The following is an 82,366-nucleotide window of genomic DNA, read 5'->3' as shown; positions in this document are numbered from 1 at the left end:
TGGCGCGTCCTGGAGGATTCGAACCTCCGACCGCCTGGTTCGTAGCCAGGTACTCTATCCAGCTGAGCTAAGGACGCACTTTTTGTTGATAAATCAACGTTGCAAGAATGGCGGTGAAGGAGGGATTCGAACCCTCGATACGGGATAAACCGTATACTCCCTTAGCAGGGGAGCGCCTTCAGCCTCTCGGCCACCTCACCGTCTTGCGGAGGCACATATTACGTTTTACCGAAAATATGTCAAACACTTTCTTTGAAAAAATCTACGAAACTGGCTTAACCGTTGCTGATTTAATCAAAGTGACTATTAAACGAACTTTATCACTCTATTATGATGAAAAAAAGAGAGTCTTCTCTGAAAAAAAGACATTTATTTTCAAATAACTTTCTGAAGTTCGAATCAACATTATTGATGAATTCACAGCCATACTCAACACAATAGTTTCTGCAAATTTTCAAAAACAGTAAAAACTAAAAAGGCCAACCCTTCGGTTAGCCTTTTTCATTCAAACTAAGCTCTGTAAACAGGAGCGACTTAGTAGTTACCTGAAGCAACGTTGCCATTGCCTTTTTCAGCTTGAATGCGCATGTAGATTTCTTCACGGTGAACTGAAACCTCTTTCGGAGCGTTAACGCCGATACGCACTTGGTTACCTTTAACACCTAGTACAGTTACAGTCACTTCATCACCAATCATCAGTGTTTCGCCTACGCGGCGAGTCAAAATTAGCATTCTTTGCTCCTTGAGTAATCTCTAAATTTTCTTGCTACAAAGCTATTATCCAACAAAAGTTATATTTTCGTAAACTACCTTGTTAGCGAAAATCAGCCTAAAAAGGCATGTTTTTGTTGAATGTTTAATGCTTCACTAGACGTAATGTAAGCATCATGCAGAATGTTTGCTGCTGTATCCACACATTCGGGTGCTAAAACTAGCATCATAGTGAGTGCATTCGTTGCGCTGAAATTGATCTCAATATCTCGCTTTGCCAACAAATCGCATGCGTGCTCTACCATTCCATTGGCCTCAAGCCCCACTGCGGTCAACAGGCTTACCACTTCACTATTACGGATTTTGTCGCTGAACACCAGATCGAACTTGGCACATGCATCTTGTTTTATCATGATACCTGCCCGTTCTGTTTCCTCGATCACATTCCAAATGTCGATACCCAACATCTGACATTGTTTTGTAGCACTAGATAAATGTTCTTTATCGACTTCGATTATGGCAAGGTCACGTTGAATGGCTATACCAGAGACGGCTTGATTGCCTAACTCCCCCTTTACCAGACTGCCTTCATTAACATCAAATGTCGAAAGCACGCGCAGTGGCACATTATTCTTCCATGCAAATTGCACTGAAGGTAAATGTAATACTTTCGCGCCTCGGCTTGCCATCGCTTCCATGGAAGGAAAATCGATAACCGCCAATTTTCGCGCGTTTTTCACTACACGTGGGTCACAAGTATAAATACCATCAACGTCGGTAAAGATTTGACACTCATCAGCGCGCAATGCGCCTGCCAGTGCCACAGCGCTCGTATCTGAGCCACCTCGACCTAATGTGGTGATATCCCCGTTCTCATTCACACCTTGAAAGCCTGCAACAATCACGATTTGGTCTTGCTCAAGCAATCCCAGAATTGTCTTAGTATCAATGTGTTTAATCGTTGCGTCATTGTGTTGATTATCCGTCACAATATTCGCCTGTGCTCCGGTAAGCGAGCGTGCAGCATGACCCAATTTATTGAGTGTCATTGCTAACAGTGCCATTGACACTTGCTCACCAGCAGAGAGCAAAACATCAAGTTCTCGAGCTGTAGGCACGCTATCTATCTGTTTAGCGAGGTCCATCAGTCTGTTTGTTTCGCCTGACATTGCAGACACGACAACAACAACTTGATTGCCATCATTTTTCGCCTTAATGATGTGTTCAGCAACTTGGTGGATTCTTTCAATTGAACCCACGGAGGTTCCGCCAAACTTTTGCACGATAAGGGGCTTTTTCACCAGTCTTCACCTTCCCAAGACCGAAGTCTCTTTAGAACTGCTTACATCGTCAGTATTTCCTTTTAGAAAAATTATATAAGCAGTAGTTACAACAAAAACCAAATAGCCTAAATGACTCGGTTAACTTTTGGTCAATTAAACCACTTGGCTGCTAAAAAAAATTACGCTCAATCAAAGAAACTTGATTGAGCGTAATTTTAGTAGTTAAAAGCTTATAAGCGCTCTTCTAACCAAGGCTGAACTGTTTTAATTGCCTCTGGTAGTGCGGCTACATCAGTACCACCAGCTTGAGCCATGTCAGGACGACCACCGCCCTTACCACCGACTTGCTCAGCAATCATCTTAACTAGATCACCAGCTTTTACTTTACCAGTTAGATCTTTAGTCACACCAGCAATCAGGCCAACCTTGTCACCTGTTACGTTAGCAAGCAGTACGACACCAGACCCCATTTGGTTCTTGATGTCATCAACCATAGTACGTAGGTTCTTGCTGTCAGCGCCTTCAAGAGCTGCGACTAGAACTTTTGTACCATTGACTTCAACCGCTTTGCCCATGATGTTAGCGCTTTCTGCTGCCGCCATCTTATCTTTTAGCTTCTGCACTTCTTTCTCTAGCGCTTTTGCTTTCTGTGCAGATTCTGCCAGTTTCTCTTCGTACTTCGCGTTTTGAGCTTCAATCGCGTCTAATGCAGCCTCGCCTGTTACCGCCTCAATACGTCGAATACCTGCAGCAATGCCGCTTTCTGAAGTGATTTTGAATAGGCCAATATCACCTGTGCTTGATGCGTGAATACCACCGCAAAGCTCTGTCGAGAAGTCACCCATAGACAGTACGCGTACTTCGTCATCGTACTTCTCACCAAACAGTGCCATTGCGCCTTTCTTCTTAGCAGACTCAATGTCCATCACGTTGGTTTCAATCGTGTGGTTGCGACGAATTTGCGCGTTAACTAGACGCTCAACTTCTTTCAGTTCTGCTGCAGTTACGGCTTCTAGGTGTGAGAAGTCGAAACGTAGGTTGTCTGCCTTCACCAATGAGCCTTTCTGCGTTACGTGCTCACCTAAAACTTGGCGTAGTGCTGCGTGTAGCAAGTGCGTTGCTGAGTGGTTTAGAGAGATAGCTGCGCGACGCTCTGCGTCAACGATAGTTGCTACTTCATCACCTTTCGCTAGAACGCCTTCTGCCATTACACCGTGGTGCGCGATTGCGTTACCTAGTTTTTGAGTGTCCTCAACGCGGAATACACCAGACTCAGTACGGATTTCACCAGCGTCACCACACTGACCGCCTGACTCTGCGTAGAATGGTGTTTCACCAAGTACGATGATTGCTTTGTCGCCCGCAGATAGCGAATCTACTTCGTTGCCTTCAACGAACATCGCTGCTACAGAACTAGAGCCTTTAGTACCTGTGTAACCACAGAATTCTGTTTGCGTATCAACTTTGATTGCTGCGTTGTAGTCAGTACCGAAGTTACCCGCTTCACGCGCACGTTGACGCTGCTCTTCCATCGCTTTCTCGAAACCTTCTTCGTCGATTGCGAACTCACGCTCACGTGCTACGTCGTTAGTTAAGTCAGCTGGGAAGCCGTAAGTATCGTAAAGTTTAAATACGGTTTCGCCGTCTAGTACTTTACCGTCTAGGTTATCTAGTGCTTCGTTTAGAATCGCCATACCGCGCTCAAGTGTACGACCAAAGTTTTCTTCTTCGATACGCAGTACTTTTTCAACCACAGCTTGTTGACGCTTCAGCTCTTCACCAGCCGTACCCATGATGTCAGCTAGAACGCCAACCAACTTGTGGAAGAATGCACCTTGTGCGCCCAGCTTGTTACCGTGACGAACTGCACGACGGATGATACGGCGTAATACGTAACCTCGACCTTCGTTTGAAGGCATAACGCCATCCACGATCAGGAATGAACATGAACGGATGTGGTCAGCGATAACGCGTAGTGATTGGTTTGATAGGTCTTCGTAACCGATAACTTCTGCTGCTGCTTTGATAAGAGCTTGGAATACATCGATTTCGTAGTTTGAGTGAACGCCCTGCATGATTGCAGAGATACGCTCGATACCCATACCAGTATCTACCGATGGTTTTGGTAGCGGTTCCATAGTGCCGTCTGCGTGACGGTTGAACTGCATGAATACGTTGTTCCAGATCTCGATGAAACGGTCACCATCTTCTTCAGGCGTGCCAGGACGGCCACCCCAGATGTGCTCACCGTGATCGTAGAAGATTTCAGTACATGGACCACAAGGGCCAGTGTCGCCCATTTGCCAGAAGTTATCAGACTCGTACGGCTTGCCGCCTTCTTTATCACCAATGCGAACAATACGATCAGCGGGTACGCCAACTTTCTTGTTCCAGATGTCAAACGCTTCGTCATCGGTTTCGTAAACAGTTACCAATAAACGATCCGCTGGCAGTTTAAGAACTTCGGTTAGGAATTCCCAAGCAAAGGAGATCGCATCTTCTTTGAAGTAATCGCCAAAGCTGAAGTTGCCTAACATTTCAAAGAATGTGTGGTGACGAGCAGTAAAGCCAACATTTTCTAGGTCGTTATGTTTACCACCAGCACGTACGCAACGCTGAGCCGTAGTCGCTCGAGTGTAGGCTCGTTTTTCTAAGCCTAAGAAACAATCTTTAAATTGGTTCATACCTGCGTTTGTGAACAGCAGGGTTGGGTCGTTATGTGGAACTAACGATGAACTTTCTACGATTTGGTGTCCTTTGCTCTCAAAGAACTTGAGGAACGCGTTACGAACCTCATCAGTGCTCATGTACATGCAGCTCTTCCTGAAAATAGTCGAGTTAGAATTTTGCCGTATTGTAGATCATGCAAACAGCTGAGACTAGTTTTCTTGAGGAAAAGAGGGAGTAGGAGAAAAAATTTGAAGCAAAACAAAAATCAGTGCGGACGACTGACCGTTAATCTTCGTCCTCAAAGTTCAGCGCGTAGCTGATTTGGTCAAAACTGTAGCCGCGATACTGCAGAAAACGAACTTGTTTTGCGTACTCTTTTTGGTCTTTGGCTTTAATACCTTTGAATTTCTTTTCTGCCGCCTGTTTAGCCAGTTCAAACCAATCTTGCGGCTCTTCAGCCATAGCTTGCTCAATCACCGATTCCGCAACACGCTTCTGGTTTAACTCTTGACGAATTCGACGCTCTCCATGTCCTTTGTATACATGCTGTCTAATTTGACTCTTCGCGTAACGTAAATCATCTAAATAGTTATGGTCTAGGCAAAAATTAATTGCGATGTCGATGTCTGATTCTTCATAGCCCTTCATCGATAATTTTTGGTAAAGCTCATACTGACCATGATCGCGACGGCTAAGCAATTGTATAGCAGCCTCTTTGCTCGATAATGTTGGCGCCTGGCGTTTTTGGTACATGATGATCCTAAAAGTATTTTTGCTGTACAGGCTCTCAATGGCCTTTGTGATAATTCGATTTTTGATTTCAATAGATACAACAAAGCCCCGCATTGCAGGGCTTTGTCATTTATTAATCTATGAGAGATTAAAACTCTTCAGCTTGCTCTGGCGCTTCACCAGCTTCAGGCGCTTCCGCAAGTGCTGGCGCTAGCAACATTTCACGCAGTTTTGTATCGATAGTTTTAGCCACTTCAGGATGCTCACGCAGGTAGTTACACGCATTCGCTTTACCTTGACCAATCTTATCGCCATTGTAGCTATACCAAGCACCGGCTTTTTCAACTAACTTGTGCTTCACACCTAGATCGACAAGTTCACCTTCGCGGTTAAAGCCTTGGCCGTACATGATTTGTGTGTTTGCTTCTTTAAATGGTGCTGCAATCTTATTCTTAACAACTTTGATGCGCGTTTCGTTACCTACGACTTCGTCACCTTCTTTGATTGCGCCAGTACGACGGATATCTAGACGAACAGAAGCGTAGAACTTAAGTGCGTTACCACCTGTTGTTGTTTCTGGGTTACCAAACATCACACCAATCTTCATACGGATTTGGTTGATGAAGATACACATACAGTTAGACTGCTTTAGGTTACCCGTTAGCTTACGCATTGCTTGAGAAAGCATACGTGCTTGCAGACCCATGTGGCTATCGCCCATTTCGCCTTCGATTTCTGCTTTCGGTGTTAGCGCTGCAACAGAGTCGACAACCATAACATCGATAGCACCAGAACGTGCAAGTGCGTCACAGATCTCTAGCGCTTGCTCACCTGTGTCTGGCTGAGAAACTAGCAATGCATCGATATCTACGCCAAGTTTCTTCGCGTATACAGGATCTAGAGCGTGCTCTGCATCGATAAACGCACAAGTTTTGCCTTCACGTTGCGCAGCAGCAATAAGCTCAAGCGTTAATGTTGTTTTACCTGAAGATTCTGGGCCGTAGATTTCTACGATACGACCCATTGGTAGACCACCAGCACCCAAAGCGATATCAAGAGAAAGAGAACCCGTTGAGATGGTTTCTACGTCCATTGCGCGGTTATCACCAAGGCGCATGATAGAGCCTTTACCGAATTGCTTTTCAATTTGACCTAGCGCAGCGGCGAGCGCTTTCTGTTTGTTCTCGTCCATTACTTTCTCCGATTTATTCATCTTCTTTGGGCGACGAATAGTAATTCATTTTTCTTAAGCAGAAGAACTGCTCAGCAATGAAAGTTATTATACTGTTGATTCATACAGTGTCCATACCTGTATGAAAAAAATTTGGCTGACCTAAAGTCGTGATTTGCTCTAGCCCTTATCAATGCTGGGCTAAAACAATTTAAGAAATTCTAGAGTAGATGTTGATACAATTGAGTCAGCGCATGCTCGACCGCTTTTTTGCGAACTTCTGCACGGTCACCAGTAAAATGCATGGTTTCGACTTGCTGCCAACTTTGGTTATCAGCAAAAGCAAAGCAGACCATGCCGACTGGTTTCTCTTCACTGCCACCCCCCGGCCCTGCAATACCACTGATGGACACACCGATGGTCGCATTGGAGTTTTTCATTGCACCCTGTACCATTTCAATCACAACTGGCTCACTCACTGCACCATGCGCTTCTAACGTTGAAGCTTGCACACCAAGCATCTCCATTTTCGCTTCATTACTGTAGGTGACAAACGCACGGTCAAGCCACGCTGAACTACCAGCAATGTCAGTAATGGCGGTTGCAACACCACCACCAGTGCATGATTCTGCGGTCGTTAAAAGATGCCCGTGTTTAGCCAATAATGCGCCTAAATCGGCACTCAATTTTGTTGTTTTTTCCATAGCCAAAATGCCCTTTGTCTCTTTTTACTTGATAGGGATTCACGTATCCTAAGCCGCTACGGAAATAAACAAAAGAACTTACCTGTGAAAGCTGAACAAAAACACACTCCGATGATGCAGCAATACCTCAAGCTAAAAGCTGAGAACCCAGAGATTTTGCTGTTCTACCGCATGGGCGATTTCTACGAACTCTTTTACGATGATGCCAAGCGAGCTTCTCAGCTTCTTGATATTTCATTGACCAAACGTGGTGCGTCTGCAGGTGAACCTATCCCAATGGCGGGTGTGCCATTTCACGCCGTAGAGGGCTACCTGGCAAAACTTGTTCAGCTTGGTGAGTCTGTGGCGATCTGTGAACAGATTGGCGATCCGGCCACCAGCAAGGGCCCAGTAGAACGTAAAGTTGTGCGTATCGTTACACCAGGTACTGTGACGGATGAGGCGCTGCTTTCTGAGCGTGTCGATAACTTAATCGCAGCAATTTACCATCACAACGGTAAGTTCGGTTATGCGACGCTGGATGTCACCTCTGGTCGCTTCCAACTGACAGAACCAGAAACTGAAGAAGCGATGACAGCCGAGCTTCAACGTACCGCACCACGTGAGCTACTGTTCCCAGAAGATTTTGAACCTGTACATTTAATGGCGAGCCGCAATGGTAACCGTCGTCGCCCAGTCTGGGAGTTTGAGCTTGATACGGCTAAGCAACAACTCAATCAACAATTTGGCACAAAAGATCTGGTTGGTTTTGGTGTAGAACATGCGTCCTTAGGGTTATGTGCTGCTGGTTGTTTGATCCAGTACGTAAAAGATACTCAACGTACGGCTTTACCTCATATTCGCTCTTTAACGTTTGATCATCAGGATCAATCCGTCATCCTTGATGCTGCTACCCGACGTAATCTGGAAATTACTCAAAATCTAGCAGGCGGAACCGATAACACGCTAGCTGCAGTACTCGACCATTGTGCAACTCCGATGGGCAGCCGAATGCTGAAGCGTTGGTTGCATCAGCCTATGCGTTGCATTGAAACGTTAAACAATCGTCTTGATGCAATTGGTGAGATTAAAGAACAAGCTCTGTTTGCCGATCTTCAACCAACGTTAAAGCAAATTGGTGATATTGAACGTATCTTAGCGCGCCTTGCATTACGCTCTGCTCGCCCTCGCGATATGGCTAGACTTCGCAATGCCATGCAACAGCTACCAGAGCTAGAATCTGTCACCGCTTCTTTGACCCATCCGTACCTAACGAAATTGGCGAAGTATGCAGCTCCGATTGACGAAGTATGTGACCTGTTAGAACGCGCGATTAAAGAAAATCCGCCGGTTGTTATTCGTGATGGTGGCGTCATCGCTGAAGGCTACAATGCGGAGCTCGATGAATGGCGAAAATTGGCAGACGGTGCAACAGAATATCTTGAGCAGCTTGAGCGAGATGAGCGTGAACGACACGGTATCGATACGCTTAAAGTAGGCTATAACAACGTTCATGGCTTCTTTATCCAAGTGAGCCGTGGCCAGAGCCATTTGGTTCCACCGCATTATGTACGTCGCCAAACACTCAAAAACGCTGAACGCTACATCATCCCAGAGCTTAAGGAACACGAAGACAAAGTACTTAACTCGAAATCTAAAGCGTTAGCACTTGAGAAACAGTTGTGGGAAGAACTGTTTGATCTATTGATGCCAAACCTTGAGAAGCTGCAAAACCTAGCTTCTGCTCTGTCTCAACTAGATGTATTACAAAACCTTGCAGAGCGTGCAGATTCGTTAGATTACTGCCGCCCAACGCTTGTGAAAGACGCAGGAATTCACATTCAAGCTGGCCGTCATCCAGTCGTAGAACAAGTAACAACAGAGCCGTTCATCGCGAACCCAATTGAGCTTAACCCAGCCCGTAAGATGTTGATCATCACCGGTCCAAACATGGGTGGTAAATCAACCTACATGCGTCAAACTGCGCTGATTGCATTGATGGCACATATCGGCTCTTATGTACCGGCAGAATCCGCACAGATTGGTTCTTTAGATCGTATATTTACTCGTATTGGTGCATCAGATGATCTTGCATCTGGCCGCTCGACCTTCATGGTAGAAATGACCGAAACAGCCAATATTCTTCACAACGCAACTAAGAACAGTTTGGTGCTAATGGATGAAATCGGACGCGGTACTAGTACTTACGACGGTCTGTCTTTAGCTTGGGCAAGTGCGGAATGGCTCGCAACACAAATTGGTGCGATGACCCTATTTGCAACTCACTACTTCGAATTAACAGAGTTACCGAACCAACTGCCAAACTTAGCGAACGTTCACTTGGATGCCGTAGAGCATGGAGACAGCATTGCCTTTATGCACGCAGTTCAAGAAGGTGCGGCAAGTAAGTCTTACGGCTTGGCTGTTGCGGGCTTAGCTGGCGTACCAAAAACGGTCATCAAAAATGCGCGTAACAAGCTATCTCAGCTAGAGCAACTGGGGCAAAACAGTGACACACCGCGTCCAAGTGCAGTAGATGTGGCTAACCAGTTGAGCCTGATTCCAGAGCCTAGCGAGGTCGAACAAGCTCTGTCAGGTATTGATCCTGACGACTTAACGCCACGCCAAGCTCTTGAAGAGCTGTATCGCTTGAAGAAGATGCTGTAAACAGACTCACACCGACGAGCAAAAAAGAAAAAAGGCTATGGGGAACCATAGCCTTTTGTGTATCTAGTGAAATACGGATTACTTAATCGTCTTCTACGTTAAACAAGTTTTCCATATTCAAACCTTGTTTGATTAGGACTTCACGAAGACGACGTAAACCTTCCACTTGTATTTGACGTACTCGCTCACGTGTCAGACCAATCTCTCGACCAACTTCTTCCAGCGTCGAAGGCTCGTAGCCTAGTAGGCCGAAGCGACGTGCAAGCACTTCTTTCTGTTTCGGATTCAACTCTTCTAACCAATGAATCAACGATGATTTGATGTCGTCATCTTGAGTCGAAACTTCTGGATCAGAGTTGTTTGCATCAGGAATAATATCCAGCAGCGCTTTCTCACCGTCACCACCGATTGGCGTGTCGACAGAGCTAATACGCTCATTAAGGCGTAACATTTTGCTTACGTCTTCGACTGGAATATCTAATTGAGCAGCAATTTCTTCTGCGGTCGGTTCGTGATCGAGCTTTTGAGAAAGTTCACGCGCAGTACGCAGATAAATGTTCAGCTCTTTCACTACGTGGATAGGTAGACGGATCGTGCGAGTTTGGTTCATCAACGCTCGCTCTATCGTTTGTCGGATCCACCATGTTGCGTAAGTAGAGAAACGGAAACCACGTTCTGGGTCGAATTTTTCGACCGCTCGGATCAAGCCGAGGTTACCTTCTTCAATCAGATCGAGTAGTGCTAGACCACGGTTACTGTATCGACGAGAAATCTTAACAACCAAACGTAGGTTACTTTCGATCATACGTTTGCGTGCCGCTTCGTCGCCACGTAGGGCGCGTCTTGCGTAAAGCACTTCTTCTTCGGCAGTAAGTAAAGGTGAGAAGCCAATTTCGCCCAAATACAACTGAGTTGCATCTAAGCTTTTACTGCTCGCGTCAAATTCTTCACGCGCAGTCGCTTTGCTTTCTGTGGATGATGATCTTTCGAGTTCGTTATCAATGGTCTTCACTGACGCATTGTCAAATGCAAACTCTTCAACTTTGGTTACTGTGTTGCTGATACTCATAACGCCTCCCCCTGGCGAGTTAGCAAGACATGACAACTCAATATGTCGCTAAATGATGTCGCAAGTTGTTTTTCAAAGTTTTAAGGCAAATAGCGTTTTGGATTCACTGATTTACCTTGATAGCGAATTTCAAAGTGTAGTTTGACCGACTTTGCACCTGAACTACCCATGGTGGCGATTTTTTGTCCGCTTTTTACGCTTTGTCCTTCTGTGACCAGCAGTTTGTCATTATGTGCGTATGCGCTTAAATAATTGTCGTTATGCTTTACTATAATTAAGTTGCCATAACCTCGTAGCGCATTGCCTGAATAAACGACTGTGCCGGCTGCGGTTGAAACGATAGGTTGACCACGCTGTCCTGCGATGTCGATACCTTTATTTCCCTGTTCTCCCGCCGAAAAGTTCTTGATTACTCTCCCTTTTGTTGGCCACAACCACTTTGAGACTTTATCACTCTTTGCTGTGGTAGTTGGCGCTTTTTGCTTCACTTTTTGGTTATCTTTTGAACCAACATACTCCTTTGTTTTCGATTGTTCAACCTTCTTTGGAGGCTGTTTTTGTACGACTTTAGGCTTAGTCTCTGTAGGTTTTTGACTAGAGTTTTTACTCGAAGGTTTAGGTTTAGAGGCTGTTGATGTTTTCGTCACTGGAGCTGGGGGTGTCGTAACAACAGGAGCCACAACGGGTTCAACTTTTTGACCATATTTAGGGGCGACATATTTCGGAGCCCAAAGTTTTAGCCTCTGTCCTGGGTAGATAGTGTAAGGCTGAGTTAACTCATTGTAACGAACAAGATCATTTACATCTTTATCTGTGACATAAGCTATGAAGTAAAGCGTATCGCCTTTTTTTACCTCATAATAACTCCCTCTGTAACTCCCTCTTTCAAGGCTTGAATAGTCTTTTTTTAGGCTAGAGACAGGTGCAGGGGAATGCGCTGCACAACCAACTAGTCCTGCAGCAAACACAAAGCTAATACCAATATGACGTAGTAACTTATTCACCTATCCCTAACCCTTAAGCTAAATCACCCGCAACCAGAGGTACGAACCGAACCATTTCTACAACGGTAGAGAGATATTCGTCTCCCTTACGCTCTATTTTTAATAACTGTTGCTCCGTATCTCCAACAGGAATGACCATTTTGCCGCCATCTCTTAATTGTGAGAGAAGAGCTTGGGGAATCACTTCAGCGGCAGCGGTAACAATGATAGCATCGAAAGGACCTCTCGCTTCCCAGCCCTGCCACCCATCAGCATGCTTAGTTGAAACATTGTAAATATCCAATTGCTTCAGGCGACGCTTTGCTTCCCATTGCAACGATTTAATTCGCTCAACGGAGTATACATGATCAACAATTTGCGCCAGTACCGCGGTTTGATAACCCGATCCCGTTCCGATTTCCAGAACACGACTCGCCGGCTCTAGCTCAAGCAACTCGGTCATACGCGCAACGATATAAGGCTGAGAAATAGTTTGTCCCTGACCAATTGGTAACGCATTGTTATCATAGGCTTGGTGCATCATCGCTTGAGAAACAAAGCTTTCTCGTGGCAAGCGTTGGATAGCATCCAGAACTCTTTGGTCTTTGATGCCACTGGAGATAAGAAACGCTATCAACCTGTCAGCATGTGGGTTACTCATTACTTCTCTTCCTTTAACCAACTATCCATAGCACGCAGCGACTCGTGAGCGGTGAGATCAACTTGCAGAGGCGTCATTGAAACTCGGCCATGCTCAATTGCATAAAAGTCCGTGCCCTCTCCTGCATCTTGCTCCTTTCCTGGTGGCCCTAACCAATAAATGTCATGGCCTCTCGGATCTTTCTGCTTGATCATATTCTCTGCGTGATGACGTGCACCTAAACGCGTAACTTCAATTTCACCTAAATTCTCTGATGGTAAGTCAGGCACGTTTACGTTCAGTAGACGATTCGTTGGAATCGGCGACGCTAAATGCTGTTGTACAATTTGACGTGCAATTTTAGCGGCGGATTCGAAATGTCGCTTACCCACTAGAGAAAAAGCCACCGACTGAACGCCAAGGAAATGACCTTCCATGGCGGCTGCTACTGTTCCAGAATAAAGAACATCATCACCCAAATTAGCGCCATGGTTGATTCCTGACAGAACAAGATCAGGCAAATCATCTTTCATTAGCTCATTCAGCGCGAAATGCACACAATCCGTGGGCGTGCCTTGCACTGAGTAGATATTTGGGGCAATTTCAGTCACGCGTAATGGTTGTTCTAATGTGAGTGAATTCGAAGCACCTGAACGATTTCGATCAGGTGCGACAATGGTCACTTCGGCGATATCTCTCAACTCATCAGCGAGGGCATGAATCCCTTGAGCATGAACACCATCATCATTGCTGATTAAGACCCTTAAGGGCTTCGGGTTTCGTGAATCCTGTTCCATTAGTATTCTCTTTCTACTTCAACCTCATTAACTAACTCACGAACAATAGAGGTCGCAAAAGATCCCGCATCCAGTGAGAAAGTCAACGTAATGTTGTTACCTTCAACCGTCCAAGCTAAATCTTTTGGCTTCAGCGCAATATCGCGACGGTCGTGGCGCATGCGATTACCACGAATCAGCGCCATGAGGTCAGGCTCTTCGTCTAAAAACGGTTGCTCTAATGCCAGAGCCTCGGCTTGAGTAGGCAGTGCATTATCGCCAGCAAGCGCAGCGGTAATTGCCGCTTCACCTCGCGCAAATTGCACTTGCAGAGCAGCTATGTTGTTTGCATCAATCAACTGAGTGCCAGAATTCGTCTGTGCAATGTCACCATCAATGAACTTATCAAACACACCATTCTCTAGACGAGCTGAAACGATGCGGTTGAAAATCCACGAACGAGCCGCTGATAAATACATGCTGCGCTTGTTTTGATTGCGGGTACGAACGTTTTCGCGTCCCCATCGACGTGCTTCTTCAAGGTTGTTACCATCGTTACCAAAACGCTGACTACCAAAGTAGTTTGGCACGCCAACTTGTTTCACTTTTTCAAGACGTTGCTCTACATCCGCTATATCTGTCACTTCAGACAAAGTAACCACGAACTCGTTCCCTACTAGGTCACCAGGACGCAGTTTTTTATTGTGACGATCTGTTGCAAGGATTTCGATACTTGGGTATTGAGCCAAAAACGCTGAAAAATCTGGCGTTTCACCTTTTGGTAAATGGACACTTAACCACTGTTCCGTCACCGCATGACGGTCTTTAAGACCCGCCCAGCTAACGTCTTTCGACTTAACACCACAGGCTTTTGCTAACTCGTTAGCAACGAAGCTGGTGTTCTCGCCCGTTTTACGGATACGAACCATTAGGTGCTCGCCTTCGCCCGTAAAGGCAAAACCTAAATCTTCGCGAACCTGAAAGTGCTCTGGCTGCGCTTTGATTTTTGCCGATGCAACTGGCTTACCCGTTAGGTAAGCCAATGAAGATAAAATGTCTGACATGATGTGTTTCCGCTGATATCACAGCTTAGAAGAGCAAATTGCTAGTTATTGCTTAAACAGAAGTACAACGGCTTCCGTTGCAATACCTTCTTTGCGTCCGGTAAAACCGAGACGTTCTGTCGTCGTCGCTTTTACGTTGATGTTACTAATGTCGGTTTCTAGATCTTCGGCAATTGCCGCACACATTGCGTCAATGTGTGGTGCCATTTTAGGCGCTTGTGCCATGATGGTTACATCAGCATTGCCAAGGCGGTAGCCTTGCTCTTTGACTCGACGGTAAACGTCTTTCAGTAGTTCACGACTGTTTGCGCCTTTCCATTTATCATCCGTATCTGGGAAATGACGACCAATATCGCCGGCAGCAATCGCGCCCAGCAGAGCATCCGTTAACGCATGCAACGCTACATCGCCGTCTGAGTGTGCAATCAAACCTTGCTCATAAGGGATTGCTACACCACCAATAATGACTGGGCCTTCACCACCGAATTTATGTACATCGAAACCATGACCAATTCGAATCATTTTCTATCCTTTCTTTATTCGCCGCGCTCACGGCTTAGATAAAACTCGGCTAACGCAAGATCTTCTGGCTGAGTGATTTTTATATTGTTCGCATTCCCTTGAACTAAGGCTGGCTTCTCGCCTAGCCATTCCAAAGCCGAGGCTTCATCGGTAATGGTTACACCCTGTTCTAATGCGTCAGCCAGTGCTTGAGTAAGCTGCTGAGTTTTAAACATTTGTGGAGTAAGTGCATGCCACAATGCTTCTCTATCTACCGTATGATCGATATCTTGTACTGCGTTTGCTCGCTTCATTGTATCTCTCACAGGAGATGCGAGAATGCCACCCGTTGAGTGGGCGCAGCAAACATCAATCAAACGGTCAATGTCGGATGTTAATACACATGGCCTTGCAGCGTCGTGAACTAATACCCACTCGCTTTCCAGATGCTCATTGACATAGTTTAGCCCTGATAACACAGAGTCTGCTCTTTCTTTACCACCAGCTACACGAATCACATCTGGGCGCTTAGCAATGGACAATTCTGGGTAATATGGGTCGCCGTCAGTAATGGCAACGACAACCTTAGAAATATTTGGGTGAGAAAGCAGTTTCTCTACGGTATGTTCCAGTACCGCCTTACCTTCGATCAATAAATATTGCTTAGGGCGATCTGCCTTCATTCTGCTACCCACACCAGCAGCAGGCACAATTGCGATATGCGATGAGTTCATATCCAACATTTTAATGGTTTTCCTCACCTATAATGCGGTAAAAAGTCTCGCCATCTTTAACTAAACCGAGCTCATGACGCGCACGTTCTTCAATCGCATCAAGACCTTGCCTTAAATCATCAATCTCAGCGAACATTTCATTGTTGCGAGCTTGTAGCTTGCTGTTCACTTGTTGCTGAACTTCAATTTCATCTTTTACTGTGTAGTAGTCAGACACTCCGTTTTTACCAAACCATAGAGTGTATTGAAGCAAGCCAAACAGTAGCGTAAGGGCTATAACAAAGATTCGCATATCGCTGCTAACATTCTGTACCGGAAGGAATTAGATAAGGTGACATATATAGCATAAATGCGAGGTTGCCTCTAGGGGAGAAAGGGAGACTCACACGCTCCTTACAAGAAATAAGCAGCAAAATGAAACAAGCTCATAGGAAGCGCTCCTTACCCATGACCAAAGTAAGAGCCAAAAATACAAACCTATAAATACAAAAAACCGCCGTAGCGATGGTTTCAAAAAGCTATTTAGCGAAACTTTACTCAATAAGAATTAAGCTTGATCTTTAACTTCTTTGAGACCGCTTACTTGAAACATGGAGGAGTGCGCTCACTTAGCGCTTCCGTTATATAAAAAAACACCCCGCCAAAGCAGGGTGTTTTAAAAGCTTTAAGTTAAGCTGCTAATTCAGTGAAGAATTAAGCTTGACCTTTAACTTCTTTAAGACCGTTGAAAGGAGCGCGATCACCTAGTGCTTCCTCGATACGGATTAGCTGGTTGTACTTAGCAACACGGTCAGAACGGCTCATAGAACCAGTTTTGATTTGACCTGCTGCTGTACCTACCGCTAGGTCAGCGATAGTTGCATCTTCAGTTTCGCCAGAACGGTGAGAGATTACTGCTGTGTAACCTGCGTCTTTAGCCATCTTGATTGCAGCTAGAGTCTCAGTTAGAGAACCGATTTGGTTGAACTTGATAAGGATAGAGTTAGCTACGCCTTTCTCGATACCTTCAGCAAGGATCTTAGTGTTAGTAACGAATAGATCGTCACCTACTAGTTGAAGCTTGTCACCTAGTAGTTCAGTTTGGTGCTTGAAGCCATCCCAATCAGACTCGTCTAGACCGTCTTCGATAGAAACGATTGGGAATTGGTTAGCTAGCTCAGCTAGGTAGTGGTTGAACTCTTCAGAAGTGAAAGTTTTACCTTCGCCTTTCATGTTGTAGATGCCAGCTTCTTTGTCGAAGAACTCAGATGCAGCACAGTCCATAGCTAGAGTAACGTCTTTACCTAGTTCGTAACCAGCAGCTGCAACAGCTTCTGCGATAACTTCTAGAGCTTCAGCGTTAGATTTAAGGTTAGGAGCGAAACCACCTTCATCACCAACTGCAGTGCTGTAGCCTTTAGACTTAAGAACTTTAGCTAGGTTGTGGAATACTTCTGCACCGATACGTAGACCTTCTTTAAGAGTCTTAGCGCCAACTGGTTGGATCATGAACTCTTGGATGTCAACGTTGTTGTCTGCGTGCTCACCACCGTTGATGATGTTCATCATTGGTAGAGGCATAGAGAACTGACCTGCAGTGCCGTTTAGCTCAGCGATGTGCTCGTATAGAGGCATGCCTTTCGCAGCAGCAGCAGCTTTAGCGTTTGCTAGAGAAACAGCTAGGATAGCGTTAGCACCGAATTTAGATTTGTTTTCAGTGCCGTCTAGTTCGATCATTACTGCGTCGATTGCAGCTTGGTCTTTAGCGTCTTTGCCAACTAGAGCTTCAGCGATTGGGCCGTTTACAGCTTCAACTGCTTTAAGAACACCTTTACCTAGGAAACGTGCTTTGTCACCGTCACGTAGCTCAAGAGCTTCGCGAGAACCAGTAGATGCGCCAGATGGAGCTGCCGCCATACCTACGAAACCGCCTTCTAGGTGTACTTCAGCTTCTACAGTTGGGTTACCACGTGAGTCGATGATTTCACGACCTAGAACTTTAACGATCTTAGACATTAATGTTTCCTCTCGTTTCAAATATAAATGTCAATCTTAAAGGGCAGCAGCACAACCTTCGCCGCCGCCCGTATCCTTTTACTTCTCGAATTCGCCGCGTGCGTTTTGGCCCGCAGCCTTAACAAAACCTGCAAACAATGGATGTCCATCGCGAGGAGTCGAGGTGAATTCTGGGTGGAACTGAGCCGCTACAAACCATGGGTGAGCTGGGTTCTCAATCATTTCCACTAACTTCTTGTCCGCAGATAGACCTGATACTTTTAGGCCTGCTTTTTCGATTTGCGGACGAAGCACGTTATTCACTTCGTAACGGTGACGGTGACGTTCATGGATCGTCGCGCTACCGTACAGTTCACGAGCTTTAGTCCCTTTCTCTAGGTGACACAGCTGTGAACCAAGACGCATCGTACCGCCTAGGTCAGACTTTTCAGTACGCTCTTCTACGCTACCTGATTCGTCTACCCACTCTGTGATCAAACCTACCACAGGGTACTTAGTCTCTTTGTTAAATTCTGTTGAATGTGCACCTTCCATACCCGCAACGTTACGCGCGTATTCGATTAGTGCAACTTGCATACCCAAACAAATACCTAGGTAAGGCACGTTATTTTCACGTGCATATTGAGCCGCACGGATCTTGCCTTCAATACCACGATCGCCGAAGCCACCTGGTACTAGGATTGCGTCCAAACCTTCTAGAAGTTCAACGCCTTTTGTTTCGATATCTTGTGAGTCTACATACTTAATTGTGACGCTTAGGCGGTTTTTCAAGCCAGCGTGTTTAAGCGCTTCGTTCACAGATTTGTATGCATCTGGTAATTCAATGTATTTACCAACCATACCGATGGTTACTTCACCAGTAGGATTTGCTTCTTCGTAGATAACCTGTTCCCATTCAGAAAGGTCTGCTTCAGGAGCAGTAATACCAAAGCGAGCACACACAAGGTCATCTAGCCCTTGAGATTTAATCAACTGAGGGATCTTGTAGATAGAGTCTACATCCTTCATTGAAATTACTGCTTTTTCTGGAACATTACAGAACAGTGCGATTTTTTTACGCTCATTCGCAGGAATAACGCGATCGCTACGGCAAACTAGGATGTCTGGCTGAATACCGATAGATAGAAGTTCTTTTACAGAGTGTTGCGTCGGCTTAGTTTTCACTTCGCCCGCTGCCGCTAGGTAAGGAACAAGTGTTAGGTGCATGAACATTGCGCGCTCACGGCCTAGCTCAACAGCTAGCTGACGAATCGCTTCCATAAATGGTAGTGATTCGATATCACCAACAGTACCGCCAACTTCAACGATAGCCACATCATGGCCTTCAGAACCTGCAATAACGCGATCTTTGATTGCGTTAGTGATATGAGGGATAACTTGAATAGTTGCGCCTAGGTAGTCACCACGACGTTCTTTACGAAGTACGTCGGCATAAACACGACCTGCAGTGAAGTTGTTACGCTTGGTCATCTTGGTACGGATGAAACGCTCGTAGTGACCAAGGTCAAGGTCAGTCTCTGCGCCATCTTCTGTAACGAACACTTCACCGTGCTGAGTAGGGCTCATTGTGCCCGGGTCAACGTTGATGTAAGGGTCAAGCTTCATCATAGTCACTTTAAGACCACGAGCTTCTAGAATAGCCGCAAGAGATGCTGCTGCAATACCTTTACCTAGAGAGGATACAACCCCGCCAGTAACAAAAATGTAATTTGTCGTCATGTTTAACCTGAAATTGGTTGAATGAGGGAAATGGAGTGCTTCTGGACGGGAGATAAATATACCAGAAGCTCCTTACCGCCACAACGTGAAATCTATCACACCGTAATTTTTTATTTTTTGCTTCAAATCAAAGTGAGCAAAGACAACCCAAAGTCCGTTTCGTGTAACCAAACAAGCTGACCTTATATTATGTATTCTGCCAGTTTACCTCTGCCTCGATTCTTCTTGTTTTACTTCATCCCAAAAATGGTCAAGTTCTGATAAAGAACAATCTGTAAGTACTTTGCCTGACTGCTGGACCTTGCCTTCAACTTGTTTAAAACGTCGCGCAAACTTTACGTTTGCTTTTCCTAGCGCGACTTCTGGGTTTTTATCAAGGTGGCGAGCCAAATTGACAGTCGCAAATAGCAAATCACCGAGTTCCAACTCAACTTTCTCTTCATCGGGCTGAACTTGCAGTACCTCTTCCATGACTTCGTCAATTTCTTCTCGTACTTTATCGACAACCGGGCCAAGTGAATCCCAATCAAACCCAAATTTTGCACATTTTTTCTGAATTTTTGTAGCACGAGAAAGTGCCGGTAAAGAGTTTGGTATTGAGTCTAGGATACTTTCTTCCGCTTTGCCTACTAGGGCTTTTTCTTTTGCTTTTTCCGCTTCCCAGTTCGCGTTAATTTCCTCGTCAGATTCAAACTCAACATCTGAAAAAACATGCGGGTGGCGACGAGTCAGTTTTTCGTTCACGGTTTCGACGACATCCGAAAAGTCGAACAGCTCTTGCTCTTTCGCTAGCTGACTGTAAAAAATCACCTGAAACAACAAATCCCCTAGCTCTTCTTTTAGATTGGGCCAATCTCGATTTTGAATCGCGTCCACCACCTCGTAGGTTTCTTCTATTGTATGCGGAACGATGGTGTCAAAGGTTTGTTTTAAGTCCCAAGGGCAACCGTTTTCGGGGTCACGCAGCTTCGCCATGATTTGTTCTAACTGTTCAATTGGATGACTCATTTTTTGTTCCTTTAAACCTTTCTATTAAAGAAAAAGGTGAGCAGCCAAAACCACTCACCTTCTACATTATATTTTCTCAGCAGCTTTCACTAAGTAATTGTTACTTTGACAAGGCAACAAGTTTTCGCGACTCCTGAGCATAGCCTACTATGTGATGCCCCTGAGCCGGCACGTCGGAATAAGTGCAGCTAACGCAGATAAAAAGCCAAATATGACGCAAGTGTAACTCTGTAAATAGTTGAAGTTGTAGCTAGGCGACAAACAAACGAGACTCCTGAGCATGGTTCACCATGTGATGGAGCGAGTGCGTGCAGTCAACAACGCTACAACGATAACTATGACGAGAGTTTTAGCCGAGGCGTTTCACCGTCATGACATCCTTGATCTGTTCCACACGTTTCGAAACCCGCGAAAGCACCTCAATATTGGTGACTTCTAGGTCAAAGTCCATGATGGCAAGTTGACGTCTGTAGTCGACTCGGTTCTTCATACTGGTCACTTTGATCTTTTCGTTGGCGAACAGTGTCGTAATGTCTTTGAGTAGACCACCTCGCTCCATCGCTTCAACACGCACGGTGAGGATGTATGACCCCACAAAGCCGCTGCCCCAGACTGTATCGATGATGCGCTCTGGCGCATGATGGCGCAGTTCTTCTAGCTGTTCACAGTCACTACGGTGTACTGAAATCCCACGACCTTGCGTTATGTAACCAGAGATATCGTCACCTGGAATTGGCTGACAGCAACGTGCTAGATGTGTCATTAGGTTATCGACGCCTTCTACTACAACTGCGTCTTTTTTCGGTCGGCTTTGCGCGGGTGATTTATGCTCAGCTTCTTGCAGTTTTTCCAGTGCTTGCTGATCTTCTTCCTCTGCCGTTGGCTTGTTAACTAACGCGTTGATATGGTTAATTATTTGGTTGATACGCAAATCACCGCTACCTACACCAACATACAATTCATCTGGTGTTTTGACGTTAAACCGCTTGAGGGCGTAATGCTCTGCATCTTTTAACGTTGCGCCAATTTTGGCTAACTCATGCTCAAGGATTTCACGACCTGCTTCAAGGTTCTTCTCACGGCTTTGTTTTCGGAACCAGGCGTTAATTTTGGCACGCGCACGACCAGAATGAACGAAGCCTAATGATGGGTTTAACCAGTCACGTGATGGGTTAGGTTCTTTCTGAGTGATAATCTCGACTTGGTCACCCATATGTAATTTATGCGTGAACGGCACAATACGACCTCCGACTTTGGCACCGATACAACGGTGTCCCACTTCGGAGTGAATGTGATAGGCAAAATCTAGCGGCGTTGCCCCCATTGGCAAATCGACAACATCACCACGTGGTGTAAAGGCATAAACACGGTCATCAAAGACTTGGCTACGCAGCTCATCGAGCATTTCGCCAGAGTCAGACATTTCTTCTTGCCAATCCAATAGCTTACGCAGCCACGTGATCTTCTCATCATAACCGCTTCGGCTGCTTGCCCCTTCTTTATATTTCCAGTGCGCTGCAACCCCCAGTTCCGACTCTTCATGCATTTGCTTGGTACGAATCTGGATCTCGATGGTTTTGCCTTCTGGCCCTAGAATTACTGTATGGATCGATTGATAACCGTTTGGTTTAGGGTTAGCAACGTAGTCATCAAACTCGCTCGGTAGGTGCTTGTATTTGGTGTGAACTACGCCTAAAGCCGCGTAACAATCTTGCAGTTTGTCTGCGATGATACGCACTGCTCGCACATCAAACAGCTCATCAAAGGCCAAACTCTTTTTCTGCATTTTTCGCCAAATGCTGTAGATGTGCTTAGGTCGACCACTCACTTCGGCATTGATGCCCGACACTTCCATTTCGTGCGTGAGGTCTTCAACAAAGTCTTTGATGTACTGTTCACGAACAATGCGTCGCTCAGAAAGCTGTTTGGCAATTTGTTTGTAAGTTTCCGGTTGTTGGTAGCGGAAAGCGTAATCTTCAATTTCCCATTTCAGCTGACCGATGCCTAATCGGTTTGCTAGCGGCGCATAGATGTTGGCACACTCTTTTGCCGCCGCACGTCGAACTTCATCTGGCGCTTTTTTAACTTCAATAAGATTACAAATTCGTTCCGCGAGCTTGATAACTACGCAGCGGAAGTCATCCACCATGGCAAGCAGCATACGGCGTACGTTATCTACCTGAGATGACGCTGCACTGCCTTCCATGTTGACGTTGAGTTGGCCAATAGCAGCCATTTCTTCAACGCCGTCGATTAATTTTATGATTTCTTTGCTGTATTTCTCTTCCAGAATTTCTCTGTTAAAAGCACCACTTGAAACCAAAGGAAACAGTTGAGCAGCCACTAAAGTGGCTTGATCCATAGACAAGGTGATCAAAATTTCGATCATTTCTCGTCCACGCCACAACAACAGCTCCGCTTGCTCGTTATCAGCTAATACCGTCTGGCAATCTCGATATACTTCGATTAAGCGTGAGGCTGTGTTTTTCTCTTGTCCTAGGCTAGCCACCCAGTTTTCGAGTTCAAACTGTTCATCTTGGTTTAAATGCGCGCTTCTTACCGCAACCATCTCATCATCCTAATTATTATATTCGTGTGGTTTGACTAACACCGTCCAGGTTAGTTCTTTTTACCGCGCGTACACGCTGGCTTTATGACCACCCACCACAAATAAGGGGTCAAAGTCCTAAAGTTAGGACTTTTCAAACAATGCCATCGATTCTAGATGACTGGTATGAGGGAACATGTCCAGCATACCTAATTTAGTTAATTTATAGCCTTGCTCTATCAAGCTTTGACTATCCCTAGCAAGGGTAGCAGGATTACAAGAAACATAAACTACACGCTGTGCGCCAAGCTCAGAAACTTGATCGATGATCCCACTCGCTCCCGCGCGTGCCGGGTCTAATAATACTTTATCAAACCGCTCTGCGGCCCAGGCTTGGCCTTCAAAATCTTGCTCAAGGTTAGCGTGATAAAATTGCGCGTTATTGATTTGGTTCAAAGATGCATTGTTTGTGGCTTTTTCTACCATCTCTGCAACACCCTCTACTCCAACCACGTACTTAGCTAATTTCGCAACTGGTAAACTAAAGTTGCCTAAACCACAGAACAAATCTAACACTCGGTCACTCTTTTGTGGGTCTAACCACTCAACCGCTTGTTTGACCATTTGTTGGTTTACACCTTGGTTTACTTGAATAAAGTTATTTGGTGCAAAAGGGATTTTCACTCCAACTTCTTGATAAAAAGGCATATCGCCTTCGATAAGGTCTAATTGTTCTGTCGATGGCATTAAGTACAACGATGCGCCATGACGTTTTGCCAACTCCGTTAGAGATTGAGTTTCACTCGTTGTCAGAGCGCTCAAGTGGCGCAGCGTAATACACGGCCCATTATCACCAAGTACCAGCTCTACATGACCTAATTGTTCCGGCTTTTTGAACGCTTTTAGGGCTGAGTAAATCTCTGGCAGCAAAACATTCAGTTCCGGTGCCAGCACTGGGCAATCGGTCACTTGCGCAATTTGCTTACTCTGCTTTTTACGGAAACCAAAATGTAGCTGACGTGTTTTTTTATCAACAAACAAGCTCACTCTCGCACGGCGACGGTAGGCCTGCGAATATCCCAATAACGGGGCATCTAGTTCAATGTCACTGCCTGAAAATTTTCGCATTAGCTGACGCAACGTTTGCTGTTTGTACGTCAATTGTTGGTCATAATCTAGATGCTGCAAATCACAGCCACCGCACTCATGATAATGTGGGCAAAATGGCTCCACACGAGCTTCACTCGGCTTAAGGATTTTAATCAACTTACCGCGAGCGTATTTGCTCTTTTCTTCCACCAATTGAGTGACCACCTCCTCACCCGGCAGTGCTCCATCAATAAACAATGGCTTCTTTTTGAGGTAAGCAATGCCTGCGCCGTGGTGATCTAAACGCTCTACTTGCACTGCTTGGTGCCGAGTATTGAGTTGGGTTTTCTTTTTCGGTTGAAAGATGCGTGCCATGCTCTATGCCTGATTTATGTGTAATTGCTCTTCGGCTTCACTATTCTTGATTGCAGCCGTTGTGTGATTCGAGTGACTTGATTATGCTTACCGTTTATTCGGTGACGTCACTTCTTTGCTCAAGGCTTTATCGTGCGCTTGAGAAATAATGCGTTATTTTCCCATATCCAGACTCCGATGTAATTAGATAACATGACCAGATATGGCTTACGAGCACGTGTAATTACACTAACTCTCGCTCCCACTCTCATTATTGGTTTATTACTGAGCGGCTTTTTCTCATTTAACCGCTACCAAGACCTTGAGAAACAAGTTATCACCACTGGTAACAGCATTATTGAGCCGCTGGCGATTGCCAGTGAAACTCATCTACTATCAGAAAGCCGAGAGGCGGTACGTCGCTTGATAAGCTACGCGCACCGCAAAAACTCCAAACTGGTTCGTAGTATCGCGGTATTTGATGAACATCATGAGCTCTTTGTGACCTCTAACTTTCATCCTAATTTTGAAGCCTTGATGTTTCCCAAAGATAAACCGATCCCGCAACTGGGTAATTCGGAAATCTACGAAAACTCACTGATATTGCGTGTCCCCATTTTGTCAGAAGGTCACTACTTAGCGGAGTTGTCGAACGAAAGCCAAGGCACAAAAGCGATTGGTTACATCGCCGTCGAGTTAGATCTCTCCTCCTTGAGGCTGCAACAGTATCAAGAAGTCTTCTCTGCGTTTTTAGTTCTGGTTCTCGGTCTTGGCTTAGCAAGTGTGTTTGCTTCACGTCTAATGCACGATGTGACCCAACCTATCACCCACATGAAGAATGTCGTTGACCGCATTCGCCGCGGTCACCTTGATGTGCGTATCGAAGGCAAAATGCACGGGGAGTTAGACCAGCTAAAAAATGGCATCAACGCCATGGCGGTATCGTTATCAGAATATCACGTGGAGATGCAGCACAGTATAGACCAAGCCACGTCCGACTTACGTGAAACGCTTGAGCAGCTAGAAATTCAGAACGTTGAGCTGGATATCGCGAAGAAACGCGCGCAAGAAGCGGCCAGGGTTAAGTCAGAGTTCTTGGCAAACATGTCGCACGAGCTGCGTACTCCGCTCAATGGGGTGATTGGCTTTACTCGTCAAATGCTTAAAACGCAGCTTTCTAACAGCCAAACGGATTACCTACAGACGATTGAGAAGTCGGCGAACAACCTGCTGAATATCATCAATGACATTCTCGACTTCTCGAAACTTGAAGCGGGTAAGCTGGCGCTGGAAAACATTCCTTTTGATTTCCGAGAAAGTTTAGAAGAGGTAATTAACCTACAAGCCACAAGTGCACATGAGAAAGGGTTAGAAATCACCCTAAAAGTGGACCCTAAAATTCCACCGGGTTTAGTTGGGGATCCACTACGTATTCAGCAAATTTTGACGAACTTAGTCGGTAACTCAATCAAGTTTACCGAGCGAGGCAACATTGATGTTAGCGTAGAAATGCGCTCTCAATCAGGAGACTCCGTCGAACTGCAATTCATGGTGCGTGATACCGGTATTGGTATCTCTGAGCGTCAGCAAGCGCAGTTGTTCCAAGCCTTTAGCCAAGCGGATGCCAGTATTTCACGTCGTTACGGTGGTACTGGCCTTGGTCTGGTCATCACTCAGAAACTGGTGAGCCAGATGGGCGGCGAAATCAGTTTAACCAGCCGTCTACACCAAGGTTCAACCTTCTGGTTTACGGTGCGCTTGCACTCAACCGAGATGCCAATGAGCGAACTGATTGAAGTGGAACTTCTGACTGGGAAGCAGTTACTGCTGATTGAACCAAACATGCAAGCCGCATCCGTAACCCAACAGATTCTTAGTCAGGAGGGTATTTTAGTAACCTACCGCTCTTCGCTACCAAACAACGAAGAACAATATGATTATGTATTGTTGAATTTAGCGGCCAACCAGACTCACGATGCGGAAGTTATTACACCTTGGATAGAACAAGCGAAACGTATGGCTCCGAGTGTTCTCCTAGGGACACCGAGTACCGAATTGGCGCTTGCGGACCAAATAATGACTGAGCATCACGTCCAGTGCCTGACGAAGCCATTGTCTCGCCGTAAGTTGCTACAAAGCCTGATTAGCGAACATGTAGAATCGCCACCGGTATTAAGCGCTCCAATTACGCCAAGCGAAGGGGACCGTTTACCTCTCACTGTACTAGCAGTGGATGACAACCCTGCAAACTTGAAGCTGATCTCTGCACTGCTCCGCGAACGAGTAGAAACCGTCACCGCCTGTAGCAATGGCCAGCAAGCGGTGAACCTGGCGACAGAGAAAAAGTACGATTTAATCTTCATGGATATCCAAATGCCACAAATGGATGGGGTGACCGCTTGTAAGCACATTAAAGAGTTGGAGCTAAATAAAGACACGCCAGTGATTGCGGTAACGGCGCATGCCATGGCAGGGGAACGAGACCGCTTGCTCTCGGCAGGAATGGATGACTACTTGACCAAACCTATTGAAGAGCATGTGCTACAACAGGTTTTGGTTCACTGGAACCCCAATGCTTGTACAGAGAGCATTGGCAAAGTCGCCCCTTCATACGTTGATGAACCTGAAGGAAGCGCACCACAATCCGTTTCTTCACCTCAACAGGATGTGATTATTGATTGGCAAGCGGCCTTGAAACAGAGCGCGAATAAAGAGGATCTCGCCAAAGATATGCTGCGCATGTTGATTGAGTTCATCCCTGAAGTAGAAGCGGTTGTTGACCAAGCTCTAGAGCAAGAAGATATCTCTCGTGATGACCTAATTCATGTCATCCATAAGCTGCACGGCAGTAGTTCATATTGTGGCGTTCCAAGACTGAAGTCACTCTGTGCGACGCTTGAGCAAGCACTGCGCTCAGGGATCAGTCTTGAGGAGGTTGAGCCTGAAATGTTCGAGCTGCAAGATGAAATGATTAAAGTAACAACAACCGCAAAGTTATACCTTGAACAGTGATCTATTGAAGAGAAACAAAAGCCAGAGCAAATGCTCTGGCTTTTTAGTATTTTGTTTAAGACTTACAAGCTAGGATTCAAAAATGACCGTCGCCACAGCGTAATGACGCTCATCGGAAATGGACAGGTGAATGTGGTTAACACCCATCGCATCCGCTATTTGCTTGGCTGTGCCCGTCAATGCGAGTACTGGTTTTCCAAGCTCATCGTTCGAGATGGAAAAGTCGTGAAACGTGACCCCTTTTGCTATCCCTGTTCCCAATGCTTTTGAGGCCGCTTCTTTGACTGCAAAGCGCTTAGCAAGATAACGACCTTGCAGCTTAAGCTGTGAGAATTTGGCCATTTCTTCTTCTGAAAGAATCCGCTGAGCAAAAGGTTCACCACTACGAGCTAACGCTTTTTCAATACGCTCAATTTCTGCAATGTCGGTCCCTAACCCTATAATCGCCATCTAGATAGCCCTATGACTGGCGAGCCTCAATCATCAGTGCTTTCATGTCAGCAACCGCTTTATTTAAACCATCAAATACTGCGCGACCAATGATTGAGTGACCAATGTTGAGTTCGTAAATTTCTGGTAATGCAGCAATTGGTGCGACATTGTGATAAGTCAGGCCATGCCCGGCATTAACAATAATACCTAGGTCATGTGCATAACTCGCACCAGCAGCAATCTTCTTCAGTTCAGCTTGCTGTTCGTCTTCTGTCGTCGCATCTGCATAGTGGCCAGTATGTAGCTCAATAAACGGAGCGCCACACTTTTTCGCAGCTTCAATCTGTTGACGGTCAGCATCAATAAAGAGCGAAACTTTAATGCCGGCATCTGTCAGCTTTTTCGTCGCAGCTTGAATTTTTTCAAGCTGCCCTACTACATCTAAGCCACCTTCCGTCGTCAGTTCTTCACGCTTTTCAGGCACTAGACACACAAACTCTGGTTTAGTTTGCAGCGCAATCTCAACCATTTCGTCCGTCACTGCCATCTCTAGATTCATACGCGTTTGAATAGTTTCACGCAGAATACGTACATCACGATCCAAAATATGGCGACGGTCTTCACGTAAGTGGATAGTGATACCGTCTGCGCCTGCACGCTCTGCAATTTCAGCAGCGTGAACAGGATCCGGGTATTTAGTACCACGTGCATTACGTAGAGTGGCAATATGGTCGATATTGACGCCTAAATAAATTGAGCTCATTTTCCGTTACTCCGTGCTCTGGGGGTCTGAATGAAAAATTCACGACTTTTTAAAGGTTTGCCGCCAAGATACGGCTTTAAGGCTATACGTGTAAAGCGTTTTGCCGCTTTTAGCTGCTCTTTAGTGACGAACCGCCGCTCACTGATAGCAATCAGTTCATTCCCTAAAAACGTGAGGTTATCGCGCCTAACCGAAGCAATAAACCCTTTCTGTTCCCGGTAACGATAGGTCATTTCTGGATCGACGGGCTCGCCGGTACCTGCACAATGCAAAAAATCCACGCCATACCCCATCGCAGACAGCAAGGCTAACTCAAAACGACGCAGTGCAGGCTCAGGGTTCTCGTTGTGCGCCAACTCGGTTAACGCATGCAAATAATCATGAAATAGTGCTGGCATCGGCACTTCAGCCATCAAAATACGGCCAATCAGTTCATTGACGTACATGGCTGAGTAGAGATTAATGCCCGTTAACGGCAAACCTAGACTTATCGGCTCGGCTTGACGCAAAGTTTTCATTGAGCCTTTCCCCGACCATTTAAGTAATAGCGGGGTAAAAGGTTGCAATGCGCCTTTTAAGTTCGAACGCTTACTGCGCGCGCCTTTGGCCATTAAAGTCATTCGGCCATATTCCTCACTAAATACATCAAGGATTAAGCTCGATTCACTGTAAGGGCGTCGGTGCAGTACAAAACAGCGCTGTAAACCTTCGGAAGACAGATTACTCATCTAAGTCATTGTGCCTAAAAAGTGTGAAATAAAAAATAAGGAGCCGAGCGGCTCCTTATTTTAATCGATACTGATTTTTCATCGATGTTGGAGCGAAGCACCTTCGCAGCCAAGATTATAAATCGTCTATATAACCCAACGATCGCAACGCTCGTTCGTCGTCTGCCCAGCCAGATTTCACTTTTACCCAAGTTTCTAGGTAAACCTTACGACCGAACAATTCTTCCATATCTAAACGCGCTTCGCGACCAATGGTTTTAATCTTCTCGCCGCCTTTGCCAATCACCATTTTCTTCTGGCCATTACGCTCAACAAGAATCAATGCATTGATGTGGAAACCGTCGGTTTCTGGGTTGTAATCAAAACGTTCAATCTCAACCGTTACTGAGTATGGCAGCTCTTCACCAGTAAAGCGCATCAGCTTTTCACGCACAATCTCAGACGCCATAAAACGCTGAGAACGGTCAGTCACGTATTCTTCTGGGAAGTGATGCGTTGCTTTAGGTAAGTGATTACGCACGTGCTTACGCAGTACGTCAATGTTCTTACCTTGCTTGGCAGAGATTGGCACAACATCCACGAAGTCCATCTTCTTCGACATCTCCGCCATGTGTAGCATCACGTCGTTACGATCTTGTACGTTGTCGACTTTGTTTACACAAAGCACAACTGGGAAGTTCGATTTTTGAAGTTTGGTCAGCACCATCTCATCGTCTTTAGTCCAATGCGTACCATCGACTAAGAAGAACACAAGGTTTACATCACTCAATGACGAGTTAGCTGCACGGTTCATCAAACGGTTGATCGCACGCTTTTCTTCAATGTGAAGTCCAGGCGTGTCGACGTAAATCGCTTGGTAATCGCCGTCCGTATCCACACCCATAATACGGTGGCGTGTCGTTTGCGGCTTACGAGAGGTGATCGAAATCTTCTGACCCAAAATCTTGTTCAAAAGTGTCGACTTACCTACGTTTGGACGACCAACAATAGCAATAAAGCCACAGTGTTGGTTTTCTGGCGAGCTTGGCTCACCTTGTGATGCGAAAAACGCATCGATATCGAATTCGTTATCAGCCATTTGTTAATTGCTCAAGTGCTGTTTCAGCAGCCGCTTGTTCTGCCTTGCGGCGGCTGGTGCCTTTACCGATTACAGGCTTATCCACACCTGCTACTTCGCACTCAACCGTGAACTCTTGGTTGTGCGCTTCACCTTTAATATTAGTCACTGTGTAGACAGGCAGCGGTTTTCTTCTGCCTTGTAGGAACTCTTGTAGGCGAGTTTTCGGATCTTTTTGTGAAACGCCTGGTTTAATGGCTTCAAGGCGTGACTGATACCAACTCAGTACAATGCCTCGCACAACTTCAAGATCACTGTCTAGGTAAATTGCGCCAATAATGGCTTCAACCGCATCGGCTAAAATAGAGTCTCGGCGAAAACCGCCACTCTTCAATTCACCTGGACCTAATTTTAAATAATCTCCTAGATCGAATTCACGACCCAGTTCCGCCAATGTATGTCCGCGAACCAAAGTAGCACGCATGCGGCTCATGTCACCTTCGTTCACTTTTGGGAAACGATGGTACAGATCATCAGCGATGACAAAACTTAAAATTGAATCGCCCAGAAACTCAAGACGTTCATTGTGCTTACTGTTGGCGCTGCGGTGCGTCAGCGCCAAATTGATAAGCCCGGCATCTTGAAACTGGTAGCCGAGCTTTCTCTCTAGTTTATCAATTGGAGAATTCATACTCTCTCGATATTTGAATGGTTAGTGAATGCCACCGATGCGGTTAAAACGCACACCAGTTGGAATCCATGAAGGTAGAACACTATCTGCGCCACGATCAAACTCGAAGCTGATCCAGATCGCGACAGCTTTACCGACTAAGTTTGCTTCTGGAACAAAGCCCCAGTAACGGCTGTCAGCACTGTTGTCACGGTTATCACCCATCACAAAATACTGACCTTGTGGTACAACCCACTCTGTCGTGCCGCTGCGTGGGAAATATTGCTCCACGCGGTTACGCACAAGAGGGTTAACCAAAATATTGTGCTCAACGTTACCCAATTTCTCATCCAGTTGGATCATTGGAATACCGTTCGAGCTAAACTGACTTTCTTCAACATTGCTCAGTTTAACTGGCTTACATGCCGATTCGCCTTGGCTTTGCACGCAAAGCTGCTTATCACTTGAATAACGCACGATATCACCAGGTAAACCAACTACACGCTTAATGTAGTCCACACTTGGTTGTGGTGGGTATTTGAAGACCACGATATCACCACGCTCAGGCTTACCAGTTTCCACTAGCTGAGTACGCCATACTGGGTCTTTTAGACCGTACGCGTACTTCTCAACTAAAATGAAATCGCCAACCAGCAAGGTAGGCATCATTGAGCCTGATGGGATTTGAAATGGTTCGTAGATAAAAGAACGTAATACTAAAACGAACGCGATCACAGGAAAAATAGAGACGCTATTTTCAACCCACCAAGGCTGACGCTCAACTTTTTGCAAGGTCACTGCATCCAAACCATTAGACGTCTGAGCTTGAATCTCAGCCAGTTTTTCCTGACGCTTTTTCGCGAAAACCAGCTTTTCCAATAGCCAAACCACGCCAGTTACCAAAGTCGCAATAACCAACATCAGTGAGAATGTATTCGCCATTAAATTCCCTTATCTAAAAATACGAAAGTGAAAGAGCCGAAACCCTTTCACTTATTTTAATATCTAACGTCTTAAGACCGACAAGTGTGAGACAAAGTTCAACTTTAGTCTTTACCTACGTGAAGGATGGCTAGGAACGCTTCTTGAGGCAGCTCAACGTTACCGATCTGCTTCATGCGTTTCTTACCTTCTTTCTGTTTCTTCAGAAGTTTCTTCTTACGACTTACGTCACCGCCGTAACATTTCGCAATAACGTTCTTACGCAACTGTTTTACCGTTGAACGAGCGATAATGTGGTTACCAATTGCCGCTTGGATTGCGATATCAAACATTTGGCGAGGGATGAATTCTTTCATCTTCTCTACCAACTGACGACCGCGAGTCTGAGACTGATCTTTGTGTGTGATCATCGCCAATGCATCAACAGTGTCACCGTTAAGAAGAACGTCTACACGTACCATGTTCGAAGCTTCAAAACGCTGGAAGTTGTAATCCAAAGATGCGTAACCGCGTGATGTTGATTTCAGACGATCGAAGAAATCCAGTACCACTTCAGCCATTGGAATATCGTAAGTCACAGCGACTTGGTTACCGTGGTAAACCATATCAACTTGACTGCCTCGCTTTTCAACACACAGGGTGATTACATTACCTAGGTACTCTGAAGGCACAAGGATATTACAACGCGCAATCGGTTCACGAATTTCTTCAATATCATTGATCGCTGGTAGTTTTGCTGGGCTATCAACATACAGCAGATCGCCATCCGTCTTCTCAACTTCGTAAACTACCGTTGGTGCTGTGGTAATAAGATCCAAGTCGTATTCACGCTCTAGACGCTCTTGGATGATTTCCATATGTAGCATGCCAAGGAAACCACAACGGAAGCCAAAGCCTAGTGCTGCAGAGTTTTCTGGCTCGTAGAATAGCGATGCGTCGTTTAGGCTTAGTTTGCCTAGTGCGTCACGGAAGTTTTCGTAATCGTCGGAAGATACAGGGAACAGACCTGCGTAAACCTGAGGTTTAACTTTCTTAAAGCCAGGTAGAGGTTTATCACAACCATTCTTCGCTAGAGTCAGCGTATCACCAACAGGGGCACCAAGAATGTCTTTGATGCCACAAACAACCCAACCTACTTCACCAGTACGAAGGGTATCGGTATCTACTTGTTTTGGCGTAAAGATACCAAGGCGGTCTACACCCCAAACTTGGCCCGTACTCATCACTTTGATCTTATCGTTCTTCTTCAGTTCGCCGTTTTTAATACGCACTAGAGAAACAACGCCAAGGTAGTTATCAAACCATGAGTCAATGATCAGCGCTTGTAGTGGCGCATCTGGATCACCTTCCGGTGCTGGAATCGCTGACACAATGTTCTCTAGAACGTCATCAACACCGATGCCTGTCTTCGCAGAACAGCGAGTTGCTTCCATTGCATCGATACCAACGATTTCTTCAATTTCTTCCGCTACACGCTCAGGATCAGCTGCAGGTAGGTCAATCTTGTTTAAGATTGGCACAACCTCTAGATCCATTTCGATCGCGGTGTAACAGTTAGCCAGTGTTTGAGCCTCAACACCTTGACCCGCATCCACAACCAATAGCGCACCTTCACAAGCCGCTAGAGAACGTGATACTTCATATGCAAAGTCAACGTGCCCCGGAGTATCGATGAAGTTCAGCTGATACGTCTCACCGTCTTTAGCGGTGTAGTTTAGCGTCACACTCTGAGATTTGATGGTGATGCCACGCTCACGTTCAAGATCCATAGAATCCAGAACCTGTGCGGCCATTTCACGATCGGTTAACCCGCCACAAACTTGGATTAGACGGTCTGATAGGGTCGACTTACCATGGTCGATGTGGGCGATAATCGAAAAGTTACGAATGTGCTTCATAGATTTAGGGTGACTAACTCTTTACAAATAGGGACAGTAAGAAACGCCATCTACTGACGGCATTTCAATCAAGTTGGCAGATTCTACCGAATTTCGTTAACGGGCGCACGTAATTTAAAGTACATACCCAAATAACCTTTAGTGGAGGGGGACAGCACTTACTGGATTGGCTCTCCAAGTACCCGAACGAGGGTAACTTGGCGCTTGGATTCATCTTCTAACGGACGAGAAACACGTTTTGCGATCCACATTCCACCAGCGGCAAACAATACCGATGCCAATATGATGATGCCTTCCCCGCCGGCTGTCAGCGGCGCTAATAGGAAGTGACCAAACATCGCACCGATAATCAAACCAAACAATGGCAGTAAATAAACCGCCATTGCTGATTTTATTAGGCTCGACTCAGGAAAACCAATCTCAACGACTTGACCTATTTTCACCGATTTATCCGTGCGCAGGTGCCAAGATAAGCTCTTGTTACCAATGGCTTTAGTAACAACGCCCGTTCCACAGCTTTTCTGTGAAGAGCAACTACTGCAACTGGTCTGCTGTTCGCAACTTAAATCAATTTCGAATTGCTTGCCGCGACGATGCACGTCTGTCACGGTAGCCAACGCGGTCATCATTGTTATTTACTCTTTGTTACATTAAATGTGACAGATTGGGCGATACGCTGTGCTGTGGTCGGTGGAATGTCTCCTACAACAGAGATTTCATGTTGACCGCTCACAAAACTGTGTAGCGTTCTTCTGCCTTGGCGAACCAACTGCCCTTTTAACGAATGCTCATCTTTGTTTGCTACGTAAACAGAGAAGCTAAACAGACCATCAGAATACAGCTGACTCTCCACCATTTGGTTAGTAACGGCCATTCGATAGCGGTTGAGCTCGTTCGGCTCGAAACCCTCAGGGATCCAACCAACCTGCCAATTACTGGTCCCAATATCGCCTTTTGGCATGGTGAGAACAGCAGGTAATTGAACATCTTGCAGGCCACTCATTAACTCTGCGATTTTTGGGTTTACCGTGTAAGAAATAGTGCGATATTGTTCAAGCATCTCACCATCGCGGTCCACAAGGTCGGCACGTAACGGCAATTTACTCTTCTCATCGATCCATAGTACGTATGAATAGCGCAGACCGTCTTTAGGAACAATACGCAGCACTTGTGTTGCCACACCAGCTTCACGAGCTCTACCCACTTTTACGTAGTCGTAATACAAGTTTAGCTCATCGATATTGGTGTTGAGCATAGGCATAGTCGGAGCGACCATTTTACCTGACTCGATGGTGAATGGTTCTAAACCCGTTTCGATATAACTTACTTCAGTTCCGCGACGAATCACTTCACGCACAGGGCCACTTAAGTAGACAAGATGAGCATATTGATCGTCACCATGCGTGGCATGACGATACAGCAACGGCTCAATGCTGTTCTTTTTGATAAGGATATAAGAGAGTTCGTAACTTAAATTCTTACTCGCCTCGCTCATTTGATGCAATAAAGCCTCCGCTGGCTTATCACCAGCAAAGGCTTGAGAAGACATCATACTGAACAGAGCGCAAGCGCTGATCAGAAATTTTTTCATTCAATATCCGGATTCAGATTTGCATCTTGTTGAGATGCATCACTGTTAATTCGTAACTGCAATTCGTAGTCTCGCAGCATAGCATGAACACGCTTGCGCTGCTCTTGCATATTTGCCTCGCCTACAGAACGTTCTACAGACTCACGAGTCAAACTCACTGGTTCTGCGCTGCCAGCAAACGGAACCGTCTGCAATACAGGTAATTGATCTGTTTGCGGCGACATTGAATCGCTACCACCGTACTGCTGTACACCTAAAATAACAACAAGCGATACACATGCAGCAACAGCAACTTGACCAAACTGCGTCAACCAACCTGGCAACTGACGTTTTGCTTTTTGCGGTTCTGGTTGCGACTCTTTTGGCGTATCCGCAATTGAGATAACATTTGCACTGTGCGAATCAAACGCACGGTGTGCAGGTTCATCTTCTAACGCTAACGCCACGCTTTCAGCAATATTCCACTCAGGTTTTGCTGGCGCTTCGCCTCGCATCACATCACCAATCAGGTGATAGTTCTGCCAAGCATCACGGCTCTCTTGGTCTTGCTCTAACTCTTGAATTAAAGCCTTATCGACCAATTCTCCATCCATGAGAGCTGAAAGTTTTTCTTTGTCAGCCATTATTTTCACCATAGTTATTACTTGTACTAGCGTTGCAAAAGAGGTCTGATTTTCTTTTCCACCGCCTCACGAGCACGGAAGATACGCGATCGTACCGTTCCTACCGGGCAATCCATCACTTCTGCAATTTCTTCATAACTCAAGCCATCGAGCTCTCGTAATGTCATTGCGGTTTTTAAATCTTCAGGTAAAGCTTCGATTGCACTGAACACCACCCGTTGCAATTCTTTGGACAACGTTAAGTTCTCAGGGTTCGATATTTCTTTAAGTGCACTACCTGTTTCGTAAAATTCAGCATCTTCAGCATCGACATCTGTCGCTGGAGGTCTACGCCCTTGAGCAACAATGTGATTTTTCGCAGTATTCACTGCAATGCGATACAGCCACGTATAAAACGCACTTTCCCCACGAAAGCTAGGGATAGCTCGGTAAGCTTTAATAAACGCTTCTTGTGCTACATCTGGTACATCGCCAGGATTACTAACGTATCTGGAAATAAGATTACATACCTTATTCTGGTACTTTGTTACCAACAGGTTGAATGCTTGCTTATCGCCATTCTGAACTCGCTCAATCAATACTTGATCGGTCAGCTGCTCGTTCATTCGAGCGGATACTCCTATTTGTTATGCCCCTACTCTTCTCAGATATGGGTACTAATTATGCAAAACGTAGTATTGACACCACTGCTTACTTGAGCACTATTGTGACCCTAACGTGAATGAGAAAGTTCCATGGTTTCTCAAGTTTTTTGTCATTGTTTTTTCACAATGTGATGTCTGTACCCAAATGACCACCGCTGCCTGACTTTAGTCTAAGTTTGACAAGCGAGCATCTTGGAGGGAAATGGGTATAATGAATGATCTCTGTCCCAGATTGTGCTGGGTCGGGCATGGAAAAGCAATGGCATTGACAAACTATTACTTTTCATTTGCATGGCTAATGGCTATCTGAACACCGCGTTACAAATTATAACTTAGGAAGCATGCTCATGCTCTGCATGAAAAAGAAGAGTGGCTCAGTCACCGCCGTAACACGGACGTCGATAGGTCTCCCAACTTAGCCCTTAGCGACAGATGTCGCGATAATGGAATGCACATGGTGTGCAAATAATACACAAGGTAACTTTGTTACCTTAGCTTGGGATTATAAAAGTTATATGAACACAAATCGTGAACATGAGTGTGATGTATTAGTGGTAGGGAGTGGCGCGGCAGGTTTGTCGTTGGCTTTGCGCGTTGCTAACCACTGTAAGGTGATGGTGCTGAGTAAAGGACCACGCAGCGAAGGGGCAACCTACTATGCTCAAGGCGGTATCGCTGCCGTATTTGATGAGTCAGACACCATTGATTCACACGTTGAAGACACGCAAATCGCCGGGGATGGTATTTGCGATGAGGAGACCGTAAGGTTCATTGCTGAGCATTCAAAAGAGTGTGTACAGTGGTTGATTGACGGTGGTGTCCCATTTGATCGTGAAGAAGATGACTCTGACGATGAACCTCGCTACCACTTAACTCGTGAAGGTGGTCATAGCCGTCGTCGTATTCTTCACGCGGCAGATGCGACAGGTATGGCGATGCAAACCTCCCTGCAAGATAACGCTCATAACCATCCAAACATTCATGTTCTCGAACGTCACAATGCTCTGGACTTAATCACCGAAGACAAAATTGGCGGTGATAAAAACAAAGTTATCGGTGCTTATATTTGGAACCGCAACGAAGAGCATGTCGAAACCGTGCGAGCCAAATTTGTGGTTCTCGCTACAGGTGGTGCTTCAAAGGTTTATCAATACACCTCTAACCCAGATGTGTCGTCTGGTGATGGTATTGCGATTGCTTGGCGTGCAGGGTGTCGTGTGGCTAATATGGAATTTAACCAGTTCCATCCGACGTGTTTATATCACCCAGAAGCACGTAACTTCTTGCTAACTGAAGCGTTACGTGGCGAAGGTGCTTACCTGCGTCGTCCAGATGGTTCTCGCTTTATGCCAGATTTCGATGAACGTAAAGAGCTTGCTCCGCGTGACGTCGTGGCTCGTGCTATCGACTTCGAAATGAAGCGTTTAGGCGCCGACTGTATGTATCTCGACATCAGTCATAAGCCTGCTGACTTTATTACGAAACACTTCCCAACCATTTATTCACGTTTGATGGATTTGGGCATCGACATGACTAAAGAGCCAATCCCAATCGTACCTGCTGCACACTACACTTGTGGCGGTGTCATGGTGGATAGAAATGGCTGCACCGATCTGAAAAATTTGTATGCGATTGGTGAAGTTAGCTACACCGGGCTGCACGGTGCTAACCGCATGGCATCAAACTCACTTCTCGAATGCGTGGTTTATGCTTGGTCTGCGGCAAAAGATATTCTAAAACATCACACTAACGTTGAGCTACCCTCACAGGTGCCATGTTGGGATGAAAGTAAAGTAACCAATAGTGATGAAGAAGTGATCATTCAGCACAACTGGCACGAGCTTCGTCTGTTTATGTGGGACTACATGGGCATTGTGCGAACTGACAAGCGTTTAGAGCGCGCCTTACGCCGTATCCAACTGTTGCAACAAGAAACACACGAGTACTACAGCAATTTCCGAGTGTCGAACAACTTATTAGAACTGCGTAACCTTTTACAAGTAGCAGAGTTGATGGTTCGTTGTGCGATGCAGCGTAAAGAGAGTCGAGGTTTGCACTACACGCTTGACTATCCGAACCAACTGGAAAACAGCGGACCAACGATTTTGGTTCCAGCTAAACAGCTTTAACTTTACCAATTAAACTATTACATCAGCAGGGAGCATTAGCTCCCTGTTTCATTTCCCATTGGCGTAATACCAAAGATAGTTGACGATACTGCTCATCGTCACAGCTATCACGCCAAATCGTAACACTACGACCAGATTGCAATTGGAATGTGATCTTGAATGGTGATGCCGATGTATCGACTCGCTGTAAATGACCCTTTTCGGACTCAATATCTTCCGAGTATTCGCCATACTCAAGGGCATCAAACCTAACCGAGCCATCGCAGTGCACATACCAATGCCCATGACTTGTAGGTTGAACAAGGCCTTGGCTTGAGAGAGCCTTAACAATCAGTAATAACAAATAAGTCGATAATACGAGCGGAATGCTAGAGAGGATAACAGCCCAAGTCATCAATAAGAAAAGTACAACATTGAGGACTCGGGCAGTCAGAGAGGGAGAAGCAGTAAAATTAACGAACTTTGCTGAGGTTATGGGCGACAATTTTATCAACCATTGCTGCATGACCTAAATTTTCGCTACGGCCATGCCCCATTACCCAAGTAAACAGATCAGGATCATCGCATTCAAGTAAAGAAACAAAGTCACGCTGCTCTTGTTCACTCAGAGTATCAAAGCACTCTTCAAAAAACGGCATAATTACTACGTCAAGCTCAAGCATGCCTCGACGACAAGCCCATTTAATACGCGCTTTTTCTTCCGGAGTGTACATTCACTATTCCTTCATAGATGTCTTGTTGTTAGTGCGGAGTGTAACAAGGGATGTGCTACGTCACTAGTGTGCGGGTCACAATACGATAGTGAAAGCAGACAAATGTTGATTCGTAAATCGCTCCCCTAGTATCTCAAGGTTATTTGGGTATAACATAGCGGAAAAATATCTTCAAAAGGCATTGTAATTATGGAATGGCAAACTCGTTTTTCAGCATTACCTCTCTCAACTCAAGACGCACTTCCAGAGTTATCTATCTCACTGCTGGATAACTTCGGCATGATCACCATGATCGGTGACGATAAAAAATCATACTTACAAGGTCAGGTTACCTGCGATGTTGTTTCTTTAGAACAAGACCAATCAACACTGGGCGCACATTGTGATGCGAAAGGCAAAGTGTGGAGCGTGTTCCGCCTTTTCCATCATCATGATGGCTACGGCATGATCCAACCAAAATCGGCGATTGACGTAGAACTTAGTGAAATAAAGAAATACGCCATTTTCTCTAAAGTAACGATTGAAGCTTCTGATGACGTTATCTTAGGTGTCGCTGGCGTCAAAGCCGATGAATTCATTTCAACAATGAGCAAGACAACTGGCAGCGTTCGCCCAGTTGACGGTGGCACAGCAGTGCAAGTTGCACAAGATCGCTGGTTACTGATATTAAGTGCGCCAGAAGCACAGCAAATCGTTGAAACTACCGACGCTGTCTTTACGACAAATGAGCTTTGGAATCGTTTCGATATTGAGGCAGGTTTACCATTTGTCTCTGCATCCGCGCAGAATGCTCACATTCCACAAGCACTCAACGTGCAAGCTTTAGGAGGCATAAGCTTCACAAAGGGCTGCTACACGGGACAAGAAACGGTAGCACGAGCGAAGTATCGCGGTACCAATAAACGTGCGATGTATATCGTAAAAGGTGCAACTTCTGCTCCATTCAGTGACGAACCAATTGAGCTCGAACGCAGCGTAGGTGAAAACTGGCGTTCAGTAGGTGCTTTATTAAATCACTACCAGTTCAGTGACAATCACGCGATTGGCCTGATCGTGCTGCCTAATAATCTCGATGAGGACACTCGTCTTCGTTTGGTTGCGCAACCAGAGTGTGAATGGACAATCGAATCACTGCCTTACAGTCTTGATGATGAGTAATACAATCAATACTCCTTTGATGCAATTTCTCACAGACCAACACATTCCGTTTCGTCTGTTACCGCATCAAAGACCAGCAACCACCATTGAGGATGCCGCGCACCAACGCGGCATTCGCCCTTCTCAAATGGTGAAAGCAATCTTGCTACGAGACATGGGTAATCAATATGCACTCGCCTGTGCGCCAGGTGATCGTAGCGTTGATCCCAAAAAAGTGCGCTCGTTACTGAAATGTCGCCGGATGACTTGTGTTGATCAAGCCGACGTTGAGTCCATCACTGGTTACAAAATTGGTACTGTCACTCCTCTGTTACTCAAACGTCATATGCCAATCGTGTTCGACCCTAGCTTACTAGAAGAACAGGAAGTCACGATCAGCAGTGGCGATCGAATGGCTGGGCTGGCGCTTTCTATTCAAGATCTTATCCAATTGTGCCAGCCGACCGTAGCTGAGATCTGTCGTTAATCGTCTAAAAACAATGTAATGACATGTAGTGTTTCTATCACTGCGTGATCTCGCTCATATCTACAAAAATAGACATGAGAATTTTTAATCACATATGAAACATAAATAGTCACAAAGATAAAACTCGTATATGCTGAATTTGTTGGTTAAGTTTCAAACAAGCACTTAACCGATATAAAGTGAGTCAGCTAGCTGAGTGACAGCATTCATGCAGTTAGTTATCCACTTTTGTGTAATGCATCTGTGACTATTCGCCCGCTGAAGCGGGCTTTTTTTTACGTGGAACTTTTTCTCTTTCATTTCCTCTAATCGTTAGAACGTAAAGTGTGTTGCGCGAGGCACGACCTTAATAGAAACAACTAGCAAACAACCGTTTTCGTTCTATTCTTAATTCTGTAACAAAACTATTGCTTAATGCGTCACGTAAAAAGGAGTGTATTGGCGTAAGGATTCCTTTAGAGAGGTTATTTTTGGGGTAATCCTCACGCTATTTAAGAGATGACACTGTCAAATTGTCTAAGACAACACAATTCTCTGACGCAACACCCTACATCTGTATTTAATACTATTGCTGTCACAATAATTTTCGCGTCCAGAACGTAGAATACCTAGGCTAGGTTAGATAAAAGGAAAGTAAATATGAGACTGTTTAAGCGCTATACACCAAGTATGATTGCTAAACATATAAGTCGTCTTTTTAAAGGAAGAATTTATATTTACGGGGTCGGTAGATTCGAGTTTGATAACGGTAAGTTAATACTGCCGGAGAAAGCAGAGCAACGCCATTTCCGAGCGGTCAAAGAGATCAATCAAGAAATAATGAAACTCCGATGCGCATATGCTTAGCAAAATGTTGATAAAACAAAGGCTGGATTAACCAGCCTTTTGTGTATTTGAAGTTCGCTTTGCACTTACTGACGCGCCAGATCCGGCAAGTGTCCCTTTAAACCAAGCGCGCGCTTCATGATCTCATCTTTCGCTCCCGGCAGTTGCCCCGCTAAACTTAAGCCAATGCCACGAACGAGCTTCTTAGCTGGGTTCTCGCCAGAGAACAAATCTCGAAACCCTTGCATAGTAGCGATCATCTTTGCCGCTTCCGCTTTTCGCCAACGCTCGTAGCTTCTTAGGTTGCGTTTACTACCGATATCTTGTCCCTGCTTCCAAAGTGCTAACACCTCTTGAGCAAGACTGGCCGCATCTAATAAACCTAAATTCACACCCTGCCCCGCTAATGGATGAATGGTATGAGCTGCATCACCAACCAGCGCGACTCGCTCGACAACAAAATCTCGCGCATAGCGCATTTTCAAAGGAAACGCAGCACGCTCTCCCACTACTTCACATAGACCAAGTCGAGCATCAAACTCACTCGTCAACGCTTTATTGAAATCATGTTCACTCATTGCCACTAACTGCTCTGCTCGATTTGGCTCCGTGGACCAAACAATAGAGCACATATCTGGTTGCGACATTGGCAAAAATGCCAACGGTCCGTGAGGAGTAAATATCTGGCGCGCAATGCTGTTGTGTGGCATGGCAGTTTTGACATTCGCGACCAAAGCATGATGACCATAGTCCCAATGCGTTAATGGAATATCCATTTGATGGCGAAGCCACGAATTCGCCCCATCGGCTCCGACCACTAATTTAGCGGTCATGGCTTGGCCATTATCGAGCGTCAGCCAGCTTTCTTGCTCACCGACCGCGAGAGTCGCGCAACGTGCAGGCATAAACATAGTGACGTTATCGAGCTTTTGGACTTGTTCAAGCAGTGCAAGTTGAATCACACGATTCTCAACAATATGCCCTAAATCAGGTTGTGCCATACTTTGTGCATTAAATTCAATGCTGGCAAAGCTATCTTGTTCCCATACTTCCATGCCATGGTAAGGCGAAACTCGGCGCTGTTCTATGCCCTGCCAAGCACCAAGTTTACGCAAAATCGTCTCACTAGAGCGGCTCAACGCAGACACACGAACATCGGGTAATTCTTTCAACGAATCATCTGGCACTTTACCTTCAATAATGGCGACACGCAGATCACTGTCTTTGAACGCGGCAGCAAGTGCCAACCCAACCATCCCTCCGCCGATGATGGCGATATCTACACTTTGCATCATTGCTTTTTATTACCTAATTCAGTGCGGCCGTTCATCGTTTTACCAAGCCAAGTGTATGGCGTAGTAGCGGCTGCTTAAAAATAGAAAGGTTATCCATCGCTGCTAAGGCAGTATTTCGGCCAATTCGCATCGCGGGTAAATCATTTGAAAAAACATGCACTAAGGCACTGGTTAGCCAAATAGTTTCGCTTCGATCTGCTTCTCTACGTTGACTAAAGCGCATCAGGCCTTGATAAAGACCCACATCCTCACTTTGCTGCACAATTTCTTCTGCTAGTGAGACTACATCGCGAATACCGAGATTAAAGCCTTGTCCAGCTATCGGGTGCAGCGTTTGCGCCGCATTTCCAACAATCGCAAAGCGATGTGAAATATTTTGCTTTCGATGGCGAAGAAGCAATGGGTAACTTGCACGGCGCCCCACTTTTTTCATCGCGCCTAAACGCCAACCAAAATCGTTCTGTAAACGCTGGAGAAATGCTTGATCAGATAACTCAAGAACGGCTTGGGCTTCTTCAGGGTGCAAACACCAAACTAAGGACATTCGATTGTCACTCATTGGCAATAAAGCAACAGGGCCATTCTCAGTAAAACGTTCAAAGGCTCTACCTTGATGAGGTTCTTGAGTCACAATATTGGCAATGACAGCCACTTGTTCAAAATCTTGCTCAGAAAGTTCTAGACCAATTTTCTGACAACAGGTCGAAACAGCACCATCTGCAGCCACCAGCAGTTTTGCTTCAAGTTGCTCACCACTTTTCAACGTCACATGGGTACAGTTTTGCTCGCGCTCGATATCGGTAACGGAGTCAGGACAAAACAGCGTAATTGACTCGCTGCTGTCTAATAATTCTTGATATACACGCCCAACATCGGCTAATTCTACAACATACCCTAGAGCTTCAACCCCAACCTCTTGCTTGGTAATCTCCGTCATCCCAGCATGAGAACGGTCAGAAACGTGGATATGTTCAATGGGTGTGACAAACGGTTCTACTGACGTCCAGAGCTGTAGTTGACGCAACAGATTGACAGTACCGTAAGACAATGCGATTGAGCGAGAGTCAAAACCAGGGTGCATATCTGATTGTGCTTTAAAAGGCTCAACGACGGCAATGCGGAGCTTTCCCTGAGACAAATGGTCAATCGCCAATGCTAACGTTGCACCAGCCATGGCACCACCAGCAATGACTACATCATATTGCTTCATACTAACCTCTGGACGGTCTACGATTAGTGAATAGTAGGTTTTTTGTCGCTGCTTTCAGGACGAACACCAAATTCAGCATGGATCGTTAGTACGCAAGCTTTGATGTGCTCAATCACTTGCTCTAGCAATTGCGCTTGTTCACCAAGATCGTCATCTTCATCGATGCCTAATTTGGCAATCTCTTCTAGGTCAGCCAGTGCTTCTTTAGCGTCATCAGATGCTTTATTAAGCGCAACGCCTGCTAGACCTAGCCCAGAAATAAAGTGGTTTACAAAGTCGGACACACTGTCGGCTAATGCGAATAAGCCTTCTTCGCCTGGCTCATCTGGCAATAATAAAGACAGCTCCATCGACGTGCCAGTTAGTTCATTGACAGTAACAGTGAATACGCTTTGAGCAAAAGCTAGTGCGGTAGAAGGCCAACCCATACCATCATTGGTGTAGTCAAACAGAATAGGCTGCCAAGTTTGATCATTGATCGCCAATCCACCACTTAACATGCCGACAAATAAGCCATGTAACTCCGCCGGTGTTACTGCTAGGCTTGCAGATTGCAGTTCAGCAGCAATAGATTGGTATTCAGGAAGGGTGATTTCACTCATAACTTGGCTCATTCTTGCGTAATAATGTATTGGTATATCCTACCATCAAGGTTAGTGGTCTGAAACGGCTATCAAATTCAATTTTGGACAGCATTTGTTCAATTTGCCCAATTCCTGTGTGATCTCGTCATCATTTCTCTTTCTGTGATGGGAAATGCTTGAATCTTAATAGCGGTTTTCCTATAGTTTGCTCCTCGGTAGTTGTATGAAGCAACACCTTAGATAGCGCGAATATAGAGTTTATTCATCATGAGCAATCAAGCGATCGACGTTGAAATATTAGGCAAACTTACACGAGTGAATTGTCCGACAGGACAAGAAGAGTCTCTTGTTGCAGCGGCAAAAGATCTGGATCGCCGATTGAAAGAAATGAGCGAACGTACTAAGGTAACCAATGAAATCCAACTGCTGACCTTTGCTGCATTGAATATTTGCTATGAGTTGCACACCAAGTCATACGAATCCAATGGTCAACAGCAAGAAATTACTGAGCGAATGGAAAAGCTCACCGCGTCTTTAGAGAACGCACTAAGCAAAGTTACGCAAGGACAGCAGTAAATACAAAATTTACCCTGGGGTGTGCGTCAGCAGGATTTAAGTCCCTGAGCCGATAAGCAATACCTAAGGGTTAGTATTTGGTAACTATTGAGCAAGCTCGGCATGCACCGAGAAGCCTACGGTTGTCATTGCTGATCCGCCTTGAACCAGCTGGTTCAAGGGCCACAATCCTCAACGGCACCCTGGGGTATTCTCTCTATGTCAGACCTCTCTCGACAAGACTTCCGCAAACTGATTCGTGAAAAGCGCAACGCTCTGTGCAGTGATACGCAATACCAAGCGGGAATCGACCTTATTACTCAATTTTCCCAACTTCCTGAAATCGATCAGGCGCAACATATTGCCATCTACCTTTCTGCAGACGGTGAGCTTGATACTAAACCGCTCATTGAATGGTTATGGCAACAGGGAAAATCGGTTTATCTGCCCGTCATCCATCCCTTTTCTAAAGGTCAGTTACTGTTTCTTCAGTATATAAGTGATGAACAGCTCGTCTACAACAAGTACGGCATCTTAGAGCCCAAGCTCGATATCAGACACCTCAAACCCGTTCGCCAGCTTGATTTAATCTGCACGCCTTTAGTTGGGTTCGACAGTATCGGACACCGCTTAGGCATGGGCGGAGGGTACTACGATCGTACTCTGTCACGTTGGTTTATAACTGGAGAGGGTGCTAAACCTGTCGGTATCGCTCATGACTGCCAACATGTAGAACGCTTACCAATTGAAAGCTGGGATATTCCATTACCTAAGATCGTGACCCCAAGCCAAATATGGCAATGGGAAAGTGACAAGTAAGCCGCTATAATCACGCCCGCAAACGTTAACGAACATCTATTCAGGAGATTGGCATGACTCAAGATGAAATGAAAAAAGCGGCTGGTTGGGCAGCACTAAAATATGTTGAGAAAGGCAGCATTGTCGGTGTTGGTACTGGCTCTACCGTGAATCACTTCATCGATGCACTAGGCACTATCAAAGATGATATTAAAGGTGCAGTGTCTAGCTCTGTCGCTTCAACTGAGCGCCTTAAAGAGCTTGGTATTGAAGTATACGAGTGTAACGATGTAATGAAGCTGGATGTGTATGTTGATGGCGCAGATGAGATCAACCCAGCACGTGAAATGATCAAAGGCGGCGGCGCGGCTCTGACTCGTGAGAAAATTGTCGCAGCAATCTCTGATAAGTTCGTATGTATCGTTGACGGCACTAAAGCAGTTGACGTACTTGGCCAGTTCCCATTGCCTGTTGAAGTAATCCCAATGGCACGCTCTTACGTGGCTCGTGAATTGGTAAAACTAGGTGGTGATCCAGCTTACCGTGAAGGCGTTGTGACTGACAACGGCAACGTGATTCTGGATGTGCACAATATGCAAATTACCAACCCGAAAGAAATGGAAGACAAAATAAACGGCATCGCTGGTGTGGTGACTGTGGGTCTTTTCGCTCATCGTGGTGCAGACGTAGTGATCACTGGCACACCAGAAGGTGCAAAAATTGAAGAATAAATAACAGCCCAAAATGAACCTATCTGGTTCACTTTTCTGTTATTTCATTACATACGGTGCTGCAAGGCACCGTTTTTTATTCCTTTCTATAAGAAAATTATCTCTTATTCCGTAATTTTCTTACCCAAAGCAATTTTTTTTTGTTACTTTATTGAACAGAAGACGCACAGGGAAACGTTTGTCTTCCTACAAAACTGTTAATTATCCCCTTTTTAATAGTTTTGTCCAATGTGCGCCACATTAGCCCACCTTTCCATTTTAAGGACGAGAAAAAATGGCCAAAGTTTCACTGGAAAAAGAAAAGATTAAGATCCTCTTGTTAGAGGGACTCCACCCTTCTTCAGTTGAAGTTCTTCAAGCAGCTGGTTATACCAACATTGAATACCATAAAGGTTCCCTTCCGGAAGAAGAACTAATTGAAGCGGTAAAAGACGTGCACTTCATTGGTATCCGCTCCCGTACGAACCTATCCGAAGAGGTAATCAATGCGGCGAACAAGCTGGTTGCAATTGGCTGTTTTTGTATTGGCACTAACCAAGTAAACCTAGACGCAGCAGCAAAACGCGGTATTCCTGTCTTTAATGCACCATTCTCTAACACTCGAAGCGTGGCAGAGCTTGTACTTGGGCAAATCCTTTTACTAGTGCGTGGTATTCCTGAAAAGAATGCTCTTGCACATCGCGGTATTTGGAAGAAAAGTGCAGACAACTCTTACGAAGCTCGTGGTAAGTGCCTTGGCATTATCGGATACGGTCACATTGGTACGCAGCTTGGTATTATTGCCGAAAACTTAGGTATGCGCGTTTACTACTACGATATTGAGAACAAACTGTCCCTTGGTAATGCGACGCAAGTACATACCATGAGTGAACTATTGAACAAATGTGATGTGATTTCTTTGCACGTTCCCGAAACACCGGAAACGAAAAACATGATGGGTGAAGCTGAATTTGCTCGAATGAAACCAGGTTCCATCTTTATCAACGCGGCACGTGGCACCGTTGTGGATATTCCTGCACTTTGCCATAGCTTAGAAGCTGGTCACCTTGCCGGCGCTGCAATTGATGTATTCCCAACTGAACCAAAAACAAATGCTGACCCGTTCGAGTCTCCTTTACAAAAATTCGATAACGTCATTCTCACTCCACACGTTGGTGGTTCAACGCAAGAAGCACAAGAGAATATCGGCTTAGAAGTGGCGGGCAAACTGGCTAAGTACTCTGATAACGGCTCGACACTTTCAAGCGTAAACTTCCCTGAAGTGTCATTGCCAGAACACAGTGGTGAGTGCTCTCGTCTGCTTCATATCCATAAGAACCGTCCTGGTATTCTAACTCAGATCAACACCATCTTTGCTGAAGAAGGCATTAACATTGCCGCGCAGTACCTACAAACAGCCGCTGAAATAGGCTACGTAGTGATCGACGTTGAAACTGAACGAGCAGAAGAAGCTCTAACAAAGCTCAAAAACATTGAAGGCACAATCCGTGCTCGTATCCTGCATTAAACTGTGAAATAGAAATGACAAAGGCAGGGGTTGTAACTCCCTGCCTTTTGCTTTTTACTGTTTGCTAAGCCTTACTTTAGCTTATAAATGACATCGACTTGATCGCGAATGATCATGGTTGAATCTTGGTAGCTATTCGCTCCTTCTTTACTATCCATCGCCATTGAACGCATTAACACAGGCTGAACGTGCATCTGTCTGTAATTGATCTGCCATACATCGCCCAACTTTTTCTCAAAACCAGTCGCTAATGACCCTGCTTTTTCTCTTGCGTCCTTAATCGCAGCCATTCGTGCCTTTTGCTGATACTCGGCTTGGTTGCTTACCTTAAGTTGAATATTATCAACCTGATTAATTCCCGCTTCTAACGCCATATCTAGGTATTGGTTAAGGTTTTTCAGATCCGTCACCGTGACATCAATACTGCGAGATGCTCGATACCCAACAAGTTCTGCTTTTCCTGATTTAGGGTAATGGTACTGAGGAGCAAGGTATAAATTCGAGCTAGTAATATTGTCTTTTGACAAGCCGGCATCCGATAAGCTTTTTAGAAACTCTTCAACGGTTTTATCTACGGACAATTTCGCTTGTTCGGCCGTCATTGTCGTATCGACTACTTTTACAGAAAACGTAGCCATATCAGGTGTGGCCGTCACTTCGCCATACCCCGTTGTCGTAACATGAGCAAACTCTGGCGTATTCGCCAAAACTGAAGCACTGGTAAGGCTGAGTGCTGAAGCCAGCAAAAATGAATACAATTTCATTCAATAAATCCATCCATACAAAATTAAGTACTTAATCTCAGATTCCAACATCACTATCATGGCTGAGAAAGCGTGTGGTTTCATAATAGAAACTTCCGCCGATTATCCAAGCACCCATAGTGACTTCTAACACAACTTTGACTATGTAACATTGGCGTAATTTTTAAACAAAACACACTTAAGTTAACGATATGCAGCTCTGACGAACTTATTGAGGTAGATGCTGCTGCGCATACCCCACTATCGCATGTGAGATTTCTTGTAGTACCCCAGTTTCTAACTGCCAGTGGTGCCAATAAATCCGATGGGACATTAAAAAACCTGGAGTCACATCAACCAACACACCTCTGTCTAATTCGTCGGTAATTTGCAAGCGGGGGATCAAGCAATAAGCTACACCAGCTAACGCCACTTTTAGAAACGCTTCAGAACTACTGATGTTGTGATGAATAACGCTGTCAGGATTGACGTTAAAGTGCTCGGTAAGAAATGTTTTATGTAGATCATCATATTGGTCATATGAAACGGCCGGTGCTTTTGCCAATGTCTGATTATTTACGCCTTTAGAAAAATAATGCTGATAGAACTCTGGGCTCGCGACACAAACATAATCGATGCGACCTAAATAGTCTGCTCTGCATCCGGGGATTGGCTGGGACTCCAAGCTGATCGCTCCTGTCACTTCGCCACTTTTGAGTTTTTCAATAGAGCGGTATTCACCATAGATAGTCAGTTTTAGTTCAACTTGACGCTGCTTCATAACATTTTGCAGCGCTGGCAGTAGCCATGTTGCAAGGCTATCTGCATTAGTCGCTAAAGAGAGTTGCACAGGTCGCGTACTGGTATCATTTTTTAGTTCGGGGAGAATTTCATGCTCTAGCAAGCGTACTCGCCGATAAAGACCCAACAATTTTTTACCAATTGGCGTTGGCTTAGGTGGCTGGCTTCGAATTAAAACAGGCTGCGCGAGAAACTTCTCTAACTGCTTGATACGTTGAGAAATGGCGGATTGAGAAACAAATAAATGCTCGGCAGCACGCTCAAAGCTACCCTGATAAACTATAGCGTCTAATGCCTCAATCCATTTGTAATCTAACCCTCGCATACCTTTCCTCTCACTCCTGATCAAACGCCTCCCGTTAAATTAGTCTATCTAATGTAAGATTAAAATCATTAATTATACTTATTTAGATAAACGCTTTATCTTTCCCTTTTCTGTAAATGTATTTGTTATTTTGAAGTGAGGTGAAGTGTGAGCTTGTGGGTTCTATTGCAAGGTTTTGGTTTAGGAGCATCAATGATCATTCCGATCGGCGCGCAAAATGCGTATGTTTTGAATCAAGGCATAAAGCGTAATCACCACCTAACAACCGCCACTATTTGTAGCGTGCTAGATATGATTTTCATCTCTCTAGGTATCTTTGGTGGTGGTGCAATTCTGTCTCAAAATGAAATCTTACTGACGTCGGTGACACTTGGTGGTATTGCTTTCTTGAGCTTCTATGGACTGCTCTCGCTAAAAAGTGCTTTTAAGCCAGAGAGTGAATCGGAATCAAAAGGGGAGATTGTAGCTCGAGGTCGTCGAACGGTTATTCTAGGTGCGCTAGCTGTCACTGTGCTTAATCCGCACTTATATTTAGATACAGTCGTTATTCTAGGTTCGATCGGTGGACAATTTGAAGGCCATGATCGCATTGCTTTTGCACTAGGTACGATTCTGGCTTCCTTTGTTTGGTTCTACACTTTATCGATAGGAGCAGCCAAACTAGGTCCAACACTCTCTAAACCAAAAGTGAAAAAAACCATCGACATTGCAATCGCAATGATAATGTTCACAATAGCGTATATCTTAGCGAGTGAGCTTATTGATAAGTATTGGTAATCACCAGGTAGTAAGGCAGCAAAGACATGGAGTCACTAAAACGTATTTATAACAACAATAGAGAGCGATTCAACGCGCTCTCTATTCCTTTTCGGGAATGGCAGCACGAAGCCATCTTAGACTTTGAGACAGATATACGCATTGCGAGAGAGCTTGGTTGGACGGGTACGCATACCAAAAGCCTCTTTTTAACACTCAAAGGACAAGGTTACGCGGTTTATCTGACAGATAAGGACTCGCGCCTCGATGCCAAGCAGATTAAAGCGATTACAGGTAAACGTCCCTCTATTTGTAATGACGATGAAATGGTCGAAGTGTTAGGTTGCGTACCCGGCGCGGTTTGCCCAATAGGCTTACCGGAATACATCACTATCATTGTTGATACCAATCTCTATCAACATCAAGAGTTGCTCTATACGCCTGGCTTACCTGAGTTCACATTTGGATTTGCAGGTAAACATCTAAAACGCCTCTTACTTGCTGGTCATCACACCCTTTACGAAGTATAAAAAAGCGAGGCCTATTGGCCTCGCTTTTGAATATCGACTGCTTTTGATTAAGCGTCGACTTTGTTCAGGTGAACATCCATTTGTGGGAATGGAATCTCGATACCATTTTCATCCAATGCTTCTTTAATACCTTGCATTGCATCAAAGTATACGCCCCAGTAATCTGCAGTTTTCACCCATGGACGAACCACAAAGTTAACTGAAGAGTCTGCTAACGTAAGTACACCAATTGTGATATCTGGGTCTTTCAAGATACGTGGATCTTTCTCTAGCGTCTCACGAATCACTTTCTTCGTTAGTTTAAGGTCTGCTTTGTATGAAACACCAATCACTAGGTCGACACGTCGTGTCGCATGGCGAGAGTAGTTAGTAATGGCACCGCCGATAACTGAAGAGTTAGGCACAACAACCATTTTGTTGTCTGGTGTTTTTAGAACGGTTTGGAAGATTTGAATTGCTTCAACACTACCCGCTACACCACCGATTTCTACGTAGTCGCCTGATTTGAATGGGCGGAACGCAACAATAAGTACGCCTGCTGCAAAGTTTGATAGTGAACCTTGTAGTGCAAGACCAACAGCAAGACCTGCCGCACCAATCACAGCAACAACAGAAGCGGTTTGAACTCCTAATCGACCAAGAGCCGCGATTAGCACGATTACAAATAGCAAGTAACGAACAAGACCGTGAATAAATTCAACGACGGCCTTATCCATGTTTTTCTTTTCTAGTACTTTAGAAACACTACCAGCGACTGCCTTAACGATAAGATTACCGATAAACAGAATAAGCAGCGCAGAGATAATGTTCACACCGTACTGAACCAGTAGATCTGAATTGTTTGTCAGCCAAGTTTCAGCCTGAGTTAGACCATCCGTTAAAGTGGTATCGATACCCACCGATTCACCTGCCATAATTCTTATCCTCAAAAATAAAGAGATATAAATCCAATTGCCGTTAATTTATGAACCTTGTTTTTTAAAGGCTCTTTTCTAAAACAACATCCCTATTGCTCCACTGAACAGTGTCAGATTTTTGGCACAATATCCCAACTCTGACTTTTTTCAAAGTCAGAGTTTCGCAAAGATATGCAAAACAAGACTTTATCAGAGCTTTCTGACACTGACTTGTTACAGGTTACGCAATGCACTCTGATTTCGCCACTCTTAAGACTGATATTCCCATGTTTTCTTTAAAAAAACGTTAAAGGTGAGATATCTCACTAGCAAATACAATCTAACGCATAAAAATATCGGGAGAAAGCAGCCTGGAAGAAAATGATAGACATAAAAAAACCCGCTCAAAGAGCGGGTTTTTAAGTAACTTAATCAGTAACGATTATAGTACGTCAACTGCGTTAAGGTCAGCAAATGCTTGCTCTAGACGAGTAACCATTGAAGCTTGGCCTGCACGCAGCCATACGCGTGGATCGTAGTACTTCTTGTTTGGTGCATCTTCACCAGTTGGGTTACCGATCTGACCTTGTAGGTAATCGTGGTTTTCAGCTTCGAACTTACGGATACCATCCCAAGTAGCCCACTGTGTATCAGTATCGATGTTCATTTTGATTACACCGTAGCCGATAGATTCACGGATTTCTTCTAGAGAAGAACCTGAACCGCCGTGGAATACGAAGTTTAGAGAGTTCGCTGGAAGACCGAATTTCTCAGAAACGTGCGCTTGAGAATCACGTAGGATAGTTGGAGTTAGTACAACGTTACCTGGCTTGTATACGCCGTGTACGTTACCGAAAGATGCTGCGATAGTGAAACGGTGGCTGATTGCGCTTAGTTTCTCGTATGCGTATGCAACGTCTTCTGGAGAAGTGTATAGCTCAGACGCATCCATATCAGAGTTGTCAACGCCGTCTTCTTCACCACCAGTACAACCTAATTCGATTTCTAGAGTCATGTTCATTTTAGCCATGCGCTCTAGGTACTTAGCAGAAATTTCGATGTTCTCTTCTAGAGACTCTTCAGAAAGGTCGATCATGTGAGAAGAGAATAGTGGCTTACCAGTTTGCGCGAAGTACTCTTCACCAGCGTCTAGTAGACCGTCGATCCAAGGAAGTAGTTTCTTAGCTGCGTGGTCAGTGTGTAGGATTACTGGAACACCGTAAGCTTCAGCTACAGCGTGAACGTATTTCGCACCAGCAACAGCACCTAGGATTTGAGCTTCTTGACCTTCAAGTTTTAGACCTTTACCAGCAAAGAAAGCAGCGCCACCGTTAGAGAACTGAACGATAACTGGAGCTTTAACTTTTGCAGCTGCTTCAAGTACTGCGTTTACAGAGTCAGTACCCACACAGTTTACTGCTGGAAGTGCAAAGCTGTTTTCTTTTGCAACTTCAAATACTTTCTGAACGTCATCGCCAGAGATAACACCTGGTTTTACGAAGTCGAAGATCTTAGACATGGATGTAATCCTATTTATCTGTCGTTTTTAAACAAAACTTGTTAAGTTGAAAATCTTGCAAACGTTTGCTCACAACTGAGGCTATTCTAGCAGAGTTCCTCACTCGTTGCAGCAAACAAGAAAGCGGGAGAATCACTCCCCCGCTTTGCTTTAATTACTTAGCGCGTGCTTCTAGCATTTCTACTGCTGGAAGAACTTTACCTTCTACGAATTCAAGGAAAGCGCCGCCGCCAGTAGAGATGTAAGATACATCCGCTTTGATACCGAACTTGTCGATAGCCGCTAGCGTGTCACCACCACCAGCAACAGAGAAGCCTTCAGAAGCTGCGATAGCTTCAGAGATGCCTTTAGTACCTGCTTCGAAGTTCTTGAATTCGAATACGCCTACTGGACCATTCCATAGGATAGTCTTAGCGTTTTTAAGGATTTCAGCTAGTTCAGCAGTTGAATCTGGACCAAGGTCGAAGATCATGTCGTCGTCTTGTACTTCAGAAACGTGCTTGATTTCAGCTTCTGCGTTCTCGTCAAATGCTTTCGCACATGCAACGTCAGTTGCTACTGGAATTGCACACTCGTCCATTAGCTTCTTAGCTGTTTCAACTAGGTCTGCTTCGTATAGAGACTTACCAACGTTGTGGCCAGCAGCTGCGATGAATGTGTTAGCAATACCACCACCAACAACGAGTTGGTCAGCGATTTTAGATAGAGACTCAAGAACAGTTAGCTTAGTAGAAACTTTTGAACCACCTACGATAGCAACCATTGGACGAGCTGGCTTGTCCATTGCTTTGCCTAGCGCTTCTAGTTCGTTTGCTAGTAGAGGACCAGCACATGCTACGTCTGCGTGCATGCCAACGCCGTGAGTAGATGCTTGAGCACGGTGAGCCGTACCGAATGCGTCCATTACGAATACGTCACATAGTGCTGCATATTTCTTAGATAGCTCTTCGTCGTTTTTCTTTTCGCCTTTGTTGAAGCGAACGTTTTCAAGAACAACAAGTTCACCCGCATTTAGCTCTAGGCCATCTAGGTAGTCTTTTGCTAGCTTCACTTCGCAATCTAGTGCGTCGTTTAGGTAGTTAACAACTGGTTGTAGAGAGAACTCTTCAGCGTATTCACCTTCAGTTGGGCGACCTAGGTGAGACGTAACCATTACTTTAGCGCCTGCTTCTAGGCAGTGCTTAATAGTTGGAAGAGATGCGATGATACGTGCATCCGAAGTTACTTTACCGTCTTTTACTGGCACGTTTAGGTCAGCACGGATAAATACACGTTTACCTGCAAGATCCAGGTCAGTCATCTTGATTACAGACATGATGTGTCCTCTCAAATATTTAATAATTAAAGTTTTTGAAAACTCGGCAACCCTGCCAAGCCTGTTAATTCTTCAAACTGGTTATAGATATGGAGATATTATGGATTTATTTCAAGGCTTGAAATAAAAATTCTCCATCACTTCTTCGTCATTACTGTTCCACTTGCGAAGAAGCTTGCATTGCTAAGGCAGTATCCAGCATCCGGTTAGCAAAGCCCCATTCGTTGTCGCACCAAACGAGCATTTTTACGAGTTGCCCGTTACTCACTCTAGTCTGGCTTCCATCCACAATCGCACTATGGGGGTCGTGGTTAAAGTCGATGGAAACGAGTGGCGATTCAGTATAGTCAACAATGTTACGTAATGTACACTGAGATGCGTTAACAATGGTTTGATTTACGTCATTAACTTTCACATTTGTACTAATTGTGACACTTAAATCCATTGCAGTGACGTTAACCGTTGGAACACGAACAGAAATCGCTTCGAATTTGTTGGAAAATTTCGGGAAGATTCTTTCAATCCCCTTATGCAACTTAGTGTCCACCGGAATAATAGATTGGCTTGCAGCGCGGGTACGGCGTAAGTCGTTATGATACGCATCAATTACTTGTTGATCGTTCATGGACGAATGAATTGTGGTAATGGTGCCAGACTCTATGCCGAAGGCTTCGTCTAATACTTTAATGATGGGAACGATACAGTTGGTGGTGCAAGAGCCATTGGAGACAACACGGTGCTCGTCTTTCAGAGTTTCGTGGTTCACGCCATAGATAATCGTATTATCTAGGTCGTTTGCGCCCGGGTGCGAAAACAGTACTTTCTTCGCGCCAGCTTCTATATGCGCTTGCCCATCCGCTTGCGAACCAAATACGCCAGTGCAATCCAAGACGATATCAACTTCTAAATCACGCCAAGGAAGTAATTCGATTTCGGAGAGATGGAGAATGCGAATGGAATCATATTCACCGCTGTCATGATGAACATGCAAATGTTCTTGGTCATGGGAAATTTTTTTACCAAAGCGACCATGACTGGTGTCATATTGCAGTAGGTGTGCCATCGCCTCTGGCTGTGCTAGTTCGTTAACCGCCACAACCTTGATCTGCTGGTGTTTTCCGCTTTCATACACCGCTCGCAGAACATTACGACCTATACGTCCAAATCCATTGATCGCAACCTTTAGCATTTATCCTTCGCCCTACCAAAAATTTCGTGTCACAGATACTACCTGATCAGGCTGACAAACGCACCTGTTGAATCACAGTAAAGCAGGATTAAAAAAGGTCGAGACTATGCTCGACCTTATTACAACGATAGATAATTAAAATGCGACGTCTAAACCTAACCAGTAGCGACGACCATCTTCAATATATCCATATTCTTCGTAACTGATTTCCTCGTCCAGCAAGTTATAGATAGCGCCTTTAATACGAGTATTGTCGGTTAACTGGTATGTCACACCGGCGTCCACAAAGGTATAAGCTGGTTCTACAATACTGTTTCTTGATGGGCCAGTAACCGGATCCATTTCTTTACCTCGGTACGTGACTTTCGCCCAGCTCTCTAGATCTGTTGTCGTTTGCCAAGTCACATCCACATTAAACAGATGCTTTGGTAACTGCTGCAGCGGCATGCCTTTGTATTCACCTGTTTTTTGCTCTGAGTCGGTAAATGTGTAGCTCGAGCTAAGGTAAATGGTTTCCGTTAACGGCGATGCTAAGGTCGCTTCAATACCTTGTGTGACGGCTTCATCCACGTTAATACGGTACGTTGGATCTGCGCCCCATTGGTTTGGACCATCAGTACAGATAGTGTCTGGACAAACAACACGTGTGATCTTGTCTTTGAATTCGTTATGGAACGCTGTCAAAGAGACATCTAAGCCAGAATCACCTTGATACAAGACGCTGATTTCTTTGTTTAGCGACGTTTCAGGGTCAAGATCTGGGTTACCGTAGATATTACCGCCACCACTGACTTGCGCCCAGCCAGGAGTAATTTCACGTAATTGTGGAGAACGGAAACCTGTTGCCACACCGCCTTTCACCGTCCAAGACGGATCAACTCGCCATACACCGTAAACACGCGGACTAAAATGCGCGCCATAGTTTTCGTCATGATCTAGACGGCCGCCAAGCGTAACGCTAAACGGATCAGCAATTCTCCATTCATCTTCAATGAAAACAGCCCACTGCGTATTCGATGTTTCAGTCTTCGATGACGCTTTGTTGGAGGTGAAATCCTCAAGCTCTGCATGAGTAGCGTCCACACCCGTCGTCAACGTATGGTTTCCAATACCAGTCACCAAGCTCGATTTGAACGTGGTGTTGGTGATCGTCATCTCACGAGATTTGTTCTCGCTCTCTTCTCGCTGTAAGTAAGTATCTGAAATTCCGACCGAATCCCAATCACCGTTGTGGCTTACCGTTACGTAATTACGGCGATATTCATTCAGTGAATCTTCACACCCACCACGACACCCTGTGGTCGGCACTGAAAGGCCCACATTGCCACGACGACTTTGTGCCGACGTGCCACCTTCTAATTGCACCGAATGGCGCTCATTAATCTGGTAAGTCAGTTTTGAAGAGATACTCTGCATATCTTTATCTTCATAACCGTATTCGATGTCATCTTCTTCTCTGGTTGTGTACTGACCATATACTTGGAGAGATAAATTTTCAGCCAACGGACCATTAACGAAAAAGTTCGCGCTCTGCTCTCCCCCTGAGCGGCTATTCTCTTGTAGTACCGTGCCCAGTTGAACATTACCTGTCCACTCTAGCGCATCTTTTCGTGTGATGACGTTAATCACACCACCAATCGCATCAGAACCGTAAAGCGTCGACATTGGGCCACGAATAACTTCGATTCGCTCAATCGCTTGAAGAGGAGGTAACCAACCTTGTTCGATACCAGGACCGTCACTATTTGGACGAGTTTCACGCGTGCTTTGACGTTTACCATCGACCAGTATCAAAGTGTATTTAGAACCCATACCACGGATACTAATGTCGGTGGTATCACCACCACCTGTCACGACAACACCTGGCACACTTTTTAGTGCATCAGTCACATCGCGGTAATAACGGGAGTCCAACTCCTCACGTGAAATAACACTAATACTTGCAGGCGCGTCCGCTTGAGATTGCTCGTAGCTTGATGCAGTTACAACCACTGTTTCCATTTTAGAAACTGCATCATTGGCAAAAACATGAGGGACACTGACGAAGGCTAAAATACCAGTTGCGGTAATAACTGGCAGTCTAAGAGTAGACATCTACATCTCCATAATTGATAATGATTATTATTTTCGAAAGTGAATTATTCACAAATAGAATGAGATGCATAGTGAGAGTTATGGAACGGTTCTTTCCATTTATGGAACTCGTACATAACGCAGTAAGGAGTAAAAGAAATATGCACGACTTAGCATCAATTAGAGCCTTTGATGCGCTCAATCAGCATAAAAGTTTGACAGCCGCTGCTAAAGCCCTTAATCAGCCAAAATCAACGCTAAGTCGTCGCTTGGCACAATTAGAAGAAGACTTCGGTCAGGCTCTAACCGCCAGACAAGGTAATCGATTAGTTCTGACAAGAGCTGGAGAAATCTTTGCCCACTACAGCCGCCAGATTCTTGAGTTAAGCGAAGAGAGTTATGATGCACTGCAAGGTTTAACGAACCAAGTTTCAGGGCCACTGCATATTGTTTGTCATACTGCCTTAGTTAGAAGCTGGCTCGGCGGCGTACTCAATCGTTTTCTTGCTGATAATCCCGATGTTAGAGTTCAACTTACCAGTGACTTTTCTGAGGCGCATCATGACCCAGATTTGTTCATCTGGCTCGGTGAACGTAAAGAGCTAGACTGGCGAAAAGAAGTGCTGGGGGTATTTCGCTATACGCCTTTTGCCTCTCCAAATTATCTAAAACAACATGGGCCTATACCGCACCCCAAAGAACTTGAAGCACATCCATGGATCGATTTTGGTTCAGTGCAAGAAAATGGATTGATGCTAGCACACCCTCAACACGGTGAGTTCTTTTTAGAACCCTTTGTTAGTCGGTTATACAGCGACAACATAGCAATGCAAATAGACAGTATCGCGAATGGTCATGGTATTGGACTGCTGCCGACTTGGACAGCATTCGGCTATGAGAAACATCACCCAGGGCGAATCACACCTTGCTTAGAAGGTTGGCTTTCTGAGCCTATTTCCATTAACTGCTATACACCAGCAGGACGACCACCACTGCGCTTATCCGTACTTTTAGACTGCATTCACCAAAGCATTCCACAAGGTTGGAAAACCTGACAAAAATAAAAAGGCCATCATAATGATGGCCTTTCTAACTTTAGCGTTTAACAATCGTCGTTTACGTTCGACTGTTTAGACGGTCCTGCAATTACGCTAGCAATTCTTTTGCTGTGTTCACTACGTTTTCAGTCGTGAAGCCAAACATCTCGAATAGCTGACCAGCAGGTGCAGATTCACCGAATGTTGTCATACCGATGATGCGACCGTCGAAGCCAACGTACTTGTACCAGAAATCAGCAATGCCCGCTTCAATAGCGATACGTGCCGTTACGTCTGATGGCAGTACAGCTTCACGGTAAGCGGCGTCTTGTTTGTCGAAAGCATCTGTTGATGGCATTGAAACAACGCGTACTTTCTTGCCTTCTGAAGTTAGTTGCTCAGCGGCTTTCACTGCAAGCTCAACCTCAGAACCTGTTGCGATAAGGATTAGCTCAGGCTTACCTTCGCTATCTTTCAGGATGTAAGCACCTTTCGCGATGTCTGCGACTTGTTCAGCAGTACGCTCTTGTTGCGCTAGGTTTTGACGAGAGAAGATAAGTGCAGTTGGTGCATCTTTACGTTCAATCGCTAGTTTCCATGCAACTGCAGACTCAACTTGGTCACATGGGCGCCATGTGCTCATGTTTGGAGTTACACGTAGAGACGCCATTTGCTCAACAGGTTGGTGAGTTGGGCCATCTTCGCCAAGACCGATCGAATCATGCGTGTAAACTTGGATGTTCTGAATTTTCATCAGCGCAGCCATACGCATTGCGTTACGAGCGTATTCCATGAACATTAGGAATGTTGCGCCGTAAGGAACGAAACCACCGTGCAATGCGATACCGTTGATGATAGCGGTCATACCGAATTCACGCACACCGTAGTGGATGTAGTTGCCAGAGAAGTCCTCCATTTCTAGAGACTTAGAACCAGACCACATGGTCAGGTTAGAAGGCGCTAGGTCAGCAGAACCACCCATAAACTCAGGAAGCATTTGACCAAACGCTTCTAGTGCATTTTGCGACGCTTTACGTGATGCAATGTTCGCTGGATTTGCTTGAAGATCGGCAATGATTTGGTTCGCTTTTTCTTCCCACTGTGCAGGAAGTTCGCCGTTTAGACGACGTTTAAGCTCTGCCGCTTCTGCAGGGTAAGCTGCAGCGTATGCTTCGAATTTTTCATTCCAAGCTGCTTCTTTCGCGGCGCCCGCTTCTTTTGCATCCCACTCAGCGTAAACATCTGCCGGGATCTCAAATGGGCCGTACTCCCAACCTAGGTATTCGCGAGCCGCTTGGATTTCATCGTGACCTAGTGGTGCACCGTGACAGTCGTGCGAACCAGACTTGTTAGGAGAACCGAAACCGATAATTGTTTTGGTACAGATAAGCGTAGGACGTGGGTCCGCTTTTGCTGCTTCAATTGCTGCGTTGATCGCGTCTGAGTCGTGACCATCGACTGCTGGGATTACATGCCAGCCGTACGCTTCAAAACGCTTAGGTGTATCGTCAGAGAACCAGCCTTCAACGTGACCGTCGATAGAAATGCCGTTGTCATCCCAGAACGCGATCAGTTTGCCTAGACCTAACGTCCCAGCAAGAGAGCATGCTTCATGCGAGATGCCTTCCATTAGACAGCCGTCACCCATGAACACATACGTAAAGTGGTCAACGATATCGTGACCTTCTTTGTTGAACTGTGCCGCTAGTGCTTTCTCTGCGATCGCCATACCAACAGCGTTAGTGATGCCTTGACCTAGAGGACCAGTTGTTGTCTCGATACCAGGCGCGTAGCCGTACTCTGGGTGACCTGGGGTTTTTGAGTGCAATTGACGGAAGTTTTTCAGATCGTCAATAGATAGCGCGTAACCGCTTAAGTGCAGTAGAGAGTAAATAAGCATTGACCCATGACCGTTTGACAGCACAAAGCGATCGCGGTCGGCCCACTCTGGGTTTGAAGGGTTATGGTTTAGGTGAGAGCGCCAAAGAACTTCAGCGATATCAGCCATACCCATTGGTGCGCCTGGGTGGCCTGAGTTAGCTTGTTGAACACCATCCATGCTTAGAGCACGAATTGCATTGGCAAGATGTTTACGAGACGACATGTCTGCTCCTGAGTACATTAAGCGAAACGAAAAGTAGGTCATAATTCTCTCAAAGCCCTGTTGGGTGTGCAAACGTTTTCCAGTCCAAAACCTCACAAATATTGCACCTTTCGCGCCAAATCGTTCGAAGTTCTTAAAATTATCAATAAATCAGGCAAACGTTTGGTTATAACAAAAACCAAAAAAGAGCTTGTAATTCGAGCAATCAAATTTAGAATAGACGTCTAGATGTAGATACACCTACAAAAATTAGTATTAATTTGCGCTGGAGAGTTTATCATTCCCCAGTTTTAAACCAGATATAGTGGAGCTAACATGGCTAAGCACCTGTTTACTTCTGAGTCAGTATCAGAAGGTCATCCAGATAAAATTGCAGACCAGATTTCTGATGCGGTTCTTGACGCGATTCTAGAGCAAGATCCAAAGGCTCGTGTTGCATGTGAGACTTACGTTAAAACCGGTATGGTAATGGTGGGTGGTGAAATCACGACTTCAGCATGGGTAGACATCGAAGAGTTAACTCGTGAAACCGTTCGTGAAATCGGCTACGTACATTCAGATATGGGCTTTGACGCAGATTCTTGTGCGGTACTAAACACAATCGGTAAACAGTCGCCAGATATCAACCAAGGTGTTGATAAAGCTGACCCTAAAGAACAAGGTGCAGGCGACCAAGGCATCATGTTTGGTTACGCTTGTAACGAAACTGAAGTACTAATGCCAGCGCCAATTACTTACTCTCACCGTCTTGTTCAAAAGCAAGCAGAAGTTCGTAAAAACGGCACACTACCTTGGTTGCGTCCTGATGCAAAATCTCAGGTAACATTCCAATACGATCAAGGTAACATCGTTGGTATCGACGCGGTTGTTCTTTCAACTCAACACTGTGACTCAATCTCAACTTCAGACCTGCGTGAAGCGGTAATGGAAGAGATCATTAAGCCAGTGCTACCTTCTGAGTGGATCAACAAAGAAACAAACTTCTTCATTAACCCAACCGGTCGCTTCGTAATCGGTGGTCCTATGGGTGACTGTGGCCTAACTGGTCGTAAGATCATCGTAGATACCTACGGCGGCGCAGCTCGTCACGGTGGCGGTGCGTTTTCTGGTAAAGATCCATCAAAAGTTGACCGTAGTGCAGCATACGCAGCACGCTACGTAGCGAAAAACATCGTAGCGGCAGGCATGGCTGACCGTTGTGAGATCCAACTTTCTTACGCAATCGGTGTTGCTGATCCAACGTCTATCATGGTGGAAACGTTCGGTACTGAGAAAGTACCTCACGACATCATCATTGAAGCGGTTCGTCAATTCTTCGACCTACGTCCATACGGTCTACAAGAAATGCTTAACCTTCTTCAACCTATCTACAAGAAGACAGCGGCTTACGGTCACTTCGGTCGTGAAGAATTCCCGTGGGAAGCGACAGACAAAGCTGCACTTCTACGCGATTTCGCTGGCATCAAATAATCAAGCTAAGCAAGAATCAATCAAGCCCTCGCTTATGGTGGGGGCTTTTTATTTTCAGCAACTTTTATATAGTCATTTCGGCTCATACCGCCCTGCCCCACAAAGCAGTCCTGTTTCTCCCTCATTTTTATACCGAATAAATTTTAAGCAATTATTTGTAAATTATCCCATCTCCGCCAATAGTTAAAATATTGTTAATTCCAATTTAAATAGAGACGTCGGAGGCTGGCGACTGTGGAAGCAACACTTAAGTAAAGACATGAGTTAAGCATCTTTATGGCCGATACCAAACTAAGCCAATGCTCAGATGTAAACTTGAAAAAGTCGCTTCAAGTTTGACTGAACAAAAACCGCTGTCAGTTGGTATAAGCGGATAATGTGGGAATAAATCAAGGAGGAGTTATGCCTCGAACTGTTAATCCATCGGACTTCCACAACAAGCGAAAGGAAGTGCCAGACAACGAATACGCCAGAACCATACCGTGCAATACGGTCAATCTTTCTGCACCTTTTCATTGGCTCGCATTAGGTCTGCATGATTTCGTGCGAATGCCGCTTATTAGTGCTTTCTATGGCATCTGTTTTATGGCAGCTGCGATAGGCATTGTTTTGCTCGTACAGTGGCAAGGCACACACTTAGTCGTCATGCCCAGTTTGATTGTTTACATGTTAATTGGTCCGTTTCTCGCGCTGGGTTTGTATGATGCCAGTTGGGAGAGAGAGCGCGGACACAAAGCAAGCTTGTTCCATTCAATGAAAGCGATCGGTCGTAACTCAACATCTCAATGGGCGTTCGCCGTGTTACTCGCAGTGTGTATGATATTTTGGATGCGCATTGCCGCTCTACTTCATGCACTCTACCCTTCTGTTCAAGGGGCACCTTTAAGTGAGTTCCTACCCTTCCTTGTCATCGGCTCTTTAGTTGGCTTTGTTTTGGCTTGTTTGGTGTTTAGCATTTCAGCCTTTTCTATTCCGCTCATGATGGAGCGTCGCGTAGACATGATGACCGCTGTATTTACCAGCTTTAATGCAGTGAAATCCAACATTCCAGCAATGATTGTTTGGGCAGCGATCATCTGTGGCGGTATTCTTATCGGCTTTGCGACCTACGGGATCGGAATGTTGTTTACCATGCCAATTCTAGGCTACGGTACATGGCACGCTTACCATGCCACCATCAAGAAAAAACACACACCATAATTAACTGATGCTATGATCTGGCCCTCGCAAATGCGGGGGCTTTTTTATTTGATTTATCGAGGTGAATTGTGGATATAGAACTCAGCTATAAAGCCAAGCAAGTGATGGCGGACTGTATCGCGATGGCGGAACAAGCTTTCAAACGTTCTTTCCCGATTCCAACAATCACCTTCGACGTTCGTGGGAAAGCGGCAGGAAAAGCCTACCTTCAATTAAATCAAGTACGCCTAAACCCTGTTTTATTTCGCGAAAACACCCAAGCATTCTTAGATGAAGTCATTCCTCATGAAGTAGCACACCTGATTACTTATCAGGTTTACGGGCGAGTTAGGCCTCACGGTAAAGAATGGAAAGGCGTCATGGAAGCCGTATTTAACGTACCAGCCAAAACCACTCACAGCTTTGAAGTAAAATCCGTTCAAGGTAAAACCTTTGAGTATCGTTGTGGTTGTATGACCTACCCTCTATCGATTCGCCGTCATAATAAAGTGCTGCGCGAAGAGGCGACGTACTCTTGTCAAAAATGCCGCCAACCACTTAACTTCACCGGCATTCAATTATCGTAGCCCTTACCTCATAGTGTTACTTGCGTTCCCAAAATAAAGATCGGTTGATCAAAACCTTCCCTTCGCCACTTATTGTTAACTTACTCATCACTAAAGCTATTTTATGCGTGTTATCATGAATAAAGTCATACTTTATAAAGACTTTTATCATGAAATACTTATTCTCTCTGTTGCTTATCTCGCTTTCTAGCACTGCGATTGCCGCTCCACCGAGCTCATTCTCTGCAGCCAAACGTGAGGCGGTCAAAATTTATCAAGACCACCCAACAAGCTTCTACTGTGGCTGTAACATTCAATGGCAAGGCAAGAAAGGCTTACCCGATTTAGCCTCTTGCGGTTACCAAGTCCGTAAACAAGAAAAACGGGCTGCACGAATCGAATGGGAGCACGTTGTTCCTGCGTGGCAATTTGGCCACCAGCGTCAATGCTGGCAAGATGGCGGACGTAAAAACTGTAAGAAAAAAGACAAAACTTTTCGTTTGATGGAAGCAGACTTGCACAACCTAACCCCTGCTATTGGTGAAGTAAACGGTGACCGTTCGAACTACAACTTCAGCCAATGGAACGGTATGGATGGCGTGAGTTATGGTCGCTGTGAGATGCAAGTGAACTTTAAGCAGCGTAAAGTCATGCCACCAGACCGTGCGCGTGGCTCAATTGCTCGTACCTATCTATACATGAGCAAAGAGTACGGTTTCAAACTGTCGAAGCAGCAAACGCAATTAATGAGTGCTTGGAACAAAACCTATCCTGTCGATAAATGGGAATGTGAGCGTGACGAGCGCATTGCAAAAGTACAGGGCAATCACAACCCATTTGTTCAAGAAGCCTGCCGCGCACTGTAACCTCCGACCTCGAAGCGTTTCAATTACTGATATTGAAACGCTTCTTGCCCCTTGTTTTTTCGGTGCAAAGCATCCATGTTAGGGTTTAAGTTTATTCTCTTGCTGGAAATCTCATGCGTACCCCTCGAATTTATCATCCAGAAACCATTCATCAACTTGGCTCACTTGCTTTAAGTGACGACGCAGCAGGCCATATCGGTCGTGTTTTGCGCATGAAAGAAGGCCAAGACGTTCTCCTTTTTGACAACAGTGGCGCAGAGTTCCCAGCGGTTATCAGTGAAGTCAGCAAGAAATCAGTTTTGGTTAACATCACCGAGCGTGTAGAAAGCAGTATTGAATCCCCTTTAGATCTGCACCTTGGTCAAGTCATTTCACGTGGCGATAAGATGGAGTTCACCATCCAAAAGTCTGTTGAACTTGGCGTCAATACCATCACTCCTCTGATTTCTGAACGTTGTGGCGTCAAGCTTGACCAAAAGCGTTTTGAGAAAAAACTCGCGCAATGGCAGAAAATCGCCATCAGTGCCTGTGAGCAATGTGGGCGTAATGTCGTGCCCGAAATTCGTCCAATTATGAGCTTGGAAGAGTGGTGTAAAGAAGAGTACGATGGTTTAAAGCTTAACCTTCACCCTCGTGCTAAATACTCAATCAACACTTTGCCAACCCCGGTTGAAAAAGTGCGCCTACTGATCGGTCCTGAAGGCGGTTTATCGTCTGAAGAGATCGAGATGACTCGAGAATACCAATTTGAAGAAACGCTACTCGGCCCTCGCGTTCTGCGTACCGAAACAGCGGCTCTGACAGCAATTACAGCCTTACAAGTTCGTTTCGGCGATCTTGGTTAAACGGAGAAAAATAATGATCAAACTCGGTATCGTAATGGACCCAATCTCGTCCATTAACATCAAAAAAGACTCTAGCTTTGCCATGATGCTTGAAGCGCAACGACGCGGCTATGAAATCCACTACATGGAAATGAATGATCTGCATCTCGATCAAGGCGTTGCCATTGCAGATACTAAAGTGGTAGAACTAAAAGAAGATCCAAACGGTTGGTACGAGTTCAAATCAGAGCAAACTATCGAACTGTCTGAGCTAGACGCGGTGCTAATGCGTAAAGATCCTCCGTTTGATACTGAATACATCTACGCGACTTACATCCTTGAGCGTGCAGAAGAACAAGGTGCACTGATCGTTAACAAGCCTCAAAGCTTACGTGATTGTAACGAAAAGCTGTTTACGGCATGGTTCCCAGAGCTGACACCTACAACGATCGTGACGCGAAAAGCAGAGAAAATTAAAGAATTTCGTGAAAAACATGGTGATGTCATCCTGAAACCGCTTGATGGTATGGGTGGCGCGTCCATCTTCCGTGTAAAAGAAAACGATCCAAACGTCTCTGTGATCATCGAGACATTGACTAACCACGGTCAAAACTACGCAATGGCACAAACCTTCGTGCCAGACATCAGCAACGGTGACAAACGTATCCTAGTGGTAGATGGCGAACCTATGCCTTACTGTCTAGCACGCATTCCTGCTAAAGGCGAAACGCGCGGCAACCTAGCCGCTGGTGGTACTGGTGAAGCTCGTCCGCTAAGCGAAACCGACCTCAAAATTGCGCAAACCGTTGCTCCGACACTGAAAGAAAAAGGCCTTATCTTTGTTGGCCTTGACGTAATTGGCGACAAGCTAACAGAGATCAACGTCACCAGTCCAACCTGTATTCGCGAAATTGAAGCAGCTTTTGATATCTCAATCACAGGCAAGCTGATGGATGCGATTGAACGTCGAGTAAAAGGCGAATAACTCAAACTGTATTACAGTTAATAGAGAGCGTAGTACATTAACTTAAGCAAACTCATGCACATACCTAGATGGTAAATTGTATGATGTTTGCTTAAGGGCATTTACGAGAGTTAAGGGTCAGTATGAGTATGAATCTCACAAATCACTTTTTGGTTGCCATGCCTGGGATGAAAGATCCGTACTTTCAAAACAGCGTGATCTACGTTTGTGAGCACAACGAAGACGGCGCTATGGGGCTGATGATCAATGCTCCTGTTGATATCACCGTCGGCAACATGCTCAAGCAGGTGGAAGTTCAGCCAGTACACCCGCGCCTATTTGAAGCCAGTCTAGATAGACCAGTCTACAATGGCGGCCCAATCTCGGAAGATCGTGGTTTTATTTTGCATAAACCCAAAGATTACTACGAGTCCAGCGTCCAAATGACCGACGACCTCGCGGTAACCACTTCGCGAGATATTCTTTCGGTGTTAGGAACAGAAGCAGAACCAAGTGATTACCTAGTGGCACTTGGCTACTCCGGTTGGAGTGCAGGCCAATTAGAAAGTGAGCTGGTCGAAAACTCTTGGCTCACCATTGAAGCTACGCCTGAAATTATCTTTAATACACCAATCAACGAGCGTTGGAAGAAAGCGGTCGAAAAGCTGGGCATCGACCCAAGTCACCTTTCAGCAGACTCTGGACATGCTTAGTCCAAATATACAGTTACATTAGATAGAGACACCTTATGTCACGCACAATTATGGCTTTTGACTTTGGAACCAAAAGCATTGGTAGCGCTATTGGCCAAGAAATTACTGGTACAGCTTCCCCATTAAAAGCCTTTAAAGCCAATGACGGTATTCCAAACTGGGACGATATCGAAAAGCAAATCAAAGAGTGGCAACCAGATTTGCTAGTGGTCGGTTTACCGACCGATCTGCATGGTAAAGACCTTGAGACCATAACCCCTCGTGCACGAAAATTTGCTAAGCGTCTGCAAGGCCGATACGGATTGCCTGTTGAACTGCATGATGAGCGTTTATCTACTGCAGAAGCTCGTGCGGAGTTGTTCAGCATGGGCGGCTACAAAGCCCTATCGAAAGGTAATGTTGACTGCCAGTCAGCAGTGGTGATTCTAGAAAGCTGGTTTGAAGCCCTTTGGGGTGAGTAAACACTTCAAGCACAATGAAAAAAGGTTGGCTCCTGCCAACCTTTTTTGTTTCTGGATTGGATTAATCCATATCGATCTTAACGTTCGCCAAACTGCCCGTAGAGAATGCTTCACCACGCTGCGTTTTCAACATCAAGCGCAGATCATTTGCCGAGTCGGCACTATGTAGTGCATCCTCTTCGCTGATCTTACCTTGCATCACTAACTTATAGAGAGATTGATCGAACGTCAGCATACCAAACTCATTTGAGCGAGCCATGGTTGACTTCAACTCATGTAAATCTCCGCGACGAATCAAATCCGACACACGTGGGCTATTTAGCAAGATCTCAAATACACCATGACGTCCCTGCCCATTTTTATCTCGGATCAACTGCTGACCAACCACGCCTTTTAGGTTCATCGACAAATCGAACAAGAATTGTTCTTTTTGATCTTTCGGTACCAAGTGAAGAATGCGCTCTAAAGCTTGGTTTGCATTGTTGGCGTGCAACGTTGCCATACACAGGTGACCCGTTTCGGCGAAGGTCATCGCGTATTCCATTGTTTCACGGCTACGGATCTCACCAATCAAAATCATATCTGGTGCTTGGCGCAGCGAGTTTTTAAGCGCAACTTCATAGCTTTCCGTATCTAACCCAACTTCGCGTTGAGTCACGATACAGCGCTTGTGTTCATGCACGAATTCGATCGGATCTTCGACCGTCAAAATATGCCCGGTTTTATTGCTGTTTCGATAGCCTGTCATCGCCGCCATGGTGGTCGATTTACCCGATCCAGTAGCACCGACCACCAGCACCAAACCACGCTTAGCTATTGCCAAATCTTGCAACACTAACGGTAACTTTAACTGCTCAAAAGTAGGAATATTGGTTTCAATACGACGAATCACTGCGCCTGGTAACTCGCGTTGAAAAAAGGCACTCACACGGAAGCGGCCACAATCTCTCACAATGGCAAAATTTGACTCGCGACTTTTACGAAATTCCTGACGCCGATCTGGTTCCATAGCGCTGTCGAGTAATGCAGCCACATCGCTCTCGGTAAGTTTTTCCCCTTGCGGACGCAATTCGCCATCCACACGAAATAGAATTGGCGCTCCAACCGTGATGTAAAGATCCGACGCTTTCAGCGCCAACATGCCTTCGAGAAATTTATCTAGATCCATCTTCCGTATTCACCATTATCTGTATGAACGTTACGAGAATTGCTGCACTTCTAATCCGATCTTACTATCGACCTCTTCACGAGCAACCATGCCTTGCGCCATTAACTGACGAGCATTTTGCTCCATGGTTTGCATGCCGTGAGCCGCACCTGTTTGAATGATCGAATACATCTGCGCGACTTTGTCTTCGCGGATCAAATTACGAATCGCAGGCGTTGCCATCATAATTTCATGGCATGCAATACGGCCACCACCATTACGCTTCAGAAGCTTTTGCGCGATAACCGAACGAAGAGACTCAGATAGCATCGAGCGGACCATATCTTTATCACTACCAGGAAAAACATCGATAATACGGTCAATAGTTTTTGCCGCCGAGCTGGTATGCAACGTCCCGAAAACTAAGTGACCCGTTTCTGCCGCCGTTAAGGCAAGGCTGATGGTTTCTTTATCACGCATCTCACCGACTAGAATCACATCCGGGTCTTCGCGCAATGCACTACGCAAAGCATTTTGGAAACTATGGGTGTCACGGTGAACTTCACGCTGGTTGATCAAACATTTATTGTTGTTGTGAACAAATTCAATCGGATCTTCAATTGTGAGTACGTGCTTGTTGTGATTACGGTTAATGTAGTCAACAATGGCTGCTAAGGTCGTCGATTTACCTGAACCTGTTGGGCCAGTGACCAGAACTAAGCCTTTTTCAGCGTTCGCAATTTTTTTGAAGATCTCTGGCGCTTCTAGCTCTTCCAGAGTTGGAATGCTACTTGGAATGGTACGGAATACTGCCGCACAACCGCGAGATTGATTGAAGGCGTTGACACGGAAACGGCCAACGTTATGCAACTCAAAAGAGAAATCGACTTCGAGTTTTTCTTCGAACTCACTGCGTTGGGCATCGTTCATGATTTCGAAAACCAAACGATGCACTTCTTGGTGTGTAAACGCTGGAATACCTAGTTTTCTCACATCCCCATCAATACGAACCATTGGTGGGACACCTGCAGAAAGATGTAGATCCGAGGCATTATGTTTTACACTAAAATCCAGTAACTCAGTGATATCCATTTAAAATCCTTAAGTCTAAAGTACAGCTATGAGTAGTATTCAACAAAATATTGAACATATCACCTCTCAAATTCGATATGACGAGCAAAAATGTGGTCGAACTCCAGAGTCAGTGCAACTTCTAGCGGTAAGCAAAACTAAACCTGTCGAGGCAATTCTCGAAGCCTACCGAGCGGGACAAACCGCCTTTGGTGAAAACTACGTCCAAGAGGGCGTCAGTAAAGTTCAGCACTTTGCCGAGCATTATCCAGATAATCGAATCGAATGGCACTTCATTGGCCCGATTCAGTCGAATAAATCGCGACTTGTTGCCGAACATTTCGATTGGGTTCACACCATCGATCGAACCAAGATTGCTCAACGCCTGAATGATCAGCGTCCAAGCGAACTTAAACCGCTACAAGTTCTGATTCAGGTTAACACCAGTGGTGAGGCATCTAAGTCTGGTGTCACTGAAGCGGAAGTATTCGAGCTGGCGGAGTTGATTTCTCGCCTACCCAACCTCACTTTAAGAGGGTTGATGTCGATTCCTGCCAACGTGTCTGACTACGAATCACAACTCCATGAATTTCAGAAGTTGGCTACGTTGAAGCAAACACTCGAAGCACAGTTCCCAGAAATCGATACATTATCAATGGGAATGAGTGGTGATATGACCGCTGCAATCGAAGCTGGTAGTACAATGGTTCGTATTGGAACCGCTATTTTCGGCGCACGAGACTACAGCTAAATCAACAAAACGCTCACTCGCGACATAAGTTATGTCGTCAATCGTTAGAGCGTAAATGCGCAATCATCTTACTCGCCAATAGGAGCAGTAAGTAACAGCGGCGCCATTATACACCTGAGCGCACAACAAATTCTAAATATCATGATGGAAATCAGACTAATGGAACATAAAAAAATCGCCTTCATTGGTGCTGGCAACATGGTGAGAGCCATTGTTTCCGGCTTGGTTGCTAACGGATACCCAGCGCAAAACATTACCGCGACGGCTCCTTCAGAGGCTCGCCGCCTTCTGCTAGAACAAGATTTTGGCATCCGTACCACCAGCGATAACATCCAAGCTGCGACCGAGGCGGATGTGGTGGTATTGTCTGTAAAACCGCAAATGATGGCGGATGTCTGTAAACCACTGCAATCGATCGATTTCACTAATAAACTGGTGATTTCTATTGCCGCAGGCATCAACTGTTCACGATTGGATGATATGCTAGCCACCAAATTGAACTTGGTTCGTGTTATGCCAAATACGCCATCACAACTTGGGTTGGGTATGAGTGGGTTGTTCGCACCAACTCATGTAACCGAGCACGACAAAGCTTTTGCCGCAGAGTTAATGGAAGCGGTCGGTAAAGTATGTTGGGTTGAGCAAGAGTCTGGCATCAATAATGTGATTGCCGCAGCGGGCAGTGCTCCAGCATACTTCTTCCTGTTTATGGAAGCGATGCAAGCAGAAGCGATTGCGCAAGGCTTTGATAAAGAGACCGCTCGACTATTGGTTCAGCAAGCTGCACTGGGCGCGGCCAGTATGGTGGTTAGCAACCCAGAAACTGAGCTATCGACCCTGCGTGAGAACGTAACTTCGAAAGGTGGGACAACGGCAGAAGCACTGCGTACATTCAACGAACATCAACTTTCAGATATTGTCGCTAAAGCCATGCAAGCTGCTGTGGCTCGCGCGGAAGAAATGGAAAAACTGTTTTAATTATTTGGATGAACTCCGTTTAGTATCATCCATCACTTGTTAAGGGTACCTTATGAATTCAATGAGTTTTCTCATCTCAACCCTATTTGACCTGTACATCATGGTCGTAATTTTGCGAATTTGGTTGCAAGCTGCGCGCGCAGACTTCTACAACCCATTCTCGCAATTTATAGTAAAAGCGACTCAGCCGGTCATTGGTCCATTGCGCCGCGTTATCCCTTCCGTGGGGAATATTGACCTAGCAACCGTGTTGTTTGCCTACGTGTTGTGTGTGCTTAAATTTGTCGTGCTTATCCTAATAGCTTCGAACGGTTCCGTCTCTTTCAGCGCTGACTTCTTATTCTTGGGCTTATTATCATTAATCAAAGCCGCAGGTGGCCTATTGTTCTGGGTACTATTGATCCGTGCAATTTTGAGCTGGGTAAGCCAAGGCCGCAGCCCTATCGAGTACGTATTCCATCAACTGACCGAGCCAATGTGCGCTCCAATCCGTCGTATTCTTCCGGCTATTGGTGGTCTTGATTTAAGCGTACTGGTGTTATTTATCGGCTTGCAGTTCGCGAACTTCTTAATGGGCGATATCATTGGTCCAATTTGGTTCCAGCTATAATGTCAGCTGCAGTTTGGCAAGATGGTGAGGACATCATCCTGAAGCTCTATATTCAACCTAAAGCTAGCCGCGATAAAATCGTTGGCTTGCATGGTGAAGAGCTAAAAATCGCCATTACTGCTCCACCTGTCGATGGCAAAGCTAATGCACACCTAACTAAGTTCTTAGCCAAGCAGTTTAAAATCGCTAAGGGCTTGGTTAACATAGAAAAAGGTGAATTAGGACGGCACAAACAAATTCGGATAGAATCGCCTACCCAGATACCGACAGAAATTAAAGCCATCTTATGATGGCTTTTTATTTACGATTTTGTACCACACTTACTAATACCAACGACTGAGTACGCATTTTTTACCCCCTGACCAAGGTAAAATTGCAGCTATGGTTGTTTTATAACAAGTGCTTTGAGGAAGTAACAATGAGCAAATGGATTACCGCATTACTGATTAGCCTGTTGTCGTTACCAAGCTTCGCCGATCAGTTTAAAAATATGAAAGATATCGAAGTACACTATGTAGCGTTTAACTCAACATTCCTAACACCCAAAGTCGCACGTAGCTACGATATCAAACGTAATGGATACCTCGCTGTGGTTAATATTAGCGTGTTAGATAGAGCTTCATTGGGTAAGCCAGCATTAGAAGCAAAAATTGCTGGACGCGCGAAGAACCTTATCGGCCAAACTCAGACCTTGACCTTTCGTGAAGTCAAAGAAGGCAATGCGATATACTATTTAGCCGAACTGCCAATTACCCACGAAGAAACTTTTACTTTCGATATTGACGTAAAAGCTGGAAACAAAGGCTCAGGTAAGCTTAAATTCACCCAGAAGTTTTATGTTGAAGAGTAATTGGGTTGTGATGTTCCAAAAGCTTTTGGATCTAAGCAGGCTAAAAACCACTTATTAGTTAAAGAATATCTAGAGGAGAACGATTTGTTCTCCTCTATCACTATTAAAAGAGATTCCCATGAAAAAAATTGTGCTAGCAACTGGTAACCAAGGCAAAGTTCGTGAAATGGCAGATTTATTGTCTGACTTCGGCTTTGAAGTATTAGCGCAAAGTGAATTCAATGTATCGGAAGTAGCTGAAACGGGTACAACTTTCATTGAAAACGCAATCATTAAAGCTCGCCATGCCGCACAAGAAACAGGGCTTCCTGCCATTGCAGACGACTCTGGATTAGAAGTCGATTTCTTAAAAGGCGCTCCGGGCATTTACTCTGCACGTTACGCAGGCGAGAGCGCATCTGATCAAGAGAATCTAGAAAAATTGCTAGCGGCAATGGAAGGCGTACCAGAAGCAGAGCGTACAGCACGTTTCCACTGCGTATTAGTCCTCATGCGTCACGAGAACGACCCAACGCCTATCGTCTGTCACGGTAAATGGGAAGGCCGAATTCTAACTGAAGCACACGGTGAAAATGGCTTTGGCTACGACCCAATCTTCTTTGTTCCTGAAGACAACTGTGCGTCAGCCGAACTTGAACCTGCACGTAAGAAACAACTGTCTCACCGCGGTAAAGCGCTCAAGTCGTTGTTTGCTCAACTGTCTGAGCAAGTGTCTCAGTAATCACGAGCGAATTAGACCATGTTAACGCCCCCAGCACTCAGCTTGTATGTACACATCCCTTGGTGTGTGCAAAAGTGCCCGTATTGCGACTTTAACTCTCACGCGCTCAAAACCGAGATTCCAGAAGAAGAGTACATCAGTGCCCTTTTAGAAGATTTGGATACCGACATTGAGAAATACCGACTTAACGAAGCGCCACGTCCACTGCATTCAATCTTCATTGGTGGTGGTACGCCGAGTTTGATTTCGGCAGAAGGCATCGAGCGTCTACTTAAGGGCATTGAAGCGCGTATTCCGTTCAAGCCTGAAATCGAAATAACCATGGAAGCGAACCCAGGCACCATCGAAGCAGAGCGTTTTGTTGGCTACCGTAAAGCCGGGGTAACGCGTATCTCTATCGGCGTGCAAAGCTTTGAGCAACAAAAGCTTGAGCGTTTGGGGCGTATTCACGGCCAAGACGAAGCCGTCAACGCTGCTCAGCTGGCGCACCAAATCGGTTTGAACAGCTTTAACTTCGATCTCATGCACGGCTTACCTGATCAAAGCATCGAACAAGCCTTGGCAGATTTGGACAAAGCGATTGAGTTGGCACCGCCGCACTTGTCTTGGTATCAGCTGACCATCGAACCAAACACCATGTTCTACTACAAGCCACCAACGCTACCTGACGATGATGACTTGTGGGATATTTTCGAGCTCGGACACCAAAAACTTGCAGCCGCGGGTTATGTGCAATATGAAATCTCCGGTTACAGTAAGCCGGGCTATCAGTGTCAGCACAACCTCAACTACTGGCGCTTTGGTGATTACCTTGGTATCGGTTGTGGCTCTCATGGCAAACTCAGTTTTACCGACGGACGTATTATTCGAACGACAAAGGTAAAACACCCGCGAGGCTATTTAGCGGCTTATCAAAATATGGTCAAACCTTATCTGCATACGGAACATGTCGTCGCGGATGAAGATCGTCCATTCGAGTTCTTTATGAACCGATTCCGCTTAATTGAAGCCTGTCCGAAGCAAGATTACGTGGACACCACGGGCTTACCGCTTAGTACGATTCAAGAAACCATCAACTGGGCGATAGAAATGGGCTACCTGAGTGAAACGCCTACCCACTGGCAAATTACTGAAAAAGGGAAGCTCTTCCTTAATGATTTGCTCGAAGCCTTTATGGCCGAAGAAAGCGAAGAGTAACGCAACCCCAAAACAAAAAAAGCCTCTCAATTGAGAGGCTTTTTATTTAGAAACTGTGCCGTCCTAAATAAGGTTGACACATTTCTAACATTAGAAAATTGAACGGCCAATTCGCTCTGAGAGCAGCTCAAGCGCCTTAGTACCCGCAAGCGAGTTACCTGAAGGATCAAGCTCTGGAGACCATACTGAAATGGTCATTTCACCAGGTACTACCGCGATAATGCCACCACCAACACCAGACTTACCAGGCATTCCAACGCGATAAGCAAACTCGCCCGCGCCATCATACAAGCCACACGTTGCTAACAGTGCATTAAGTTGTTTGGTTTGCACAGGAGAAACTACAGGCTTACCCGTTTGTACCGATGTGCCCTTGTTTGCTAAATAGCTAAACGTTTTAGCCAAATCGACGCAACTCATCTTCAGCGCACAAGCGTGGAAGTAATTTTGTAGTACTGGAATCACTTCATTTTCGAAGTTGCCAAACGAACGCATGAGATATGCAATCGCCGCATTACGATCACCATGCATCATTTCGGATGCCGCAACGACTTTGTCATACACAATATGGGTATCACCAGAAAGCTGACGCACAAACTCCAACAGGCGCTGACGAGGCGCAGATAAGCGAGTTTGTAACAAATCCGCCACTACTATCGCTCCAGCATTTATAAATGGATTACGAGGAATACCTTGCTCCATTTCTAGCTGGATTAGCGAATTAAATGCCTGCCCCGAAGGCTCTTTTCCCACTCGAGACCAAATTTCTTCTTGCTTGTACAAGCACATCGCTAACGTCAAGCTCAATGCTTTTGAAATAGATTGGATAGAGAAAGGTTCATCGGCATCACCCGCCTTAATAACCTCACCTTCGTTGGTGTATACCGCAATACCTAACTTGTTGCTGGGTACTTTTGCCAGAGCAGGAATGTAATCAGCCACTTTACCTTGGCCGATTAAAGGGCGTACTTCCGCCAAAATATCTGTCAAAATTTCCACTGTCGGTTTCATTCTCTACCTTCTATTTACAAGAGAACTCGTTGAGCTCAGAGGTAAAAAAAGCCAACGTGTCGTTGGCTTTTCCATAGGGTTCGTTCGACTCAAGTCGATTATGGTTTTACTGCCACAATAATATTGCGGTTGATAGATTGATCAACACGGTGAAGATAACCGATGTAAGGCTCTTCTGAAAGTACCTTCCAACCTTGCTCTTCAAATAATGCCGCGACATCTTTCCATTTCAATGTGAATTCATTGAAAGACAACACCACTGAACCTTGCTTTTTCAATACCACTTTCCATGCAGGCAGAGCCTCTTTTAAAAGCTCTAGTGGACTACGGTTCAGTTTGCTGTCCTTGGCATTTTTGCTGCCGTGCTGCACGCCGTAAGGCAAGTCAGACACCATCACATCAACTGAGTTCTTTTTCACGACTTGATCAGCGATACGAGTATCAGCCGAATACAGCTTCATAAACTGAAGATTGCCTTGGTTGTAATCTTCTTTATTTGCTGCAGCTTCAACCACGAAACCATCCGCCACTTTCTTGCCACCCGCAGTGCGCTTTTCTTTGCTCACTTTGTGCTTAAAGCGGCCATTCTTCATGAACTTAACAATAAAGGTCTGGATCTCTTGCACCCACTTGGCGTTGATCTCAACCCCTACCACGTTCAAACCGTGGATCAAGCCTTCAAATAAGGTTGTACCTTTACCACACATTGGATCCATTAAGGTCAGTTGTTCACTTCCCGTATTGGACGCACTAATGCCGATATTCACCATCAAACGGGTAAACTGCTCATTTGTTTTCCCGGTGTAGCGCAAAATCTGGCTCATGCTTTCCGGGAAAGTGTTAAATACGGGCGCTTGAACTGGTCGAAGTAAACCATCTTCGCGCACTTCAAATAGCGCATAGTAAATCGAAGAGGCTGCGATTCTTCGCGCCTGCTCATCGGTTAGCGCTTCCTGACAAGAAAACACCAACGCAGCAGGTAAGCCAACGTCTTTACTACCAATTTCTGTCACATCCACGCCTTGTGAAACTAAAATTGCTTTTAGTTCAGAACAGGCAATGGTCATTGCGCTATCAAAGTAAATTCGGTTATGACCCGGATTCGCTAATATCGCGTAATGGTACATCCCATGAACTCCTCTGGTTACGCAATACGCTTATATTTGATATCCCAAACACCGTGACCAAGACGGTGACCACGAGCTTCAAACTTCGTTAGCGGGCGATCGTCTGGACGAGGAACGAAATCACCATCTTTAGCAATGTTTTCGAAACCAGGCGCTTGGTTCATCACTTCAATCATGTGCTCTGCGTAGTTTTCCCAGTCGGTCGCCATGTGGAAAATACCTTCATTAGGGATAAGCTTCTCACGCACCATTTCCGCAAAACCTAATTGAACAATACGACGCTTGTGGTGACGCTTCTTATGCCAAGGGTCTGGGAAGAACAATTGCAGTGTCGATAAGCTGCCATTTGGGATCATGTGTTCGAATACTTCTACCGCATCGTGACACATTACACGCAGGTTAGTAATTCCCGCTTCGCGAGCATCGGCAAGACAAGCACCCACGCCTGGGCTATGAACTTCGATACCGATGAAGTTTTTCTCTGGCGCGTTCTTTGCCATTTCAACCAATGAAGCACCCATACCAAAACCGATCTCAAGCACTACTGGGTTATCGTTGCCAAACACCTCTTTCCAATCGAGAAGTTCAGCTTTGAAGTCAATACCCATCGTAGGCCAGCATTCATTCATCGCGCTCTCTTGACCTTTAGTCAAACGCCCTTCACGGCGTACAAAGCTGCGGATTTTGCGGATCAGCTTTCCGTCTTCGTTGTATTCGTTAGTGGTTACTTCACTCATTGATTTTGCCTGCACATTGATTAATCAAAGCGGGGATTATCCAAAGAATTTACTTAGGTGCAAGTATTTGTTGAGCTCTTGGTCTATGGCAATCCAAAAGCAACGAAACACCTCTTTATATCCCTACTGTTTATCCGTTGTACTTCTTGCCCATTATGTGGTGCAATTTTGCACCTAACCAATAATAGAATACAGAGCAAGTCGTGACACCTTTCGCCAGTGCCATCCTAGAATGGTATGACGCATATGGAAGAAAAGATCTTCCGTGGCAACAAAATAAGACCGCATACAGTGTCTGGTTGTCTGAAATTATGCTTCAGCAAACTCAGGTCACTACGGTTATTCCGTATTACCAACGTTTCTTGGAGCGCTTTCCAACCGTAATCGATCTTGCCAATGCTGAGCAAGATGAAGTCCTACACCTTTGGACTGGCTTAGGGTATTACGCCCGAGCCCGTAACCTTCACAAAGCAGCACAAGAGGTCGCCTCTACATACAATGGTGAGTTTCCTCTTGATATAGAGAAAATGAACGCCCTACCGGGGATTGGTCGCTCTACTGCTGCCGCCATTTTATCGTCTGTGTATAAACAACCACACGCGATTCTTGATGGTAACGTGAAGCGCACCCTATCCCGCTGTTTCGCAGTTGCAGGATGGCCAGGACAAAAAAAGGTTGAAAACCAGCTGTGGGAAATTGCCGAAACGCATACCCCACAAACGGATGTAGATAAGTATAACCAGGCAATGATGGACATGGGCGCAATGGTCTGCACTCGCAGCAAACCCAAATGTAGCCTCTGCCCTGTTGCTGACCTGTGTGTGGCAAAACAACAAGGTAATGTGCTCGACTACCCGGGCAAAAAACCGAAGAAAGATAAACCAATCAAGCAAACTCGTTTCGTGATGCTTCACCACAACACCGAAAATGGTCATGAGGTGTGGTTGGAGCAAAGACCACAAACAGGCATTTGGGGTGGCTTATTCTGCTTCCCACAAACCGAACATGTGGATGCAGAAAGCGACATTGAATTGCTACTGGATCAACGCGGCATTCAAGCCAGCAATATCAAACAGAAGCAAACACTGATTACCTTTCGTCATACATTCAGCCATTACCACCTAGATATCACGCCAATTTTGATTGATTTATCAAAGCAACCGGACGTGATAATGGAAGGCAACAAAGGTCTTTGGTATAACTTATCTAAACCTGAAGAAGTCGGTTTAGCCGCGCCAGTAAAACTATTGCTGGAAACGCTACCCCACGAACTTCGTTAATTGAATACAAGGAGTCATTATGAGCCGCACTGTATTTTGTGCTCGACTAAAGAAAGAAGGCGAAGGTCTAGACTTTCAACTTTACCCTGGTGAACTAGGTAAACGCATTTTCGACAACATCTCGAAAGAAGCGTGGGCTCAGTGGCAACACAAACAAACCATGTTGATCAACGAGAAGAAACTCAACATGATGGATCCAGAACACCGCAAACTGATCGAAACAGAAATGGTAAATTTCCTCTTTGAAGGAAAAGACGTTCATATCGAAGGTTACACACCGCCGAGCGAATAAAGTCGCTTGAGTTAAACAATGACATCACAACCATTTGTGGTGTCATTTTTCTATTACCTTCAATAACTCTGATACTTATGAAAAAAATTGTCTTTATTGCTGCCGCACTTTTAATGGCAGGCTGTAGCCGTGAATTCGTCGAAAAGATTTATGACGTCAACTACGAGCCAACAAACCGTTTTGCCAATAACTTAGCTGAGCTACCAGGACAATTTGAAAAAGATACTGCGGCGCTAGATGCCTTAATCAATAGCTTTTCAGGCAATATTCAAAAGCGCTGGGGTAAAAAAGAAATCAAGTACGCAGGCAAGAGTAATTACGTTAAGTACATCGATAACTACCTTAGCCGCGCCGAGGTCGACTTTCGCAAAGGCGTGATCACGATAGAGACCGTATCACCGACCGAGCCCCAAAAACACCTAAAAGACGCGATTGTCACCACCTTATTAACACCAGACGATCCCGCTCACGTCGACTTATTCTCCTCTAAAGGTATCACGTTAGAGGGGCAACCATTCCTGTATAAACAAGTTGTCGACCAAGACAATAAGCCAATTCAATGGTCTTGGCGGGCAAACCGATTTGCGGAATACCTCATCGCAAATAAAATAAAAACCAAAAATGTAGATTTCAAGAAAGCGTATTACGTCGAAATTCCCATGGTTGAAGACCACTTTTCAACTCGCAGCTACCAATACGCCGATATCGTGCGTCGAGCTTCCAAGAAATACGACATTCCAGAAGACTTGATATACGCCATTATTAAAACCGAGAGCAGTTTCAACCCATACGCGGTAAGTTGGGCAAATGCATATGGCCTAATGCAAGTTGTACCTAAAACAGCGGGACGAGATGTGTTCAAACTCGTGAAAAAGCGCTCGGGCCAACCAAGCCCTGAATATTTGTTTAATCCAGAAAACAACATAGATACTGGTACTGCGTATTTCTATATCTTAAAAAATCGTTATTTAAGAGAAGTCCGCCACCCTACCTCTCTCGAGTACAGCATGATTTCAGCTTACAATGGCGGTACTGGAGGAGTTTTAAACACATTTCATCGCAGTGATCGCAAACGCGCAATGCAAGATCTTAATTCATTGCAACCCAACCAAGTTTATTGGGCGTTAACCAAGAAACACCCGAACGCAGAAGCGCGTCGCTACCTAGAAAAAGTTACAAATTTCAAAAAGGAATTTAACTCGAAGCAAACTTTGTAGTGACAGTTGAATAAAAAGCGTTCGAACAACCACTTTTTTGAAATTATTTAAAAAAAGTGGTTGACGCAACGCGGGAAAATCCGTTTAATAGCGCTCCGTTGCCCGGATAGCTCAGTCGGTAGAGCAGAGGATTGAAAATCCTCGTGTCGGTGGTTCGATTCCGCCTCCGGGCACCACAATTTGATTTGTTGGTGTCTTAACGAAATGTTATAACACGGACAAAAGCACAAAGAATAAAGTGTGCCGACTTAGCTCAGTAGGTAGAGCAACTGACTTGTAATCAGTAGGTCACCAGTTCGATTCCGGTAGTCGGCACCA

At 45.3% G+C, this 82,366-nt stretch carries 79 protein-coding genes, 4 tRNA genes and 1 other RNA gene; 34 read left to right on the top strand and 50 right to left on the bottom strand.

What is annotated here, in order from left to right; all coding sequences use genetic code 11:
* The 8 genes from R7R24_RS13230 to pncC all read right to left on the bottom strand — a co-directional run bounded on the left by R7R24_RS13230 (position 1) and on the right by pncC (position 7,271).
* Positions 1 to 77: transfer RNA gene (locus R7R24_RS13230), tRNA-Arg, on the bottom strand.
* Between the two features lie 31 nt (positions 78 to 108).
* Positions 109 to 200: transfer RNA gene (locus tag R7R24_RS13225), tRNA-Ser, on the bottom strand.
* 334 nt (positions 201 to 534) lie between these two features.
* Positions 535 to 732, bottom strand: a complete 198-nt coding sequence (gene csrA, locus R7R24_RS13220) for a carbon storage regulator CsrA (RefSeq protein ID WP_004415691.1) — start codon at positions 730 to 732, stop codon at positions 535 to 537.
* Between the two features lie 92 nt (positions 733 to 824).
* The gene (locus R7R24_RS13215; protein ID WP_005383803.1) at positions 825 to 2,012 is read right to left on the bottom strand and encodes an aspartate kinase; all 1,188 of its coding nucleotides are present in this window, start codon (positions 2,010 to 2,012) and stop codon (positions 825 to 827) included.
* Positions 2,013 to 2,224: 212 nt separating this feature from the next.
* Positions 2,225 to 4,807, bottom strand: a complete 2,583-nt coding sequence (gene alaS / locus R7R24_RS13210; RefSeq protein ID WP_005380872.1) for an alanine--tRNA ligase — start codon at positions 4,805 to 4,807, stop codon at positions 2,225 to 2,227.
* A 142-nt stretch (positions 4,808 to 4,949) separates the two neighbouring features.
* Positions 4,950 to 5,417 carry a recombination regulator RecX gene (recX, locus tag R7R24_RS13205; protein ID WP_005383799.1) on the bottom strand — a complete coding sequence of 156 codons (468 nt, stop codon included), beginning with the start codon at positions 5,415 to 5,417 and terminating at the stop codon, positions 4,950 to 4,952.
* A gap of 127 nt (positions 5,418 to 5,544) precedes the next feature.
* Complete coding sequence (recA, locus tag R7R24_RS13200; RefSeq protein WP_005380874.1) at positions 5,545 to 6,588, bottom strand: recombinase RecA; 1,044 nt, start codon at positions 6,586 to 6,588, stop codon at positions 5,545 to 5,547.
* Between the two features lie 200 nt (positions 6,589 to 6,788).
* Complete coding sequence (gene pncC, locus R7R24_RS13195; protein ID WP_005380875.1) at positions 6,789 to 7,271, bottom strand: nicotinamide-nucleotide amidase; 483 nt, start codon at positions 7,269 to 7,271, stop codon at positions 6,789 to 6,791.
* An 84-nt stretch (positions 7,272 to 7,355) separates the two neighbouring features.
* Between pncC and mutS the strand changes: the two genes are divergently transcribed.
* A complete protein-coding gene (gene mutS / locus R7R24_RS13190) occupies positions 7,356 to 9,917 on the top strand; it encodes a DNA mismatch repair protein MutS (protein WP_033907432.1) in 2,562 nt (853 codons plus the stop codon).
* Positions 9,918 to 9,999: 82 nt separating this feature from the next.
* Here the strand turns inward: mutS and rpoS are convergent, their stop codons facing one another.
* The 13 genes from rpoS to rlmD all read right to left on the bottom strand — a co-directional run bounded on the left by rpoS (position 10,000) and on the right by rlmD (position 24,418).
* Positions 10,000 to 10,986, bottom strand: a complete 987-nt coding sequence (rpoS, locus tag R7R24_RS13185) for an RNA polymerase sigma factor RpoS (protein WP_005380887.1) — start codon at positions 10,984 to 10,986, stop codon at positions 10,000 to 10,002.
* 80 nt (positions 10,987 to 11,066) lie between these two features.
* On the bottom strand, positions 11,067 to 11,990 hold the full coding sequence (locus R7R24_RS13180; RefSeq protein ID WP_017633546.1) for a peptidoglycan DD-metalloendopeptidase family protein: 924 nt from the start codon (positions 11,988 to 11,990) through the stop codon (positions 11,067 to 11,069).
* 13 nt (positions 11,991 to 12,003) lie between these two features.
* Entirely contained in the window at positions 12,004 to 12,630 is a 627-nt protein-coding gene (locus tag R7R24_RS13175) for a protein-L-isoaspartate(D-aspartate) O-methyltransferase (protein WP_005380892.1), read from the bottom strand.
* Positions 12,630 to 13,406 carry a 5'/3'-nucleotidase SurE gene (gene surE / locus R7R24_RS13170; RefSeq protein ID WP_005380894.1) on the bottom strand — a complete coding sequence of 259 codons (777 nt, stop codon included), beginning with the start codon at positions 13,404 to 13,406 and terminating at the stop codon, positions 12,630 to 12,632. The genes R7R24_RS13175 and surE overlap by 1 nt, the downstream gene beginning before the upstream one ends.
* Positions 13,406 to 14,449 (bottom strand): tRNA pseudouridine(13) synthase TruD, encoded by a 1,044-nt coding sequence (truD, locus tag R7R24_RS13165; RefSeq protein WP_005380895.1) that lies wholly within the window; start codon positions 14,447 to 14,449, stop codon positions 13,406 to 13,408. Before truD ends, surE begins: the two co-directional genes overlap by 1 nt.
* A gap of 45 nt (positions 14,450 to 14,494) precedes the next feature.
* The gene (ispF, locus tag R7R24_RS13160) at positions 14,495 to 14,971 is read right to left on the bottom strand and encodes a 2-C-methyl-D-erythritol 2,4-cyclodiphosphate synthase (protein WP_005380896.1); all 477 of its coding nucleotides are present in this window, start codon (positions 14,969 to 14,971) and stop codon (positions 14,495 to 14,497) included.
* 14 nt (positions 14,972 to 14,985) lie between these two features.
* A complete protein-coding gene (ispD, locus tag R7R24_RS13155; protein WP_005380898.1) occupies positions 14,986 to 15,693 on the bottom strand; it encodes a 2-C-methyl-D-erythritol 4-phosphate cytidylyltransferase in 708 nt (235 codons plus the stop codon).
* Between the two features lies 1 nt (position 15,694).
* Complete coding sequence (ftsB, locus tag R7R24_RS13150) at positions 15,695 to 15,976, bottom strand: cell division protein FtsB (RefSeq protein WP_005380907.1); 282 nt, start codon at positions 15,974 to 15,976, stop codon at positions 15,695 to 15,697.
* A 401-nt stretch (positions 15,977 to 16,377) separates the two neighbouring features.
* Positions 16,378 to 17,679: a phosphopyruvate hydratase gene (gene eno, locus R7R24_RS13145; RefSeq protein ID WP_005380909.1), complete on the bottom strand. Its 1,302-nt coding sequence runs from the start codon at positions 17,677 to 17,679 to the stop codon at positions 16,378 to 16,380.
* 78 nt (positions 17,680 to 17,757) lie between these two features.
* Entirely contained in the window at positions 17,758 to 19,398 is a 1,641-nt protein-coding gene (locus R7R24_RS13140) for a CTP synthase (protein ID WP_021034029.1), read from the bottom strand.
* A gap of 204 nt (positions 19,399 to 19,602) precedes the next feature.
* Positions 19,603 to 20,406, bottom strand: a complete 804-nt coding sequence (mazG, locus tag R7R24_RS13135) for a nucleoside triphosphate pyrophosphohydrolase (protein WP_191116403.1) — start codon at positions 20,404 to 20,406, stop codon at positions 19,603 to 19,605.
* A 349-nt stretch (positions 20,407 to 20,755) separates the two neighbouring features.
* Positions 20,756 to 22,975, bottom strand: a complete 2,220-nt coding sequence (relA, locus tag R7R24_RS13130) for a GTP diphosphokinase (protein ID WP_005380915.1) — start codon at positions 22,973 to 22,975, stop codon at positions 20,756 to 20,758.
* A 123-nt stretch (positions 22,976 to 23,098) separates the two neighbouring features.
* Positions 23,099 to 24,418: a 23S rRNA (uracil(1939)-C(5))-methyltransferase RlmD gene (gene rlmD, locus R7R24_RS13125; RefSeq protein WP_025768846.1), complete on the bottom strand. Its 1,320-nt coding sequence runs from the start codon at positions 24,416 to 24,418 to the stop codon at positions 23,099 to 23,101.
* Between the two features lie 192 nt (positions 24,419 to 24,610).
* Here rlmD and barA point away from each other — a divergent pair, with 192 nt between their 5' ends.
* A complete protein-coding gene (barA, locus tag R7R24_RS13120) occupies positions 24,611 to 27,409 on the top strand; it encodes a two-component sensor histidine kinase BarA (RefSeq protein ID WP_033907441.1) in 2,799 nt (932 codons plus the stop codon).
* A gap of 69 nt (positions 27,410 to 27,478) precedes the next feature.
* Here barA and acpS read toward each other — a convergent pair whose 3' ends face one another.
* From acpS to rpoE, 11 genes are all read right to left on the bottom strand, one after another.
* Positions 27,479 to 27,859: a holo-ACP synthase gene (gene acpS / locus R7R24_RS13115; protein ID WP_005380927.1), complete on the bottom strand. Its 381-nt coding sequence runs from the start codon at positions 27,857 to 27,859 to the stop codon at positions 27,479 to 27,481.
* Between the two features lie 10 nt (positions 27,860 to 27,869).
* The gene (gene pdxJ / locus R7R24_RS13110; protein ID WP_054579068.1) at positions 27,870 to 28,604 is read right to left on the bottom strand and encodes a pyridoxine 5'-phosphate synthase; all 735 of its coding nucleotides are present in this window, start codon (positions 28,602 to 28,604) and stop codon (positions 27,870 to 27,872) included.
* On the bottom strand, positions 28,601 to 29,332 hold the full coding sequence (gene recO / locus R7R24_RS13105) for a DNA repair protein RecO (RefSeq protein WP_005384578.1): 732 nt from the start codon (positions 29,330 to 29,332) through the stop codon (positions 28,601 to 28,603). The genes pdxJ and recO overlap by 4 nt, the downstream gene beginning before the upstream one ends.
* Before the next feature lie 115 nt (positions 29,333 to 29,447).
* Positions 29,448 to 30,410, bottom strand: coding sequence for a GTPase Era (gene era, locus R7R24_RS13100; RefSeq protein WP_005380931.1), 963 nt, complete (start codon positions 30,408 to 30,410; stop codon positions 29,448 to 29,450).
* Positions 30,403 to 31,080 carry a ribonuclease III gene (rnc, locus tag R7R24_RS13095; protein ID WP_005380932.1) on the bottom strand — a complete coding sequence of 226 codons (678 nt, stop codon included), beginning with the start codon at positions 31,078 to 31,080 and terminating at the stop codon, positions 30,403 to 30,405. Before rnc ends, era begins: the two co-directional genes overlap by 8 nt.
* A gap of 21 nt (positions 31,081 to 31,101) precedes the next feature.
* Positions 31,102 to 32,001: a signal peptidase I gene (gene lepB / locus R7R24_RS13090; protein WP_005380933.1), complete on the bottom strand. Its 900-nt coding sequence runs from the start codon at positions 31,999 to 32,001 to the stop codon at positions 31,102 to 31,104.
* A gap of 104 nt (positions 32,002 to 32,105) precedes the next feature.
* A complete protein-coding gene (gene lepA / locus R7R24_RS13085; RefSeq protein WP_005380934.1) occupies positions 32,106 to 33,899 on the bottom strand; it encodes a translation elongation factor 4 in 1,794 nt (597 codons plus the stop codon).
* A 158-nt stretch (positions 33,900 to 34,057) separates the two neighbouring features.
* Positions 34,058 to 34,528 carry a SoxR reducing system RseC family protein gene (locus R7R24_RS13080; RefSeq protein WP_005380936.1) on the bottom strand — a complete coding sequence of 157 codons (471 nt, stop codon included), beginning with the start codon at positions 34,526 to 34,528 and terminating at the stop codon, positions 34,058 to 34,060.
* 2 nt (positions 34,529 to 34,530) lie between these two features.
* Positions 34,531 to 35,490, bottom strand: coding sequence for a sigma-E factor regulatory protein RseB (gene rseB, locus R7R24_RS13075; RefSeq protein WP_005380941.1), 960 nt, complete (start codon positions 35,488 to 35,490; stop codon positions 34,531 to 34,533).
* Positions 35,487 to 36,113, bottom strand: a complete 627-nt coding sequence (locus R7R24_RS13070; RefSeq protein WP_005380944.1) for a sigma-E factor negative regulatory protein — start codon at positions 36,111 to 36,113, stop codon at positions 35,487 to 35,489. Before R7R24_RS13070 ends, rseB begins: the two co-directional genes overlap by 4 nt.
* Positions 36,114 to 36,139: 26 nt before the next feature.
* Positions 36,140 to 36,718: an RNA polymerase sigma factor RpoE gene (rpoE, locus tag R7R24_RS13065; protein ID WP_005380946.1), complete on the bottom strand. Its 579-nt coding sequence runs from the start codon at positions 36,716 to 36,718 to the stop codon at positions 36,140 to 36,142.
* 554 nt (positions 36,719 to 37,272) lie between these two features.
* Here rpoE and nadB point away from each other — a divergent pair.
* Positions 37,273 to 38,886: an L-aspartate oxidase gene (gene nadB, locus R7R24_RS13060; protein WP_005380947.1), complete on the top strand. Its 1,614-nt coding sequence runs from the start codon at positions 37,273 to 37,275 to the stop codon at positions 38,884 to 38,886.
* A 22-nt stretch (positions 38,887 to 38,908) separates the two neighbouring features.
* On the opposite strand, the gene R7R24_RS13055 is transcribed toward nadB, so the two are convergent.
* Positions 38,909 to 39,370 carry a protein YgfX gene (locus R7R24_RS13055; RefSeq protein WP_224721353.1) on the bottom strand — a complete coding sequence of 154 codons (462 nt, stop codon included), beginning with the start codon at positions 39,368 to 39,370 and terminating at the stop codon, positions 38,909 to 38,911.
* The gene (locus R7R24_RS13050; protein WP_005380951.1) at positions 39,339 to 39,599 is read right to left on the bottom strand and encodes a succinate dehydrogenase assembly factor 2; all 261 of its coding nucleotides are present in this window, start codon (positions 39,597 to 39,599) and stop codon (positions 39,339 to 39,341) included. The genes R7R24_RS13055 and R7R24_RS13050 overlap by 32 nt, the downstream gene beginning before the upstream one ends.
* A gap of 189 nt (positions 39,600 to 39,788) precedes the next feature.
* Between R7R24_RS13050 and ygfZ the strand changes: the two genes are divergently transcribed.
* From ygfZ to R7R24_RS13035, 3 genes are all read left to right on the top strand, one after another.
* Positions 39,789 to 40,757 (top strand): tRNA-modifying protein YgfZ, encoded by a 969-nt coding sequence (gene ygfZ / locus R7R24_RS13045; protein ID WP_025768842.1) that lies wholly within the window; start codon positions 39,789 to 39,791, stop codon positions 40,755 to 40,757.
* A complete protein-coding gene (locus R7R24_RS13040; RefSeq protein WP_005384562.1) occupies positions 40,750 to 41,223 on the top strand; it encodes an aminoacyl-tRNA deacylase in 474 nt (157 codons plus the stop codon). The genes ygfZ and R7R24_RS13040 overlap by 8 nt, the downstream gene beginning before the upstream one ends.
* A gap of 639 nt (positions 41,224 to 41,862) precedes the next feature.
* On the top strand, positions 41,863 to 42,069 hold the full coding sequence (locus R7R24_RS13035) for a DUF1107 domain-containing protein (protein WP_005380970.1): 207 nt from the start codon (positions 41,863 to 41,865) through the stop codon (positions 42,067 to 42,069).
* A 65-nt stretch (positions 42,070 to 42,134) separates the two neighbouring features.
* Here the strand turns inward: R7R24_RS13035 and R7R24_RS13030 are convergent, their stop codons facing one another.
* Genes R7R24_RS13030 through R7R24_RS13020 form a run of 3 tightly spaced genes read right to left on the bottom strand, consistent with a single transcriptional unit; the run spans position 42,135 to position 45,155 of the window.
* Entirely contained in the window at positions 42,135 to 43,343 is a 1,209-nt protein-coding gene (locus R7R24_RS13030) for an FAD-dependent 2-octaprenylphenol hydroxylase (RefSeq protein ID WP_047103183.1), read from the bottom strand.
* Positions 43,344 to 43,374: 31 nt separating this feature from the next.
* Positions 43,375 to 44,553: a 2-octaprenyl-6-methoxyphenyl hydroxylase gene (ubiH, locus tag R7R24_RS13025; RefSeq protein ID WP_005380974.1), complete on the bottom strand. Its 1,179-nt coding sequence runs from the start codon at positions 44,551 to 44,553 to the stop codon at positions 43,375 to 43,377.
* A gap of 23 nt (positions 44,554 to 44,576) precedes the next feature.
* Complete coding sequence (locus tag R7R24_RS13020; RefSeq protein WP_033907447.1) at positions 44,577 to 45,155, bottom strand: YecA family protein; 579 nt, start codon at positions 45,153 to 45,155, stop codon at positions 44,577 to 44,579.
* A 249-nt stretch (positions 45,156 to 45,404) separates the two neighbouring features.
* On the opposite strand from R7R24_RS13020, the gene R7R24_RS13015 reads away from it, so the two are divergent.
* The 5 genes from R7R24_RS13015 to serA all read left to right on the top strand — a co-directional run bounded on the left by R7R24_RS13015 (position 45,405) and on the right by serA (position 48,728).
* Entirely contained in the window at positions 45,405 to 45,713 is a 309-nt protein-coding gene (locus R7R24_RS13015; protein WP_005384553.1) for a cell division protein ZapA, read from the top strand.
* An 8-nt stretch (positions 45,714 to 45,721) separates the two neighbouring features.
* Positions 45,722 to 45,906, top strand: a non-coding RNA gene (gene ssrS / locus R7R24_RS13010) — 6S RNA.
* 5 nt (positions 45,907 to 45,911) lie between these two features.
* Complete coding sequence (locus tag R7R24_RS13005) at positions 45,912 to 46,511, top strand: 5-formyltetrahydrofolate cyclo-ligase (protein ID WP_005384552.1); 600 nt, start codon at positions 45,912 to 45,914, stop codon at positions 46,509 to 46,511.
* A gap of 53 nt (positions 46,512 to 46,564) precedes the next feature.
* Complete coding sequence (rpiA, locus tag R7R24_RS13000) at positions 46,565 to 47,221, top strand: ribose-5-phosphate isomerase RpiA (protein WP_005380982.1); 657 nt, start codon at positions 46,565 to 46,567, stop codon at positions 47,219 to 47,221.
* A 274-nt stretch (positions 47,222 to 47,495) separates the two neighbouring features.
* The gene (gene serA / locus R7R24_RS12995; protein ID WP_017821632.1) at positions 47,496 to 48,728 is read left to right on the top strand and encodes a phosphoglycerate dehydrogenase; all 1,233 of its coding nucleotides are present in this window, start codon (positions 47,496 to 47,498) and stop codon (positions 48,726 to 48,728) included.
* Between the two features lie 71 nt (positions 48,729 to 48,799).
* Here serA and R7R24_RS12990 read toward each other — a convergent pair whose 3' ends face one another.
* Both R7R24_RS12990 and R7R24_RS12985 read right to left on the bottom strand, forming a co-directional pair.
* Positions 48,800 to 49,492, bottom strand: coding sequence for an oxidative stress defense protein (locus R7R24_RS12990; protein ID WP_005384550.1), 693 nt, complete (start codon positions 49,490 to 49,492; stop codon positions 48,800 to 48,802).
* Between the two features lie 208 nt (positions 49,493 to 49,700).
* On the bottom strand, positions 49,701 to 50,597 hold the full coding sequence (locus R7R24_RS12985; protein WP_054579065.1) for a LysR family transcriptional regulator ArgP: 897 nt from the start codon (positions 50,595 to 50,597) through the stop codon (positions 49,701 to 49,703).
* 147 nt (positions 50,598 to 50,744) lie between these two features.
* On the opposite strand from R7R24_RS12985, the gene R7R24_RS12980 reads away from it, so the two are divergent.
* Together R7R24_RS12980 and R7R24_RS12975 are read left to right on the top strand one after the other, a co-directional pair.
* Positions 50,745 to 51,374: a LysE/ArgO family amino acid transporter gene (locus R7R24_RS12980; protein WP_054579064.1), complete on the top strand. Its 630-nt coding sequence runs from the start codon at positions 50,745 to 50,747 to the stop codon at positions 51,372 to 51,374.
* A gap of 26 nt (positions 51,375 to 51,400) precedes the next feature.
* Positions 51,401 to 51,883 (top strand): YbaK/EbsC family protein, encoded by a 483-nt coding sequence (locus R7R24_RS12975; protein ID WP_017633558.1) that lies wholly within the window; start codon positions 51,401 to 51,403, stop codon positions 51,881 to 51,883.
* Positions 51,884 to 51,930: 47 nt separating this feature from the next.
* On the opposite strand, the gene mscS is transcribed toward R7R24_RS12975, so the two are convergent.
* The 5 genes from mscS to R7R24_RS12950 all read right to left on the bottom strand — a co-directional run bounded on the left by mscS (position 51,931) and on the right by R7R24_RS12950 (position 58,896).
* Positions 51,931 to 52,797, bottom strand: coding sequence for a small-conductance mechanosensitive channel MscS (mscS, locus tag R7R24_RS12970; protein ID WP_005380995.1), 867 nt, complete (start codon positions 52,795 to 52,797; stop codon positions 51,931 to 51,933).
* 424 nt (positions 52,798 to 53,221) lie between these two features.
* Complete coding sequence (gene fbaA / locus R7R24_RS12965; protein WP_005380996.1) at positions 53,222 to 54,298, bottom strand: class II fructose-bisphosphate aldolase; 1,077 nt, start codon at positions 54,296 to 54,298, stop codon at positions 53,222 to 53,224.
* A 154-nt stretch (positions 54,299 to 54,452) separates the two neighbouring features.
* Positions 54,453 to 55,613, bottom strand: a complete 1,161-nt coding sequence (locus R7R24_RS12960; protein ID WP_005384547.1) for a phosphoglycerate kinase — start codon at positions 55,611 to 55,613, stop codon at positions 54,453 to 54,455.
* 151 nt (positions 55,614 to 55,764) lie between these two features.
* Positions 55,765 to 56,802, bottom strand: coding sequence for an erythrose-4-phosphate dehydrogenase (gene epd, locus R7R24_RS12955; RefSeq protein ID WP_005384545.1), 1,038 nt, complete (start codon positions 56,800 to 56,802; stop codon positions 55,765 to 55,767).
* A gap of 135 nt (positions 56,803 to 56,937) precedes the next feature.
* Positions 56,938 to 58,896: a ligand-gated channel protein gene (locus tag R7R24_RS12950; RefSeq protein ID WP_065274858.1), complete on the bottom strand. Its 1,959-nt coding sequence runs from the start codon at positions 58,894 to 58,896 to the stop codon at positions 56,938 to 56,940.
* 140 nt (positions 58,897 to 59,036) lie between these two features.
* Here R7R24_RS12950 and R7R24_RS12945 point away from each other — a divergent pair, with 140 nt between their 5' ends.
* Positions 59,037 to 59,930: a LysR family transcriptional regulator gene (locus R7R24_RS12945; RefSeq protein ID WP_085570063.1), complete on the top strand. Its 894-nt coding sequence runs from the start codon at positions 59,037 to 59,039 to the stop codon at positions 59,928 to 59,930.
* A gap of 91 nt (positions 59,931 to 60,021) precedes the next feature.
* Here the strand turns inward: R7R24_RS12945 and tkt are convergent, their stop codons facing one another.
* Entirely contained in the window at positions 60,022 to 62,016 is a 1,995-nt protein-coding gene (tkt, locus tag R7R24_RS12940; RefSeq protein WP_085570064.1) for a transketolase, read from the bottom strand.
* A gap of 315 nt (positions 62,017 to 62,331) precedes the next feature.
* On the opposite strand from tkt, the gene metK reads away from it, so the two are divergent.
* The 8 genes from metK to ruvX all read left to right on the top strand — a co-directional run bounded on the left by metK (position 62,332) and on the right by ruvX (position 69,059).
* A complete protein-coding gene (gene metK, locus R7R24_RS12935; protein ID WP_005384541.1) occupies positions 62,332 to 63,486 on the top strand; it encodes a methionine adenosyltransferase in 1,155 nt (384 codons plus the stop codon).
* A gap of 402 nt (positions 63,487 to 63,888) precedes the next feature.
* A complete protein-coding gene (locus R7R24_RS12930) occupies positions 63,889 to 64,686 on the top strand; it encodes a DUF2189 domain-containing protein (protein ID WP_085570065.1) in 798 nt (265 codons plus the stop codon).
* A 68-nt stretch (positions 64,687 to 64,754) separates the two neighbouring features.
* Positions 64,755 to 65,252 (top strand): SprT family zinc-dependent metalloprotease, encoded by a 498-nt coding sequence (locus R7R24_RS12925; protein WP_005384539.1) that lies wholly within the window; start codon positions 64,755 to 64,757, stop codon positions 65,250 to 65,252.
* 149 nt (positions 65,253 to 65,401) lie between these two features.
* Complete coding sequence (gene endA / locus R7R24_RS12920; RefSeq protein WP_033907455.1) at positions 65,402 to 66,097, top strand: deoxyribonuclease I; 696 nt, start codon at positions 65,402 to 65,404, stop codon at positions 66,095 to 66,097.
* 113 nt (positions 66,098 to 66,210) lie between these two features.
* Positions 66,211 to 66,942 (top strand): 16S rRNA (uracil(1498)-N(3))-methyltransferase, encoded by a 732-nt coding sequence (rsmE, locus tag R7R24_RS12915; RefSeq protein ID WP_065274860.1) that lies wholly within the window; start codon positions 66,211 to 66,213, stop codon positions 66,940 to 66,942.
* A gap of 13 nt (positions 66,943 to 66,955) precedes the next feature.
* Positions 66,956 to 67,906 carry a glutathione synthase gene (gshB, locus tag R7R24_RS12910; protein WP_005381021.1) on the top strand — a complete coding sequence of 317 codons (951 nt, stop codon included), beginning with the start codon at positions 66,956 to 66,958 and terminating at the stop codon, positions 67,904 to 67,906.
* Between the two features lie 128 nt (positions 67,907 to 68,034).
* The gene (locus R7R24_RS12905; RefSeq protein ID WP_005381020.1) at positions 68,035 to 68,598 is read left to right on the top strand and encodes a YqgE/AlgH family protein; all 564 of its coding nucleotides are present in this window, start codon (positions 68,035 to 68,037) and stop codon (positions 68,596 to 68,598) included.
* A gap of 35 nt (positions 68,599 to 68,633) precedes the next feature.
* The gene (gene ruvX / locus R7R24_RS12900; RefSeq protein WP_005381017.1) at positions 68,634 to 69,059 is read left to right on the top strand and encodes a Holliday junction resolvase RuvX; all 426 of its coding nucleotides are present in this window, start codon (positions 68,634 to 68,636) and stop codon (positions 69,057 to 69,059) included.
* 61 nt (positions 69,060 to 69,120) lie between these two features.
* Here ruvX and R7R24_RS12895 read toward each other — a convergent pair whose 3' ends face one another.
* Both R7R24_RS12895 and R7R24_RS12890 read right to left on the bottom strand, forming a co-directional pair.
* Positions 69,121 to 70,227: a PilT/PilU family type 4a pilus ATPase gene (locus R7R24_RS12895; RefSeq protein WP_005381016.1), complete on the bottom strand. Its 1,107-nt coding sequence runs from the start codon at positions 70,225 to 70,227 to the stop codon at positions 69,121 to 69,123.
* A gap of 30 nt (positions 70,228 to 70,257) precedes the next feature.
* Positions 70,258 to 71,298, bottom strand: a complete 1,041-nt coding sequence (locus tag R7R24_RS12890) for a type IV pilus twitching motility protein PilT (protein WP_005381015.1) — start codon at positions 71,296 to 71,298, stop codon at positions 70,258 to 70,260.
* A 28-nt stretch (positions 71,299 to 71,326) separates the two neighbouring features.
* Here R7R24_RS12890 and R7R24_RS12885 point away from each other — a divergent pair, with 28 nt between their 5' ends.
* The 7 genes from R7R24_RS12885 (at position 71,327) to hemW (ending at position 76,384) form a co-directional block, all read left to right on the top strand.
* Complete coding sequence (locus R7R24_RS12885) at positions 71,327 to 72,028, top strand: YggS family pyridoxal phosphate-dependent enzyme (protein ID WP_064354309.1); 702 nt, start codon at positions 71,327 to 71,329, stop codon at positions 72,026 to 72,028.
* A 159-nt stretch (positions 72,029 to 72,187) separates the two neighbouring features.
* Entirely contained in the window at positions 72,188 to 73,006 is an 819-nt protein-coding gene (gene proC / locus R7R24_RS12880; protein WP_005381013.1) for a pyrroline-5-carboxylate reductase, read from the top strand.
* A gap of 52 nt (positions 73,007 to 73,058) precedes the next feature.
* Complete coding sequence (locus tag R7R24_RS12875; RefSeq protein WP_005381012.1) at positions 73,059 to 73,616, top strand: YggT family protein; 558 nt, start codon at positions 73,059 to 73,061, stop codon at positions 73,614 to 73,616.
* Complete coding sequence (yggU, locus tag R7R24_RS12870; protein WP_065274862.1) at positions 73,616 to 73,906, top strand: DUF167 family protein YggU; 291 nt, start codon at positions 73,616 to 73,618, stop codon at positions 73,904 to 73,906. Before R7R24_RS12875 ends, yggU begins: the two co-directional genes overlap by 1 nt.
* A gap of 128 nt (positions 73,907 to 74,034) precedes the next feature.
* Entirely contained in the window at positions 74,035 to 74,466 is a 432-nt protein-coding gene (locus R7R24_RS12865) for a DUF4426 domain-containing protein (protein WP_005381010.1), read from the top strand.
* A gap of 118 nt (positions 74,467 to 74,584) precedes the next feature.
* Positions 74,585 to 75,187: an XTP/dITP diphosphatase gene (locus R7R24_RS12860; RefSeq protein ID WP_005381009.1), complete on the top strand. Its 603-nt coding sequence runs from the start codon at positions 74,585 to 74,587 to the stop codon at positions 75,185 to 75,187.
* 18 nt (positions 75,188 to 75,205) lie between these two features.
* Positions 75,206 to 76,384, top strand: a complete 1,179-nt coding sequence (hemW, locus tag R7R24_RS12855; RefSeq protein ID WP_191116329.1) for a radical SAM family heme chaperone HemW — start codon at positions 75,206 to 75,208, stop codon at positions 76,382 to 76,384.
* A gap of 90 nt (positions 76,385 to 76,474) precedes the next feature.
* Here hemW and glsB read toward each other — a convergent pair whose 3' ends face one another.
* From glsB to trmB, 3 genes are all read right to left on the bottom strand, one after another.
* Positions 76,475 to 77,395, bottom strand: coding sequence for a glutaminase B (glsB, locus tag R7R24_RS12850; protein WP_005381007.1), 921 nt, complete (start codon positions 77,393 to 77,395; stop codon positions 76,475 to 76,477).
* Between the two features lie 98 nt (positions 77,396 to 77,493).
* A complete protein-coding gene (locus R7R24_RS12845; RefSeq protein ID WP_191116328.1) occupies positions 77,494 to 78,522 on the bottom strand; it encodes a TRM11 family SAM-dependent methyltransferase in 1,029 nt (342 codons plus the stop codon).
* 17 nt (positions 78,523 to 78,539) lie between these two features.
* Positions 78,540 to 79,259, bottom strand: coding sequence for a tRNA (guanosine(46)-N7)-methyltransferase TrmB (gene trmB / locus R7R24_RS12840; protein WP_005384506.1), 720 nt, complete (start codon positions 79,257 to 79,259; stop codon positions 78,540 to 78,542).
* Positions 79,260 to 79,462: 203 nt separating this feature from the next.
* Here trmB and mutY point away from each other — a divergent pair, with 203 nt between their 5' ends.
* The 5 genes from mutY (at position 79,463) to R7R24_RS12815 (ending at position 82,366) form a co-directional block, all read left to right on the top strand.
* Positions 79,463 to 80,539: an A/G-specific adenine glycosylase gene (gene mutY / locus R7R24_RS12835; protein WP_017635575.1), complete on the top strand. Its 1,077-nt coding sequence runs from the start codon at positions 79,463 to 79,465 to the stop codon at positions 80,537 to 80,539.
* Positions 80,540 to 80,558: 19 nt separating this feature from the next.
* The gene (locus R7R24_RS12830; protein ID WP_005381002.1) at positions 80,559 to 80,831 is read left to right on the top strand and encodes an oxidative damage protection protein; all 273 of its coding nucleotides are present in this window, start codon (positions 80,559 to 80,561) and stop codon (positions 80,829 to 80,831) included.
* 77 nt (positions 80,832 to 80,908) lie between these two features.
* Positions 80,909 to 82,048, top strand: a complete 1,140-nt coding sequence (gene mltC, locus R7R24_RS12825) for a membrane-bound lytic murein transglycosylase MltC (protein WP_005381001.1) — start codon at positions 80,909 to 80,911, stop codon at positions 82,046 to 82,048.
* A 100-nt stretch (positions 82,049 to 82,148) separates the two neighbouring features.
* Positions 82,149 to 82,224: transfer RNA gene (locus R7R24_RS12820), tRNA-Phe, on the top strand.
* 66 nt (positions 82,225 to 82,290) lie between these two features.
* A tRNA-Thr gene (locus R7R24_RS12815) sits at positions 82,291 to 82,366 on the top strand.

The sequence above is a fragment of the Vibrio sp. 704 genome, from assembly GCF_033339295.1.
Note: the sequence above shows the minus strand (reverse complement) of the source record. Positions and strands in the feature narration are given on the sequence as shown.

Excerpts from the sequence above, each read along its gene's own strand:
- rsmE (WP_065274860.1), top strand. The coding sequence starts at position 66,211 with ATGCGTACCCCTCGAATTTATCATCCAGAAACCATTCATCAACTTGGC.
- hemW (WP_191116329.1), top strand. The coding sequence starts at position 75,206 with ATGTTAACGCCCCCAGCACTCAGCTTGTATGTACACATCCCTTGGTGT.
- R7R24_RS13070 (WP_005380944.1), bottom strand. The coding sequence starts at position 36,113 with ATGGCTGACAAAGAAAAACTTTCAGCTCTCATGGATGGAGAATTGGTC.
- R7R24_RS12905 (WP_005381020.1), top strand. The coding sequence starts at position 68,035 with ATGAATCTCACAAATCACTTTTTGGTTGCCATGCCTGGGATGAAAGAT.
- ftsB (WP_005380907.1), bottom strand. The coding sequence starts at position 15,976 with ATGCGAATCTTTGTTATAGCCCTTACGCTACTGTTTGGCTTGCTTCAA.
- R7R24_RS12860 (WP_005381009.1), top strand. The coding sequence starts at position 74,585 with ATGAAAAAAATTGTGCTAGCAACTGGTAACCAAGGCAAAGTTCGTGAA.
- relA (WP_005380915.1), bottom strand. The coding sequence starts at position 22,975 with ATGGTTGCGGTAAGAAGCGCGCATTTAAACCAAGATGAACAGTTTGAA.
- R7R24_RS12930 (WP_085570065.1), top strand. The coding sequence starts at position 63,889 with ATGCCTCGAACTGTTAATCCATCGGACTTCCACAACAAGCGAAAGGAA.
- trmB (WP_005384506.1), bottom strand. The coding sequence starts at position 79,259 with ATGAGTGAAGTAACCACTAACGAATACAACGAAGACGGAAAGCTGATC.
- R7R24_RS12830 (WP_005381002.1), top strand. The coding sequence starts at position 80,559 with ATGAGCCGCACTGTATTTTGTGCTCGACTAAAGAAAGAAGGCGAAGGT.
- R7R24_RS13035 (WP_005380970.1), top strand. The coding sequence starts at position 41,863 with ATGAGACTGTTTAAGCGCTATACACCAAGTATGATTGCTAAACATATA.
- truD (WP_005380895.1), bottom strand. The coding sequence starts at position 14,449 with ATGTCAGACATTTTATCTTCATTGGCTTACCTAACGGGTAAGCCAGTT.
- ispF (WP_005380896.1), bottom strand. The coding sequence starts at position 14,971 with ATGATTCGAATTGGTCATGGTTTCGATGTACATAAATTCGGTGGTGAA.
- yggU (WP_065274862.1), top strand. The coding sequence starts at position 73,616 with ATGTCAGCTGCAGTTTGGCAAGATGGTGAGGACATCATCCTGAAGCTC.
- lepB (WP_005380933.1), bottom strand. The coding sequence starts at position 32,001 with ATGGCGAATACATTCTCACTGATGTTGGTTATTGCGACTTTGGTAACT.
- R7R24_RS13140 (WP_021034029.1), bottom strand. The coding sequence starts at position 19,398 with ATGACGACAAATTACATTTTTGTTACTGGCGGGGTTGTATCCTCTCTA.
- R7R24_RS12990 (WP_005384550.1), bottom strand. The coding sequence starts at position 49,492 with ATGAAATTGTATTCATTTTTGCTGGCTTCAGCACTCAGCCTTACCAGT.
- mazG (WP_191116403.1), bottom strand. The coding sequence starts at position 20,406 with ATGAGTCATCCAATTGAACAGTTAGAACAAATCATGGCGAAGCTGCGT.
- R7R24_RS12945 (WP_085570063.1), top strand. The coding sequence starts at position 59,037 with ATGCACGACTTAGCATCAATTAGAGCCTTTGATGCGCTCAATCAGCAT.
- R7R24_RS12950 (WP_065274858.1), bottom strand. The coding sequence starts at position 58,896 with ATGTCTACTCTTAGACTGCCAGTTATTACCGCAACTGGTATTTTAGCC.
- mscS (WP_005380995.1), bottom strand. The coding sequence starts at position 52,797 with ATGGCAGGTGAATCGGTGGGTATCGATACCACTTTAACGGATGGTCTA.
- R7R24_RS13015 (WP_005384553.1), top strand. The coding sequence starts at position 45,405 with ATGAGCAATCAAGCGATCGACGTTGAAATATTAGGCAAACTTACACGA.
- pdxJ (WP_054579068.1), bottom strand. The coding sequence starts at position 28,604 with ATGAGCTCAATTTATTTAGGCGTCAATATCGACCATATTGCCACTCTA.
- glsB (WP_005381007.1), bottom strand. The coding sequence starts at position 77,395 with ATGAAACCGACAGTGGAAATTTTGACAGATATTTTGGCGGAAGTACGC.
- rpoE (WP_005380946.1), bottom strand. The coding sequence starts at position 36,718 with ATGAACGAGCAGCTGACCGATCAAGTATTGATTGAGCGAGTTCAGAAT.
- rpiA (WP_005380982.1), top strand. The coding sequence starts at position 46,565 with ATGACTCAAGATGAAATGAAAAAAGCGGCTGGTTGGGCAGCACTAAAA.
- recA (WP_005380874.1), bottom strand. The coding sequence starts at position 6,588 with ATGGACGAGAACAAACAGAAAGCGCTCGCCGCTGCGCTAGGTCAAATT.
- R7R24_RS13020 (WP_033907447.1), bottom strand. The coding sequence starts at position 45,155 with ATGAGTGAAATCACCCTTCCTGAATACCAATCTATTGCTGCTGAACTG.
- R7R24_RS13005 (WP_005384552.1), top strand. The coding sequence starts at position 45,912 with ATGTCAGACCTCTCTCGACAAGACTTCCGCAAACTGATTCGTGAAAAG.
- recO (WP_005384578.1), bottom strand. The coding sequence starts at position 29,332 with ATGAGTAATCTGTCTTCCGAAGGTTTACAGCGCTGTTTTGTACTGCAC.
- endA (WP_033907455.1), top strand. The coding sequence starts at position 65,402 with ATGAAATACTTATTCTCTCTGTTGCTTATCTCGCTTTCTAGCACTGCG.
- proC (WP_005381013.1), top strand. The coding sequence starts at position 72,188 with ATGGAACATAAAAAAATCGCCTTCATTGGTGCTGGCAACATGGTGAGA.
- mltC (WP_005381001.1), top strand. The coding sequence starts at position 80,909 with ATGAAAAAAATTGTCTTTATTGCTGCCGCACTTTTAATGGCAGGCTGT.
- R7R24_RS13030 (WP_047103183.1), bottom strand. The coding sequence starts at position 43,343 with ATGATGCAAAGTGTAGATATCGCCATCATCGGCGGAGGGATGGTTGGG.
- nadB (WP_005380947.1), top strand. The coding sequence starts at position 37,273 with ATGAACACAAATCGTGAACATGAGTGTGATGTATTAGTGGTAGGGAGT.
- R7R24_RS12895 (WP_005381016.1), bottom strand. The coding sequence starts at position 70,227 with ATGGATCTAGATAAATTTCTCGAAGGCATGTTGGCGCTGAAAGCGTCG.
- rlmD (WP_025768846.1), bottom strand. The coding sequence starts at position 24,418 with ATGGCACGCATCTTTCAACCGAAAAAGAAAACCCAACTCAATACTCGG.
- R7R24_RS13040 (WP_005384562.1), top strand. The coding sequence starts at position 40,750 with ATGAGTAATACAATCAATACTCCTTTGATGCAATTTCTCACAGACCAA.
- R7R24_RS12885 (WP_064354309.1), top strand. The coding sequence starts at position 71,327 with ATGAGTAGTATTCAACAAAATATTGAACATATCACCTCTCAAATTCGA.
- R7R24_RS12865 (WP_005381010.1), top strand. The coding sequence starts at position 74,035 with ATGAGCAAATGGATTACCGCATTACTGATTAGCCTGTTGTCGTTACCA.
- metK (WP_005384541.1), top strand. The coding sequence starts at position 62,332 with ATGGCTAAGCACCTGTTTACTTCTGAGTCAGTATCAGAAGGTCATCCA.
- rseB (WP_005380941.1), bottom strand. The coding sequence starts at position 35,490 with ATGAAAAAATTTCTGATCAGCGCTTGCGCTCTGTTCAGTATGATGTCT.
- ygfZ (WP_025768842.1), top strand. The coding sequence starts at position 39,789 with ATGGAATGGCAAACTCGTTTTTCAGCATTACCTCTCTCAACTCAAGAC.
- surE (WP_005380894.1), bottom strand. The coding sequence starts at position 13,406 with ATGGAACAGGATTCACGAAACCCGAAGCCCTTAAGGGTCTTAATCAGC.
- acpS (WP_005380927.1), bottom strand. The coding sequence starts at position 27,859 with ATGGCGATTATAGGGTTAGGGACCGACATTGCAGAAATTGAGCGTATT.
- R7R24_RS13050 (WP_005380951.1), bottom strand. The coding sequence starts at position 39,599 with ATGTACACTCCGGAAGAAAAAGCGCGTATTAAATGGGCTTGTCGTCGA.
- csrA (WP_004415691.1), bottom strand. The coding sequence starts at position 732 with ATGCTAATTTTGACTCGCCGCGTAGGCGAAACACTGATGATTGGTGAT.
- era (WP_005380931.1), bottom strand. The coding sequence starts at position 30,410 with ATGGCTGATAACGAATTCGATATCGATGCGTTTTTCGCATCACAAGGT.
- R7R24_RS12845 (WP_191116328.1), bottom strand. The coding sequence starts at position 78,522 with ATGTACCATTACGCGATATTAGCGAATCCGGGTCATAACCGAATTTAC.
- rnc (WP_005380932.1), bottom strand. The coding sequence starts at position 31,080 with ATGAATTCTCCAATTGATAAACTAGAGAGAAAGCTCGGCTACCAGTTT.
- ruvX (WP_005381017.1), top strand. The coding sequence starts at position 68,634 with ATGTCACGCACAATTATGGCTTTTGACTTTGGAACCAAAAGCATTGGT.
- ispD (WP_005380898.1), bottom strand. The coding sequence starts at position 15,693 with ATGTTGGATATGAACTCATCGCATATCGCAATTGTGCCTGCTGCTGGT.
- eno (WP_005380909.1), bottom strand. The coding sequence starts at position 17,679 with ATGTCTAAGATCGTTAAAGTTCTAGGTCGTGAAATCATCGACTCACGT.
- serA (WP_017821632.1), top strand. The coding sequence starts at position 47,496 with ATGGCCAAAGTTTCACTGGAAAAAGAAAAGATTAAGATCCTCTTGTTA.
- R7R24_RS12975 (WP_017633558.1), top strand. The coding sequence starts at position 51,401 with ATGGAGTCACTAAAACGTATTTATAACAACAATAGAGAGCGATTCAAC.
- R7R24_RS12875 (WP_005381012.1), top strand. The coding sequence starts at position 73,059 with ATGAATTCAATGAGTTTTCTCATCTCAACCCTATTTGACCTGTACATC.
- R7R24_RS12890 (WP_005381015.1), bottom strand. The coding sequence starts at position 71,298 with ATGGATATCACTGAGTTACTGGATTTTAGTGTAAAACATAATGCCTCG.
- R7R24_RS13080 (WP_005380936.1), bottom strand. The coding sequence starts at position 34,528 with ATGATGACCGCGTTGGCTACCGTGACAGACGTGCATCGTCGCGGCAAG.
- rpoS (WP_005380887.1), bottom strand. The coding sequence starts at position 10,986 with ATGAGTATCAGCAACACAGTAACCAAAGTTGAAGAGTTTGCATTTGAC.
- tkt (WP_085570064.1), bottom strand. The coding sequence starts at position 62,016 with ATGTCGTCTCGTAAACATCTTGCCAATGCAATTCGTGCTCTAAGCATG.
- ubiH (WP_005380974.1), bottom strand. The coding sequence starts at position 44,553 with ATGAAGCAATATGATGTAGTCATTGCTGGTGGTGCCATGGCTGGTGCA.
- recX (WP_005383799.1), bottom strand. The coding sequence starts at position 5,417 with ATGTACCAAAAACGCCAGGCGCCAACATTATCGAGCAAAGAGGCTGCT.
- R7R24_RS13175 (WP_005380892.1), bottom strand. The coding sequence starts at position 12,630 with ATGAGTAACCCACATGCTGACAGGTTGATAGCGTTTCTTATCTCCAGT.
- fbaA (WP_005380996.1), bottom strand. The coding sequence starts at position 54,298 with ATGTCTAAGATCTTCGACTTCGTAAAACCAGGTGTTATCTCTGGCGAT.
- pncC (WP_005380875.1), bottom strand. The coding sequence starts at position 7,271 with ATGGAAAAAACAACAAAATTGAGTGCCGATTTAGGCGCATTATTGGCT.
- gshB (WP_005381021.1), top strand. The coding sequence starts at position 66,956 with ATGATCAAACTCGGTATCGTAATGGACCCAATCTCGTCCATTAACATC.
- alaS (WP_005380872.1), bottom strand. The coding sequence starts at position 4,807 with ATGTACATGAGCACTGATGAGGTTCGTAACGCGTTCCTCAAGTTCTTT.
- R7R24_RS12985 (WP_054579065.1), bottom strand. The coding sequence starts at position 50,597 with ATGCGAGGGTTAGATTACAAATGGATTGAGGCATTAGACGCTATAGTT.
- epd (WP_005384545.1), bottom strand. The coding sequence starts at position 56,802 with ATGCTAAAGGTTGCGATCAATGGATTTGGACGTATAGGTCGTAATGTT.
- barA (WP_033907441.1), top strand. The coding sequence starts at position 24,611 with ATGACCAGATATGGCTTACGAGCACGTGTAATTACACTAACTCTCGCT.
- lepA (WP_005380934.1), bottom strand. The coding sequence starts at position 33,899 with ATGAAGCACATTCGTAACTTTTCGATTATCGCCCACATCGACCATGGT.
- R7R24_RS12960 (WP_005384547.1), bottom strand. The coding sequence starts at position 55,613 with ATGTCTGTAATCAAGATGACTGACCTGGATCTTGCAGGTAAACGTGTA.